We start from the raw sequence: 109,241 nt of genomic DNA, 5'->3' as shown, positions 1-109,241 counted from the left end.
CCACGTACGCGGCGCGGACGTCGACTGGGAGGCGTTCTTCGCCGGCACCGGCGCCCGCCGGACCGAGCTGCCCACCTACGCCTTCCAGCGCCAGCGCTACTGGCCCGAGGAGGCCGATGCCGACGCCTCGGCGGCTCAACTCGGCGCGATGGACGCCGAGTTCTGGGACCTGGTGGAACGCGAGGACATCGACGCGCTGACCGCCACCCTGGGTGTCGACGGCGACCTGCCGCTGAGCTTCGCCCTGTCCGCCATGTCCGAATGGGCCCGAGGCCGCCGCGCGGAGCAGTCGAGTGCCGCCGACGGCGAGGCGGCCCCCGAGGCGGCAGGCCCGGCCGGGCCCCCGCTGCGGGAGCGGCTGGCCCCACTTACCGAGAACGAGCGCGAGAAGACGCTGCTCGCCCTGGTCAGGACCGAGGCGGCGGCGGTGCTGGGCTACCCGGGACCGGAGGACGTCGACCCGGGGCAGGCGTTCCGCGACCTCGGCCTGGACTCGCTGACGGCCGTCCAGTTGCGCAACCGCCTGGCCGAACTCACCGGGCTCACCCTGCCGGCCTCGCTGGTCTACGACCAGCCGACGCCAGTGCTGCTGGTCTCCCACCTCCGCGGCGAGCTGGCCTCGGGCGACGCGGCGAACCCCGCCACGACCGTGCTCGACGAGCTGGACCGCCTGGAGGCCGCACTCGCGGCGAGCAGCCCGGACGGCGTCACCCGGGCCCGGATCCAGATGCGCCTGCAGGCGCTCGCCACCCGGTGGAGCGAGTCGCAGCCGCTGGCCGACTCCGCGCCCGCCGAGCCCGGTGAGGTCGTGGACGTGGAGAACCTCGACTCGGTCTCGGACGAGGAGCTGTTCGCCTTCATCGACGACAGCCTCGCCTGATCCTCGACTCCCCGGCGGCGGGCAGGGCGCGGTGGCCGAAACGGCTACCGCCCCTGCCCGCCGCCCGCTTTCCGCCGTCCGTTTCTCCGCCCTACAGACCCGGTGTCCTGATCGACCCGGTGTCCTAGAGGCCGAACCGGCGGGTGGCCTCCTGCTCCTGGGCGAGGCGGCGCAGACTCAGCAGGACGGGCTCGAACAGGACGGCCGAGGCGACGGCGGCCTCCACCTGTTCGACGGCGGTCGGGAACCGCTCCATCCGGTCCAGGTCGTGGATGGCGGTGTGCTCCATCTGCCGCGCGTACGGGGCCAGGTCGTCTGCGTCGAGCGGGTATCCGAGCCGGTTCAGCGAGGCGACCGAAGCGACCAGTTCCCGGTAGACGGGTGAGAGCGGACCGATCTCGACCGCCAGGGTCCAGCCGAGCCGGGTGAGCATCCGGTCGACCTCCTGGCGGGCCGTGATCACGGCGGGGTCGTCCTGCTCCGGCTCGGTGGCCCGGGGGAGCGCCCAGAGCGCGGCACCGAGGCGGATGGTCGGGCCGAGCGAGTCGTCGTCGACCTGGGCCAGCACCTCGCGGACGGTGGCCACCGGGATCCGCCCGACCTGGACCATCGCCCGCACCAGCCGCAGCCGGCGCAGGTGCGACTCGTCGTACTCGGCCTGCGTCGCGTTCACCCGGCGGCCCGGCGGCAGCAGGCCCTCACGCAGGTAGTACTTGATCGTGGCGATGGAGACCTGACTCCGCTCGCTCAGATCGGCCAGGCGCATCCTCTTGTGCCTCCTATTGAATAGTGCCACTATCCCACTGGTCGAGAGCTGGGCCATCCAATCACGGGCGGGCGCATCGCGTCCGTCGATCACCAGGGGGTGCCATGGTCAGCAGGCCGATACCCGGTCGTACCACCGCTGCCGCCGAGGGGGAGGTCGTCGTCTTCCTGATCGGCATGCGGATCAACCACTTCTGGGCGCCGCACCACTGGCTGCCGACCATGCTCGCGATGCCCCGGATGCTCCGCGAGCTCTCCCGGGACCCGCAGAGCGGGCTGAAGGGCTACCAACTGCTCAGCGGCTCACCGCGCACCTACCTGGTGGTCCAGTACTGGGAGTCCGAGGAGAAGCTGCTGGAGTACGCCGCTGCGCCCGACCGGCTGCACCGCAAGGCCTGGGCCATGATCAACCGCTTTGAGCGCAAGTCCCGCCGGCACGTGGGGATCTGGCACGAGACCTACATCGTCCCGCCCGGCTCCTACGAGTCGATCTACGGGGACATGCCCCCGCACGGCCTCGCCGCCGCCACCGGCGTGCTGCCGATCGAACGGCGCGGCGCCACCGCCCGGGAGCGGCTCGGTCGAACGGACCCGCGGTAGGGGCGCTGTCTCCGACCCCTCCGGATCCGGGCACCTAGCGGTTCAGCACTCTGTCGAGAAAGGCCCGGATGTGGCTGGTGACCGGCTCCAGATGGCTCTCCAGTAGGAAGTGGCCGCCGTCCAGGAGGTGGACCTCGGCGTCGGGAACGTCGTCGCTGAAGGCGATGGCCCCGGCCGGTCCGAAGATCTCGTCGTTGCGGCCCCAGACGGCGAGCAGCGGGACCTGGCTGGTCCTGAGGTACTCGTGCAGCCTCGGGTAGACCGCGAGATTGGTGATGTAGTCGCGGAACAGTCCGAGCTGGACCAGGTCGTTGCCCGGACGCTGGACGAGCGCGGCATCGCGCCACCAGGTGTCGGGGCTGACCAGACTGGGGTCGGGAACGCCGTGCAGGTACTGCCACCTGATGGCTTCGACACCGAGCGCGGGCCGGACAGCGGCCTCGGTCTGCGGATTGGGGTCCTTGGCGTAGGCCCAGACGGGCTTCCAGAAGTCCTCGACGAAACCGGCTTCGTAGCCGTTGCCGTTCTGGCTGATGATCGCGGTGATGGCATCGGGGTTGTTCAGCGCGAGCCGCCAGCCGATGGGTGCGCCGTAGTCCTGGACGTAGATCGCGTACCGGTCGGCACCGAGTTGGGCGAGCAGGCCGGCGGTCAACTCGGTCAGCGCGTCGAAGGTGTAGTCGAACTCGTCGACCCCCGGAGCGTCGGAGAAGCCGAAGCCCAGGTGGTCGGGAGCGATGACGTGGTAGCGGTCGGCGAGGGCCGGGATGAGGTGGCGGAACATGAACGAGCTGGTAGGGAAGCCGTGCAGCAGCACGACCTTGCCGGCGTCGCTCGATCCGGCTTCCCGGTAGAAGAGCTGCCGCCCCTGCACGGTGGCATAGCGATGGTGAACGGCCATCCGACCCGACCTCCTGCCCTGGGATCCCGTAGCAGTTCGCTCCATTCCGCAGGCTAGGGGAATCTCTCACCGCCAGCCAGCTGCGACCCCGGCCGTGCTCGGCCGCCGTAGCCGTGCTGCTGCCAACCGGGACCACCGGGACCAGTGGATGCGAGCTCGCCCCGCCGACGGGCTGACGGAGGTGCGTGGCACCCCCGTGCGGCGCGGGATCCGCGTCTGGAAGCGGCCACCTCACCCTGGACGGCGAGAAGAGCGGTTGCCTGCGCAGCAGGACCGGCAACACCCGGCTCGGGTCGGCGGGTGGCGGGTACTGCGGAGTCTTTGCGGCGGGCGGGACGGGTCGCAAGCCGGATGCCCCACCCCGCCCCGCCCGCGCCCCGGCCTCAGCGCAGGTCGAGCCACATGGTGACCTCGTCCCGTTCGTCGCCCGGGGCGACCCGGATCGTCCGGGGTGCCCGACCGATCTCCAAGTAACCGCACCGGCCGTAGAACTTCCCGAGGCCGTGTCCGCCGCGCAGGTTCAGCCGCAGATCGCTCGGCCCCCTGCCGATCAAGTGCGGAAACCCCCCCAAACCGGCCCGATCCGGTGAGGGTCGTCACACCGTCCGAACGTCCACGACTGCCGATAGTTGATCGCCGAAGGCGCAGCGGCCGCTCCCCCCCGGCTGCTTACCATGATCGCGCCAATTCAGGCTGGAATCGAGCCCTCCGGGTGCCTTCCGTTGGCTTTCGCCCAGGTCAGCGGGCATGTCAAAACTCTAGAAAAATGTCCGATTTGTCAGGTTTGGCGATCGAGCGGGCGGGAACAGACGGCTGATCGGCGCTCGTCAAGAACCGTCCGCCACTACGACGAGGCGTCGTATCAGGGGGTCTTGGCCCGGGCGCGACAGCTCGCTAAGAATGGCGACGTCGTCAGAGACCGCGGCTCCTGTCCCGCCGCGGAACTTCCCCCTGGCACCGAACGCAGACGCGTCGAGTGCCGCCGTGCCCCCACCCACACCTACGTGAACCCTGTCCGGTCACGTGGGCCCTTGAACGGGCGAGGACACGGCCAACCCGATTGAGGTCTCTATCTACATGCCCGCTTTCCCCGCTCGTATGCGTACCGGTGTCGCCCTGCTCGCCTCCGTCGCCGGCCTGACCGCCCTCGGCGCCGGTTTCGCCCCCGCCGCTTCCGCTGCCACCCCGCAGCAGATCGCGAAGCAGATGGTCCCTGCGAACCAGTGGGCCTCCTTCAACCAGATCATCTCCCACGAGTCCAGCTGGAAGGTGACGGCCACCAACCCGTCCTCCGGCGCTTACGGTCTGGCTCAGGCGCTGCCGGGTTACAAGATGGCCTCCGCCGGTGCCGACTGGCGGACCAACCCGCGGACCCAGATCAAGTGGGCCCTGAACTACATGAACACCCGCTACGGCAGCCCGAACGCCGCGTGGGCCTTCTGGCAGACCCACCACTGGTACTAAAAACCCGGAACGCGCACCGAAGGGGCCCTGACGGCACGCCGTCAGGGCCCCTTCGGCTCTGTAGCAGGCCCGTGTCTTCGTGCCGGACCTACGCGTCAGACCTTCAGCCGCGCGACGGCCCCCGTCTCCAGCGCGACATAGAGGGCGCCGTCCACCCCGACGGCCAGGCCGTGCGGCTCGGAACCGGGACTCGGCAGGGCGTACTCCTCGATCCGGCCGTCGGCGGTGATGGACCCGACGCTGTTGCCCGCCCACTGGGTGAACCAGCAGGTGCCCGCCGAGTCGACGGTGATCGCGTGCGGACGGGCCGAGCGGTCCGGCAGCGGGAACTCCGTGATCGCGCCGTCCAGGTCGATGTGCCCGACCTGCCCCGCGCCGATCTCCACGAACCAGAGCTTGCCGTCCGCGCCGGCGCTGAGGCCCACCGGAGCGGCCTGCGGAGTGGGCAGCGGGTGGAGTGTGACCTCCCCGTCGAGCGTGATCCGGCCGATCGCGTTCCCCTGGTTGAGGGTGAACCAGAGTGCACCGTCGGGGCCAGCGGTGATCGCCGAGGGGAAGGCGTGGTCGACGGGTAGAGGAAACTCCGTCACCTGGCCGTCCGTGGTGATCCGCCCGATCCGGTCGGCGTTGGTCAGGGTGAACCAGAGTGCGTCGTCGGCGGCGGCCGCGATCCCGAAGGGGCCGCCCTCGGCGGTGGGGACGGCGAATGAGACCGCCTGGCCGTCGGTGGTGATCCGCCCGATCCGGTGATCCCGGTACCGGGTGAACCACAGCGCACCGTCCGGACCCGGCGTGATCACCGTCGGTCCGCAGTCCGCCGAGTCCAGTGCGTACTGCTCGCACGCACCGTCAGGTGTCAGCCGTCCGATCCGCCCGGCGTGGACCAGTGTGAACCAGAGCGCACCGTCCGGGCCGACGGTGATGCCGTAGGGTCCGGCATCCGCCTCGGCGACGGGAACCTCGGTGATCACATGAGCTTCAGTTGACGGCATGCGGTGTTCCTCCCCGGTCGATCGGCCGCTCTCGGAGTCGGCCGGGTACCGAGCGTAGGCCGTGACCAGGCCGCCGCCTCGGCCGGGGCGCCCGGTGACACGCACGTGTGCTCGTGCCGCTACGCGGCCGAACCGGTCCGCCGCGAACGGCCGATGCCGGACAGGGCACGGACACTGCCGCTCCCAGCCGCCGTCATCCCTGGTCGGTACGCGCCCCGGAGGCCGCCGACTCGGCCTGTCCGTCCAGGAGTTGACGGGTTCCCGTGCCGGCGGAGCGCCTGATCGCGTCGAGCAGCCGGTGCAGCCGCAGGCCCGCTCCGAAGTCCGGGACGGTGTGCGATCCAGTCCGGATGTCGGACGCCAGTCCGGCGTACAGTCGGGCCACGTTGAAGCCCTCCGCGTCCGGGGCGACACCGGGTGCCGGATGGTACCGGTCCGGAACGGTGAGCTCCCGGTAGGTGCCCTCCGAACCATCGAACAGGCGGAGTCCACCGATCTGGATTCCGGCCGGGCCGCCTGGCCCGGTGGAGACGAGGGCCAGGTCTCCCTCGGTGCCGGAGATCTCCAGCCGGGTCCGCGCCTCGGTGGCCTTGGCGTCGTGGATGTGGGCCGAGACGACACCGCCCCCGGTGAGGGTCGCGTTGAGCATGAGGTGGTCGGGGCTGGTGGCCTCGACCGTCTCGCCGGTCTCGGCGACGGTGTAGCCGGGCCGCTGGACGGACAGTTCGGCCGAGAGAGCGCTGAAGCCGCCGAGCACGTACTGCACCGCGTCGAGGGTGTGCCCGCCCGCGACCTCCAGGAGCCCGGCGCCGTTGTCGCGGTCGAGGGTGTAGGCCGCCCAGGCGGGGATCCGCTCCCCGGCCCCCTTGCCGCGGGCGGCGTACACGGTGGCGGAGACCACCCGTCCGATCCGGCCGGTGGCGACCAGATCGCGGGCGTAGGCGATGGCCGGGGCGTAGCGCGCCTGCAGTCCGACCGCATGGTGAAGGCGCGTGTCACGAGCGGAAGTTACCAGTGCCCGCGCCTCCTCGGAGGTGCGTGCCAGCGGCCACTCGCAGTACACGTGCTTGCCCGCGGCCAGCGCGGCCTCGACCAGTCCGGCGTGCGCGGGGACCTTCACGGTGATGGCGACCAGGTCCACGTCGGGGTGCTCGGCGAGCCGCCGGGCGTCGGTGAAAGCGTGTGCGGTCCCGAACCGCTGCGCCGCCGCCCGGGCGCTCTCGGGGCGGCTGGTGCCGACCGCGGTGAGCTCGTAGTCCGGCAGTGCCAGCAGGGCCGGTATGTGCGCCCGCGCTGCCCAACCCCGGTCGGGGCTGGCGCCGATGATGCCCACTCGGATCCTCTTCGCTTCCATGCGCGTGACTCCTCGGCAACATAAATGGACAACCATTGTCCGGTTAGCTGTCCGGAGACTGTAGCTAATCGGACAGGGTTGGTCCAGTTATTGCTAGGATCGGCTCATGGAGCAACCGCGAAGTGCCGTGGACCGCCTGCTGGTCGACGAGTCCGGGCGCCGCCCGCGCGCCGATGCCCGGCGCAACGTCGAGCGCCTGGTGGCCGCGGCCCGGAACGCGGTCGCCGAGGTCGGCGTCGGAGTGTCCGCGCACGAGATCGCCCGCCGGGCGGGCGTCGGCGTGGGCACCTTCTACCGGCGGATCCCCTCGCTGGAAGTGCTGCTGGAGGCGGTGCTCGACGAGGTGCTCGACGAGATCGCGCACCTGGCCGATCAGGCGCTGGACGACCCCGACCCCTGGCACGGACTGTGCGAGTTCGCCGCGCGCTACGTGCGGCTGCGGGCCGAGAGCTGCGGCATCGGCGAAGCACTCGGCGGTGCCTGCCCGGAGACCCTCGCCGAGCGGCTGGCGGGGCTGCGGGAGCGGATCGGCCGCCTGGTGGAACGGGCCCGGACGGCCGGCGTGATCCGGGCGGACGTGACCTGGCAGGACGTGGCGTTCCTGCTGGCCGCCGCGGCGACGGGAGACCGGACACTGGGCATCCCGGCGGACGAGCGGCAGTGGGAGCGCAACCTCCGGATCGTGCTGGACGGCCTGCGCGCGACCCGCTGCCGCTAGGTATGGCGGCTCGCTCCCGATGACCGTGCGGCGGTACGCATCTGGCGGGCGGCCGAGCGCGCGGAATCAGCCGGACAGGGTCTGCCGGATCCGCTGGGGAAGGGTGTCCCACGGGCGGCAGTCGACCACCGGCAGGGCGTGCAGCCCGGCCTGCTCGGCCAGCCACCGGGAGTACCGGGCGCTGACATCCGCCCGGTGGCTCTGGACGCCGGCCCCCGGCTCGCGCTCGGCGTAGTTGGCGGTGATCTGGGCGGCGTCCTGCTCGTGGAGGAACACCGCCCGCACGCTGCGGCCCGCTGCCGCGCCCTCCCGGATCGCGCGGGAGGCGGCGGCCGGGGTGAGGTAGTCACCCTCGACCAGTGCGGGCACCTCGACCGTCAGCCGGTTGCGCACGACACCGAGCACGGCGGGCTCAAGTGCGTTCGCGGTGGCGATCTGCAGCTCCACCACCCGTGCGACGCCGAGTGCGGAGGTGTCGGGAATGCCGTCGAAGTGGTGCAGGCCGGGATGCTGCCCGGCGGTGGTGACGGTCTGGACGGCGCTGACCACGTCGTCGAACTCCACGACGAACGCCCCGGCCTCCAGGGCGAGTTGGGCGGCCGCCCGGCTCTTGCCCACCCCGGAGGCACCGCCGACCAGAAGGATGTCCCACCGTGCGCTGCTCACGGCCCGACCGTACCGCACCGCCGCGGCGCGTCCCCGGCGCCCCCGGACCGCCGGTCCGGGGGCTGGCTGCTGTTCGGCCTCCCCGAGCTCCTTCGAGTTCCCCGGGCTCCTTCGAGCCGCCCGGTTACGGGTGGGGGGTCGAGGGGCTGAGCGGTCGGTCCGCCCGCGCGGAGGGGGCGGTGGGCAGGGATCTGCCCCATGAGCTCGGCGTGTGGCCGCCGATCCGCCGGTAGTCGCGATCGCGGGCCCAGGAGCGCTGCTGGCCGTGCTCGACCTCGCGCTCACCGTGCGGACCGGCGAGCATCGAGCAGCGCGGGCGCTCGGCGGAATCGCCTGTCGCGCCGACCGCCGTCGTCTCCAACTCCCGTACGTCCAACTGACTCTGGCTGCGCTGCGGGACGATGCCGGCGGCCTGCGGAGCGGTGTCGAGCGAATCGGCGGCGACCTGGTCGGCCGTCGGCAGGTACGCGGACAGGAACCGGCGCTCCGCGTGGGTCAGCCTGCGCGAGCGGCCGGAGGCCCGGTCCCGCGCGACCACGACCGTACGAGCCGTCATGTAGATGTGCGGATCGCGGCAGACATCCACCCGGACGTGGGCGGAACTGCGTCCCAGTCGCTCCACCGTGAGCCGGACCTCCAGCGGTTCGGGCCGGTGGTGCAGCTGTTCCAGGTAATCGATCTCGTGGCGAGCGATCAGGAATCCGGCCGGGAAAAGCGATTCCCGGGCCGCTTTGGCGTGGTGGTTGAACAGATCGTGAATACCCTCCTGGATGTACGAGACCAGGCGGGCGTTGTTGATGTGGCCGTTCTCGTCGACGTCGCCCCACCGGGTGGGGCAGTGCAGGACGTGTGCGTTCGTGTCCGGGTACCCCGCGCTCACTGCTTCTTCCGCCCGGCATTGCCACTGGCCCCGGCCGGTGAGGTCAGCAGGGCCCGCCTGAGGCGGGCGTGGTACGCCGAGTGCTCGGCCGCCATCTCCCCGGCGGTCCAGCCCTCTTCGGCCGCCTCGGCCGCGGTGCGGACGACCAGCGCGTCGAGCGCGCCGTCCACGGTCCGGCAGAGCTCGGCGACAGCGGCGAACCGTTCGGGGACACCCCCGCTCCCGGCCTTGAACCTGGCAGGGAACGCCGCGAGCGCGTCCACCGCGAACTGCAGACCGTCGGGGGCAGTCGAACCAAGTCCCGGTCGGCATTTGTGCACGATGTCTCCCGAAGTGATGGATAGCTGGGACGGCCGGATCCGGCTCATTCACTGGATTCCCCCGGACCCCGCCCTTGCGGAAATTACGTTATCGCAATCCGGCACTCGGTCGGGACTTTTATGCAAGGATTGGACAGATTGCCTACTTCTGGAGTAGTGGAATAGCTGCTGAACTCGCCTTCTCATGCTCGGATCCGATACCATGATCGGCGAGTGGGATGTTTTTGCGCTTCTCTGTCCCGATGGTCTCGAACGCATTTCTCGGCTATTGGCCCCTGTTCGAAATCATCGCTTCCTGTCGCCTTGCATCGCCCCGTTCCCGAGGCTCCCACTGGACAACGCGGGTAGCCGCCCGTCGGTCGCGGCCCCGGCGAAACCGATCCGACTCGTTCAGTTCCGATCCCCTTCGCCCACCGCGAAGTCGGCATCCGGCCACCGCCGGCCGCTCGGAGGCGAGCGCATCGCACCTCCGGGGGCCGGTTCCGTCCACCTGGGGCCGACCGCCGCAGGCCGAAGCCCGCTGCCGGATCGGTGAGTTGAGACCGGGTCCGGCCGCCCCCGGGACGGCCGGACGCCCATCGGTGCGGTGTGCCTTCAGCTGCGGGCGGCAGCCGCCAGCCGCCACAGCGAGGTGACCTCGGCGGCGCGGGCCGCATGCGGCGGATCGGTGGTGTCCCGTGCACGCGGGTGCCGCGGGCGGATGTCGATCCGGTCCACCAGCCTCGGGCCCGCGGAGTCGAAGGCGGCCAGCAGCTCGCGGTGGCCGGCAGCTGCTGCGGGCCGGCCGTCCCTCGGGCAAGCCGAGGAGGCGCCGGAGCCACTGGGCAGTGGATCGATGACGCTCCGTCACACCCGTCGGACGGTTGAAACCTGCCGCGCGTCCCCCCGGGTGGAGCCGACGGTGCGGGCGTCGCGCCTATGCGTAATTCCATATGGTTTTTCGCACAGTGGCCCCATGAGGCCCGTCACCCACGCCGCTGCCGCCTACCTGGTCGTTCTGCTGAGCACGTCCATCGACCCGTTGCCGAGGCCGCCGGTCCCGGCGGCCGATCGGGCCTCCCCGCCAGCTGCCGCGAGGCCGCAGGCACCACCGGCACCCGCCGTCGCCGCCAGGCCGGCGCCCGAGGAGCCCTACACCGCCCCGGACGAGGGGCGCTTCGGCCCGTCGGAGCCGGTGGTGCCGGGTGTGGACTACCGGTCGTTCACCGTGCCGGGTTCCCACGGCGAGACGCGGGTCCATCTGCTGACGGTGGATCTGCGGCAGCCGGGGGTCCGGGCCGGGCTGCTCTTCCCGGGTGCGGTCGCCTCCGGGGCGCCGGTGTCGGGGATGGCGGCGGAGCAGGGCGCGGTTGGGGCGGTCAACGGTGACTTCTTCGACATCAGCGAGGAGCAGCACCCGGGGGTGGAGGCGACCGGCGCCACCTCGGGGCCGATGGTGCTGGACGGGCATCCACTGAAGGCCGCCGTGCCGCAGGGGCAGCGGTTCGGCTGGACGCCGCCGGAGGGGGACAGCAGTGAGGACGTGTTCGGGGTCGGCACGGACGGCCGGGCGCGAACCGCCCGGCTCGCCCTGCGCGGCCGGGTCCGTACGCCCAAGGGGGCGCTGGAGCTGCACGGGCTGAACCAATACGCCCTGCCGGTGGACTCGATCGGCGTGTTCACTCCGCAGTGGGGGGCGGCCTCGCGGGCCCGAGCGGTCTGCGGGACCGACGAGAACCGGGCGGCGCCGTGTTCGGGAGAGGTCTATGAGGTGACGGTCCGCCAGGGGAAGGTCGAGTCGGTGTCCGAGGCCCCGGGCCGGGGCGCGATCCCGGCGGACGCGGTGGTGCTGCTCGGGCGGGAGGCCGGTGCCCGGGCGCTGCGCGAGTTGGCGAACGGCACCCCTGTCACGGTGGACTACGCCTTCGAGTCCAGTACCGGGGTGCCGTTCGCCTTCGCACTCGGCGCGTACCCGCTGGTCCGCGCGCACGCGCCGCTGCCGGGGCTGGACACCGAGGTCGCGGAGCCCCGGAGCGCGGTCGGGATCGCCGCCTCGGGACGGGTGCTGCACCTGCTGTCGACCGACGGGCGGGAGAATGCCTCCAGCGGCCTGACCGTCGGTGAACTCGCCGAGCTGTTGCGTTCGTTGGGCTGCGCGGAGGCCGCCTACCTGGACGGCGGCGGATCCGCCACCCTGGTGACCCGGGACCAGGGCAGCGGCCAGGTGCGGATCCGCAACAACCTGGACCGGGGCCAGGAGCGCTCGGTGCCCAACGGGATCGGTGTGTTCGCCGGATGAGGAATGGCTACTGCGAGGGATCCGCCGGAGCGAGCTGGGCCTCGGTGGCGACCTTGGTGATGCCGAGACCGCTGAGCGGACCGGTGCCGTGCTCCAGTTCGAGCAGGGCCAGCAGGATGTGCTCCGTCCCGATGTGGCTGTACCCGGTCCGCAGGGCCTCGCGGAAGGTGAGCTCGAGCGCCTTGCGAGCCTGGCCGTCGTAGGGGATCAGGTCGGGCACCTCGTCGCGGGTCGGGGGGAGTGCGGCGGTCACGGCCAGGCGGACGGCGTCGAGAGCGATGCCCTGGGCCGTGATGGCCCGGGCGGCGGGCGTCCCGGGCTCGGCGAGCAGCCCGAGGGCGAGGTGGGCTGGGCCGATCTCGTCGTTGCCCGCCGCGTGGGCCTCGTTCTGGGCCGAGATGACGGCGTTGCGCGCCTCCTCGGTGAACCGGCTGAAGCCCTGGCTCGGGTCGAGGTCCGAGGGTTCGCCGGGGTCCTTGGGCACGAAGCGCTTCTGGGCGGCCTGCCGGGTGACGCCCATGCTCCGGCCGATGTCCGTCCAGGAGGCGCCCGAGCGCCTGGCCTGGTCGACGAAGTGGCCGATCAGGTGGTCGGCGATGTCGCCGAGGTGGTCCGCCGCGAGGACCGCGTCGGAGAGCTGGTCGAGCGCGTCGGAGTGGGTCTTCTTGATGACCTCGATCAGTTCGTCGAGGCGTACGGGAACGCTGGTGCGGATCGGATTCGCCATGTGTCAACCGTAGGTTGACGCTCTGGTGCTGTCAACCGGAAGTTGACATAGCTTCGGGGAATCCCGCCCGAGGGCTGCCGCGTAGGTGGTACAGACCTTGCCGGATCACGGCTTCCCGCCTGGCGGGGTGTTCCGTGAGACGCGCGGACGCCTCCGGTGGAGCGTTCGGTCCGGCCTGCCTGGACCTGGTCGGCGACAGCGCGAGCGGCGCCCGACCGACCCGATCTGCCGCGTCGGCGCCCCGGCGGCGGCCACCGCTCGCGGTGACGCCGGCGCGCGGGAGGAGTGCTCGCCATGAAACCGTCCGTCGAACGGCTGCGGGCCTCTCCTCGCGCCACCAGTGGCTCCGCGCACGCACCGCCGGTTTCCGCCGCCGATGCGGGCCTGCTGGTGCTCCGGCTGGCCCTGCTGCTGCTGGCCGGCCACGGTGCCCAGAAGCTCTTCGGTGCCTTCGGCGGGCGCGGTCTGAGCGCCACCGCCAAGGGCTTCGAGGAACTCGGCTACCGTCCCGGGACCCTGTTCGCCGCGCTGGGAGGCCTGTCGGAGTTCGGCGGCGGACTGGGCCTCGCCCTCGGACTGCTCACCCCGCTGGCCGCGGCCGCCGTGGTCGGGGTGATGATCAACGCGATGGCCGTCACCTCGGGCCACGGGCTGTGGTCCGACGAGGGCGGCCTGGAGTACCCGATGTGCCTGTCGCTGATCGCGATCGCGCTCGCTGGCATCGGGCCCGGGCGCCTGGCGCTGGACAGCCCGTTCCGCTGGGGCCGGGGCGGCTGGTGGGGCATGGCCACCGCCCTGGTGTTCGGCGGTGCCGGTGCCGCCGTCGTGCTGTCCCTGAAAGGGGTGACGCTCTAGAAGCCCGAACTGGGGTGACGGTCTGGAGAGGGGTCATGCTCCGGCCGCGCACCCGGTGGTCCGCCGCGGCCGGCCGTCGTACGGCAGTTCACCTGCGTCGGCGTGGCCCAGCCAGAGGATGCGGTCGGCCGTACGGGCGAACGCCCGGTCATGCGTGATCAGGACGGTGGTGCGCCCGGCCATCAGCTGCCGCAGCGGCGCGATCACCTTCTCGGCGGACCGGTCGTCCAGCCCGGCGGTGGGCTCGTCCAGCACCAGCACCGGGGTGGCGCGCAGGAAAGCCCGGGCGATCGCGATCCGCCGGCACTGCCCGCCGGAGAGCTGGAAGCCGTCGCGGCCGATCTCGGTGCGGTACCCGTCCGGCAGTTCGATGATGAAGCCGTGCGCGTCGGCGGCGCTGGCGGCCCGCTCGATCTCCGCCTGCGAGGCGCCGGGCCTGCCGTAGGCGATGTTCTCCCGGATGGTGGCGCGGAACAGCGCCGTCCGCTGGGGGAGCAGCGTGACGGCCCGGCGCACCGAACGCAGGGTCAGCTCCCTGAGGTCCTCGCCGTCCAGGCACACGGTGCCGAGGTCCGGATCCAGGAAGCGGACCAGCAGTTTGGCGAGGGTGGACTTGCCGCAGCCGCTCGGTCCCATCACCGCCAGGACCTCGCCCGGGCGGAGGTCGAAGCTGATGTCCGCCAGCAGCGGCAGACCCGGGTGGCCCGGGTAGTCGAACCCGACCTGCTCGCAGGACAGCCGCCCGGCGACCGGGCGCACGTCGCGGGCATGCGGGCGCTCACGCACTGGGCTCGGGGTGTCCAGCAGTTCCAGCAGCCGCTCGGCCGAGGCGCCGGCCGTACCGGCAACCGCGGCCAACTCCGAGAGCTGGTGGGCCGGTTCGAAGAGCTGCGCCATGAAGGCGGCGAACGCCAGCAGCCCGCCGAGGCTCAGCACACCGCGCTCCAGCTCGTACGCGCCGATGCCCACCACGGCCAGCCCGGCGAGCACTTCGAGCACATTGAGGAACGGCGGGTACAGCTCGGCGAGGCGCGCGGCGGCCAACTCGGCGTCCATCAGCGCCCGGCCCTCGCGCCGGACCCGGCCGACCTCGCGGGCCTCCTGCTCGCAGGTGCGGGCGAGTTCCGAGTTGCGCAGGCTCTCCTCGACCACCGCGCTGACCCCTCCCGCCCGGCGCTGCGCCACCCGCTCGCGCACCAGCAGCCGCCGGCCGAAGAACCGTGCCGAGGCCCAGAACAGCGGGGCGGTGCAGATCGCCACGAGCGCGAGCGGCAGGCTCAGGTACAGCGCGGCCGTCGTGAACAGCAGCAGCCCGAACAGGGCCGCCGTGCCCTCGACCAGCCCGGAGGCGACCAGCTGCTCGACGGCGACGACATCCCGGGTGAGCCGGGACACCACGTCGCCGGGCTGGCGCCGCTCCAGCGTGTCGGGCGGGAGGGTGTGCAGATGCGCCACGGCGGCGGTGCGCAGCCGCAGGACGAACCGCTCGGCGGCCCGCCGCGCGCCGTAGCCGCCCGAGAAGGTCAGCAGCGCGGCGCCGACGGCCGTGCCGAGCATGGCCGTCCCGAGCGTCCAGAAGGCCGAGAACCGCCGGGGGACCAGTACCTCGTCGATCAGGTCCTTGAACAGCCAGACCGACACCACCTCACCGAGGCTCCCCGCCACCAGTAGTACGGCGCTGACCGCCAGCCACGGCGCGTCGGGACGCACCCACGGCCAGAACCGCCGGAAGGCCACACGCGTGGGGACCGCGGGCGAGGGCGCGACCGGTCCGTCCACAGCGGACCCGGGTGCCAGGGACTCCAAGACGTCGCCTCCGTCGTGGCAGAAGGGGGGCCGACCGATCGCGGCCGGCCCCCGGAGGTGAGGGTTCCGGTGCCCTCGCTCAGTAGCGGTGGTGGTGCCGGCCATGGTGGTGCCGGCCATGGCCGTGCCGACCGTGCCGGCCGTGCCGCCCGAATCCGAATCGACTGAAGACGCTCATCCTGGGCTCCTCTCTGCCTGACGGGTACGACCGGCCGGCCACGGGGCCCGCGGCGCGCGCCGGAAGCCTCCTCCTGCCCGGCTCCGGGCGGGGCACTCCCGGCCGCCGGGCCGGTGCGAGGGGTCCCCGGCTCCCCGCTGCGGGCTCCGGCCGCCCGGCCGGTCCAAGTCGGGGCCATCAAGTACTACGCAGAACGGTGCGGGAGGGATTGCCCGGGCAATCCCTCCCGCACCGTGGTACGTAGTGTGGATATGCACCGGATAGGCGCCACCCTGGAGCGGATGCCTGACGAGGCCCTGCTGGCAGGCCTGATGACCGGCGATCCGGAGATCGCCCTGGCCTTCGTGCGCCGGTTCCAGCACAAGATCTTCGGAGTGGCGCTCGCGGTGACGGGCGACGTACAGCTGGCCGAGGACATCTCCCAGCAGACCTTCGAACGGGCCTGCCGCTACGGCCAGGTGTACGACTCGCGCCGCGGCTCCGTCCGTACCTGGCTGGCGGCCATCGCCCACAACCTGGCGGTGGACACCGTCCGCACCCGCAGGACCGTCCCGCTCGAACCCGACGAGCTGGCGCACTTCCTGGAGGCCGTCACGCGCACACCCGAACGGCAGGCGATCGCCGAGGAGACCTCGGAGGAACTGCGCGGCGCCCTCGCCGAGTTGCCGAGAGAGCAGGCCCGGGCGCTGGTGATGGCGGGAATCTACGGGATGACCGCCCAGCAGATCGCCGAGTTCGAACAGGTGCCGCTGGGCACCACGAAGACCCGGATCAGGGCGGCGATGGGGAAACTCCGAGCCTCCCTGGCGCAGCAGAGGAGGACCGGCCATGACTGAAGTCGGCGGACTCAGCTGCGCGCAACTGAGGGAGATGGGTGCGGAGCTCGCGCTCGGCGTGCTGCCCGCCACCGAGCGGGCCAACGCCATCGCCCACCTGCAGTCCTGTCCCGCCTGCCACGAGGACATCCGGGAACTGACGCTGACGGCGGACCGGCTGGTGGGCGTGATCCCGGGTAGCGAACCCCCGGTCGGTTTCGAGAGCCGGGTGCTTCGACGGCTCGGACTGTCGCCCGCACACCGGATCAGACGCCGGGTGGCCCGCTACCGGTTCGCCCTCCCCGCGGCTGCGGCTGCGGCGGCCCTCGCCTTCGGCGGCGTGGGCGGCTGGGTGATCGGCGCATCCCAGCACCCGAACCCGCCCGTGGTCAGCGTGCCAGGCGGTACGTCGGTCGGCCATTCGCTGTTCAGTGCCAAGCTGGTCGCCAGTGGGCGGACCATCGGGCGGGCACTGATCTCCACCGGCCCGTACGCCTGGTTCTACATGTCGCTGGACGCCGGTGGGACCTCGATCGCAGGCAAGATCAAGTGCCAGATCGAGCGCGGCGACGGTTCCAGCGTGACCTTCGGCCCGTTCACCGTCACCGCCGGGTACGGGCACTGGGACGGCCCGTATCCGCAGAGCTCGGCGCCGGTCACCGGCCTCCGGTTGCTCTCCGCGGACGGCTCGGTGCTGGCGGACGCCGCGTTCGTGCCGATGTATCCGCCACTGGAGACGTAGGACCGAGCGGTACGCGACGCCGCGGGCCCCGTTGTCCGAGTCCTACCAGTAGTGGCTGCGGCCGCCGACGGCGTGGCCCACCGCGCCGAGAACCCACAGGATGAGTCCGATGAACACGAGGATGACGCCGATCGACCACAGGATGGTGAGGCCGGTGACGAATCCGATGATCAGAAGGATGATTCCAAGGACGATCATGACGACCTCCCGTTGGACGACCCCCCCTCGTCCACGCTTGTGCCCGGACTCGGGAGGCGTAATCACCCGGCCGACCGCATACCCGGGCGTGTACCGTCCGCTGAGCAGCTGAGCAGCTGAGCGGCTGCGTGCGACGGACCTGCCTCGCCACCTTCGGCGGACCCGGACCGGGTGCCCATCCGGTCGCCGCGTCGGCGCCGCCGGCCGGTCACCGGCCCCGGCGTCGCTCGACGAGCCCGTGCACCCCCCGGGCCAGCAGCAGCACCACCGTGGTGGCCCAGACCAGCGCGAACACACCCAGCGCGGTAGCCGAGCGCACCTGGACACCGACCGACAACAGCCCGAACGAGCAGGCCGCCAGCAGGACCAGGACGGAGACCGGGACCCGGCACAGCGCCTGGAAGACACACCGCAGCCGACCGGGCCGCATGTTCCGCAGCCGGCGGTCCAGTCCGGTGTCGTTCCGCAGGTCCGCCTCGATCTCGGTGAGGATCTGCCGCTCCCGCGGTGACAGGCTCGGTTCGCCCATCGTCGCCACCTCCATACCAGCCGGTGACGGGTTTCTGCCTGGCTGTTGCCCGGTGGACGCCCGTTCTGACGCCGCCGCCCGGCCGGTGCGCGCGGTATCCCGGGGCCACCACCGTCGCCGCCGTCCGCAGGGTCCGAGTCCGGCGGCGGCATCGTGGGCGAGGTCCGGCCGCCGAGGGCCCGTGGGACAGCGCGACCGGCGGCGACTCGGGTAACGGCCGCCGTCCGTACGGCGCTTCCCCATTCTCGTACGCGGTCGGAACCGCAGCAGCCCGAACGCCCGTCCCGGCACCGGGCCGCCCGTGCTTGGTCCTCGAATCCACCCGCAGGGCGGGGCGCACCCCTGCCGGACCGGCCGTCGCGGCGCGGCGGCCACCGCGGACTTTCGGCGCGGCCGGAGCGGAGAGACGCTGGCAGTGAGCCGACGCCAGTGAGCAGGGCCGGAAGGGAGTACGCCATGAGCTACGGTCTAGCGCTCGACGTGGACCGGATCCGCCGCGAAGCCCTGCAGACCATGTCCGCCGGGCCGGCGACCTCCGGGCACGGACTGGACACCGAGCGGGTGGTCAGCGTTCTGAACGACGTGGTCGCGGCCGAGGTGGTCGGCTGGCTGCGCTACACCCGGCACGCGATCTCGGCGCAGGGAGCCGACCGGTCCGCGGTGCGGGCGCTGTTCGACCGGCACGCCGACCAGGAGATGCGTCACGCGGTCGCCGTCGCCGAGCGGATCAACCAGCTCGGCGCCCAGCCCAACTTCGACCCCGCCACCCTCGCCCAGCGCGCGCACACGGACTACTCCGCGCCCGACGACGGCGAACTGCGCGGAATGCTGGAGCAGAACCTGCTGGCGGCCCGGATCGTGGTCTCCACCTACCAGGAGGTCGCCGACTGGATCGGCGACCGCGACCCCGCCACCAGGCAGCTGATCGAATCCCTGCTGGCGGACGAGCAGGAGAACGCCGAGGCCCTGGCCGAGCTGCTGGCCGCCTGAACCGTCCCGGCCGCAACCGGCCGGCACGTCCGCGCATACGTGGGGGAGCAGCCGCACCCCGTGGGATACCGGCGTCAGTCGATGCCGGCGGTGCGCCGACGGGCGTAGTGGCGGGCTGCCCGCACCCGGTCGCCGCAACGCGTACTGCACCACTGGCGCCGGCCGTGGCTGCGCAGCAGCAGCCGGACACAGCCGTCGGCAGGACAGGCGGCGAGCGTCTGGGCGTCGGATCCGCACAGCAGGCCGAGGGCGTCCTCGGCCAGGCCGGACAGTGCCCTGGCCACCTGGTCGCCGCCGGTCGCGACGGCCCGGCGCCGCGGTCGGTCCTCGGACGGCCAGTCGAGCGCCGAAACCGTCGGCGCCGCGCGCAGGGCGCCATTGAGAGTGTCCACCGCCGACCGCGGGGGGTCCGTGCGGCCGATGGCGGCGGCGAGCAGAGCGCGGATCGCCTCGCGGAGCTCGCGAAGGCCGGCTGCGGCGGCCGTGTCCAGCCTCAACTCGCCCTCGTCCGTCGTGTGTTCGGCCAGCCAGCTGGTCGCGGCCTCCGGCGTGTCGAGTGCGTCGACCGGTGCGCCGCTGCGCACGGTCCTGGTGTTGACGAGGGCGAGCGCCACCGAGTGCTCCTCGCCCGGCGCCGGGGGTAGCGGGTCGGGTCGGCGGTTCGGTCCACTGGCGGAGAGCTGATCCATGTCTCTCATGTTAACCGTTGACCTTTTCCGTGAAGATCAGTTAGCTTCTCACGGCGAACGAAGACCATATCCGTGAGGAGTATGACCTTGGTATCCGCCGACGACCGATCTGCGCCCGCACCGCTGGGAGCCGCCCCCGCCGCCGGGCCGCAGGTGGGCGTCCGAGCAGCGGGAGGGCCGACCGCCGTCCTGGAACTGGGTGGCCTGCGCCTGTTGACCGACCCCACCTTCGACGCCCCCGGCGCCTACACCTCTCCGTCCGGCTCCGTGCTGACGAAGACCGCCGGCCCCGGGCTGCGGCCGAAGGAGCTGGGGCGAATCGACGCCGTGTTGCTCTCCCACGACCAGCACGCCGACAATCTCGACGAGGGGGGCCGCGCCCTGCTTCCCACCGTTCCGGTCGTCGTGACCACGCCCGACGGCGCGGCACGGCTCGGTGGCAACGCCCACCCGCTCGCCCCCTGGGCCCATGTCGACCTCCAACGCCCCGGTGGTGCAACGCCGTTGCGCGTCACCGGCGTACCGCCGGCCTGCTCCCACCATGCCGGAGCCGATAGCGCCGAGGCGGGGCGGGCAGCGTCCGCCGGACGCCCGCCCCGTCTCCGGCTGTGCCCGCGCCGTACCTCCCGGAGAGCCGGGTCCCATCCCCCACGAAGTGGCGACCGTGCAGATCCGACCCACCTCCGGAACCGACCGTGAGGTGTTCCTCCAGACTCTCACCAGCGCCGCCCCGGAACCGCCCGGGGTCAACCGATGACGGTGAGACCGGTCAGGCCCGCTGCCGCGGGGCCGTCGCCGAGCAGCGCGCTGACTCCGGTGGGGGTCACTCGGATGATGTCGTACCGGGCCACGGCGGAGGTGACGAAGGGATCGGTCCGGGTGATCTCCCGTATCTCGTCCGGATCGTCGCCCAACGCCAGGATGAAGCCACCGGTCCGGGGCTCCTGCCGGCCGGAGAGGAGGAACCTGCCCTCGCGGTAGTGGCGTTCGAGGTACTCCCGGTGAGCCGGCAGCAGCGCGTCGATCTCCGCCAGGTCCTTGAGGTAGGTCAGTGTGAGGATGAACACGGCGTTCTCCAGCCCGTAGTCGCCGGCCGCCGTCGCGGCCGTCCCGTCCGGCCCAGCGAACCGCCCCAGGCCCCGGGCGTCCATGAGTTCCGGCCGAAGGAGTGCTAGCCGCGAACGAACACCGCAGGTCATCGATGGTTCGGCGGTCGCTACGATGCTGATCGCACACACCTGTGAACGTCACCGCCAGTCCGGGGGAACCGTGGAACTGCGTCAGCTCCGCTACTTCCAGGCCGTTGCCGAGGAGGGGAACCTCACCAGGGCGGCCCAGCGGCTGTACCTCAGCGGCCCTTCCCTCAGTCAGCAGATCCGGCTGCTGGAGAAGGAACTGGGCGCCCCACTGTTCGAGCGCAGCGCGACCGGCATGACGCTGACCGCGGCCGGACTCGCCCTGCTGCCCGAGGCGAAGGCCGCACTGGATGCGGCCGAGCGCGCGCGGCGCGCGGTCGAGGCGGCCGTCCGTGCCGAACCCGTGGTCCTGACGGTCGGGGTCCCGGCGGGTGTGCCCGCAGCGCTGGTCCGGCGGGTGCGGGACGCGAGCGCCGCGCTCCGCCGGACCGGCACGGCCGCCGGCGCTGCCGCGCGGATCCGGTTCCAGGACGCCTCGACGGCCGAGCAGCTCGACCGGCTCGCCGGTGGGGACCTGGATCTCGGGCTGCTCACGGCGCCGTTCCCGACCGCGGGTCTGGGGACCATGACGGTGTGGCAGGAGCCGATGGGAGTGGTGGTGAGCCGTGCCCACCCGCTGTCCGGGCTGGACGCGGTCGGCTTCGGCGATCTGGCCGGACAGGATCTGATCTGGTTTCCCAGGGAGTCGGCCCCCGGGCACCATGACGAGGTGCTGGCGGTGTGCCGCCGCAACGGCTGGGATCCGCAGCTGCGCCCGGGTTCGGGCCACCGCTCGGTCTTCCTGACCCAGCTGACCTGCGGCGAGGAGGTCGTCGCCCTGCAGGCCGCCTCGATGGTGGACGACGACTCGGCCCTCGTCTGGCGGCCGCTGGCGGGGGACGACACCCCGAGCCTCACCCTGACCGCCGCCTGGCGTGCCGCGAACACGGATCCGGCACTGCGGGAGCTGGTCGCGGCGCTGCGACGCCACCGCCCGGCTCCGGACCGGGCCACCGGCGCCCCACGGGCCGCGTACCCGGCGAGCGGCTGAGCCACCGGGGTTCAAACCGGTGGACGCCCGACCGGCAGGCAGGGTGCCCAGGAGACGGGGCACCCGGCAGACACCGCACCGGGCCGGTGCCGGATCGGGCCTACTTTGCGCTGTCCTCGGTGAGGGTGTGGGCCACCAGGGCGTTGGCGTGGCCGTGTCCCAGTCCGTGCTCGGTCTTGAGCCAGGAGACGAGTTCCATGTGCTTGGTCAGGGGCGAGGAGCGGATGAGGTCCTTCCACTCCGCGATCGGGCGGCCGTACTTCTTCTCGATCGAAGGGAAGTAGCTCGCGGGGCCCTTCACAGGTTCAGTCATCTTCGCAGTCTGCCGTTCATCCGGTCGTAAATGATCTTGAGGTGCACCATCTCACACTGGGCGGTCCGGTGTCCGGACTACCGCGCCGCCGACTCGGCGCGCAGCCGGGTGGACACCGCGGTGAGCCATACGAGGCCGAGCCCGGCTCCCGCGGTGAAGGCCATCACGGTGGCGGCGGACCCCGCGAAACCGGCGAGTACAACCACCGGCATCAGGCGGCAGGCCACGGCCCAGCCGCGCAGCTGCCGGACGGCGAAATGCCGGGCCAGCACGACGAACGCGGCGCACAGCGAGAGGTAGCCCACCATGCCACTGAGCATGTGGACGGTGCCGTGTGCGCTGAGGGTGACGGTGGAGGAAGCCGGGGTGCCGGCGGGGAACCCGGCCCCGGGGTCGGCCCGGAACGCCGAGCAGACCAGGAACGAGGCTCCGAACACACCGATCAGTCGTGGGACCCAGGTGACGCCCGGGCCGCCGCGCAGCGCCCGGCGCATCCCGACCGCGCCCGCGACCAGCAGCGACCCGGTGAGCAGGAAGTCGACCACCTGGATCCAGCCCAGCTCGCCGAGGCTGAGCTGGCTGATGGCGTTCCGGGTGAAGTCGAAGCCGTCGCGGGTGAGGCCCTGAACCAGTCCCAGGCCGAGGAAGAGCGGGCCGCCACCGATGCCGCCGGCCAGCAGGAGCCGCGTCGTCCGCTGCGACGGGGCCGCGACGGCGGCGACGGGGGCGGGGGCGGCGGTGAGCGCGTGGGTCATGGGAGGCCTTCCTCGTTCGCCTCGCCCGGGCTTGGGCGTTGCGGTGTTGTCGCAGGTAAGACCGGAGTGCGACGGTGAAGTAATCGCCGGCCGAAGGTGATGTGGGTCACGCTTCGGCTCGCCCTGACCCGGACCGCCGCTCGGGACGGCGGTCGTCGAGGACAGCGCGCCCGTGCGCCGAACCGGTGCCGCGGGTTCACTCACCGCAGCACCGGTTCGCCCAAGAGGCCGTTCAGGGGACGGTCAGTTCCGCCAGCGCGTCCACCACGTCGAGCAGCCGCCCGCGCCGGCGGAACGCCGCGCGCTGCCGGTTCGCGCCGGTTCCCGAGGCCAGCAGCCCGGCCAGCAGTTGCTCCACCAGCGGGAGGTCGCCGCTGTCGCGGAGACCCGGCGCCGCCCGGAGCATGAGATCCTCCAGCAGGGTGCGCAGTGGCCGGGCCCGCCCGGTGAAGGGGTCCACCCCGGCTCCGTCCAGCCCGCCCCGGGCGGCCTGGAAGTGCGCTGCGCGCAGCAGCGCCCCCGAAACGTCGGGTGCGGGGACGCCTTCCCGGACCTCCGCCAGAAGGACGGTCGCCAGGCCCCGAAGCAGCAGTGCGAGCAGGACGGCGGTGTCGAGATCGGCGTTGACGTCGGCGACCCGCAGCTCCAGGGTCGGTACGTGCTCGGACGGGCGCGCGTACCAGTAGATCATCCGGCGGTCCAGCAGCAGGCCCGAGTCGACCAGGGTGTTCGCGAGCTCCTCGTACCCGGCCTCGTCGAGGATCGGTGCCGGGCCGACGGTCGGCCAGCGGTTCCACAGGATCGCCCGCCAGCTGGCGAAGCCGCTGTCCCGGCCTTCGTTGAAGGGCGAGTTGACGGCGAGCGCCTGCACTGTGGGCAGCCAGGGGCGCAGTTGGTTGGCCAGCGCGAGGGCCTGGGCTCGCGACGCCGTGCCCAGGTGGACATGGCAACCGCACACGCCGCCGCCGTTGCCGTCGGCGACCGCGCCGAACTGCTCCGCCATCCGCCGGTAGCGCGGGTTGTCGGTCACCTCAGCGGGGATGTGGCCGGGCAGAGCCGGAGTGCCGCTGGCCACCAGCAGGCAGCCCGCACTCCGAGCCACCGCCGCCACCGTCCGGCGCAGGAAGACCAGTTCGGCGCGCAACTCGTCGACGGTGCGCACCGGCGAGGTGCACACCTCGATCTGGGTGGGATAGAACTCGGCCTGCACGCGCCCGCCCAGAGTGAGCCCCGCCTCGGCGATCACCTCGGGCGCCCGTGGCACGGGCCGTCGGCTGCGCCGGTCGACCAGCAGGAACTCCTCCTCGACGCCCAGGCTCAGAAGTTCCGGTGGTGCATGGGCCGCCATCTGATCACCGGCTACGGGGTGGGGGCCGGCGGGGGAGCGAGGGCCGGGCCGGGTACGGGCGGCGGGTGTGGCCCCGGGGCCGGCTCGGGGAGCGGCTGCGGGAGAGCCGGCTCGTCGGCCCCGGGGCCGGGATGCGGGAGCGGGCCGGGACCAGGCGGATCGGTGTCCGGATCGGGCGGGGCGAAGATCGTCATCGAAAAGTCCTCCTCCGCTGCCCAGCGCGCCGCCCGGCCGGCGCTACTCGATCCCGAACGGCCGGGCCGACACGTGGACTGATATCGAAAACCCGGCGGGGGTCCGATCTGTTCCGGGGCGGCGGGTCGCCGAACCATCCGGCCTGTCTGGCGCGATCAGGCCTCCCGCACGGCCGCCGCGACGGCGTCGAGCAGGATCACGCACGCGGTCTCGACGTGCTCGGCGGTGACGTTGAGCGGCGGCATCAGACGCACCACGCAGTCCTCGCGGCCGCCGACCTCGACGATGAGGCCGCGCCGGAGCGCTCTGGCCTGGACGTCCGCGGCCAGCGAGCCCGCCGGGCGGCCGTCCACCGGGTCGGCGAACTCGACGCCCCACATCAGCCCGCGGCCGCGCACCTCGGCCACCCAGGGGTGCTTCTGCAGCGCCGAGAGGCGCTCCGCGATCTGCTCGCCGCGCCGGGTGACGTTGCCGAGGACGTCGTCGCGTTGGATGATCCGGATCGCCTCCACCCCGGCGGCGAAGGCCAGTTGGTTGCCCCGGAAGGTCCCGGTGTGCGCGCCGGGTGCCCAGGTGTCCAGCTTCCGGTCGTACAGGATGACCGCGACCGGGGCGCCGATGCCGCTCAGCGCCTTGGAGGCGACGATGACGTCCGGATCGATGCCGTACTCCTCGAAGGCGTACCAGGTCCCGGTGCGCCCGCAGCCGGTCTGCACCTCGTCGACCACCAGGGGGATGCCGAGGTCCCGGGTCAGGCCGCGGACCCGCTGGACGAACTCCCGGCGGGCGGGGACGATGCCGCCCTCGCCCTGGACCATCTCCATGATCACCGCGGCGGGGAGCGGCACCCCGCCGTTGCCGTCGGCCAGGGCCCGTTCCAGGTACTCGACGCAGTTGGTGGCGCAGCGGTCCGGTGACAGCCCGAGCGGGCACCGGGCGCAGTAGGAGTAGGGGAAGAAGTGCACCCCGGGGACGCCGTTGGCGACCGGCTGCTTCTGCGCCACCAGCCCGGTGACCGCCATGGCCGCGTGACTGCTGCCGTGGAAGCCGCCCTGGAAGGAGACGATCTCGCCGCGGCCGGTCGCGGTCTTGCAGAGCTTGATGGCGGCGTCGACGGCGTTGGCGCCGGTCGGGCCGCAGAAGTGGATCTTCATTTGGTCCTGGAGCCGCGGTGCCAGCATGGACAGCTGGGCCTCGGTGAAGGCGTCCTTCACCGGGGTCGGGAAGTCCAGGCCATGGGTGAGCAGGCCGAGTTGGGCGGTCACCGCCGCCACCAGCTCCGGGTGGTTGTGGCCGAGCGAGAGCACGCCCGCGCCGGCCAGGAAGTCGATGAAGACATTGCCGTCCACGTCCCGCACCAGGCTGCCGGACGCCTCCGCGATGGCGATGGGCAGCCGCCGGGGATAGCTGCGGGCGTTGGACTCGCGGCGCGCCTGGCGGGCGAGGAGCTCGGCGGAGCGCGGCCCGGGCAGGTCGCCGTCGACCCGTGGGCCGGACCAGGTGTCGAGTTCGTCAAGCGAGGTCATGCGGTGCCTCCAGAGTGGGTGGGGCGGCGGGGCGACACGGGCGCCCCACCGGGCGGATCAGCAGGGACGGGCGGGGATACCGCGCCACCGGGTGTGCGGGGGAAGGCGTTCGCCCTTCATGACCAGGGACAACCCGTCCAGCGAGGTGCCCGCACCGACCTCGGCGTCGTACAGCACCACGCAGCGCAGGCCGACCGAGCTGCCCTCACCGACCCGGACCGTGGACATCTTCATCACCCGGTCCTCGAACAGGTGGGTCTGCAGCGAGGTGCGCTCGCCGACGGCCGCGTCGTCGGCCACCTCGACCAGGTCGAACTCGGTCAGGTAGGTGGTGTTGAGCCAGACCCGCCGGCCGATCCTGGCACCGAACAGCCGCATCACCCAGGCCATCAGGGGTGTACCGGTGAGGAAGGCGATCAGGCTGGGCACCACCAGGTTCTCGAACAGGCCGGTGATCAGCTCGGTCCGCCGTACCCAGATCCCCCAGAGCGGTTCGACGCGGGGCCGGTAGCGGCCGATGACCAGCCACTTGAGCAGCACCACGACCAGGGTGGCGAACACCCCGGCGCCGAGCAGCAGGGCCGGACCGAGTAGGAAGACCGGCAGCGGTGAGGTGGCCCTGGCCAGCATGACGGCGGCGTACAGGTAGAGCAGCACGGAGACGGTGCCGATGGTCGCGGGCAGGGTCACCCGGAAGTACTCGATGGCCAGGCGCGCGGCGATCAGACCCGGGCTCGGGTCGTAGGTGTACTTCGCGGGGAACCTCTGACTCCCCTCCCGGCGCGGCAGGAAGAGCGCTGGCGAGCCCAACCAGGTCGTCTCGGGCCCGATCGGCCGGGCCGGTGCCACCGAGTGCACGCCCAGCAGGCTGCCGTCGCCCATCCGGCAGGAGCCGGGCAGCAGCGCCCCGTTGCCGACGAAGCTCCGCGTGCCGACCTCGGCCGGGTCCAGCGCGATCCGGCCCCGGTGGAAGACCGCCGGCGCCACCACGCTGACGTCCGCGACGAAGCTCAGCTCGCCGATGATCAGCATGTCCGGGTCGACGAAGCTGACGGTGGCCACCTCGGACCAGCGCCCGGTGCGGGCGCCGAGCAGCCGCAGGAACGGCACCAGGTAGAGGGTGGAGTAGAGCGAGTGGGTCATGGTCAGGCTGATGGTCAGCATGCCGTCGGCGATCCACTTGCGGACCCCGAAGCCGCTGCGCTCCGGATGGATGCCGGCCCGCGCCCTCGGCAGCACCGCCCGCTTGGTCAGTACGATCAGCGCACAGGTGGTGACCACGATCACCGGCCCGGCCGCCAGCGCCGAGAGCAGCGCCCGGACGAAGCCGTACCACGCGGCCACCAGGACGACGACCGCCGAACCGGCACCGAGGACGGCCACCGGCAGCAGCCCGAGCAGCAGCGCCCCCAGTGCGTAGCCGGCCAGTACCCGCACCGGCCAGGGACGGGCGTCGGGCTGCCCCGCGAGGGACTGCAGCACCAGCGGTACGGCGTCCTGCCGGGCGGCCGGTGAGCCCGACCAGTGCTCGCCAGCCGGCACCACCTGGTCCGCGGGGATCAACGACTGCTCGCCGACCGAGGCACCCGCACCGATCACTGCGCCGGGCAGCACCACGCTGTTGGTCCCGAGGAACGCCCCCGTGCCGAGGCGGACGGGAGCCAGCCGCAGCCAGCCGCCCTCGACCGCGTAGGCCTGCACCCGCACGCCGTAGCCGACGCTCACCTCGTCGCCGAGCTCCACCAGGGGCGGCAGGGGGATCGGAGCCGACACGTGGCAGCCGTGGCCGACCCTGGCGCCGAGCAGCCTGAGGAAGGCCGGCAGCAGGGGGGAGCCCGCCAGCAGCCCGACCGGTGTCAACGCGAGGATCTTGGTGTACAGCCAGAACCGCAGGTAGGTGACGCCCCAGAGCGGGTACCAGCCCGGCCGGACGCCGGCCAGCACCACCCGGCAGCCGATCACCGGGATCAGCAGCAGGTTCAGCAGCAGCCAGCCGATCTGCACCGGCACGAACACGGAGTACCGCAGGTGCGTGAGCACACCCAGTGGTCCGCCGTCATCCACTGCGGCCGTGTGGACGCCCCAGGAGGCCAGTACCCGGTAGAGCACGACCAGTGCCGGCAGTCCGAGCAGCAGCAGCCACCCGTACAGCGCGAGGAGCTGGGCCGTGCCGCAGAGGGCCACCCGGGCGGTGGAGTGCCGGCGCGGCGGCGGGCCGGTGGCCTGCTGCCGGGCCGGGGCGACCGCGTCCCCGCGCTCGACGAACGCCGCGAGCGAGCGCACCGTCGGCTGGAGGTACAGGTCCGCCATCGCCAGCCGCTCGAAGCCGGGCAGTCGGCGCAGCCGGGACATCAGCCGCGCTGCGGCCATCGAGTGGCCGCCCAGGTCGCAGAAGAAGTCGTCCTCGACGGAGAGTTCCCGACGGCCGAGGACCTCCTGCCAGACGGCCGCCATGCGCCGCTCCAGCGGGGTCCCGGGGGCCACGTGCGGCCGGCTTCCGCTTGCCAGCGGCACCGAGACGGGGGCGGGCAGCGCCTTGCGGTCCACCTTGTCCGCGGTCAGCAGCGGGAACTCCGGGAGCACCTCGACGAAGGAGGGGATCATGTACTCGGGCAGTCGGCGGCGCAGCGTGGTGTGCAGGCGCTTGCGCAAGCCGTCGTCGTCCCGGTCCGAATGGCCGGTCAGGGTGACGTAGCCGACCAGGTCGTGGACGACCCCGTCCTGTTCGCGCGGGGTGACCACCGCGTTCTCCACCGCGGGGTCCTCCCGGAGCACCTCCTCGATCTCCGCCAGCTCGATGCGGTACCCGCGGATCTTGACCTGGGTGTCGATCCGGCCGAGGAACTCGATCTCTCCCGCCGGGTTCAGCCGGCCCAGGTCGCCCGTGCGGTAGATCCGGGGGCTGTCGGCCCGGTCGGCCTGCACCGGATTGGGGATGAAGCGCTCGGCGGTGAGCTCCGGGCGGTTCAGGTAGCCGATCGCCACGCCGGGGCCGCCGATGCAGATCTCACCGCTGTCGCCGTCGGGGACCGGCCGCAGCCGCTGGTCGAGCAGGTAGACGCGGTAGGTGGGCAGCGGGGTCCCGATGGTGACCGGCCGGCTGGGGGAGAGCTCGGTCCAGGTCGCGGTGACCGTCGACTCGGTGGGGCCGTAGACGTTGAGGATCCGGCGGCCCTCGTGGGACCAGCGGCGCACCAGGTCGGGCGGGCAGGCCTCGCCGCTGACCAGCAGGCTGCGCAGGGTGGGGACTTCGGCCTCGATGGTGGACAGCAGGGTCGGCACGCAGCACAGCACCGTGACCGCCTGCTCGGTGAGGAACGCGGCCAGCCCGTCGCCGACCCGGCGTTCGTCGGTCGGTCCGGCCACCAGCACCGCCCCCGCCGCCCAGGCCGGCCAGATCTCCTCGACGGAGAAGTCGAAGGCGATGGACAGGCCCTGGTAGACCCGGTCCGTCGCACCGACCCGGTAGACCGGTGCGGCTACCCGCAGGAAGTTGACGATGTTGGCATGGGAGACGGCCACGCCCTTGGGCCGTCCGGTGGTCCCGGAGGTGTAGATCACGTAGCACATCGACTCCGGGTCGACCTCGACCATCGGACGGTCGTCCGGGAGATCCGCCAACTCCGGCAGCGGCTGGTCGAGTTCGAGTACCCGGCAGGTCAGATCGTGCGTCCGCGCACGCATCGCGGAGGTCGTCAGCAGATCGCACAGCCCGGCGTCCCGGGCGATGAACTCCACCCGGTCGGCCGGGAACGAGGGGTCGAGCGGCACGTACGCCGCACCGGACTTCAGCACCGCGAGCAGTGCGACATAGGTGTGCAGGGACCGTTCGAGCAGGATCCCGACGGTCCGGCCCTCAGCTGCGCCCCGCTGCTGCAGCAGCCGGGCCAACCGGTTGGCCCGGCGGTCGAGTTCGGCGTACGTCAGCCGGGACGGGCCGCAGCTGACCGCGGTGTTCTGCGGGACCCGGTCGCAGGCCCGCTCGAAGTACTCGACCAACCGCCGCACCTTCGGCACTGTGAGCTCCCTCGGCGCGGCCGTGTCCGCGGTCGATTCGGTACGTGGCAAAGCTCCTCCTGGTCGTCGGCGGAGAAATTCCCATCCCAATTCGCACTCAATCCTCCGGACAATACATACCGTCAGGTGGCGTCCGCAGTGCGGCACGCGCGCCTGCTTTCACCGTGAAGGCGGTCGGTGGGGCGGCCTGATCTGGCCGGAATTCTCAGACTCCTCATATACGTATGACCGGTATTCGCCCGGGAAGGCCGTTGTCCGCCGACACCTTGTTGGCGTAGTGGAATCTCCGTTTTCCACGGTGGTCGCGGCAGAATCGGGAGCCGGGTGAGGCGCTGCCGCCCGGTCCGCGGCGCTGACGGATTTCGGAGGGTGACCATGGGTGTGAGCGAAAGCGAAACGGACACCGGCGTGAACGGGCAGCCGCTGGCGGGCTGTGCGGCGCTGGTGACCGGTGCGTCCAGCGGGATCGGGGCGGCCACCGTGCTTGCGCTGGCCCGGCAGGGCGCCGCGGTCGCCATGGTCGCGCGCCGGAGCGAGCGGCTGGAGCAACTGGCTTCCACGATCGACGAGTTCGGCGGCAGATCGATCTCGATCACCGCCGACCTGATCGACCCGGGCCAGGCGCGCCGGGCCGTCGGGGACGCCGCCCGGAGACTCGGCCGGCTGGACGCGTTGGTGAACAACGCGGGCTACGCGGCGCTGAACACCCTGGAGGAGGGGGAACCCGAGGACTGGGAGCGGATGGTCGATCTCAACCTGAAGGCCGTACTGCACATCTCCAGCGCGGCTCTGCCACACCTGGTTCGAGCGGCCGCCGGGGGGCCGCGCGGTGTCGCCGACCTGGTGGCCGTCAGCTCGGTCGCGGGCCGCGTGGCGCGTCGGGGCAGCAGCGTCTACTCGGCGACCAAGCACGCGGTCTGCGCGTTCGCCGAGGCGCTGCGCCAGGAGGTCGCCGGACGGGGAGTGCGGGTCGGCCTGGTCGAGCCGGGCGTGACCGCGACGGAGATGACGGCCGATGACGCCAGGCTCGCCATCGCCTTCGACCTGCCGAAAACCGCATGGCTGCGCGCCGAGGACATCGCCCGCGCCATCGTGTTCATGGTCACCCAGCCCGCGCACGCGGCCGTCAACGAGATCATGGTCCGCCCGACGGCCCAGGAGCGCTGACCGGCGGTGCGACCGAGGGAATACCGCTGATCCGCGGTTAGACTCGACTCGTGATCTTCATCGTTGTGAAATTCCCGGTCAAGCCCGAATACGCAGACTCCTGGCTGTCCCATGTCGAGGCCTTCACCCAGGCGACCCGCGCGGAGGAGGGCAACCTCTGGTTCGAGTGGTCGCGCAGCGCCGAGGAGTCGAACACCTACGTACTCGTCGAGGCCTTCAAGGACGGCGCCGGTGATGCGCATGTGAACTCCGATCACTTCCGGGCCGCCATGGAGACGATGCGTCCGTTGGTCCAGCGGGCGCCGCAGATCGTGAGCACCACCATCGAGGGCGCCACCGGCTGGAGCCGGATGGGTGAGCTCGGGATCGACTGACCCGCCGACGAGGTGACACTTCATCTGCCGGCCGCTGCCCCGACCACGGCCGTTCCCGGCGCGGTCGGGGCAGTGCTGTGTGATGGGGCCGCGAGGCGAGGGCCGATCGCGGCCCACCGCCGCCCGATCGGGTCACACGCCGAGCGCGGCGGGTCTCGTGGATGGCAGGCTTTCTGTCAGCAGCGGGCCCGACGGACCGGGCCCCGGTGGGGGGAGGACCCTCGTGAAGGCTCGTTGGATCGGTTGTGCGCTGGCCTCGGCAGTGATCGCGCTCGGCACGCAGGCGGCGGCGTCCGCGGCTCCGGGGCCCACCACCTCGACCGCCCCGCCCGGAGCGGAGGCCGACCGGGTCGGCCCGCTCTTCTCGGGGCCGGTCGCACCGGGCAAACACTTCTGCACCGCCTCCGTGATCGACAGCCCCACCGGGGATCTGCTGGTCACCGCGGCGCACTGCGTGTCCTCGCCGGACGGGGTCGTGTTCGCCCCGGGGTACCGCAACGGCAAGGCGCCGTACGGGGCCTGGCGGATCGTCGAGGTGTTCGAGACGAGTGGCTGGCACAAGAACGCCAACCAGGACCAGGACTTCGCCTTCCTCCGGGTGGCGCCCGACAGTGAGGGCCGGCCGATCGAGAGCGTGGTCGGCGGGATCCCGCTGGGTGTCGACGAGAGCCTCCACGAGACCGTACGACTCTACGGCTACCCCGCCCGGTCCGAACTGCCCCTGCTCTGCACCAATGTGACCACCGCCTTCACCGCCCACCAACGCCGGATCGACTGCCCCGCCTACACCGGCGGGACCAGCGGCGGCCCCTGGGTGAGTGAGTCCACCGGCAGCGTCGTCGGAGTCATCGGCGGCTACCAGCAGGGTGGCGACACCGCCGACGTCTCCTACAGCGCGGCCTTCGGCGACACCATCGCCGACCTCTACGTGAGCGCGGTCTTCTCGGACAGGTGACCGGCCGGAAATCTGACGGTCGGCCAGCCTGGGGTCGGAGAACAGGTCGTGGGAAGTGGCCCGGCAGAGCGATGCGCTGCTCGCCGGCACCCGGATACCGTGCTGGTCCGTCCATCGGAACGACCGGCAGGGGTGGCCATGCGACACCGGAAGACGACCCGCGCGGCGCTGTGCGCCCTTGCGGCGGTAGGGCTGCTCACGCCGTCCGCGACGGCTCAGGCCGCGCCCGCGGCGGCGCGGAAGGCATCCACGGCGCCAGGGATCACCTGGGAGCGCTGCGCGGGGACGGACGAGTCCGACACCGTCCGGTGCGGTGCGATCTCCCTCCCGCTCGACTGGTCCAGGCCGGGCAGCCCGGAGCGGACCGAGGTGCGGGTGGCCCGGCTGCCCGCCGCCGATCCGGGCCGCCGGGTCGGCACGCTCTTCTTCAACCCCGGCGGCCCCGGGGACGGCGAGGTCGGCTACCTGCTCGACGGGCGGGCCCGGCAGCAGTACTTCCCGGCGGCGCTGCGCGAACGCTTCGACATCGTCGCGGTGGACCCACGCGGCACCGGCACCAACCCGCCGCTCCACTGCCGGATGCCGATCGACCCCGCGGTGAGCAGGTTCCCCGCTGACCGGGCGGCCGCCGCCGACCTGGTGCGCAGCAACCGGCGGCTCGGGACGGCGTGCGCCCGGGCCGGCGGCCCCCTGGTCGAACACCTGGACACCGGCACCATCGCCAGGGACATGGACGCCGTACGCGCGTCGCTGGGCGAGCGGCGGATCAGCTTCCTCGGGATCTCCTACGGCTCGATGGTGGCCCAGAGCTATGCCGAGCTGTTCCCCGGGCGGGTCCGGGCCATGGTGGTGGACGGAGTGGTGGACCGGGCGCTCCCCTGGCAGCGCATGGCCGTCCTCGATGCCGCGGCCGTCGAGGACGGCGTGAGCCGATTCGCGCAGTGGTCGGCCGGCCACCCGGAGAGCGCACTGCACGGCCAGGACGTCTCCGCCTTCCTGCCCACCCTGCTGCGCCGGGCCGACGCCGGCGAAATAAAGGACGGCGAGCGCCCGGCCCGTGCCGAGGAGATCGCCCAGGCGGTGAACAGCGGCCTGCAGATGCCCGCGTTCTACCCCATGCTCGCCACGGCGCTGCGCCGGACGGCCGAGACGGGGAGCCTCGCCCCACTCGGCCCCCTCACCCCCGCCCAGAACCCCGAGTACCCGGCGTATCGCTCGATCGTCTGCCAGGACGTCCCAGTTCCGGCCGGTGCCGAGGCGGCGCTCCCGGAGCTCGCCCGCCGGGTACGCGAGGCGGCGCCGACCCTGCGCGGCTACTCCGAGTTCTGGGACATTGCGAGTGGCTGTGCGGGCTGGCCAGGCCAGTCGCGCTGGACCCCGCACGGCTGGCGGGTGCCCGCAGACTTCCCACCGGTGCTGCTGCTCTCCGGCGCGCACGACGTGGCCACCCCGCCGGCCTTCGCCGAGTCCGTCCGGCGCGCCCTGCCCGGCAGCAGGCTGCTCCGCTGGGAGGGCGACGGCCACACCGCCTGGGCCAACAGTCCCGCGACGGTCGACGCGGCGGTCGGGTACCTCGCCGACCTGGCCGTACCGCCAACCGCCTCCTGAACGGCACTCGCCGTCCTCTGCGCTGACCAGCGGTCAGGAGGCGTGGCGCTCCTGGGCGCGGCGCGGCCGGGCGGGGACGGGAAGCTCGGCCACCGGCGACGGGACGACCGCGTGGACCGGGCGGGCCGGTGCCGCCGGAACCGGCGCGGCCGCGGCCGTGGCGTGGGCCTCGCGGATCCAGCGGGTGAAGGCCTGGGCGAACTCGGGCCCGAGGCCGGCGGCGAGCTTGAGCTGGTCGAGGTCGCCGCTGCGGATGGGGATACCGGCCTGGTTGAGGACGGTGAGCATCGGGTGGACGAGGGCCCAGTCGGCACGGGTGGCGGACGGGCGGCAGGGATGTTCGGGATCGGTCACACCATGATCCAACCACCTGAGCGGCCCCAGGTCACCGTGTGAAGCGGCTTTGATACGGAGGCGGGACAATGTCCGGCCACGGGCCCTAACCGGGTCGGACCGGGCGCACCCGGCACGGTTTGGGTCAAGCCGGATCCGGACCGCGTATGACGGGGAGACGGAGGCCCGGTGCCCGGGCCCGAGAAGTTCCGTCCGGGTGTGTCCGGTGCTGTAGTCGGTTCGTGTGACCCGATGTCCGGAAGTCGCGTTGACAGGCGGTGCGGTGACGAATCGGTGCCGCACTGGCAACAGTCGTACCGAGCTCGGCTCCGGCGGCGGCGCGGTTACCGGCACAGGCGGTGGCGGTGGTGGTGCGGTGTCGGATTTCGGCTGCTCTCGTCTGATGGGATGGCCGTACACCTGGGTCGGTCGTACCGCTGCGGCGCACCTCCCGGGAGCAGGCGTCGGTTGGGACTCTCGGCGCCTCGGAGACGGGACCGGTGGCACCGGGGAGTGGGGCCGACGGTCCCTGGTCGGGGTGTCCCGGATACCCGAGGATATTCCCAGGCGGGCGGCGAGCGAGACGGCTCACGGCCCGACTTCCGACCACTGGAGAGGGAGCCTCTCATGTCCGAACGTGGCAGCAGAAGACCGAGCACCGTCGAGCCGACAGGACGGTACGTACGGCTGACCGGCCGCTCGTGCCGCAGCTGTAGCGCACCCGTCCAGCTGGGGACCTCGGAGCCCGTCACGGGCCCGGCGCACCCGCCGCTCGTACTGGCGGTCGCCGGGTGCCGCGGTACGACCGCGACCGGGAGCGACGTCCTTCACCACCGACATGACGGCCACTTCGGCCGCAACACTCCCGCGCTGTGGGGGCGCGGGCCCGCCCGGCCGGCTGTGGGGGCCGCCCGGGACGGAAGGCAGGGCCGGGGGCGGGTGGGGCCGCCCCCGGCCGCGCCGTGCGCAGGGGGTCCGATACGGGCGCCGAGACGGCGGCCGGCCCGGCTGCCGGAGGGTGCGGCTGCCCGGCGTACACCGGGACCGCGGTGCCCGAGGGCACGCGGCGGCGTGCTCCGGGAACCTGCGCCGGACCGCACGGGGATTCAGCTCCTCTTACGGCCCCCGCCGGCATCGGGCAGCCGCGGCGGCGTGACCGGCTGGGCTGGACTGCTGCGGTGCGGGCGTTCAGCCCAGGCCGCCGAGGGTGTACCGGTCGAAGGCGTCGTACAGGTCCTCCTCGTCGGGGACGGCGGCGTCGACCGAGGGTGCCGCGGCCGTCGCGAGCAGGGTGACGAGGCGGGCGAGCCCCGGGTAACTCGTCTCGGCATCGGGATGCACGGCCTGGGCGTCGGCGACGAGAGGAGCTGCCGACAGCGCCCCGATCGGGTACCCGCCGGTGAGATAGACGGTGTGCGGGTGCGCGGCCACCTCGGCGAAGGCACTGTCGACGGCCAGGCTCCGAAGGCAGTCGCGCAGGGGGGATGCGGAGCACGCGGGGAGGCGGTCGTGCTCGGTGTGGTCCACCGCGTGATGGGGCACGGAGCGCACTCGGGCCACCGTCTCCCGTCGGACGGACGGTGCCAGGTCGAGCCAGGCGGAGTCGGGTGCCAAATCGGCGAGCGCGGACGCCGCGCGTTCCTCGGCCTCGCCGAGGCGTTCGGCGTCCACGGCGAGTGCCGTGAGAGCGAAGGCCGGATCGGGCCGGGAGGTGCGGTCGGTGACCGCGAGGAAGACGGTGTATCGGTTCATGCTGCTCGCCTCGACGGTGGACGCGGACGGCCGGGCCGCACTCCGGCCGGCCGAGTCACGGTACGCCCTTACTTGATACAGATCTTGCCCTGGCTGTGGTTGGTCACCGTAGTGGTGTGCGCCTTCCCCTCAGCGGTGATCGTGAACGTCGCGCTGGCCGAGTAGTCGTGGCACTGCCCCTTCGGCGGCGGCCAGTTGGCCACGACGCGCGCCTTGAACTTGTTCTTGCCGGACCCGGTGTCGTGCGCGACCTGGCTGCCGTCCTTGTAGAGGGTGACAGAGATCGAGTACTCGGGCATCTTCTGCTTGCAGCCCTTGATGTCGGCGTGGACGTTGATGACGTCCGGATTGGTGTGCGATTCGTGCGGTGAGTCCAGCGCGGCTTCGCACTTGTCCCAGAGTGCGGCCGCTAACTGCGGCCGGATCGACGCTGGTTGGGCCATCGCCTGGGCTTGGAACGGTACGACCAGACAGGCGGCGGCAAGCGCGCCGGTGATGATGCGCCTTCGCATGGCGAACCTCCGAAAGTAGGGGTACGGAGGGAACGCTATGTCCTGATATCGCGTCATCACGACGGAGAATCAAGCCAGTTGGGTACGTCCAAGCCGGGCGGCCTCTTCGGCGAGCCCACCTGGGGTGAGATCGGAGTGTGGCCGGCCGTACGGGGTGGCGGCCCCGTACGGCCGGGTGCGGGGCCGCCCCGGGCAGTGGGCGGTGATTGCTCAGGGGGCGAGCAGCCCGCGTTCCACGGCGTCGAACGCCTGGTGCACTCGGAGGCGGTGCTCCTCCGCCAGGTCGTCCGCCCGCTCACCGGCGAGCAGGCGCCGGGCCGTGGTGAGGTAGACGCTCCGGTAGGCGGCGACGGTGAGGGCCGCCGTGATGGCCGGATCGGCCTCGCCTGGGCCGGTGGTCCGGCGGATCGCCTCCTCCAGCGCGTGTTCGATCTCCTCGACGCCCTCGCGGGCCCGCGCCCGCAGTGCGGGTGACCCGATCACGACCCGCCAGAAGGGCGGAAAGGTGTCACCGACTCCGGCCAGCGGGCTTCGCTGATCCAGTAGTTCGAGTGCCAGCCGGCGTAGCGCGGCGAGCGGCGTCTCGTCGTCCGGGCGGTTCAGGACGGCGGACGAGAACAGCTCCACGGCCTCGGGGATGCGGTCGAGGAAGAGATCCTCCTTGCGGGGGAAGTGGTTGAAGACCGTCATCGCGGACACACCGGCGGCCTCGGCGATCTCGGTGACCGTGACGTTGTCGAAGCCGCGCACGGCGATCAGGGGCGTCGCCGCATCGGAGATCCGCTTCCGGGTCTCCCGCTTCTTGCGCTCGCGCAGGGTGAGCTCGGTGTGGCCGCCTCCGGCGGCAGTTCCAGCTGGCATGGAGAAAAGTGTAGTGGCCATAAAGTTTTAGTGACTATAGTCATTCGCATGAAGCCGAGCACAGGCAGGGGCCTGGACTACGACGTGGTGGTGGCCGGGGGCGGTCCGGTAGGACTGATGCTCGCCGGCGAGTTGACGCTGGGTGGGGCACGTGTGGTGGTTCTCGAGCGCCGATCGTCGGTCGATCCGACGATCAAGGCGGGCGGGATCAACACCCCGACCGCCGAAGCCTTCTACCGGCGCGGGCTGCTGCCCGCGCTGACCGAGTCACAGCAGCGGACGCTGGAGCAGTTCAAGGCGTTCGGAGAGCGGAACCAGGGGAAGAGCCGACCCGAACGCTCGCCTCACAAGGTCGCGGGACACTTCGCCGGGATCATGCTGAGCGCCGATCGGATAGACCCGGCGGAGCCCGACTTCGCCGACCTCGGGCCCGCCGTCGCCGGAGTCACCATGGTGCCGCAGCAGGAGGTCGAGCGCATCCTCGGTGAGCATGCGGCGAAGCTCGGTGTCGAACTGCGGCGCGGGGTCGAGGTCACCGGCTTCGACGAGGACGCCGAAGGAGTGACGGTCCACACCGTCGACGCGGCGGAGGACGGTGAGCGGCGCCGCGAGAGCATCCGGGCCGGCTGGCTGGTGGGGTGTGACGGCGGCCGCAGCACGGTCCGCCGGCTCGCCGGCTTCGCCTTCCCGGGCACCGATCCGCAGATCACGGGCCATCAGGCGGTGGTCGAGATGACGGGCGCCGAAGCGCTGATCCCGGGGTGGAACTGGACGGACACCGGCGTCTACGTGCACGGCCCGATCCCCGGCCGCATCCTGACCGTCGAGTTCGACGGGCCGCCCGCCGACCGGGACGCGCCGGTCACCGCCGAGGAACTGCAGCGGAGCCTGCGCCGCGTCTCGGGCGTGGACGTCACGATCACCGGAGTGCGGACCGCGACGCGGTTCACTGACAACGCCCGCCAGGCGACCGAGTACCGCCGGGGCCGGGTGCTGCTGGCGGGCGACGCCGCCCATGTGCACTCGCCGTTCGGCGGTCAGGGACTGAACCTGGGCATCGGCGACGCGATGAACCTCGGCTGGAAGCTCGCCGCGGTGGTCGGCGGCCGGGCGTCCGAGCAGCTGCTCGACTCGTACACGGCGGAACGGCATCCCATCGGGGCCTGGGTCCTCGACTGGACCAGGGCGCAGGTCGCGTTGATGCGGCCGTCCCCGCACATCCGGGCCCTGCGCGGGGTCGTCACCGACCTCACCGGGACGGTCGCCGGGACCACCTATGTCGTCAAGCAGATCTCCGGCGTATGGCAGGGCTACGGGCTTCCCGGGGACCATCCGTTGGTCGGCCGAAGCGCGCCGGACCTCCTGCTGGCCGACGGCAGCAGGCTCGCCGACCATCTCCACGGCGGCCGGGCCGTGCTGTTCGACCTCATCGAGGACGACGCCCTCCGGGCATCGGCCGGGAAGTACGACGGCAGGGTCGACACCGTCACCGCGGCGTGCCCGGACCGGCCCCAGCTGCGGGGGCTGCTCGTGCGTCCGGACGGCTTCACCGCCTGGGCGAGTGATCTCTCGGACGACCCGGCGGCGAGCGGGGAAGCACTCGCGGCCGCGCTCGTCCGGTGGTTCGGCGCGCCGTAGGACGCGGTGCCGCCCGGGCGGACCGGTCGACCGGAGTCCACCATGGTCGTCAAGGTGCCGCGGAGGGCGGTTGGGTCGGAGGGTCGGCTCGGCCGCTGTCGGAGAGGATCGTGCGGAAGCGTTCGAGGAGCGGGCTGTCGTCCTCCGCACGCCAGACCAGGTAGAGGGTGGTGGAGGTGTCGGCCAGCGGCCGGGCCGCGACTTTGACCCGGCGCAGCGCGCGGTGCGAGTCGGTGAGCACGGCTGCGCCGAACCCGGCCGCGACCAGGGCGAGCAGGGTCTGGACGCTCCTGCCCTCCGCCCCGATCCTGGGGGTGACCCCGGCCTGCCGGCACAGGGCGATGATCTCGTCGTAGGAGTGGGGCGAGACCTCGCGCGGCCAGAGCACGAGCGGGATCCGGCCAAGTGAGTCGAGGGGCGCCGGGCCGGCCGCGTGGGCCAGTGGATGGGCGGCGGGCATGAAGAGGGTCAGCGGCTCCCGCCACCAGGCGGCCGTCGCCAGCCGGCTGTCGCGCCGTGGTAGGCGCTGGACGGCGATGTCGTAGCGGCCGTCGAGTACGCCGTCGGACATCTCGGCGTCGTTGAAGCTCTCCTCCAGGCGGAGATCGACGCGCGGCAGTTCCCGGCGGAGGCGCCCCAGCGCCTCGCCCAGGGGTCCGTTGATGCCGGAGCCGGCGAAGGTGACGGTCAGTCGGCCCGTCAGGCCCTGCGCCGCCAGCTGGACGTCGTCGAGCGCGGCCTGCGCCTCGGCCAGCACCGTGCGGGCGCGCTGGGCCAGGACCCGGCCCGCCGACGTGGGAGTCAGACCACGCCCCTCTCGGGTGAACAGCACCACCCCCAACCGCCGTTCGAGGTCGCGTAGTTGGCGGGTCAGGGTCGGCTGGGTGAGATGCAGGCGGCGGGCTGCCGCGCTGATGCTCCCTTCCTCGTTGATCGCGACGAGGTAGCCGAGTATGCGCAGATCCATCCATACCTCCAGAGCATGGAAAGCATAGATCACGATGCCTCGTGGGCAGAACGGCCGGCCGCCGGGCCACGATGATCACCACACGGGCGAGCGGAGAAGCCGCTCGACCCACGGACCCGGGAGGGACACCATGACTCGTGAAGAGCGCTACGCACACGGCCTGAAGGTGCTGGAGCAGGTCGACGGCGAGGCCGGCCGACGGGTCGTCGACACGCTCGCCGACACCTCGCCCGAGCTGGGCCACCAGGTCGTCGCGTGGGCGTTCGGCGACATGTACGCCCGGCCTGAACTCCAGCCCCGGGAGCGCCAGTTGGTTACCCTCGGCGTGCTGGCGGCACTCGGCGGCTGCGAGATCGAGCTGGATGTGCACATCAACGCCGCGCTGAACGTCGGCCTGGCTCCGACGGAGATCACCGAGGCGCTGCTGCACTCGGCCGTGTACTGCGGCATGCCGCGGGCGATCAACGCCACGCTCGTGGCCAAGAAGGTCTTCGGCGAACGCGGGCTGCTCCCGCTGACCAACGTGTGATGACATGCCGCGCCCACGGGCGCCGGCCGACTCCCACGGGCACGGCGTGGCGGATCCCGGGAAGGCGGGAGCGGTGCGGGACGAACCGGCCGCGAGCGCGGGCGCTACTCCCCGGCGGTCTCCCGGAGCCGCTCCGCCGCCGCCCGCAGCAGCTTCTTGTCCGGCTTGCCGGCGTCGGTCAGCGGCAGCGCCTCGGCGAAGGTGACGCGGTACGGCTCGTGCGTCGCACCACGCCGCTCGCGGACCATCGCGCACAACTCGTCCGGGTCGATCCGGTTGCCCGGTACCGGCACGACGACGGCGTGCACCCGCTCCACCCGGTCCGCGTCCGGGACTCCGAACACGGCGCTCTGCCGCACCAGGGGGTGGGAGTTGAGAAGGTCCTCCAGTTCGGAGGTGTACACGTGGCCGCCACCCGTGTTGATCAGGTCCTTCAACCGGTCGACGATGGTCAGGTAGCCCTCGTCGTCCAGGAACCCGATGTCGCCGCTGTGCAGCCAGCCGTCCCTGAGGACCGAGGCGGTCAGCTCGGGCTGCTTCCAGTAGCCCTGCATCAGGGTGTCGGAGTGCACGCAGATCTCGCCGTGCTCACCGGGGGGAAGGTCCCGGCCGGACTCGTCACGGATCGCCACCCGGTAGCCGGGTGCCGGCCTGCCGACGGACCGCAGGCGCTCCGGCCGGCTCGGATCGTGGTCCTCGGCGGCGAGGACGCTGATGATGCCCGCCTCGTGCTGTCCGTAGAGCTGGACCAGCACCGGTCCGAACCGCCGCAGCGCGTCGGTGATCCGGGCCGGCGACGCCTGGCAGCCGCCGTAGCTGAGCCGGCGCAGACTGGAGGTGTCGGTGTGCTCGGACCGCGGATGGTCGGTCAGCTGGTAGATCAGCGGGGGCATCAGGAACAGGTCGGTGATGCGCTCGCGTTCGATCGCCTCGAGTACGGCGGCCGGTTCGAACCCGTCCAGTAGTACCGCACTGCCGCCAGCCCGCAGGACCTTGTCGGTCATCTGTCCGGCGGCGTGCGCGATGGTGGTGCACACCAGCAGCCGGAGCGGCTCCTCGGGGCTGCCGGACAACTCCGGCCCGAACGGGCGGACCTGGCCGTAGCTGACGCAGATCCCCTTGGAGTGGCCGGTGGTACCGCCGGAGTGCCGGATGGAGCGGATGTCCTGCGGCCGGGCCCGGCAGGGGAAGGTGTCGGCCGGCTGGTCGGCCGCCAGCGCCAGCAGGTCCTTGCCCACGCTCGCTGGGCCCAGCACCAGGACGCTCTCGACCGGGACCAGGCCGGTGAGCTCCGCGGCCCGGTCGGCGTGCCGGGGATCGACGATCAGCGCATGGGTCTCGACGTCGCGGACCATGACGGCCTGGGTGTCGGCCGACAGCCGGTTGTAGAGCTGGTTCACCCGGCAGCCGACGAGGTTGGCCGCGTAGCGCGCGGCGATGGCCTCGGGCAGGTTCCCGGTCAGCAGGGTGACGGTGTGGCCGCGGTCGATGCCCTGGGCGCGCATGGCCCGGGCCATGCGGTAGGTGAGGTCGCGCAGTTCACCGGCGGTGACGGTGCGCCCTCGGTGGGCAAGGGCCTCCCGATCGGGACAGGAGTCCAGGTCGGCGAGGATCTGCTCCACTTCGGTGAGCAAGGGGCGAGTGGCGGTGGGCATGGGTGATTCCTTGTCGGCGCGGTGCGGCTGTCGCCGTCACCTGGCGGTTCCGGTACGGGAGTTGGCGGTCGGCCCGGGCCGTCGGGGCGTGGTGCCCTTCGAGGGCGTTCGACGACCCGGGGCCGATCGCGGGCTCGGCTGGCCGTCAGTGACGGGCGAGGAGCCGGACGTCCTCGGCCTGCGGGCTCTCGGCCTGCGGAGCGCCGGTCAGCAGGGAGTGGGCCAGCACGCTGTAGAGCGTGTCGTTGGGACCGTCGGCGATGCGCAGCCCGCGGATGTCCCGCAGCCGCTTCTCCATCGGCGTGTGCCGGGTGTACCCCTCACTGCCGTGCAGTTGGAGGGCGAGGTCCACGGCACGGTAGGCGACGTCGGTGGCCAGTGCCTTGGCGGCCGAGCAGGCGGCGGCGTCGATGTCACCCTGGTCGATGCGCTCCAGCAGCGAGAAGCACCAGGAGGTGGCGGCCTCGACCTCGGCGGCGGCCGTGCCCATCCGCGCGGCGACGGAGGGGATGGCGGCCAGCGGCATCCGGCCCACGCTGCGCCGCCGGGTGCGGGCAGCCGACTCCTCGATCGCCGCCGACGCGGTGCCGAGGCAGACCAGCGACATCATCAGCCGCCAGGCGGAGAAGTGGGCGTCGAAGATCCGGCGTCCGTCGCCGGTGGCCCCGAGCAGGAGGTCCTTGTCCAGCCGGGCGTCGACGAAGTGCAGGTGCCCGAAGCTCCATCCCCGCATACCCAGCGGGTCGGTGGTCTCGGTCAGGACGCCCTTGGTGTCGGCCGGTACCCACACCGCCGACAGCGGCACCTCACGGAGGTCGACCGTGCCGGCCTCCTCCCGGCCGACGAGCTTGCAGAAGACGACGAAGCCGTAGGCCTCCTCGACCCTGCTGATCAGACCCTTGGTACCCGACAGCACGAAGTGGTCGCCGTGGTCGACGAGGAGGGTGGTGAAGCCGCGCAGGTCCGATCCCGACTGCGGCTCGCTGGACGCGACGCCCGCCAGCTTCCCCCGGCTGACCACCTGTTCACGGGTGTGCCGGACGAGCTCGGGCGACCCGTAGTTCAGGGCCATGGCGGCATGGCCGGTGCTGAAGACCTCGCGGGCGTCGCAGTCCCGCCGGCCGGCGAGGAACATGGCCACCCCCTGGGCCACCCGTCCGGCCGCACCCGGCCCGTCCGGCGGAGCGAGGTCGATGCCGGTCAGTCCGGCGTCGCAGGCCAGCTTCCGCAGGGCGAGCCAGTCGGGCCGCGGGTCGTCTTCGCAGAGCGGCTGGGGCAGATGGATGTCCAGGAAGGCCGTGAGCCGGGACGCCAGGTCCCTGAGCTCGGGGTGGCGGTTGAGTACCGGAACGATTCCGTTGGCGGACAAGGGAGATGACTCCTCGAAGGATCGGCTGGTGACGGGAGGCGGACGGTGCGGCGGTCAGAGCACCGGCGGCTGGGTGCGCACCACGTCGTTGAGCTTGGCCTTGTCGTGGCGCTCGCCCTTCTTCAGGTGCTTGATCACCAGAAGGCAGGGCAGGCCGAACGTGCCGCCGGTGAACTCGCGCGGACGGCTGGCGGGAACCGCGACCGTCCACGGCGGGACGACGCCCCGGCTGAGCTCCTCCCCGGTGGCGGCGTCGATGACGGGGATCGTGTCGGTCAGCAGCGCTCCGGCGCCCAGCAGCGCGCCCTCGCCGACCCGGGCGCCGCTGTAGATCATCGACCGGGCGCCGATGAAGGCGTCGTCCTCGATCACGACCGGCTTGGCCATGGGCGGTTCGATCATGCCGCCCAGCCCGACCCCGCCGGACAGGTGGACGTTCCTGCCGATCTGGGCGCAGGAGCCGATGCCGACCCACGAGTCCACCAGCGTGCCTTCGCCGACGTAGGAGCCGATGCCGATGTGACTCGGCATCACGACGACTCCGGGCTCCTGGTAGCTGCCGCGCCGGATCACGGCACCCGGCGACACCTGGACACCGGAGCCGCTTGTTCCGGACTTCAGCGGGATCTTGTCGGCGCACTCGAACGGGCCGAACTGCGTCTCCACGGGCTTGGCCTGCTTGTACAGCAGGAGGATCGCGGACTTCAGCCACTCGTGCACCACGACCTCGCCGTCCACGAGCTCGGCAACCCGCGCCCGGCCGGTGTCCAGCAGATCGATCGCCGCGTCGACGGCGGCGACCACCTCCGCGGAGTGCAGCGGGATCTCGTCCCGCCGCTCCCAGAGTTCCTCGATCTCGGTTCGCAGCATCGCCATGTCGGCGCCACGGTTTCGCATCGCGTTTCAATGCTTCCTGTAGGAACGGAAGGCCCGCCGGTCATCCCCGGGGCCGTTTGCCGGGCGCTCGGCTCGAACTGCGCTCCGCGTGATCCCCGGTTACGGCGATCGGCTGCCCCTCGCTCGAACGGGGTGTCAGCACGGCGATGTGCGCAGCGAGTTACCTTTCGGTAACTGCCCGACTGACCCAGTCTCACATGTTGGGATTCGTAGATCAAATCGCCAATTGGGAATGGATATGAAGGTCACAAAGCGGTTTTTGGTCGACTTGAAAGGTCGGCTTATTGGCGGTCGAGAGCGTGGCTGCGGCATGGAGAGGCCCGTTTCCGCGGTGCCGCGGAAGCGGGCCAAGGGTGGGTGCGGGGGCGCGTTCACAGCCCGTGCGCCCGGTTCGGGCGGCGCCGGTCAGGTGACGTTGTCGGTGCGGAAGGCGCAGTCCCAGGTCGCCGGGCCGACGATGCCGTCGACCTGGAGCCCCTTCTCGCTCTGGAACTGACGGCAGACCGCCGCCGAAGCGGGTCCGTACCAGCCGTCGACGGCGATGCGCCAGCCGCGATCGGCCATCCGCTGCTGCCAGATCCGCACACTGGCGTCGTGCTGCATCGGGGATTGCAGGTGCAGGTACTCGCCCGGCCATGCCGGCCCGGGGTCCGGCGTCGGGGTGGGCTGGAACGATGCGGCCCAGGCGCGCAGCGCGTCCGCGCTGTCCAGGTGGCAGTAGTCCTGGTCCACGCCGCCGGAGTCCGAGTACTGGTGGAAGAGCCAGGCGGCCTGGATGCCGGGCTGTCCGGCCGGCCGGCCGGAGGTGGCTATCCAGAGGAAGTCGGCGAAGTAGCTGGTGGTGTCGACGTGCTGCCAGTAGTCCTTGTTGCAGTACATGCCGACCGGATTGTGCGGCAGCCGCTGCTTGACGTACCGGAGCCACGCCTCCTTGTACGCGAGCTGGTCCGGCTTCGGCACCGAGGAGTTGGCGCTGTCGTACCCCTCCCAGTCCAGCACGACCAGCTCACCGGCCTGCGGCTGGGCCGTGGAGAGGAAGCGGGTCGCCTCCGCCGGCACCGGATTGGCCATGTGGGGGTAGTGGTAGTAGCCGAGCACGAGGCCGGCGGCACGGGCGTGGTCCCGCTGCGCCGTCCACACGGGGCTGGTGTACGTCAGACCCTCGGTCACCTTGATGAAGGCGAAAGCGAGGCCGCTGGTGTCCGGGGTGGCGGGCTGGTAGCTCGACCAGTCCTGGCCGTAGATGCCCATGTTCACTGCTCCTGGGGCTCGGGGATCGGGGGATGGCGATCGTCGGTTCCGGCTGCTCGCCGATGAGTTGACCGTCTTCCGGTAATCCGGCACGGCCCGGCGGGCCTGGCGTCACGGCCCGGCGGGGAGGTGCGGCACGGGATCGGGGGAGATGCACTGTGCTCGATCGGTGCAGAAGTCCTGCCGTGGCCACCGGCAGGAATCCGTACCGGAAGAACAGGTAGGTCGTCGGAACTGTCGAAGACCTCGCCGCCGGGGCGGCGGGGCTGTTGTCCAACGCGGTGGCCCGGCTGGTGAGATCCGGTCTGCTATGCGGTGCGCCGCGTTGAAGTCGGGAGCAGGGAGCGGTGAACGCCACTGCCCCGGTGGTGATTCGCTCGGTAACTCGTGCGGAAACAGAACAGATTGTCGGTGGATTCGACCCAGGCGCCTACCTCGTCCGGATTGCTGATACCCGGATAGCCGACTTCCAATAGCGCTGGGACGACTCCCTTTTCGCGGTGTGAACTCGATGTTCGCGCCGCGGAGTTCAGGGGCGGGCGGGAGTGGGCGTGCGCCGCCCGCGCTCTTCGGGTAGCCGACCAGCCCCGCGCGGCCGGGCCCGTGCGTCCGGGCCCGTGCTGGCACTCCCAGGTACGCCCGTCCTGAGCGCCTGTCAAAGGCTCGACGGGTCCCAGCCGTGAGGGCGGCGAAGCCTCATGGATCGGTACCGGTGGAGCCGACCTGGACAATGGATCACATGAGCGAGACACATGACCTGCGAGCACGCCTGGAAGCACTGGAGGCTGAGGTCGAGCGGCTCCGGAGGGAGGCCGCGGCCACCCGCGCGCTCGGCGCGACGGCCGGACACGGCGGCGAGGACCGCAGTGTGCGGCGCGAGCAGCGGCAGCCCCTGACCAAGCTCGCCGAAGCCGTCGGCGTCCTGATAACCGGACCGGCCGGTCCTGCCCCGGTATCCGGCGGCCTCCCGGACGGCTGCACCGCGCCCCACGAGGAGCCGGGGCGCCTGCCCGGACGGGACTGATCGCCTCCGCGGGCGGGGGTGACGCGTCGGCGCGCCCGGCTGCGACGTTCAGCCCGCCTCGCCGTCCTCCGGGGTCGGATGCGCGCTGCCGGGCTCGCGGGCGCGTTCCGCACGGTGTGCGGCGGCGATCCGCTCGGCGCGGGCGGCGGTACGGGCGAGCCCGCCGATCAGCAGGAGCAGGAACACCGCCGCGACTACGGCAGTGATGATCCCTGCGGTGGTGACGGCGTCGGCGAGTTGGCGCATAACGGATCTCCCAAACGGGGTGGTTGTCGCGCCAGCTCAACGGCGTGGCGGGCCCGAGGTCATGGCCGAGGCGGGCCCAGCCGACGATTCACCCGTCCGGGTCATCCGGAACGGCCGTCGGCCGAGACCGAAAGGCGGGCAGGGCCAACCGGGCGAGGCCGGCGTCGGCGGGCCGGTCACCCCGCGTCCGGGCACGGGGGAGGCCCGGTGACAGCCGGGCCTCGGGGGTGCTCCGCCACAGCGGAGCAATGTGTTCGGATCCGTCGATCCGCCGCTGTCAGCGGCCCGGGCCTCCGTCGACACGGAGCCCGTTCGTTTCTACGGCGCCTTTACGCAGGAACTGCCTCGGCCGGGCTTCGCCCGCGTGTCTGTGATGACAGTGCTGATCAGCTCCACGTCCCAGTGTGCGCCCGGCCCGGCCGCTCCGCCACTCCTCGGCGACCCGCCGGCCCGAACCGGGTGGGGCAGCGGCCGACGACCCGGACACCCGGCTAGATGCTGGCGCTCCCCGCGGCTGTGCAGCACCCCTCCCGTCCCGCCCCGGTGCCCGTTCGGCAGCGCGCCGGTCCGGACGGAGGTGGGCCCTGCGCGGTATAGCTGGCGGCATGAACGATTCCCTGAGTGCCGAGACCGTCAGGATCACCGGTCACGGCGGTGACGAGATCGAGGCGTATCTGGCCCGCCCGGACGGTGATCAGCGACGCGGTGGCGTCGTGGTCATCCACCACATGCCCGGCTACGACCGGGCGACCAAGGAGATCGTCCGCCGCTTCGCGGAGCTGGGCCATGACGCGGTCTGCCCGAACCTGTACTTCCGCGAGGCCCCCGGAGCCGCACCCGACGACGCGGCCGCCGTCGCCCGGGCCGCGGGCGGAGTCTCGGACGAGCGACTGCTCGGGGACGTGGCCGGCGCCGCCGCGTTCCTGCAAGCGCTGCCGAGCTCAAACCGCCGCGTCGGGGTGATCGGTTACTGCTCGGGCGGGCGGCAGGCGGTGCTGGCGGCCTGCAACCTGGACCTGAACGCCGCGGTGGACTGCTACGGAGCGTTCGTCACCGGCACCCCACCCGAGGGCTTTCCGCTGCAGGTGACCAACCTGGTCGACCAACTGCCGCAGCTGCGCACACCGTTGCTCGGCCTGTTCGGCACCGAGGACACGTTCCCCGGTCCGGAGCAGGTCGCGGAGCTGGAGCGGATTCTGACCGCCCACGGCAAGGACTTCGAGTTCCACAGCTACCAGGGTGCGGGCCACGCCTTCTTCGCGGTGGACCGCCCCTCCTACAACGTGGCCGCGGCCAACGACGGTTGGGAACGGATCAGCGCCTTCTTCCGCCGGCACCTGGGAGGCTGAGCCCATGTGCACCTACGCCACGGTCAGGGACGAGGTCGACGGCAGCGCCAAGGGGCCCGGCGGCCCCTGGTTCCACGTCTCCGACGTGACGGTGTACTTCGACCATCCCGTGCACGCCATGGCCGAGCACACCCTGAACATCGACTTCGCCGACCCCGCCAAGGGGCCCTCGGCACGGGTCGCGGTGGAGCTCACCGCCGAGTCCGCCCGCCGGCTGGTGGCCGCCGTCCAGGCGGCACTGGCGGCCGCGCCCGACGGCCTGACCGGCTGACGGCGCTGCGCGGGCGTGGTGGGTGCTCCGGCTGCACGGTGGCCGCGGTCCAGCTGCTCACCGGGATACTCGTCGACCACTTCGCGATGGTGGACTTCGCAGGGGTGGTGAGCACGTCCGACGCCGTCGGCGGAGTCGACGTCTGCGTGGATGACGACGCCGGTCGAACGTACTGTCATTCGACGGCCGCGCCCAATCGCGGTCCTCCCGGAGGATCCGGTCCATGCCTGCGTACCACCACGAACCATCGATCAAGAGTCCCTCGTCAGACCCGGCAGACCGGCCCGAGGTGGATCTCGTTCCGATCGGACAGAGGACTCTGAACATCGCCACCCCCGGGGCGGGACGGCTGCGTTGCAACCGCCGACGATTCCACCCACTGCCAGGCCCCCGCGAGAGCGCCGAGAGCCTCTGAGCCCGCGCAGGCGCAAGGAGGAGAGGATGCAGACTTCGTTCGACCGCAGCCGCCTGGCCTCCGACCGGGCGGATTGTCAAGCCCGCAGCCGAGTTGTCCGTTCAGCAGTAGCCTCAGCCTCGGTAACGACGGCTGTGGAACGGCGAATTGGAGGCGACGGTGTTCGAAGGGGAGCCCGAGGCCGGGGGTGACGGCGGGGCCGGCCAGGGCGGCTGCCCGCTGCACGAGCGCGAGGCCGAGATCCAGTCAGCCGGGCAGGCGGTCGAGGCGCTCACCCGGCACGCCGGTGCCGGGATCGGGGAGCTGCTGGTCTACACCGGCGCGGCCGGGCTGGGTAAGACCGCGGTGCTGACCGAGGTGCGGCGGCAGGCGAAACGCGCGGGTTGCACGGTGCTGTTCGCCCGGGGCGGGGAGCGGCAGCGCCATGAGCCGTTCTGCGTGGTGCGCCAGCTGGTGCAGCCGGTGCTGGCGGCCCTGTCCGACGAGGAGCGGGCGCAGGTCTTCGGGCCCTGGGAGGACATCGTCGGTCCGGCGGTGGGGCTGCTGCCGCCTGGAGGGCAGCTCGACCCGCAGGGGGTGCGGGACGGGCTGGACTTCGTGCTCACCCGCCTCGTGCAGCGGCGCTCGCCGGTAGCCGTGGTCGTCGACGACCTGCACTGGGCCGATCCGGAGTCGCTCGGCTGGCTGGCGGGCTTCGCGGTACGCGCGCGGGAGCTGCCGGCCCTGCTCGTGCTCGCCTGCCGCGACGAGTTCCGCGACGACGCCCTGACGCTGCAGCGCGGCCTCGTCGGCAGGGCCGACCGGCGGCACGAACTGCGGCCGCTCCAGCCGGCATCGGTCGCGCACCTGGTCCGTGCGGCCCTGGGCACGCAGGCGGAGGACGCCTTCTGCCGTCACGTCTGGGCGGTCACCGCCGGGAACCCGTACGAGACCACCGCCCTGCTGCGCGAGGTGCTCGACCATCGGCTCGATCCGGTGGAGGAGAGCACCGGACAACTGCGCGAACTCGCCTCCAGTGCACGGGGGATGACACTCCGGCTCTGGCTGGACAAGCTCGGCCCGACCACGCTGCGATTTGCTTGGGCCGCGTCCATGCTGGGCACCGACATCCGCCCGGACCTCGCCGCCGTCATCTGCGCCCAGGGTCCGGAGACCGCCGCCCAGTCGATCCGGGAACTGCGCCGACACGGGGTGCTGACCGGCACGCCGGGAGGCAGGCTGGAGTTCGTCCACCCGCTGATCGCCACCTCGGTCTACCAGTCGATGCCGCCCGCCACCCGGACCGGGATGCACGGAGTCGCCGCCGTCGAGACCGAGAACGCCGGCCTCGGCCTGCTGACCGCATCCCGGCACCTGCTGGAGACCCTGCCCGAGGGGGACGGCGAGATCGTCGGCAAGCTGCGCCGGGCCGCCCGCGAGCACCTGGCCATCGGCGCGCCCGGGGCGGCCCAGCGCTGCCTGCGCCGCGCCATCAGCGAGCCGCCCGCCGACGAGGACCGGGCCGCGGTGCTCTACGAACTCGGCTGCTCGGCGTTGCTCACCGACCCGGTGACCACGGTCAACCAGCTGCGCCTGGCGCTCGCGGACCCGTACGGGCTGGGCCCCGAGCTCAGGGTGGACGCGACCTTCCGACTCGCGCAGGCCCTCGCCCACAGCAATCGGCTCGGCGAGGCCGCCGCGGTCTGTGTCGAGGAGGCCGCTCGCACCCGGCCCGGACCCGGACGCCTGCGCCTGGAGGTCGCTCACCTCATGTTCGCCGCGTTCCAGTCCGAGGACGAGGACGGCCCGGGCCGCTCCCGGCGGCTCGCGGAGTTCGACCGGATGTTCGGCACGATCGGCCTGGCCCGTACCGACACCGGCACGGTCAGCGAGCCGACTCCGGACGAGGCCGTGTTCGAACGTGACGGCCTGGCCCATGCGGTGGCCGTGCTGCGCTGCTGGGACCTCACGCTGCGCGGCGCGGACCGCGAGGAGGTGATCGCCCTGGCCGAGTCTGCACTCCCGGACGGCCGACTGCCCCGCAGCCTCGGCTGGACCAACACCACTTGGGGCTTCGAGCTGCCCGGGATCCTCGGCATCAGCTACCTCTACGCCGACCGGGTTGACCGGGCGGACGAGCTGTTCACCGAGGCGGTCCGCGCGTACGAAGTCGCCGGGTGGAGCGGCGGCCACCTCGGCTTCGCCTACCTGCTGACCGGAATGCTCCGGTTCCGCTGCGGTGCCCTGGCGGAGGCGGAGGACTACCTGGGCCGGGCTCTGCGCATCGCCGAACGGATTGGTCCGGGCGTCCCGCTGCACTGGGACGCGGTCGGGGCGCTGGCCGAGACCCTGGCCGCGCGCGGTCGGCTCGCCGAGGCCTTGGAGCTCGCGCGCACGCACGCCTTCGGCCCGCCGTACCCGACGGTGATGGTGCTGCCCGACGCCCCCACGCTGTACGGCCGCCTACTGCTGGCCCGGGGCGACGCGCCCGGCGCGGCCGCGACGCTGACCGCCGCTGGCGCGGCCCTGGACGCGCGCGGGTGGCGCAACACGGTGTGGGCGCCGTGGCTCGGGCACCTGGCGCGGGCGGTCGCCCCCGACCAGCCGGACCGGGCCCGCAACCTCGCCGAGGAGGCCGTTCGCCGGGCCCGGCAGTCCGGGACGGACTCGGCCATCGGCAGCGCTCTACGGCTCTGCGCGGCGGTACACGACCGGCCACACGCGGCTGAGCTGCTCGCGGAGGCTGTCCGGCACCTGGAGCGGTCTCCCGCCCGCTACGAGCACGCGATCGCCCTGGTCGACCTCGGTGAGGCGCTGGGCACCGCTCCAGCCGCCCGTACCGCCCTGGCTCAGGGACTGGAGCTGGCCACCCGCTGCGACGCCGACGGCCTGGCCGCCCGGGCCGGGGACCTCCTGCGCACGGGCGCGACGGGCTGAGGTGCGCCGACGACGCCGTGGACGCCGCGCTCCGCCGATGGGGGGCGCCTCCCACCATGAAGCGACGAAGGCGTACGGCCCCTCGGCCTGCCCACCCGCCGGACCCGGCGTCATCCGACGGCCTCGGCCTCCGGAACGGGGCCGGCCATGCCAGTGTCGAGGATCGCGGGCACCAGCGGTCGGCCGGCGGGGTGCGGCGGTGGCGGATCGCGGCGTCCCGCAGGCCATCGACCCGGACGACCCCGACCGGCTCGGCCCGGCCGCCGCCGCCTCCGCCGTGTTCCGGGCCGTCGCCGCCGACCAGCCGCTCCCCGCCGCCGCCACGGCGCCCCCGGACACCGGGCAGGCCGCCGGGCCGCCGTCCGGGCCGGACCCACCGACCCCGACCGAAGCCGGGAGCCGGCTGTCCGACGGTCCGACCGGCGGGGCCGTTGGCAAATCGCCGCGCCGGGCACGCCGATGCCGACGGCAACGCCGACGGGCACTGACCAGGTCAGCGCGGCGGCGGCCCCGGGCGGCGTCGCGGTCAGCACCGACGACACCACCCCGTTCGGGCCGCCCGCACCCGCCCATGCCCGCAACCCGCAGATCCCGGACTCAGCGCCCTGAACCCGTCAGCGGAAGTCGTCCGCGTGGTCGGCGGCCCACTCCTCGAAGGTCCGGGCCGGGCGTCCGGTGATGCGCTGCACCTCGTCGGTGCGCTGGGGGTCGGTGCCGACCGAGGCGCCGAAGTAGCCGAGGAGCTGGAGAGCGACCTCCTTGGGGAAGCTGTCGGAGGCCATCGCGTCGGCGGCCGCCTCCACCGTGATGGTCTCGAAGCGGACCTCCCGGCCGATGGCGCGGCCGATCGCGGCGGCCTGCTCGGCCACGGTCACCGCCTCGGGCCCGGTGACGTAGGGAGCGGTGCCGAGCAGTGCACCGCTTCGGTCCAGCAGGGCGCGGGCGGAGACAGCGGCGAGGTCAGCCTCGTGGACGGGGGCGGCGACCGCCTCCGGGAACGGCCCGCGCACCACGCTCTCGGCCTTGATGCCCGGGGCCCACTGCAGCGCGTTGGTGGCGTACATGCCGCCGCGGACGAAGGTCCACTCCACCCCGGATGCCTGGATCGCGCGCTCCACCGAGGCGTGCATCCGGGAGATGAAGCCCTCGTCGTCGGCGGTGGTGTCGGTCACCGACAGCGAGGAGTTGAGGACGATCCGGCGCACCCCCGCCTTGACGGCGGCATCGACGACTTGGAGCGCCGCCTGGCTGCCGCCGGCTGCGAGGTTGAGCCAGAGCGCCTCGGCGCCTGCCAGCGCCGTCTCCAGGGACGCGGGGTCGGTCAGGTCGGCCCGGACGGTCTCGGCGGCGGCGGGCAGCCCGGCGCGCTCGGGATCGCGGGTCAGGGCGCGGACGGGCGCGCCCTCGGCGAGAAGCAGGTCGACGAGGTGGCGTCCGATGTTGCCGGTCGCTGCGCTCACAACGATCACAGGGGTGTCCTCCCGATCGGGTCGAGAGCCGGGTCTTCGACGGCCGCCGTGGCTACGGTCGGCCGGGTCCGGCGCTGTCACGCGGTGGTTGACCGCGTAGGTGGACAACGGACTCGCCGACCGGTTGTTTCCGGCCATGGACGGAGAGGGGCGGTTTTCGGCCACGGCGAGGGGTGCCGCGGCGCTCTCTCCCGCGGGCGGAGACGGGGCGGGTTCAGGCGGAGTGGTGTCGGGTCGCGCCGAAGCCGGTCTCGTGGTCCCAGACGTGGGTGCAGGCCGGGCACTGCAGGTGGAGGAGGCTGCCGGTGTTGGAGAGGAGATAGCGCCAATGCTCGCCGCAGGTGAGCTGCTCCCGGCACGGAGCGCAGTCGCGGGCGTCGTCACAGCTCGGGCAGGCCACCCACGCGCGGCGTCCGATGTCGGCCTGCGGATCAATGGGCAGCACGGCCGTCCTTCGGTTGTCCGAGCGGGGTGAAGGGCCGGTCGAGTCGGCGTGGTGACGGAACATGCCTGCAGAACTTAGGCAAGCCTTACCTATCTGTCAAGCATGGCTATCGGCGGCCGGCAGTCGAACCGGGGTGTCGGAGGGCAAATCCGGAATCACCGTGCGATCGGGCTGGGTGCGAGGCCCATCGCCTCGGCGAGCAGCCGGTACGAGTCGAGCAGCGCCGCCCGGTCGTAGGCGTGGGTCGTGACCAGGAACTCGTCGGCTCCGGCGCGCGCCATCAGGGTGCCGAGGGCGACCGCGGCCTCCTGCGGCGTGCCGGCCACGTGCCCGTGGAGTGCCCGCTCGTAGGCGGCGCGCTCCCGAGGGCTCATCTCCCGGGCCAGGACCTCCGGCTCCGGGGTGAGCGGCGGGAACTCCCCGTGGGTACGGGCGTACGCGCTCGACCAGGCCTCGGAGACCAGCAGTTTCCTGGCCTCGGCGGCCGTCCCGGCGACCGCCACGTTGCCCGACAGCACGACGTACGGCTCCGCGCCCTGCGCGGACGGACGGAACCGGGTCCGGTAGCGGTCGACGGCGGCCAGCATCTCGTCCTCCCCGCGGAGCGCGCCGATGACCAGCGGAAGCCCGGCGTCGGCGGCGATGTCGGCACCGGCGCCGGTGGCCAGGACGAAGGCCGGGACCCGCAGGCCCTCGGCCGGCCGGGCGTGGACGTCGGGGTGGACGCCCTGCGATCCGTCGAAATAGCCCAGCAGCTCGGCCAGTTGGCCCGCGAAGGCGTCGGCGGCGTCCTTGCCCCGGCCCAGCGCCCGCCGCACGCCGTCGGTGAACCCCACCGAACGGCCGAGGCCCATGTCGATCCGCCGGGGAAGAGCGAGGAGAGCACCCCGAACTGCTCGGCCACCACCATCGGTCGGTGGTTGGGGAGCATCACACCGCCGGTGCCGACCCGGATCCGGCTCGTCCGCGCCGCCACCGCGGCGGCCAGTACCGTGGGCGCGGAGCCGGCCACCCCGGGCACGCCATGGTGCTCCGACACCCAGAACCGGTGGTAGCCCAGCCGCTCCGCCAACTGTGCGAAGGCCACCGTGTCCCGCAGCGCCTGCGAAGCGTCCTGCCCCTGTCTGGTGCGGGAGCGGTCCTGCACTGAGAGTCGGGTCGCAGGCGTCGCAGTAGTCACACCGACGCCAACCTCCGTCGGCACCGGCCGCATTCCCGGCCGCCTCGGCGGCGGCCTCAGCCTCCAGCGGACGTGCCGTCACCCGGCGCGCGAGCGGGGCGGCGGGAGGCTTTCACTTCCCGGACTTCTTGGGCGTCGCCGGCTGCTGCGGTGACGCGGGCTGCTTCGGCGCCGTCGGCTGCTTCGGCGCCGCCGGCTTCTCCGGTTCCGCCTGCTCCTCCGGGTCCGCCGGCAGGACGTCGATCCGGCCCATCTGCCCGTGCGAGGAGTGCACCAGGTGGTGGCAGTGGTAGACGTACTCGCCGGAGTAGTCGCCCCAGGTCATGGCGATCCGGACGGTCTCGCCGGGGTAGATGGGGATGGTGTCCTTCAGACCCGCCTCGGCGGGGCCGGGCGGCCGGCCGTCGCGGTCCAGCAACCGGAACTGCACCAGGTGGACGTGGAACGAGTGCGGGGCGTGGAAGACCCCGGCCGGTTTGCGGTTGGGCCAGTTGTGGATCGTCCAGATTTCGCTGGTGCCGAGCGTGGTCTCGACGTCCACCCGGTCCGGGTCGTACTTGCGTCCGTTGATCCTGGTGTCGGGGAAGGTCTGCATGAAGAACTCCCGCTCCACCATGCCCTTCGGTACCGGCGGCAGGGTGGCCAGCACACCGGGAACCCGGCTCGGGTCGTCGGCCTTGCGGGTGATGTCGAAGCGCAGCACCTCCGGCCGTTCGGACTCCAGCGCGGCCGTGTTCTCCAGCACCACCGAGGAGCCGATCGCGTAGCGGGAGAAGTCGACGACGATCTCGGCCCGTTCCGCACCAGCCAGCGTCAGTTCGTCCCGCGGGACGGGAGCGGCGAGCAGGCCGCCGTCGGAGGCGATCTGGATGAAGTGGGCGCCGTCGGCGAAGCGCAGTGAGATGTGGCGGTTGGGAGCCACGTTGTAGACGCGCAGGCGGTACTTGCGGGCCGCCACCGCGAAGTGCGGCCGCTCCTTGCCGTTGACCAGCATGTGCGGGCACTCGTACGGCGAGACGTACCGCAGGGTGCCGTCGGCCTCGATCCGCGCGTCCCGGAACAGCAGCGGGATGTCGAACTCGCCGTTGGGCAGCGGCAGACTGCTCTCGTGCGGGTCGCTGAGCAGATAGGCACCGTGCAGGCCGCGGTAGACGTTCTCGGCCTCCTTGCCGTGCGCGTGGTCGTGGTACCAGAGGGAGGCGGCCACCTGGTTGTTGGGGTAGCGGTACTCGCGGGACTCCCCGGGATCGATCAGGGCCATCGGCAGGCCGTCGTACCTTGAAGGAACGTTTCCGCCGTGCAGATGGACCGAGGTGGACACGTCCAGGGCGTTGGTCTGCTGGACCACCACCTCGCGTCCCCGCAGCGCCCGGATGGTCGGGCCGGGGAAGCAGCCGCCGTAGGAGTAGACCGTGGTCTGCAGCCCCTTGACGATCTCCACCTGGGTCTCGGCCATCCGGAGCTGGTACAGCTCCGAGGACGCCGTCACCGAGGTCGGGCGAAGGACCGGAGGGATGGGCATGGCATGGGCGAACGGAGCGGAACGGGCGAGCTCCTCGTCCTCCGGCCACAGCTCGGCCGGCCCCGCCGGCGCCTCGGGCGGGGCCTCGTGCACGGGCTTCGCCTTAGGGGGGTCGATCATGCGGCCCCAGGGGAACATGGCCGCCGCGCCGCTGATGGTGGCGGCCGTCAGGATGTGGCGTCGATTCAGCATGCCCCGTGTGCCTCTCCGTCCGAGTCCCGGCGGTTGGTGAACCGCCGGGCGGGTGGCCGGTCGCGGAAGCCGAGTCAGAAAACACCCGATCGCTGACCGTGGTTCTCTTGACTCGCTCCGTCACCGCCTGTCGGCCCAGTATCAGCGGGCGCCGCAGCGCGTGCACCACGGCGACGGCGGGGGAGTGCGCCGCATCCGGAGGGAGACGGCGTGAAAGCCGGGTGAACCCGGCCGCCTCGGGCGCCGGGCGCGGCGCGAATCCGGTCACGAGGCGTCAGAACGCGATCGGGTGCCGCTGAGCCGGCCGGGTGACGCGGCGTCCGTCCGGCGCGCCGGGCGGGTTCCGGGACGGGGTGTCAAGTGTCGGCAGCCGTGACCGGCCAGCCGCGGACGGCGATGGTGATGGTCCGTTTGGCGTCCGGCCGTCGCCCGGCCACCACGTTCCAGTCGATGGTCTGCGGCTGTGCCGTGCCCCGGCTGCCGGTGTGCCCTGTCTCGTGGAGCCCTCTGCGGGGCTGCTCGCGAGCCGGTCTTCCGGCAGGGGTGCGGCTGCCCGGCGAGCTCGTCCGGCCCGGAGGATGTTGCCCTACCGATCTCGGGTTTTATAGTGAAAAATGTTGACACAAACGATAGTTGACGAGATATCAGGCGCTGGGCGGAGGCGGGCGATGGTGTCCGGGGAGAGGGGACCACCGGCCGGAGACGGAGTGCCAGGAGTGCCGCTCATCGTGCCTGTGGCTCCCCGGGACCGGCCTGCTCGGGCTCTGCCCGGGGCGTGGTCCGCCGCCCTGCGGCAGGCTCGGCCGGCGCTAGTGATGATCCGCTCTGCCGGCGCGTCCCCGGCGGAGTGCACCGCTTCGGCGGCAGGCCGCGGTATGCGGACGCGGCCCCGGGCCAGCGAGGCGGCCGCAGCGACCAGGGACATCGCGATGGCCAGCCAGAACACCACGATCAGGCCCTGGTGGAAGGGCTCGGAGATCAGCTGGGGGAAGTACTCACGGCCGGTCAGGGTCTGCGCGCCGGCCGCGGGAAGCTGTCCGAGCACCTGCGGGCCGAGCAGTTGCCGGAGCGGGGTGTAGCCGAGGGACACGGCGAAGAGGATGCCCACCGGCGGCAGCGAGGCGATGGTACGGGCGTCCGCGGCGGGCACGCCCTGCGCGGTGAGCCCGGCGCTGAGCGTGTGCGGCAGCGACCCGGCCAGCCCCGCGGCCATCGAGATTCGGCCGTCCGCCGCGCCACCGTCCGATGCCCTGGACGGCCGGAGTGTTCGCCCTGCACTGTGGCCTGAGCCGCCGACGGTCGGTGGCGCGAACACTCTTTGGGGGTCGAATGACCGTTCATCATCTGGACTGCGCCGGTATGTGCCCGTTCGGGGGCCGGTTCCTACTGGGCACCGGCGGCCCGCTGACCGGGCGGATGGTGACCCACTGCCTGCTGGTGGAGAGCGCCGACGGCCTGGTCCTGGTCGACACGGGCTTCGGGACCGAGGACGTGGCGGACCCGGCGCGGCTGGGGAGGAGGTTCCGGCTGGTGAGCCGGCCGCGGCTCACGCTCGCCCGTACGGCCCTGCACCAGATCCGCACGCTCGGCTACCGCCCGGAGGACGTACGTCACATCGTGCTCACCCACCTGGACCTCGACCACGCGGGCGGGCTGGCGGACTTCCCGCACGCCGAGGTGCACGTACTCGCGGACGAGCTGCGGGCCGCCCGGACCCTCGCCACCCGGGGCGAACGGGACCGCTACCGTCCGGCCCAGTGGGCGCACGGCCCGAAGTGGGTCGAGCACCAGGCCGACGGCGAGTCGTGGTGCGGCTTCGAGGCGGTCGGGCCGCTGACCGGTTCGGTGCCGGAGATCCTGCTGGTACCGCTGCCGGGGCACACCAGGGGCCACTGCGGCGTCGCGGTGAAACGCGGCGGCGGCTGGCTGTTGCACTGCGGCGACAGCTACTTCTGGCACGAGGAACTCGATCCGGCCGACCCGCGCTGCCCGCCCGGGCTGGCGGCCTTCGAACGACAGGTCGCCTTCGACGACCGGGCGCGCCGCAACAACCAGGAGCGCCTGCGCGAGCTGCGCCGCACACACGGCGGCGAGATCGAGCTGTTCTGCTCCCACGACGCCGTGGAGTTCGTCCGCGCTCGCGGTACCGGTCCGGTCCGGTAGCCGGGCCGACGGCCAGATCGGGCCCTCGGCTCGCGGAGGATCCCGCGGCCGGCGTCGCGTCGTCCCGCTCCACTCAGGGCCGGGTGCCCGCTCAGGTGCGGCGCGGCGGCTGTCGCGGGGGCAGGGCTAGGGACGGGCGGCGGTCCGCTCGACGCCGGGCTCGGCGGCCGGCTGCGGCCGCGACCCGGCGCGGGCCCGGCCGGCCTCGGCGGCCAGCAGGGCGAACCACACCCCGGCGGTGACGAGGTGGATGCGCTGTGCCAGGCCGTGGCCGCCCGGGTGGCCGAGGAACGGGCCGGTCGTGGCGATCGCGGCCGCCATCGAGACGGGCAACAGCCAAGGCGCCCAGCGGCGCACCAGGGTGAGGGACGGCACCGAGTACCGGGCAGCGGCGATGAACAGCGCCATCGAGGCGAACAGGACGAGGTGGACCAGGCCGCTGGTGGTGGTGTGCCAGGGGTTTCCCTCCGGGCAGCCGTGCTCGATCGAGGGCGCGCAGCGCATCGGCAGCAGCACGTCGGCCACCGAGAACACCCCGAGCGCGGCCAGGCAGGCGCACCCGGCCGCGGCCAGCCGCCCGGGGAACAGCCCCCGGGCGAGCACCGCGCCGCCGGTGATCAGCCCCGCGCAGACCACCTCGACCAGGCTGAACAGGACCCGGTAGGGCTGGTCCGCCGCGAACAGCTCGCTGACGTAGGAGTCGCGCTGGTCCAGCCCGGTCGGCAGGAAGAACTGCAGGACCCAGTCGTTGTAGACCATCGACGCCACTGCCAGCGTCCCGGCAGCCGCGATGCGGCGCACCCCCGCCGACAGCGGTCGGGCCGGGGGCCGTGCTGCGACCGAAGCGGGCACCGCTGTCTCCCTTGACGTATCACTTGGACGGACTTCGCCGACCACCGGAGCCGGGCGGCTCACACCGGCCGGCCGCCGCTCCGCCACCGTACGGGACGGTGCGGTTCCGGTGATCCGTGCCCGCCGCCGTGTACGGGCGTGTCCCGCACCGCCATGCTTCACCCGAACCGGTGACCCGGCCAGGACCTGCGGTGTGCCTGTCGGCCGAGGTGAGCGGAGGCGGTTCCCGGCTGTGTGTGGCGCGCTCCCGGCGAAGTCAATGCCCGTCCGGGCGGTGCCCTGCGGCCGCCGGGCCGACGGCGGTCGAGGACGGGGCCGGGGAGTGGGGGAGGCGGTAGGCGCCGGCGCGCGCGGCGGCCGCGGCGGCCGCGGCCGCCTGGTCCGCGGCGGCGGGATCGATCGGCTCACCGCTGGCGAGGAGGCGGTGGTAGAGCGGGGCGGAGACGGCGCGGATGACCTCGTGGGGATCGGTGCCCTCGGGGAGTTCGCCCCGTTCGATCGCCCGGGTCACGCAGGGCGCCCATTCGGCGATCCGGGTGCGGTAGAAGCGGTGCAGGGCCTGGGCGGTGTCCGGGTCGCAGGTGGCGGCCGCGATGACGGCCTTGAACAGCGGGCCCTGGCGGGGGTCGGTGAGGGTGCGCTGGACGAGGTGGGCGTTGGCCCGCAGGTCTCCCAAGAGCGAGCCGCTCTCGGTCCGCGGCAGCGACTGCTCGGCCATGTCCACCAGCAGATCGGCGACCAGTGCGGTGGTGGTGCCCCAACGGCGGTAGACGGTGGTGCGGCCGACTTCGGCGCGGCGGGCGATGTCGCCGAGGTCCAGGTAGGCGAAGCCGTGCTCGGCGAGCGCGTCCCCGGCCGCCTGCAGTACGGCGGCGCGTACGCGCGCGGTGCGTCCACCGGGGCGGGCCCGCCCCGGCTCCTGGGCTTCGGCAGCGCCTTCTGTCGCCATAACGGGACTCCTGTTCCATTAGATGGCCAAGCCTGTTAGATTGGAGCCATCTTAACGGAACTTCAGTCCCGTTAGTGGGGCTGTGGCGGTGAGAGGACCAGCCATGGAGTACAGGCAGTTGGGGGCATCCGGTCTCAAGGTCCCCGCGTTGAGTCTCGGTACGGGCACTTTCGGCGGCCAGGGGCCGCTCTTCGGCTCCTGGGGCACCACGGACGCCAAGGAGGCACGCCGGCTGCTGGACATCAGCCTGGAGGCCGGGCTCACCATGTTCGACTCCGCTGACGTCTACTCCGACGGCGCGTCGGAGGAGGTGCTCGGCCAGGCCGTCAAGGGGCGTCGGGACCAGGTGCTCATCTCGACCAAGGCGGGCCTGCCGCTGGGGGACGGGCCGGGCGAAGCGGGCACCTCCCGAGCACGCCTGATCAAGGCCGTCGAGGAGGCGCTGCGCCGGCTCGGCACGGACTACATCGATCTCTTCCAGCTGCACGCCTTCGACGCCGCGACCCCGGTCGAGGAGGTACTGGGCACGCTGGGCGATCTCGTACGGGCGGGCAAGATCCGCTACACCGGGGTGTCCAACTTCTCCGGCTGGGAGCTGATGAAGTCGCTGGCGGCGGCCGAGCGGCTGGGCACTCCCCGCTATGTCGCGCACCAGGTCTACTACTCGCTGGTCGGCCGGGACTACGAGTGGGAACTGATGCCGCTCGCGGCCGACCAGGGGGTCGGCGCCGTGGTCTGGAGCCCGCTGGGCTGGGGCCGGCTCACCGGGAGGATCCGGCGCGGCAGGCCGTTGCCGGAGGGCAGCCGGCTGCACGACACCGCCGACTACGGCCCGCCGGTCGAGGAGGAGCAGCTCCACCGTGTGGTCGACGCCCTGGAGGAGATCGCGCAGGAGACCGGCCGGGCCGTCCCGCAGATCGCGATCAACTGGCTGCTGCGGCGCCCGACGGTTTCCTCCGTCATCATCGGCGCCCGCAACGAGGAGCAGCTGCGGCAGAACCTCGGCGCCGTGGGCTGGAGCCTGACGGACGACCAGGTCGCCCGGCTGGACGCGGCGAGCAGCCGCACCGCGCCGTACCCCTACTTCCCCTACCGGCGGCAGGAAGGCTTCGCCCGGCTGAACCCGCCGATGGCCGGCTGAACCCGCCGGAGCGACGCCCGGGCCCCAGCGAGCCGCCGTGCGGGCGCCGGCGTCCAGCGGACCGGTCGACGTCCGCGCGGTCGGCCCGCGACGAGGGTGCTCCCCGGGCCCTGCCGGGGGAGCACCCCTGCGTGCGGCGTCACTGGAGATCCTCGAGGTCGTCCTGGTCGTAGGAGGTGTCCTCGTCGGTCGGGGCGCTGCGCCGGGATTCCTGGCGGTGCTGCCGGAGCTGGCGTTCCTGCTCCTGTACGGACTGGGTCTCCTCGGTGAGGTCGTCCATGTAGTGCGTCTCGCCGTACGGGTCGCGTTCTCTGTCGGCCATGTCTTCCCTCCTCGGTCGAGCTGGGGTCGAGCTGGGGTCGAGCTGGGGTCGAGGGGGCGGACGTCGGGCGGACGTCCCCAGAACAGCGTGGCACTCACCCGGATGGCCCGCACATCGGTGGACGGACACCTCGGGGCACCGGCCGGACGGCAGGGTGCGGTGAAGGTCCCGCGCCGGCCCGGGAGCGGCTCACACGCCGGCGGAGTGCAGCTGGGTCTGGGCCTGGCCCAGGCCACGGGTGACCAGTGCCTCGACGGTGTCGGCGCAGCGGTCGAGGAGCGCCGGCAGTTCCGTCCGCTCGCTCTGGGAGAACTCCTTCATCACGAACGTCCCTATCGTCTGGCCCTTCGGCGGACGCCCGATGCCGAAGCGAAGCCGGGTGTAGTCGCGGGTCCCCAGGGCGTTGCCCACCGAACGCGCCCCGTTGTGCCCGCCGGGACCGCCCCCGCGCTTCAGCCGGATGACGCCGAACGGGAAGTCCAGGTCGTCCTGCACCACGACCAGCCGCTCGGTCGGAACGCCGTACGTCCGCAGCGCGGTGACGACGGGGTTGCCCGACAGGTTGATGAACCACTGAGGCTTTGCCAGGACCACGAGCCGGCCGTCGACCTCGATCTCCGCGGCGCCGTAACGGGCCTTGCGCAGCCGGAACTTGGCGCCGTAGCGCTCGGCGAGCCGGTCGACAGCCAGGAACCCGGCGTTGTGCCGGGTGCCGGTGAACCACGGCCCGGGATTGCCCAGGCCCACCACCAGCCAGCGCTCGTCAGATCTCATCGACTCAGAACCTCCGCGTATCGGTACCACGCCGGTCACGGTTCGGCCGGCGCGGACGGTATTCTGCGCCATCGGCCTGACAGACCGTCTCCCGGATGGCCCCAGGAGGGCAGGAGCAGCAGCGCCCCCGCGACGGTACGAGTTCCGCGCCCCGGGGTCCCAACTCCCGGGGAACCACCTGCCGGTCGGCCGCCGATGGCCGGAAGGACACTGACCGACGCCGGGTGCGGGGCAGCAGAATGCCCGAGTGGGCCCAGCCGAGTCCGAGCGGTGCGGGCGCAGGCCGACGGCAAGCGGGAGGTCTGGGGGCGATGGCACTCACCATCGGTGTGGACATAGGCGCCAGCAAGATCGCGGCTGGGGTGGTCGACGAGGCGGGGCGGATCCTCCGCCGGGTGAGGGTGGCCACCCCTCGGGAGCCGGACCGGGTCGAGTCCGCCGTCTGCGACGTCGTCGAGGCGGTGCGCGGTGACCATCCGGTGGCGGGCGTGGGACTGGGAGCCGCCGGATTCGTCGACGAGAAGCGCGCCACGGTGCTGTTCGCCAAGCACATCGGCTGGGAGTCCGAACCGCTCGGGGCCGTGGTCGAGAAGGTGCTCGACCTGCCGGTCACGGTGGAGAACGACGCCAACGCCGCTGCCTGGGGCGAGGCGCGGTTCGGGGCCGGACGGGGCCGTGACCCGGTGGTGTGCGTCACCGTCGGCACCGGGATCGGGGGCGGTCTGGTGGTCAACGGCGGTCTGTACCGCGGCCGTTACGGTGTCGCGGCGGAGTTCGGCCATCTGCCGGTGGTCCCCGGTGGGCTGGTCTGCGGCTGCGGCAGCCGGGGGTGTTGGGAGATGTACGGTTCGGGGACCGCGCTGGTACGGGAGGCGAGGGCCCTGGTGGCCGCCGGCACCCCGGAGGCCGCGCCGCTGCTGCGGCGGGCGGGCGGCACCGTCGATGGACTGACCGGCCCGCTGCTCACCCGGGCGGCCGGGGAGGGGGACCAGGCGGCACTCGGCCTCCTCGCCGGGCTCGGCCACTGGTTGGGGGTAGGTCTCGCCGCGCTGGCCGCCGTCCTCGATCCCGCCTGCATCGTCATCGGCGGCGGTGTGGGTGCGGCGGGCGAACTGCTGCTCGGCCCCGTCCGGGAGTCGTTCCGCGAGCACCTCACCGGGCGCGGCCACCGGCCAGAGGCGGCCGTCCGGCCGGCGGCGCTGGGCAACGACGCCGGTCTGGTCGGGGTGGCCGACCTGGCCAGGCGGCCCCTGGGATGAGGTCCGCGCGGTCGCGCCGCGCTCGGGAGACACCGTGGTGAGGCCCGGGTGGCCGGCCGGGGAGGGGAGTGGCTGGCCGTGCTCCCGTCAGGACCCGTCGGGCGACCGGCCGGTGAACTCGTCGAGCGCCAGCACGGCCGCGCCGATCGCGCCGGCGTCGTTCCCGAAACGAGCGGGCACCATGGGCACCCCGGGACGGTCACCGGGGGAGTACAGCCAGCTGGTGAACGCGGCACGGGCCGGCCCGAGCAGGAGCTCGCCGGCCGAGATCGGGCCGCCGCCCACGACCAGTACCGACGGGTCCAGCATGTTGGCCAGCGAGGCGAGTCCGCGGCCGGTGAGCGTGCCCACCCGGGCGAGGATTTCGACGGCCTGCGAGTCGCCCTCCTCGGCCGCCCGGGTGACCGCCTCTCCCGCGCCGGCGCTCCCCCGGCCGATCAGCCTGGCCAGTGCCGAGCCGGGACGGGCCGCGGCGGCCTCGCGGCCGAGCCTGGCGATGGCGCGGCCCGACGCGGAGACTCCCCAGCACCCGTGCTCGCCGCACTCGCACCGGGGGCCCTGCGGATCGACGATGAGATGGCTGACCTCGGCGGCGTAGCCGTGGGATCCCCGCAGCAGCCGCCCTCCGACGATCATGCCGCAGCCCAGCCCGGTGCCGATCGTCACCAGCACCATGTGGTCGTGGCCGCGGCCGGCACCTAGTCGGTACTCGGCCCAGGCGGCCGCGTTCGCGTCGTTGTCGGTGCGGACCGGCAGCCCGACCGAGTCCGCGATCATCCCCCGCAGCGGGGCCCGGGCGAACTCCAGGCCGGGGGCGAAGACCAGTGCTCCGGTGCGGGCGTCGACCATGCCGGGCAGGCCGGCCCCCACCGCTACGACCCGGTCGCCGCGGACCTGCTTCACCAGGCCGGCGAGGGTGTCGACGAGGTCCTCGGCGCTACCGCGCGGAGTGTCGCAGCGGGCCCGGGCCAGTACCGTGCCGTCCCGGGCGACCCGCAGCGCCGCGATCTTGGTGGCGCCGACGTCGATGCCCACGGCCTCCGTCGGGGCGGCTCCTGCCGGTGGCGGGGTTGATGTCGTCACTGCGCCTCCGTCGTCACTGTGCCTTCGGCAGAGTCACCCGCAGGTCCGGCGGCCCGCCGGCGGTACGGACGTCGAAGCCGCTCGGCCGGCGCACCGCGGACAGGTCGCACGGCTGGTCCGAGGTGAGCACGTCATCGCCCGCCCGAACCCGGACCGGCACTCCCGAGTCGGTCCTCTCGTCCAATCCTTTCACATAGCAGGCCCGCAGCCGGCCGTGCGAGATCCGGACGACCGCGCAGCCGCCGGACACCAGGTCGGCGGTGACGGGCCGTCCACGGAACTCGGTGCGGGCCCGCCGCACCTCGTCGGACCGGTTGAACAGGAACACGAAGCAATCCTCGGGATCCGCCGCCGAACTCCGGAACTCCAGCCACCCGCCGGTCCCCGGACGTACCGTCACCTCACCCGCACGGGTCAGCCACTTTGCCACCGCCGCCCCGACGGGCCGATCGTGCGGCGCGACCACACGGACCTTCGGCGACCGTTCACCGCTCGCCGTCAACCGTCCCACCGCGTCGGCCAGTTCGGTGCATGGCGTCAACATCTCGTCCAGACGAGGGAGTTCACCCAGCAGCAGGAGGGATCCTCCGTCGTCCGCGAATCGGGCCAGCCGTCCTTGCAGCGCCCGCCCCATGAAGAAGCCGGAGGACACCACTAGCGGCCCGTCCCCGGGGCCGGGCGCCCACTCCCCGGTCAACTCGGCCAGCCGGAAGGGCAGGTTGTGCGCCAGGCAGTGGGCGACGAACGGGACCAGGGTCTCCCCGGCCGGCGCGGGCAGCGGGCGCCCGGCCCAGGTGGCGGGCCCGCCCTTCTCGGACGCCCAGGCACCGACCGCCGCGTACGGCGGGTGGAGCCCCCAGGTGATGCCCGGCTCCGGCAGGGAGCGGACCAGGGCGGCCCCCTGCCCGGCGAGGAAGTGGGTCAGCACGCGCAGCGCGGCGAAGGCCGGGCCGGGAGTGCCGTCCACCCGGATCGGTGCCGCCTCCCCGTACGGCGGGTCGAGTTGCGCCGGATCGCCGGCCGTCTGTGCCAGGTAGCCGCGGTCCACTGCGAGGTGCTCGCCCCAGCCGGCGGTGGCGCAGGCCGGATAGACGTCGATGCCGGTCGCTCCGCAGGCGACGCCGAGCAGGGCGTGGTGGATCGGGACCACCGGGAAGGCGCAGCCCGGGTCCACCCAGCCCAGCCCCCAGTTCTCCTCGATGTTCGGGCCGCGCCCCTGCTTGGCCGCCAGGACGTAGTTGACCAGGGCTTCGTCGTCCGACAGCACGTTCCCCGCCCAGCTGGTGTAGGCGCGGGGCAGCGCGGTGGGCCGCCCGGGCCGGTTCCTGGCCAGCCAGGCGTCGTACCGGCCGGTCGGGCGGGCGGGGGCGCGGTCGGCCCGGGCCGGGGGCGAGGAGGTGGTGAACACCGGGACGGCCGGCCCGAGTTCGACCGCGAGCGTCCGCATCCCCTCGGCGAGCGCCTCGGCCGACCACTCGCCCCAGCGCAGCATGGACCGCAGCCGGTCGGTGGAGAGCGGACCGTCGTCCGGTCCGGGTGCCTCGACCCCGGGCGCGAAGGCGCCGAAGCGGCGCAACCCCGCCGGTGAGTAGTCGAGGGCGTCGATCGCCAGGGCGGTCTCGCCGTAGTGCCCCTCGTTGCCGATCTGCACCGCGACCACCGGGCCCGCCGGGTGGAGGAACGGCTGCAGGACCCGCCCGACGGCGCGCAGCCAGGATCTGGCGTCGGCGAGGAAGACCGGGTCCGAAGCCGAGGGCAGGGCGAGCCGCTGGGAGAGCAGCGGCTCGCCGTCGGCCGAGAGCGCGGCCTGGCGGCCGGGGGTGGCGGTGGGGCTGAGCCGGTCGGGCAGCCCGCCGAAGGGCAGTTCGGCGTGGACGAACGGGCCCGGTTTCGGCACCGCGAGCAGCCCGGTGGCGGCGACCAGCTCCAGGAAGCCGACCAGGTCGCGGTTGCCGTCCCCGGCGAACCGGAAGTGCCGGCCGCCGCCGTCGGTGACCTCGTGGTGCCGCCAGGGCACGTAGCAGGTGACCGCCTCGATCCCGGCCGCGCGGATGGCCCGCAGCTTGGCCGCCCACCGTTCGGGAGCATCCCGGTAGTACGGGTACTCGCCGGCGATCAGGAACCGCGGACCGCCGTCGAGCCAGAGGGCCCCGCCCACCATGGCGGCCCGGGCCGCGCCCGGTTCGCCCGTCACGGCGCCATCCGCTCGTCCGAGGCCAGCAGCACCTTGAGCGCACCGTATCCGGTGGGCGGGTCGCCCGGGTCGCCCGGGTCGCCCGCCGGCTGCGGTCCGGCGGGTGCGGCGGCCAGCAGGGCCAGGGCCTCGGCGTACCGGTCCAGCGGGAGCACGTGGGTGACCAGGGAGTCGAGCGGCAGGTCGGCCGCCAGGTCGAGCGCGAGCTCGAAGTCGGCCGGCCGGTACGGTCCGGCGCCCACCAACCGGATGCCCCGGGTCACCAGGTACCGCAACGGTACCTCGGCGACGGCCGTCTCCCGTTCGCCCATCACCACCACGGTGCCCGCCGCTGCCAGCGTGCTCAGGACGCCGTTCGGCAGGGTGCCGGTGGTGTCGATGACGGTGTCTGGGGCGGGAGTGCCCGGGCCGGTCTCCTCCGTGGCCAGTACCCGGACCTGGCGCGGCAGCAGGGATTCGGCCAGTTCCAGGCGGAGCGGGTCGCGGTCGGTCAGTGCCACCCTGGCGCCGCGCCTGGCGAGGACCAGCGCGCACAGTGCGCCGATCGGGCCGGCGCCGATCACCAGGATCCGGTCGTCCGGGCGCGGCCCGGCCGCGGCCAGGTTGTTCAGTACGCAGGCCAGCGGTTCCACCAGAGCGGCGCGCCGGTAGGACATCGATGCCGGCAGGCGGTGCACGAAACGCTCGGGCAGGACGACGTACTCGGCCATCGTCCCGTCGCGGTCGACCCCGATCTCCCGGCCGTCCTTGGCCTCGCAGTGGGCCGGCAGCCCCCGTCGACAGGTGCGGCACTGCCAGCAGTAGGAGGTCGGGTTGATCACCACCCGGTCGCCGGGCACGAGCGAGGTGACCGCGGCCCCGACCGCGGCCACCTCGCCGGCCGCCTCGTGCCCGAGGATCACACCGGGCTTGGCGGGGAAGCCGCCGAGCACGATCAGCCGGTCCGTCCCGCAGACTCCGGTGACCGCGACCTTGACCAGGACCTCGTCGGCCGCGGGCACCGGCACCGGGCGGTCCTGGAGGGCCACCCGGCCCGCCTTCTCGAACGTGAGCGCTTTCATCCGGCTCCTCCCCTCTTCCCCCAGGGCGGGCCCGCGTGGTGTCATCGCATCGCGCGACCACATGACCGGCTCAATGCCCTTGATGGGAGCTGTTTATGACGATTCATCAGGTCACTGCATGAGGATCCTGCTGCTCGGTGCTTCGGGGTTCGTGGGCGGCGGTCTGTGGACCGCCCTGGCCGACCGGCACGAGGTGGTCGGCACCTTCGCCACCCGCCGGGTTCCCGGGCTGGTGCCGCTCGACCTGCGGGACGAGCGGGCCCTCGCCCTGCTGGCGGGCGAGGGCGGGTTCGATCTCGTCGTCCACGCGGCCGGACTGGTGCCGCTGGAAGCGGCGGAGAGCGATCCCGTGCTGGCCCACGCGCTGAACGTCCGGCCGGTCGAGGTGCTGCTGGACTCGCTGCGGGGCTCGGCGGCCAAACTGCTCCTCCTCTCCAGTGACAACGTCTTCGACGGCACCCGGCCGCGGTACACCGAGGACGACCCCAGGTCCCCGGTGAACGTCTACGGCCGGACCAAGGCGGCCGCCGAGGACCTGCTGCTCGCGGACGGCACCCACCTGGTGGTGCGCATTCCGCTGGTCTTCGGACGCAGTCCCTGGGCGGACACCTTCCTGGCGCGGATGGCCGGGCCGAGGACCGCCGCCCAGACGGATCTGGTCTGCGCGCCGCTGTACCTGCCGAGCCTCGCCCCGGCGCTGACCCGGCTCTGGGACCGCACCGGGGTGGTGCACTACGGCGGCAGGGAGGTGGTGACCAGGTTCGAGCTGATGTCGCGGGTCCAGCGGGCGCTCGGCCTGCCCACGCGGGTGGTGCCGGTGCGCGACCGGGAGATCCATCCCGACTGCCGGCGTCCGCCCCGGCTGGTGCTCAGGAGCGCCCGGCACTCCCTGGAGGGGCCGGACCTGGACAGCGCACTCGCCCACCTGGCGGCGGACGCGACCGGCTGACGGGCGCGCCGGACGGGTGCCGTGGTCGGCGCGGCACCCGTCATCCGCCCGGCAGGTGGTCGGCCACCAGCGCGAGGTGGCGATCCGCGTCCAGCTCGCCGGGCCGGCCGAGCTGCACGTCCAGATCGTTGATCAGCAGAGCGCCGAGGAGGTAGTGGCCGAGGGCGAGTTCCGCCGGCGTGGAGTTCGCACCCCGCACGTCGGGCTTGGGTTTCGGGTCCGAGAGCCGGCACGGGGCCTCCGCCAGTACGTGGAGATCGTGGAGCAGCAGCAGCCGTTCCAGCCAGTGCGGATCGTCCTCGAACAGCTCGGCCAGCCCGTCGGTGGCCCTCAGGAACGGCAGGAACCGGTGGATCGCCGCGCGGTACCCCGGGAACACCTGCTGCCGGAAGCCCACCTCGTACTCCCCGCGTCCCGAGCGGCGCACCGAGAAGCCGAGTCTCAGTCCCGGGTCCCACACGCTGAGGCTGAACAGGGTCTTCGCCAGGTCGTAGACCGGGTCCCAGGGGTCGGTGGCGCCGCGCGGGTCGATGATCCGGAACTCGGCATCCGTACCCGGGAGTTCGCGGAGCAGCAGATTGCGCGTGTTGGCGTCCCCGTGCGCGGGGAGCATCAGCCGGACCGGCGCCATCCGGGCGAGCCGATCCGAGTGACGGGCCGTCAGTCGATCCAGCACCAGCCGCGGGGCGTCGCACGGTACGCCGTTGACGACGAACCGGTCGGCGTCGAGCAACTCGGCGGGCAGCGCCCCGCGCAGCACGGGCAGCCGGCGCAGGAAGCGCCCCACCGTGATCGCGGCCAGGTGGCCGGCCGGGGCCGGGACGGCGTGAACGGCGTAACCGTCGAGGACCAGGGCCCGGACGACCGCCGTGTACCGGCGGAAGAAGGTCTCCGCTCCGTCGGACGGACCGCGCAGCGGGGCCGCGAGATCCTCGGAGGCGTAGTAGGGCGTGGTGCAGGCCGACCAGGTGTCGCCGTCGAGGGCGTGCACGATCGGGAGGTAGTGCGCGGCCAGCCGTGGCGCGCCGGCCCGGATCAGCTCGATCTGGCGCAGCTTGTGCCGGAACGAGGTCAGGTCGTGGCCGTCCACGACGCCGTCCCCGGCCACCAGGACCTTGACCACCAGGGCCTCCCCGGACGCCGTGCCGGCCCGGTACACCCGGGCGGGGGAGCCGCCGTCGAGGATCTCGTCGCCGACGCTCAGACCGAGTGCGCCGGCGACGGCCGCCAGGGCGCTCTCGTCGGTCCACCCGCCGGCCGGGGGACCGAAGGGTAGGTCGATGTGCTGGACGTCGGTGTACCGGACGTCGGTCAACGGCGTTGCCTCCTCGTCCCGGGGCGGGACGGCGGGAACCTCCGCCCCGGTCGTGCTGTGGCGTCCCTGCGGACGCTCCGGCGGACGGGCCCCGGAGCGTCCTCGGTCCGGCTACCAGCGGATGGACTCGATCAGCGCGGCGTGCAGCTTCGCCGTGCAGGCGGCGATGCACGAGCGCTGGTTGGCCGGGCCGATGTCCAGCAGCAGGGTGTCGCGCAGCGAGCCGCCGTAGGCGTCGGTGATGGTGACCCCGGCCCGCTCCGCCAGGAAGACCGAAGCCGCGATGTCGTACGGGAACAGGTGCAGGATGCTGCCGTGGCCGACCCGGCGGAACTCGGACTCGGTCTCGGGGCGGTCGCGGAGCAGCCGGTTGCCGATGTCGACGTAGGCGTCCATCTGGCCGGTGATGATCCGGGAGATGGAGAAGGACGCGCTGTTGAACACGTACACGCCGCCCCGGTTGGCCGAGGCGTCGACCAGGTGGCCGTAGGCGCCGAGCATCAGGTGTGCCGGGTGGCCGTTGAACTCCAGCGACCAGAACATCCGCTCGAGGTCCTCGGTGGCCGACAGCCGGGGCACCGGGGTGCGGAAGCCGCCGGTCTCGATCCCGCTGCCGTGGACGTCGGCGTACAGCCAGTTGCCCGTCTTCAGCTCCTGGAGCACGGCGTACTCGATGTCGCCGATGGTGGGCGACTCGGTGAAGCGGGCCGCGGCGATGGAGACGCAGGCCATCTCCAGGTCGGCGGCGGCGCCCCTGGTGCCGTCGATGGGGTCGATGACCAGCACGTGCCGGGGCCGTGAGCCGATGGTGCGCAGGCCCTCGCTCTCGGTGTAGACCGCGACGGGTGCGCCCTGCTCACGCAGGTAGTCCCAGGCGGCCCGTTCGGCGAGGACGTCGACGGGGAACTCGGCGTCGCCGCCCATCGCGGTGCCCGCGACGTAGCGGCTGCCGACGCTCTCCCGGCCGCTGTTGACGGCCGCCCGGATCCGCCGGGACAGGCCCTGCACCAGCGCCCTCATGCGACCGAGAGGAACAGTCGCTCCAGCAGGTCACACATCTCGTCCGCCTCCCGCATAGTCATGATCAGTGCCGGTCGAACCTTCAGCACGTTGCCGTGCCCGTACAGCGACGTCCGCAGCAACAGTCCCTGCTCCAGGCCGAGTTCGGCCAGGTGGTTGGTCAGCCTGGCGTCCGGGCGTCCGGTGCGGTCCACGATGTCGATGCCGATCATCAGGCCCACACCGCGCACCTCCTGCACGAACGGCACCTTGGCGGCCAGTTCGCGCAGCCGGGCCGTCACGTGCGCGCCCACCGCCCGGACGTTCTCCAGGAACCCGGGACGGCCGATCACCTCGATGGTCTTCACGGCCGCGGCGGCGGCCAGCACGTTGCCGCCGAAGGTGGAGTTGATGTGGTGCCCCGCCACGCCGGTCAGCCGGTCCTCGGTGAGGATGCCGGCGATCGGCATGCCCGAGCCGCCGAGTCCCTTCCCGAACGTCATCATGTGCGGGGCGACCCCGAAGTGGTCGGCGGCGAACATCTGCCCGGTGCGGCCGAACCCGGTCTGGATCTCGTCGAAGACCAGGATGATCCCGCGCTCCTCGCACAGGTCCTTGAGCGCTTGGAGGTAGCCGTCCGGCGGCACCACGTTGCCGCCGTTGCCGCTGATCGGCTCCAGCACCACGCAGGCCACCCGGCCGGTGCTGGCGTAGTCGATGAAGTCGTTGATCCGCTCGACGCAGAGCAGGCCGCAGGTGGCCCGCTCCTGCTTGTAGAAGCAGCGCAGGCAGTGCGGGTCGGGGACGTGCACGACGCCGGGCAGCATCGACGGGAAGGGGGTCCGGCGGAAGGCCGCGCCCGAGGCGCCGATCATCGCCAGCGTCTGGCCGAGGTGGCCGCGGAAGAGCGTGACCACGTCGGACTTCCCGGTGTGCGCCTGGGCGATCTTGACGGCCCCCTCGTTGGCGTCGGAGCCGCTGGCCGACTTCAGGTGCACCCGGGTGAGGTTCGGCGGAGAGACCTCGGCCAGCTTCGCCACCAGGTCGTTCAGCGGGCCGGTCTGGAACTTGGAGGTGACGTGGATCAGATTGGCGGCCTGCTCGCGAACCGTCTCTACGATCTCGGGGTGGGCGTAGCCGAGGCTCAGGTTGAACGTCCCGGCGGAGCAGTCGAGATAGCGCCGTCCGTCGTCGGAGTAGAGGTAGACGCCCTCACCGGCGACCACCCGGAGCTTGTCCGGCAGGTAGTAGTAGTGGTCCAGGACGTTCCCCACGTCCTGCGCGGACACGGGAGTAGGGCGGGCGACCGGTGATTCGGGGTCGGCATGCGTCATGAGCTCTGCCTCCGGCAGGTCGGCGGTTTCGCGGGGACGGGCACACTCACCGGGTGAGCGGCAGCGGACCGGTGCGGTCCGGCCGGGCGGGGCCCTGGGGGAGCGGTCCGAGGAGCGCGGGCAGGTCGAGCTGCTCGAAGGAGTCGCAGCGCAGATCGGCCTCGCCCAGATCGAGCCCGGCGGTCATCGGGTTGGGCACCGCGACGCACCGGATCCCGGCCCGCTTCGCGGCACGCAGGCCGCTCGGCGTGTCCTCGAAGGCCACCGCCTGCTCGGCGGGTACCCCCAGCACGTCGAGGGCCTCGACGTACAGGTCCGGCTCCGGCTTCGCGCGGGAGAGGTCACCGTCGGCGCACCGCACCGTGCTCCACCCCTCCCATAAGCCGCACTGCCGCGCGTACCGGGCGATCCAGTTCCGGGTCGAGTTGCTGACGATGGCCCGGGAGACGCCCAGCGCGTCGATCGTCCGCAGGACGGAGTGCACCCCGGGCCGGCCGCGCAGTCTGCCGAGCAGTTCGCGCTCCCGGCGGCGGACCCGGTCCTGCAGGGCCCGCCGGTCCACCGGCCTTCCGGTGAACTGTTCCAGCTGCGCCCACAGATCGAACCCGATCGTTCCGACGACCGAGGACCACAGCTCCGCGGAGAGCCGTCCGCCGAATTCCAGGAAGATCTCGGCGTGGGCGCGGAAGATGTCCGGCTCCGGATCCCACAGCGTCCCGTCGAAGTCGAAGAGGACCGCACGGACCGTGGACGAACTGGATGATTCCGTTTCGGGTAGCACGAGGGAAGACTTCACGCGGCTCTCCGTCCAACTCGGTACGGACTGTTGGGACGTGCAGCGGTGCGGTCTGTGTGGCGCGGGTGTCCGGTCGTGCGGGATCCCCGGGGCCCGGCGACCGGCGAGTGACAGGCTAGGCAGGTGCGCCACGGGAAGGGAAGAGTGCGTAGGCGTTCGGTCGGCCCGGAACGCCTACCCGTCCCGGAACAAGGGATCGGCCCGGCGGGTGGCGATCCGGCCGAATCGCCGAGGTGTTCTTCCCGGCGGTGCGACGGGGTGTCACACTCGGGCGACGACGTGTCCGATCACGTCCGGTGCCCGAGCAGACGTGTGCTTTTCCCGCGCCCGGTTCTCCCGGGTCCAGTACGGGAGTCGACGAACTGATGGACGAGGACGCTCTTCTGTGCGATACGCCGTTGCGCCGGCCCACCGGGCCCGACCGGTTCCGGGTGGCGGTGGTGGGACATGTCGAATGGACCACCATCGCCCGGGTCGAGACGGTGCCGCTCCCCGGTGACGTGATCCACGCGGATCCGCTCTGGCAGGGCCCGGCGGGCGGTGGCGCGGTGGCCGCCGTGGGGCTGGCGGAACTCGCAGGCGGCTGCACCTTCTTCACCGCCCTGGGCGACGACGACGCCGGGCACAGCTCGCGTACCGAGCTGGAACGGCGGGGCGTACGGGTGCTGGCCGCACCCCGCCAGGGGCGGACCCGCGAGGCGGTGAGCATGGTCGACGGCTCCGGGGAACGCACCACCGTCACCCTCGGCGAACGGCTGGAGCCGGCCGGGGGTGACGCGTTGGACTGGCGGGAACTGGCCGGTTTCGACGCGGTGTTCTTCACCGCCGGAGACACCGCCGTGCTGCGGGCGGCCCGGCAGGCGGCGGTCCTGGTGGTGACCTCGCGGGAGCTCGCGACGGTGTCGCGGTCGGGGGTGGTGGTCGACGCCATGGTCGGCAGCGCGCACGACCCGGCCGAGCGCTACGACCACACGCTGCTGGCGGAACCGCCTGAACTGCTGGTCAGCACCGAGGGTGTCCGGGGCGGGCGGTTCGTCCGCCGCGGTGAACCCGCGCGGCGCTACCCGGCGATCGAGGCCCCCGGGCCGGTGGTGGACACCTACGGCGTCGGCGACAACTTCGCCGCCGCGCTGACGTTCGCGCTCGGCTCCGGCTCGCGGACCTGGGAGGCGCTGGAGTTCGCGGCCCGCCGCAGTGCGTCCTGCGTCGCGCGACGCGGGCCGTTCGAGGCCACTGCCCTGGCCGGCGCCGGGCAGCGGGGGGCGGGCACGTGACGGCGACCCTGCTGCTGTGGGACATCGACGGCACCCTGATCTCCAGCGTCCCCGGGTGCGCCGAGATCTACCCGCGCGCCTTCGAACGGCTCACCGGCCGCCCCGCGGTCCACCAGGTGGACATCTCGGGTCGGACCGAACGGGACATCATGGACGAGTTGTTCCGCCGGAACGGACTCGGACCGGCCCCGCGGCACCGGTTGGCCGAGGTGCTGGTCCAGGAGCTCCGCCACAAGGCCGCAGAACTCGAAGCCGTCGGACGGGTCCTGCCCGGTGCCCGCGAAACCCTCACCGCGCTGGGCACGCGCGAGGGCGTCGTCCAGTCCGTGCTGACCGGGAACCTGCGCGCGAACGCCGCCCTGAAGCTCGGCGTCTTCGGACTCGACGAGCTGGTGGACCAGGAGGTCGGCGCCTACGGGGACGACGCGGTCGAACGGGCCGCCCTGGTCGCCGTCGCCCGGCGCCGTGCCGCGGCCGTCCACGGCCGCGTCTTCGACGCCGGCAACACCGTCCTGATCGGCGACACCGTACGGGACGTGGCAGCGGGCCGGGACGGCGGGGCCCGCGTGGTCGCCGTCGCCTCGGGGACGACCGGCGCGGCCGAACTGCGGGCGGCGGGAGCGGAGTCCGTCCTGCCCGATCTGCGGGACACCCCGGCGGTGATCCGCGCGGTATGGCCCGGCGGCGGCGCAGTATGACTCCATGTCGGAAGCGCAGCAGTTGAACGAGGCCGAGAAAGCCGAGAGGCCACCCGGAGCCGGGACGGTCTCGGTCGTGATCCCCGCGCGCAACGCCGCGGCGACCATCGCCTCGCAACTCGCGGCGCTGTGGCGGCAGACCTACCCGGGACCGTGGGAGGTCGTCGTGGTCGACAACGGTTCGCACGACGGCACCGGCGAGGTACTCCGGTCCTGGCAGCTCAGGATGCCGCAGCTGAAGGTGGTCAGCGCTCCGGCGAGCGGCGGCGCGAACCACGCGCGCAACATCGGTTGCCGGCACGCGAGGGGCGAACTGGTGCTCTGCTGCGACGCGGACGACCTCGTCGCCCCCGACTGGATGACCGCCATGGTGGAGACCCTGCGGACCAGTCCGGCCGTCGGCGGCTCGATGGAGCGCCGCATGCTCAACGGCTCCGTGGCACTCGCCGCGCGCCCGCCGCGCGGGGCCGACCGGCTGCTCGACACCTTCGGCTTCCTGCCCTATCCACTGGGCGCCAACTGCGGGTTCCACAAGGAGCTGTGGAGACGACTCGGCGGATTCGACGAAAGCTACCGCTACGGCTCCGACGACGTGGAGTTCTTCTGGCGGGCGCAACTGGCCGGATACCGCCTGGACTTCGCGCCGGACGCCGTCGTGCACTACCGGCTCCGCGCCGAACCGCGCGCCATCGTCCACCAGCAGTACCGCTACGGCAGATCGCACGCCAAGCTCTACCGGGACTTCGGCCCGCACGGGATGCCCCGCTCCCGGCCCGCCGAGGCCGCCAGGGCGTGGTGGGGCCTGCTGCTCCACGCACGGGACCTGGCCGCCTCACCGGAGAGCCGCGGCGCCTGGCTCGCCGTCCTGGCGCTCCGCGCCGGCCGGATCGCCGGGACGCTCCGACACCGGCGGCGCTACCTCTGAGAACGGCAGGCCCGACCGATCCGCGGTCACCGCGCCGCCTGAGGAGTACGCGGGCGGTGGTGACGAGGTCGAGCTCTGCCGACGAGCCGAACTCTCCTCGTACACGCTGGTGTTCGCACCGGAGGCGGTGAGGCGGTGCCGGGTGCGCGAACACCTCCGGTCAGTAGCCCGCCAGGGAGTCGGTTACGGCTGGGGCGATGCCCGGCTGATCCGCGACTTCCGTGCCCACGCCCTGCCACCGGCGGCGGCCCGGGAGGCGCTCCACAGCCGGTACCGGCTGGCGCAACGGCTTCCTGAAGTCATTTCACCGGAGGATTACGGGAGTTGGCGGCACGAGGCGGCCTGGGGCGCGGCCGCCTGGTGGGCAGTGTCCGGTACCGCGTGCCCGGTCCGTCGAAGCGGACCAAGCCCAGGTCGACCCGGTTCTGGCTCAGCTTGTGTCGTGTGATGACGCGCGGTGATCAGCGGGCGGTTTGAAGGCACTGCGCGTCCCCGAGTCAGAACGGCGGATCTTCGGTGTAGCCGCCTGTCCAGGAAGCTCGTTCGGCCACGTGTCCCCATGCCTCCAGCGCCTCCAGAACGCGACCCCCGAGTGCGGCACCCTGGTGGCCCGTTCGTACGTCCACCCGGCACTGCCGCCCGACGAGGTCCGGGTGCTGCTCACCGGTGCCGACGCGGGCCGCCATCGCGACCGTCTGATGGCCCACCAGGGGTGGGAGCTCATCGGCACGGCTGACACCGCGCTGCCGGACCGGGGGCCGATACCGTTCCCCGAGTCCGCGCTGGCCGAGCACCCCGGCCGGGCGGAGGCGGTGCTGCACTTCGTCGAGCGCTTCGAACGGGAGACGGCCGGCTGGCAGCGGTACCTGAAGCACGATCTCGACGCGGTCTTCCGGGAGCTCGCCAAGGCCGAACCCGCGCTGCTGCGCTGCTTCCTGGACGGGCTGGCCGACCGGTGCCTCGAAAACCGTGAGAGCGCGGCCGCGGTCGCGTACTTCGCCCGGGCCCGGGCCGCTGAGCGCAGCCTCACCGAGCCGTGCGACCAGGACTGGCTGGCCGACCGCTACACGGCGTTCGACGCGGTCGGCGCGCTGAGGGACACCGCGCTGCGGGCCCGGATCAAGGAGGTCAATGCCCGGGACATCCGGCGGACGGCGCGGACTGCCGGCCTCGACCCGGAGCGCGAACTGGCGCGAGTGGTGCACCGGTTGCTGCCTGCCCGGAGCCACTGCTGCCGTCGCACTGGCAGCCGTCCGGCTCGGGCCTGCCCGCGCTGGCCGACCTGCGGCTGCTGCTCTCCGGCGGCCTGACCGAGCTGGCCGCCCACCTCGCGGGGGACTCCATTTGCAGCCCCGGCTGGGAGCAGGACCCGCGCTGCAGCGTGCCCGAGCTGGTGGCCGAGTGCGCCGAGGTCTGCGGACTGCCGGTGGACGCGGCTGCGCTCTACCTGATGCTGCTGGCCCTGCCCGACCCGACCGACCGCCGGGTGAAGCAGTGGACGAGTTGGTCCGCAGCGGCGCTGAGGAAGGCAGGGGAGAGCCTGGCGGCGACCGGCCTGGTGCTGCGGACCACCCGGGCGCGGGCCGGACGGCAGCTCTTCGTCCCCGGAGCCTGGGCGGAGCTCAAGGCACCCCGGCTTCCGCTGGAGGCAGCCAAGCTTGCCCTGCTGCCGTACCCCGCCGAGCGCGCCTCCGCGGCCCACGCGGCGGTGGTGCCCACCCGGCCGCTGCCGACCCTGTTCACCGAAGCCTGGGGGAAGGCGGGCCGAGAGCGCTGACGGGCCCGCCGCGGCCTCCCCACGAGCACGGGGCACAGGCGCGACCCGACGAGTGGACAGGCAACTGGAACATGCTGTTCGCGCCGCTCGCGGAAGGCGTCATGAGTCACCAGTGAGCGGCGCCGCACGCCAGGACGGCGACCGGACCGTCCTCGACGAACTGCTCCAGGTCCTGCGGCTCGGCTGCTCCTACCAGCCCGTCGCGGATGCCACCCGCTCGGGCCGAGGGGAGGGCGGGCAAAACCGGTTGCGAGTGCAGCCCAGCGCTGAGACCGTGCGGGTTCCCGCAACTGCCACGAGGCTCGGATGACGATCTACTTCTACGGTGCCGACGAGGTCCCCTACGGTTGCTTCTCCAATTTCTCTGCGCACAGCCTGGAGCTCGACGGGCACCTATGGCCAACCTCGGAGCACTACTTCCAGGCCCAGAAGTTCATCGGCACCCGCCATGCTGATCTGATCCGCCGGGCCCGCACGCCATTGCGTGCAGCCGAGTTGGGCCGTGACCCGTCCAAACCGCTGCGGCGGGACTGGGACCGTGTCAAGGACGACGTGATGCGCCGTGCCGTGACGACCAAGTTCCGGACGCATGCCGACATCCGCGACATCCTGTTGTCCACCGCCGACGAAGAGATCGTCGAGGACACCACCACCGACCACTACTGGGGACGCGGGAGGACCGGAACCGGCAAGAACATGCTCGGCCGGATCCTGATGCGCACTCGTAGTCAACTCCGCACCGAAGTCCAAGGAAGCTGCGGTCGCTCCGGATAGCGTCTTGTGTAGTGATCGCAATGCCGTGGCCAGGAGGGTCGGAGAGCTGGTCGGGTACTGGAGGAGGGGGCGGAGGGCATCCTGGCGGAGATCCGGCCCACCGCTTAGGCGGGCACCGACTCCCGGCCCGCGCCAAGGGGACCATCCCCGCGTCCGCGGGGCCGTCCAAATCAGGGAGGTGCTCAGAAATCGCTGGTGTCGAGATCGAGATCGAACGGCTCCGGCAGGCGCACCGGAATACCGAACGGGTGCGGGCCTTCCACGCGGGTGTAGCCGAGTCGTGCGGGCTGGGAGAACAGGGTGCAGGAGTTCTCCTGTCGGTCCACCAGCAGGTAGAGCGGGGCACCGTACTGCGCGTAACGGCGGCGTTTGACGGTACGGTCGGTGTCGCTGTTGGAGGGAGAGGTGACCTCCACTACAAGTACCGTCTGGTCGGGCAGGAGTGCGCCTTCGGTCTTGGCGAGTTCGGCGGGGACGACGGCCATGTCGGGGATGTACCAGTTCTCGCTGCCGGGCAGGTCGAGGTTGCCGGAGCCGGCACGTAGGCCGAGTTCGCGCATGCGCGGGCCGATCTGCTCCCGGATCAGATCGGTGGCGTTCTCGTGCGCCCAGGACGGCGACATGGGGGTGATGACTCCCTCGACGATCTCGGCGCGGTCACCGGCGATGTGCTGTACGGCGTACTTCAGCGCACGTTCCGGATCCGGTACACGGCTGTAGTCGCCAGGCGTGGCGGGGGCAGTGCTCATCAACTCGTCTCCTCTCCTCGGCACAGCGTAGGCGGTTCGAGAAGGCGTAGGGGCCATCCCCGCGTGCGCGGGGCCGCATACGCGGCCGAACGGCAGGATCCGGCCGCCCCGAGCGGCACGCTGGGAGTGCCGTCGCTTCTGAAGATCTGTGAGGCTCTGCACGCCGACACCGCGGTGCTGATCGGGCAGCAGGCCCCGCGCCGCGCGATGGCCACGATCGACCGGCGGATGCCGTCCGCCCTCCGCCACCGTGGGCGGCCCGACGCGTGCCTGATCGCGGCCCCTTCGCACCGGGGGTCCAACGGTGAGGATCCGGCTGGTGACGAGCGCGGGGTCGTGAGCGGGGAGGGCGCGGCCGGTGCCGGGGACGATCTCGACCTGCACCCCCACTGGGAGACCCTCAGACGCGATAGGCGAACCGGCCGAGGTAGTGCAGAGAGGTACCGTGCGGATTGGTGACCACGTTGGGAGCGAAGACACAGATCGCAGCGTCGGCCAGCTCGGTTGACTCCACTTGTGGCAGCCACTGGTCAGCGTACGAGGCATCTCGAAGGAGTACCTCGGGGACAACCGGAGCGAGGTGGCCGTCGTCCTGGGCGTGGATGGCTTCGACACACATCGGTTCGAGCTCGGCAATCCCAGCCTCTCCCATGAAAACGGATGGCTCCGCATCCCCGTCCTCTGACCGCCCCTGATCGACGTAGTCGCGGATGTCTTCAAACGAGGAGAACCGGCCCCACGAGAGGAAAACGTGCACCACGCTGGCTTCATTCACCCGACGATTGTCGCCCGACACTGATGCGACTGACCCGCTTCAGCCGAGGAGTGAGCGGTTGAGTTGGCGTGTGGAGAGCTCCGCGACGGCGGCGGCGGTGAGCCGGGACACGGCAGTTACGACTCGGCCACGCCTGTTGAAGCCGGAACGACACCGAAAATCGATCTCGGGAATGAGCGCCGTGGTCCCGTCACCTGTGGGGACGGGCTGACGGGGAGCGGATGGGCGTGAGTGTCCGATGGGCAGGGTTGACTTTCCCTCGATCGATCACACGTGCTGGCAGCCTGGCCGATCGCCAGGGGAGAGCGATGGAGGTTTCCGAATGCGGGAAGATGTCATGACGGCCGGGACCGAGTTGCGGGTCTACCCTGAGCCCGCGGACGTGTTCGTTTCCGACCAGGTCGAACTGGCAGAGCACTTGCACCCGTTGATCTCGATCGATCTCGCCGGGGTGGACCCGGCCTGGCACGGCTGGATCCACCTGGTCAGCCCGCTGGAACCGGCGAGCGGCTACCTCGGCGACCACACCGAGGCCTTCCACTCGCCCCTGCAGAAGACCAACTGGCTCGGGTTCTCGATCGAGGACGACCGCTACCGCTTGCTCGGCGACCGGCGCTACTTCGTGCAAGCGACGACCCGCGAGGAGCTGCCCGACCCCTGGCCCGGGTTCCGTGCGGAACTCGACGGGCACTGCGAGTCCGAGGGACGCAGCTACCTGGCGCACCGGGACGCCTTCCGTCGTGAGGGCGTCCTGCTCATGCGTCATGACAACGGGTCCCTGCGGTCCGTTGGGCCCAACGCCATGGCACTGTTGGAGCAACTCGGCGGCGATGCGGACCCTCACGGGAACTGGGTCCGGCCCGAGCTGTTCCACATCGAGTACGACGACGACAGCGCATGGCCGGTCAGTCCGTCCGGGAACCCGTTCCGCTTCGTGGCGTCGGTGCCGGGCTGGCACTACCGCGGAACGGGCGCTGATTCAATCCTGTTGTTCTTCGAGCCCGTCGAGCGGCTCGCAGTGTTGACCTTCGACTGGAGCTGAGGCGCTGCCCAGGGCGTGGGGAGCCACTGGCGGAGCCGCTTTCGGCCGCTGGTGCGCGCGCAGCGTGCGGGTCCGGGAGTCGGCGTGGTGGTGCGGAGGGGCGTCGTCGGTGCCGCTGACACTGCGGGTGCCGATTCATTCATCCGCGAAGTCCGGGCGGCAGCGGCAGGTCGGTACTCGTGGAGTGTGCCGCCGGGTCGATCTCGTCGGCGAACCTCCAGCCCTGTTCGCCGCCGCCGTCACGGCCTCCGGGCAGTGAGCGTTCCAGTCGGTGGGCAGGGTGGCGGAACCGAAGCGCGCACGTATGCCGGTCGACTACTCGGTTCTGCTGGCAGGGCATGACGCGGCGGCAGCGGCGGCGCGGAGTCCCGGAGCGGGGCTGGACAGGACCGGTACGGCGGTCGTGGTCCGATTCGCGGCCCCTGCCATGGATGCCTGGGCGAGGACGATGACGTCCGCGCCGTCCACGGCCTCGACGGCGGCAGCGATCGCGGTCAGATAGCCGGCCTGGTCACCTCGTTCGAACTGGTCCCAAGCGCCGTCGACCACGACGGCCGTCACCGTGACCGACCGGTCGGATCGAGCGGCCTCCTCATCGATGAGGGCGACTGTCGGGACCACGGTGTCGGCCACTGCGGCGATCACGACGATGTGTGTGGTGGTCCGGTCCCCGCCGGGTGCAACGGCGACGGCGGCTGCCGCCATCGGACGGTCGACGCGCAACACGGGCACTCCCAACGCCGCGGCACGGGTTTCCGCGACGCCGCCGATCGTCGAGCAGGTGCACAACACCGCAGCGGCCCCGTCGGCGACCGTGGAGGCGAGCGCATTGTCGATGTCCCCCGCAACGGCGTCGGGCCCGTCGGTCCGGGCCCTCGTCAGCAACTCCTCGGACACGATGTGCCGCAAGGGCAAGCCGGGGTGGTCGCGGTCGCGAAGCGCGTCGAAGACCGGGACGTGGACGGACGATGTGTGGAGCAGCGCCAGCATGTGCGCGATGCTATCGGCCGTGGTCGGGGCCCCGTCGCCGGGAGGTGAACCGGGACGGGTCAGCTGGAACCAGTAGGGCTCGGTCACCAGGCGGTCTGTGCCGGCGGGACGATGCTCAGCCGACTCCGAACCAGCCGAGGACGGTCTGGACGAGCAGGATGGTGGACATGGCGGCCACGCCGATGACCACGGTGGTGGCCGCGATGCGGTACCTGGGGCTGTTGGCCGCCTCGCCCAGGACGGAGCGGCGGTTGGTGAGGACCAGGAGGTAGACGAGCACGACCGGGCTGATCAGGCCCTGCAGGACCTGGGTGCCGATCAGCAGCTGGATCACATCGACGGGGGTGAGAGCGACGATCGCGCCGAGGGCGATCTGGGCGGTGAACAGCCCGAGGAACAGGGGGGCGTCGCGGAAGCGGCGGGAGACGGAGCGTTCGACGCCGGCGGCCTCGCCGACGGCGTAGCTGGCGGAGAGCGGAACGACGGCGCCGGCCAGCGCGGAGGCGCCGATCAGTCCGAACGCGAACAGCAGCTCGGCGCTCGGCCCGGCGACCGGCTTGAGGGCTTCAGCGGCCTGGGCGGCGGACTCCAGGGGGCCGGTGCCGCCGATCGCGGCAGCGGTGGCGATGATGATGGTCAGGCTGATCAGGCAGGCGAACACCGCGCCGAGGACGGCGTCGGCCCGGATCAGCTTGTAGTCGGCGGGCTTGGCTCCGCGGTCGACGACACCGGCGGCGGCGTAGAACTGCATGTAGGGGCTGACGGTGGTGCCGATCAGGGCGACGGCCAGCAGGATGAAGTCCTTGCTGGGCTCGATGTGCGGCACGACGAGGTGCTCGCCGACCTGCCCCCAGTTCGGGTGACCGAGGACCATGGCGACCGGGTAGGCGAAGAAGGCCAGCGACATGACCAGGAAGATGCGCTCGGCCCACTTGTACGAGCCGAACAGCACCAGGGACCACAACAGGACGGCGGAGGGCGGGATGACCGCCCACTTGGGAACGCCGAGGAGCTCGAACGCCGCGCCGATCCCGGCGAACTCGCTGACGACCAGGCCGGTGTTGGCCAGCAGCAGGCAGAAGACGGCGAGCGCGGTCAGACGGAGGCTGAACTGCTCGCGGATCAGCGCGCCCAGACCCTTGCCGGTGTGGGCGCCGAGCCGGACCGCCATCTCCTGCACCATCACCAGGGCGACGGTGACCAGCACCATGAAGAACAGCGTCCCGTAGGTGAACTGGGAGCCCGCCGAGGCGTAGGTGGCGATGCCGGCGGCGTCGTTCCCGGCGTTCGCGGCCACCAGGCCGGGGCCGGCGACCATCGCGACGGCGGCCAGACGGCGCAGCCCTCTGCGGCGGGAAGGCGCTGCGACGGCGGGCGGCGCGGTGGCTGCCGCGGTGACGGTGTCGAGGTCGCGGGTCACTTGAGAAGCCTCCGGAAGTGCAGGCGCCCGCGCTCGGGCAGCAGGGCGTCGAGGATGTCGTCGGCCAGGATCCGGCCAAGTGGGTGCGCGTCCTGGTCGACGACGAGCAGGGAGGTGGCGCGGGCGGCGACAAGGTGGTCGGCGGCCTCGGCCAGGCGGGTGTCGGGCCGCACGGTGACCGGCGGGCCGAACTGGGCGAGCCAGGCCACCAGGTCCGCGACCACCGCGGTGTCCTCGGCCACCGCCAGGTCGAACAGCGGGATGTCGCCGATCAGGCGGTCATCGTCGTCCAGCACGGCGACTGCGTCGACCTCGGTGCGGTGCTCGGCCTGCGCGGCCAGTTCCGCGCGCACATCGGCGATCGTCTGCGAGGGACGGGCGGTGACCAGCAGGGTGGTCATCGCGCCGCCGGCGGTGCCCTCGCGGTGGGTGAGCAGGGTGCGCAGCTCGGCAGCCTCGGGGGCGGGCATGCGTGCCAACAGGGTCTCGCGCTCGCCGGGGAGCAGGTCGCGCAGGGCGTCCGCGGCCTCGTCCGGCTCCATCTCGTCCACCAGCCGGGCGGCGTGCTCGGGCGGCGCTTCGCGGAGCAGGTTCTCCAGCTCGGCCGGTTCCATCTCCTCCAGCGCGTCCGCGGCATGCTCCGGCTCCAGCCAGTCCAGCAGCTGCTGCCGTTCGTGTCGGCCGAGGTCCTCGAGGATGTCGGCGAGGTCGGCCGGACGCATGCGGTGCAGCGCGGAACGCGACGCGCGCAGCCGCACCTCGGCGGGCCCGTGCATGGCCTGCTCGCCGAACGGGGCGACGGACTGCCAGTCCAGGACGCGTTCCGGGGTGGGGCGGATCTGCCAGCGGCGGGGGCCGATGCGGCGCAGCAGGGTGGAGAGGGAGACGTCCACCCCGACCAGGACGGTGCGGTCGGCCAGCGGCGCCAGGTACAGATCGGCGGCGCGGGTGACCTGGATGCCGTCGATGTCGACGAGCTGATGGTCCATCACGTCTCGGGCGAGCAGCACCTCGCCGGGGCGGCGGGTGAAGTCACGCAGGTCCACGCGGGCGGTGCGCAGTCGCGCCTGCCCGGAGAGGACCCTGTCGATCGCGTCGGCGGCGATGAAGGCGCGTCGCCGCCCGATGCGGATGATCAGGCCGGTGACCGGCGGATAGGGCTCGGGTCCGTAGAGGCGGGCGACCACGTCGACGATGCGCCCCACCTCCTGGCCGGCCTGGTTGGCGACCGGACCGCCGATCAGCCCGGCCAGGGACACCAGCGACGTGCGGACGGCTCGTGAGGCGGTGGAGCGGCGCTCGGCGTCGACCGTGCGACCGCGCAGACGGGCCGTAGCGGACATGAACAGAGTGGTGGCAGCCACGATGAACACCCCCTTGCCTCGGTGTGACGAGGCATCAGGAGGCCCAAGGGTGCACCGCCGCCTCCTGGCCGCCGTAACGGCGCCGCACGCACGGCGGCACATCCCACCCGGACGTGAACCGGGCGGAGATGCCGTCGTGAACGGGACGGATCAGGGGAGGGGGGACCGCTTTGGGCCGCGGAAGAATGACGAGGACGACATGGGAAGGGGCCTACTATGGCCCGGACTACTGTCCATCTCGCCTCCTTCCGTTCCCGGCCGCGACCCGACGTCACGGCGGCGCGTCAAGGAGAAGCCGGTACAAGTACCCGGCGCACCCCGACTCTTCAGAGTTCCGGCACTTAACGGCGTGTCCCCGCGAGATGCGGAGAAGCCACTTGGGGGCAACCCTTGAGCCGGGCACAGACCTGCCCTGATCCGGAGTGTCTCTCGACCGATGGGATCAGTGGTCTGTGTCCGTGAAGACGCCTCACCGAACGAGGTGCCTGTTAAAACCTCCATAAGGATAGGCGCCCACCAGCCCCGCAGCCCAATCCTTGACCGGACCTTGACCCCTGGGCCGGGTGCGTTCGGGGGACCCGTGGGACATCCCGCGTCCGATGACGCGCGGGTTGGCGCGCAACCGTCGTACGGGCAAGAGTAGTTCAGCGGTCTCGCGCAGGCTCTGGGTTCGGGCCCGGGCGATTCGGGAGGGGGGAAGCGCCGCCTGGGCGGTGACGTGGCGGCGGGCGAAGTGCAGGGTGCGCACGGAAGAAGGATGGTCAAGATCGCGCCCGAGTTGCCGGGCGGTGGAACGAGGCCACGTCGAGGATCCGCGCAAACACGAAACGGACCAGCCGCGCGACCTGGTCCTCGGTGATCCGCTCCCACTCGGCGGTGGGAAGCCCCGTGGTGATGATGTCAGCGACCGGAGTGGTACGTCTCGCTGATGGCGGTTGTGGGTCGGGAATCCCATGTGGCTGTTCAGGGTGGGCGGACTGAGATACTCGGGCCGTGGATGCTGGGGTGATGGGGAGCGGTCCCACCCCGGCCGCCGCGGGCATGGAGAACCCGGCCGGCGCTGTCGGTGCGTCCGCGTACTGTGGTGCCAGCCGGAAACGGGGTGACCGGCGGGGAGGAGGGGAGCCGTTGCGCAGGGTGCCGCCGGAGATGTTCCGGTTCACGACGGGGGACAGGGCCGAGCTCTACGGCGCGATCCTGCAGGCGTTCGGTGCGGCCAACGAACGGCTGGAGACGGCACTCGGGCTGGACGAGGTCCGCACCCGCCTGCGGTCGGTGGGCTGGCTCGACGCCATCCACGACGACGACCTGCAGGACGCCCTGCGCCAGCTGCGCGCCTGGGAGCTGCTCGACGTCGTCCAGAACCACGCGGAGAACTACCGCACGGCCGAGGAGTACGAGCGCCGGAACCTCCAGTACTCGCTGACCCGGCGCGGCGAGGCCGCACTCGCCGGGGTGGAGCACGCCCTGTCCGTGCTCGCCGCGACGGGCGCGCTCCAGACCGCCGTGCTGGAGGCCGTCACCGATCGGCTCGACGAGCTGTACGTGCTGCTCGGCGACCCGGCGTCGTCGGACCGGCGGATCTTCACCACCCTGCAGGAACTGGAGGGCCACCTGGAGGCGCTGCTGGCGAACACCAAGGCGTTCAACGGCGAGCTGCAACGCCTGCTGCGCGCCGAGGGCGCGGACCTGGCGACCTTCCGCGAGGTCAAGGCCGCGACGGTGGCCTACCTCCAGGAGTTCCTCCTCAACCTCGACCAGCGCGGGCAGGCGGTGGCCGCGGCCGTGCAGCGGGTCGAGCAGCGCGGCGTGAGCCTGCTGCACGAACGAGCGCTTCACGGTGCCGAGTTGCCGCCGCTCGCCGACGGCGATCCCGCGCCGGACTGGCTTGAGCGGCGCCGGGCGCGCTGGGAGGGTCTGCAGGCCTGGTTCCTACCGGCAGACGGCTCGCGACCCCGCGTGGAGCAGCTGCACGACGTGGCGCGGCGCGCCATCGTGACGCTCCTTCAGGTCCTCGACCGGATCACCGAGTCGCGTCGGCGGTCCTCCAGCGTCGCGCAGGACTTCCGCGAACTGGCTCGCTGGTTCGCCGCCGCGCCCACCGAGGAGGACCTGCACCGCCTGTGGTCGGCCGCCTTCGGCCTCGGACCGGCTCGCCACGCCCACCTCGCCCATCCTGACCCCGAGTTGGTGCCCTCCTCGTACGGCTGGGCCGAAGCCCCTCCGGTCAGGGTGTCCGCCCTGCTGCGCACCAGCGGACGCACCGAGCGGTTCACCCGTACGGGCAAGGTGCGCGACATCGGCGGGATCAAGGCGGCCCGCGCGGAGCGGGCCCGGAAGGAGCGGGCCGAACTCGAAGCGGCCTGGGACGTCCTGGGCACGGACGGCCCTGTCCGGCTCTCGGGCTTCGGCATGCTCGACCACGCCGTCTTCGAGCGGCTGCTCGATCTCCTCGGCAGGGCGCTGGCAGTACGGCCGGACGGCAGCGGTGCGCGCCGGGCGGTCACCTTGGACGGCCGCGTCGAGATCGTCCTGCGACCAGTCCCCGACGGTGGGCGAGCCGTCCTGCGGACGTCTCACGGACGGCTGGAGGGACCTGACTACCTGGTGGAGATCCGCAGCCCCGGCAGCAGCCGGGCGTGGGTTCGAGAGGAGAGCGGATGAGTACCCTCGCCAACCAGCTGGTCCTGGCCGAGCGGGAGGACGTCGCCCGAGGCATCAGACTGCTCCTCGGCCGACCGCTGATCACCGAGCGCGGCGACCCGTCCGGCTTCGAGCTGATCCGCCGCAGGCAGGACCCGCTGACGAAGTGGTTCGACTACCACTGCGGCTGGCAGCTGGTGCTGGAGCCGCGCCTGGGGTACGCGCGGCTGCTCAAGATCCGGACCGTCCTCGACGCTTCCCGCCCCGCCCGCCGACTGCGCTCGGGCAAGGCGCCGTTCGACCGCCGCCGCTACACCCTGCTGTGTGTCGTCGCGGCCGAGCTGCTGCCGATCCCGGTGACGACCGTCGGTCTGCTCGCCGACCGCATCGTCCAGGCCTGCGCCACCGACGAGGCACTGCCGCCTTTCGATACGGCGAGCAAGCCCGAACGCATGGCCTTCGTGGACGTCATCAAGCTACTGGAGTCCCACGGCGCGCTACTCACCGTGGACGGCGTCACGGACAGCTTCGTCGATTCGGCGGACGCCAAGGTGCTCTACCGGGTGGACGCCACGGTGCTGATGCGCCTGCTCGCCGCACCCGTCGGGCCGTCCCGGCTGGCCGTACCGGCCGAAGAGGTACCTCTGCGCTTCGAGGAACTCCTGCGGGAGACGGTGCGGGAGCAGCGGTACGGCGGTGCCGACGCATCCGAGGCGCAGCGAAACCTCCGACTGCGGCACTCGGTACTGCGCCGGCTGTTCGACGACCCGGTGCTCCACCACGACGAGCTCTCCGCCGACGAACTGGCCTACCTCACCTCCCCGACGGGCCGTCAGATCGTCCGACGCGCGGCCGAGCAGGGCGGCTTCCTGCTGGAGGAGCGCGCCGACGGCCTGCTGCTCGTCGACCCGGACGGGATCGCCACGGACAGCCGGTTCCCCGACGACTCCGCCAGTGCCCGCGTCGCCGCCCTGCTCCTGCTGGAACCGTTGACGGCTGCTCCGGGCGGGCTGACGCCGGAACAGCTCACTGCCGAGGCGCACGACCTGCTGCGCCGCTTCCCGCAGTGGGCGAAGAGCTACCAGTCGGAGGACGGAGCCCAGCGGCTGACTGCCGACGCCATCCGCGTCCTGACCGACTTCGGTCTGGCCCGCCGAGTCGGCGACCGTACGGTCCCCCGGCCTGCGGCCTTCCGCTATCGCGCCACCGCTGCCGACAGCCCCGCATCATGACCAGGGAGGATCCCTTCTGATGACCGTGACGGAACTCCCGCCGCCGTCCGCATCCCGAACCGTGGACGCCGGCCCGGCGCGGTGGCAGCCGACCAGGGCCGGCATCCTCAACGTCTGGCGCTACTACGACGAGACCTTCACCTTCCACCAGGGCCGCCTGCTGCTGAGGGGCCAGAACGGCACCGGCAAGTCCAAGGCGCTCGAGGTGCTGCTGCCGTTCCTGCTCGACGCCAGCCTGCGCCCCAACCGGCTGTCCACCTTCGGCGGCTCCGAGCGCACCATGCACTGGAACCTGATGGGTGAGGGTGCGTCAGGCAGGACCCGGGTCGGCTACGTCTGGCTGGAGTTCGTCCACACCCGCGACGGTCATCCCGTCTGGTTCAGCTGCGGCGCCAGGCTCCAGGCCAGCGTGCACACCAGCGGTGTCACCGCCGACTTCTTCACCACCACCGCACGGATCGACCGCCCCGGCGGCCTCGCCCTGGTCAACGACGCCGGCCAGCCGCTCACCCGCGCCGCCCTGGCCGAGGCCCTGCGGGGCCAGGGCGAGCTCCACGCATCGTCGGCCGACTATCGCAGCGCGGTCCGGACCACGCTCTTCCCCGGCCTGAGCGAGCAGCGGTACGACGCCCTGATCACCGCTCTGCTCCAGCTCCGCACCCCGAAGCTCTCCGAGCGTCTGGACCCGTCGCTGCTCTCCTCGCTGCTCTCCCGGGCGCTGCCCCCGCTCGGCCAGGGCGAGATCACCGAACTCGCCGAAGGCTTCGAACGCCTGGACCGCCAGCGCGAGCACCTGAAGACCCTGGACGAGGAGGTCGCCGCAGCCACCGCCCTGGCCGCCCAGCAGCGCGGCTATGCCCAGCGCGTCCTGCGCGCCGCGGCGGGCGCGCAGATCTCCGCGACCACAGAGATGGACAACCTCACCCGCATCGCCCGCACGAGCGAGGAGGAGCACGCCGAAGCCCTGCGCGAGCGCGAGCGGAGCACCCTGGGGAAGGCAGAGCTCGAACACACGGCGCAGGAGATCGAGGGCGCCATCGAGGGGCTGCTCGACTCGGAGGTCTACCGGCAGGGCCAGGAACTCGACCAGCTCCGCCGCCGCAGCGACCACGCCGGCCAGACCGCCGACCGCCTGCGTGCCGCCGCCGACCGCAAGATCGGCACGGCCGGCGAGGACGCCGGCCGTGCCGATGAGGCCCGGCTGCGCTCCGAGCGGCGCGCCGAGCACACCCGCGCGGCCCGGGAGGACACCAGGGGCGCGGCGCGGCGTGCGGCCATGGAGTCCCTCTGCACCGAGGTGCAGGCCATGCTCGACAATGCGCCGAGCCCAGCCGCGGACGCGGGGGAGCAGGGGCGTGGCGCACGTCGTCTGTTGCGCGGTGCGGTGGCGTCCCGGCACGGCCAGATCGCCCAGGTGCGCGCCGCCATCGAGCGCCACGAGCGGTCCGTCGCGGACCGCACGGCAGCTGAGGACCACCTCGACAAGGCCCGCGGCCGGCTGACTGCGGCGATCACGTGCCGCGACCTGAACGCCCGCGACTACGAGACCGCGGTCGACGTCCACGCCGACCGGCTGCGCCAGTGGGCGACGGCCGACTGCACCGAACTGCGCATCGACGACACGGAGGAACTCGTCTCCCGCGCCGCCGCCGAGGCCGACGTCCTGGCCCTGGTCGAGGCCGCCGCCCGCGCTGCCGAGAGCGACATCACCGCCGACGAGACCACCGCTCGCGCCACCCGGGACAGCGCCCGCGCCAGGCGTGACCGGATCGCGGAGGAGCTGGAGCGCACCGCCGCTGCGGCCGATCTCCCGCCCGTCCCGCCGCACACCCGCACGGCTGTCCGGTCGGCCATGGCAGGAGGGCCGCTGTGGAGCCTGCTGGCCTTCCAACCGGGCGTGCCACCCGCAGACCAGGCCGGCATCGAAGCGGCCCTGGAAGCGGCGGGGCTGCTCGACGCCTGGATGACCCCCGACGGCGGCATCACCGTCCCTGGCCACGACACGCTCGCCGACCCGGCATCAGCCACCCCTGCACCGGGCCCGTCGTTGCTCGACGTCCTGCGCCCGGAGTCGGACGGCCCGGTGCCGGTCAGCCGGGTACGGCAGCTGCTCGCGGGCATCGCCTACGGGCCCAGGCTCCCCGCAGCCCACCCGGCTGCCGTCGGGGCGGACGGCAGCTGGCGCCTCGCGGCCGCGACCGGCAGCTGGGCCAAGCCGGAGTCCAGCCACATCGGCGCCGCGGCCCGGGAACGCGCCAGGCAGCGCCGGATCGCCGAGCTCACGGCCCGGTTGGCCGAGGCCAACGCTGCTGCCGCCGCGCTCGACGCGGAGCTCCGTGTCCTCGCCGACCGCCGGTTGCGCCTCGGCGCCGACCTCGAGTCCCGACCGCACCACCGCGAGGTGGACCAGGCCAAGCGCGCCTGGGAGCGTTCGGAGTCCGAGGTGGGCGCCCGCGAGGACGCCGTACGCGAGGTCGTCGAGCACCTCGCTCGGCAGGAGGACGCGGTCGCCGTCGCGCTGCGCGCGCTCGCGGTCGCCTCCGCCGAGCACGCCCTGCCGACCGAGCGCACCGCCCTGGACACCACCACCGCCGCGGTCGACGCGTTGCGCGAACAGGCCGACGTCTGGCTGGACTCCCACCTCGCGTGGGTGGCGACCCGACAAGCCTGGGAGGCCGCCCGCGCCCATGCCGAGGCGTCCCGCGCCGTGGCCGAGGAGAGCGCAGCCGAGGCCGAGCAGGCCGAGGCCGCCGCCCGAGGACTCCGATCGGCGCTCGAAGCGGTCGAGAGCACCGTCGGCGAGGACTACCGTCAGGTGGCCGCCCGCATCAGCGACCTGCGGCAATCACTCGGCCGGACCCGCCGCGAGATCGACTCCGGCACCCGGGAACTCATCGCCCTGGAAGGCCGAATCGGTTCACTGAGCGCGACCATGGCCCAGGACGCGGACCGCCGGGACCAGGCCGTGGCCGCCCGCAACGAAGCCGCCCAGCGCTTCCGGCGGCTGTGCGTCCTCGGCTTCCCCGAGGACGCCGGCATCGCTCTCGCCCTCACCGCCGAGGACGGCACCCGCGCCACCCTCGAAGCGGCCCGGGAGACCGCTGCCAAGTGGCCGAACCTGCCGCACAGCACCAGGAACCTCGGCGATTCGCTCAACCGCCTGTCGGAAGCCGTCCACCGAGCCCACCAGAGCCTCAGCACCCGCGCCGACCTCGAACTCGAAGCCGACGAGGACACCCACGTCTTCACGGCTTCCGTCGACGGCGTCCGGACCGGCGCGACCGGGCTCCTCGCCACGCTCATCAGCGACCGGGACCGCAGCCAGGACGACATCACCGCCGCCGAACGGAACCTCTTCGACCAGACCCTCACCGGTGACACCCGCCGTCACCTCGCCTCCCGCATCCGCCAGGCCGGTGAGCTGGTGGAGCGGATGAACGGCCACCTCGAACGTGTCCGCACCGCGTCCAAGATGGCCGTGCGCCTGGTCTGGCAGATCCACCCCGATCTGCCCGCCGGCACCAGGACGGCCCGTGAACTCCTGCTCAAGGACCCGGCCAGGATCACCGAGGCCGACCGCGAGGCCCTGCACGCCTTCTTCCGCGGTCGCATCGAGGAAGCCAAGACCCGTAATACCGCCGCCACTTGGGAGGAGCAACTCGCCGAGGTCCTCGATTACACGGCCTGGCACCAGTTCGTCGTCAAGCTGGACCGCGCCAACGGCGCCGGCTGGCAGCTGCTCACCAAGAAGCTCCACGGCGCGCTCTCCGGCGGCGAGAAGGCCATCGCCCTCCACCTCCCGCTCTTCGCCGCGGTGGCCGCGCACTACGAGGCGGTCCCGGAATCCCCGAGGCTGATCCTCCTCGACGAGGTCTTCGTCGGTGTCGACACCATCAACCGCGGCCAGGTCTTCGCCCTGCTCGCGGCGCTCGACCTCGACCTGGTACTCACCTCCGACCACGAGTGGTGCACCTACCGCGAGCTCTCCGGGATCGCCGTCCATCAGCTGATCACCGGCGCCGACGGCGACGACGCCGTCACCAGCGCCCGCTTCACCTGGACGGGCACCGACCTGCTGCCCGACGACGCCGCTACGGGAGAGCCGGAATGACGAGCCGTCACACTCTGGACCTCCCCGGACTCCTGCCCCTCTGGCATGCCGTGCACGACCGCCTGTCCAGCGGCCGGCCGGTCAGCCGTGTGCGGGTCGGGCCACTCGACGACGCCGGCCGGGAGGCTCTCGCCGACCTCCTCGGCCTCGACCGGCTACCCAGCGCCGAACCGACGATACGACTCGCCCAGCTGGAGGCCGCCGTGGCGGACGCCTGCGGTCGGCCCGTGCGGGACGTGGTGACCGCCATCCTCGGCCCGATCCGTGATCGGGCCGCCGAGCGTGAACGCGACTCGATCCAACGCACCGCCCTGTGGGACTGGCTGGTCGGTCACGAGGTGGTCACCACCCAGCCTGCCCTCACCGAGTGGGTCACCCACCTGCGGACCAACGGCCTCGTCGACGGCTCGCCCGACCGGACCCGTAGCCTGCTGGCCTCCGCGCTGACCGTCCTCGCCGCACTCCCGTCCGACGGGGAACCGCTCCCGGTCCTCGCCGCCCGAGTCCTCGACGGTGACTCCCACGCCCTCGACGACGGGACGCGGTTGTCCTCCCTCGTCCTGCGCGCCCTGGCGGTGCTGTACGGCACCGACATGCCGGACAGCGCCCAGGGGCGGCGCGCGCTCTGGGGCAGGGCCGGCGTGGCCGACGACGAACTCTCCAGCACCGTGCTCGCCGCCGGCCTTCGACTGGGCGGCGACGGCCCGGTCGCCCGGATCGCCCGCATCAGTGCCGACGCCGGACACGCCGTCAGCCTCACCCTCGCCCAACTCCGCTCACCCGGCGAACTCGGCCGGTCCGCAGGGCCGGTGCACATCGCCGAGAACCCCAGCGTGCTCGCCCTCGCCATCCGGCGCTTCGGCGCCAGTTGCCCGCCCCTCGTCTGCACCTCCGGCTGGCCCAACACCGCCGTGATCCACCTGCTGCGCCAACTCGCCGCATGCGGCGCCTCCCTGCACTACCACGGTGACTTCGACGGCGAGGGCATCCGTATCGCCGCCCACGTCCTGGCCAAGACCGGTGCCGTTCCCTGGCGCATGGCAGCCGAGGACTACCGCTCCGCCGTGCCCCGGATCCCCGCAGGACCCGATCCCGGGCGCCTCACTCCCGCACCCTGGGACCCGGCACTCAGCGACGCGATGGCCGAACTGCGCACCGCCGTGGTCGAGGAAGTGATCGCCGACGTACTCCTCGACGACTTGGCCGGCCGGTGTCCCGGCTCCACCGCGTGCATGACGTCGACGCCATCGCTGCCGTAGTCGACGACGGAGCCGTCCGAGGACCGTGCGGACCAATTGCTGGCCCCGCCCGCTACACCGTCCCCAACCTCTCACCCATGACCTGACGCTGACCAAGCCGAACCAGCACACCGGTGCTGTCCAGGCATCTCGACGGCCGCCGGACAGATCATGTCCGGTTTATATCAAGTCAGTTACCGAGCAAGGCTTTTAGCCATTCGTTACGTACTTCCCCTTCACTTCGCACGGCCCGAACCGGAAAGCTTCCGACTGCTCACCGAGGCGCGCGAAACCCGCGTCCGGCTACCCGGGGAGGAACACCGCACCGTGTCCAACAGGCATCGCCGACGGCTGCTGATCAGCGCCGTCACGCTCACCGCGCTCGGGCTCACCGCCAACCAGGCCCTCGCAGCGCCCGCACCCAAGCCCCGTCCCTGGCAGGCCCGCCACCTTGCGGACGTCGCCCGCCAGCACGCCGCCAAGACCGGATCGCCCGGCCACCTCAGCTCCATGCTCACCGCCAAGGACGGCGGCGATGACGGCGGCGCCGACGAGGCCTTCAACTCGATGGAATCCACGGCGCAGTTCACCGAGGCTCGTACCGCGCCCGGTGTGGTCGCGCCCGGCGCGTACGGCGCCGCGTGGGCGCAGCTGCAGTCGATGGCCCACACCCCGGGCAGCTGGAGCCAGGTCACCAACAAGCCGTACAACTCTGACGATCCGCGTTACCGCGACGTCAACTCCAATTCCAGCGGCGGCGCGGGCGATGTCACCGGTCGCATCACCGGCATCGCGGCTGACGACGAGGGCTACGTCTACGCCGGCGGCGCCAACGGTGGCGTCTTCCGCTCCCGCACCGGTGGCGGTCACTGGCAGGCCATCTCCGACAAACTGCCCTCGCTGTCCACCGGCGCGCTGAGCCTCGACGGCGCCGGGCGGCTCTGGTACGCCACCGGCGAGTCCAACACCGGCGCCACCTCCTTCGTCGGCACCGGCGTGTACGTCCTCGCCGATCCGAAGCACGGCGAGTTCGAGCCGCGTATGCGGGTCGGCGGCGCCGAGCTGGAGTCCACCACGATCCACGCCCTGCGCTTCGGTGGGGACCGGGTGTGGGCGGCGACCAGCCGCGGCGTGTGGAGCCACTCGACGAGTGATCTGTCCGGGCCGTGGACGCTGGAGTTCGCGCCGAACCCGGACTACCTGCCCGGCGGTGCCAAGGCGTCCGACCCGAGCGCGCCGTACAAGAACATCGCCAACGACATCGCGATCGATCCGAGGGACCCGACCAAGGTCGTTCTCGCGGTCGGTTGGCGCGGTGGCGACACCTACAACGGCTTCTACAGCAAGGCCGCCGACGGCACCTGGCAGCGCGTCGCCTCGCTGGGCGACCTGCCGACCGACGCCGCGAACGTCGGCAATGTGACCTTCGCCCGCTCGGCGGACGGCTCGCGCTACTACGCGATCGACCAGTCCCCGGACGTCATGGCACACAACCCGGACACCGGGCTGAAGGGCGTCTACGTCTCCAAGTCCGGCTCACCGTCGGGTCCGTGGACGCTGATCGCGGACAAGGACAAGTTGAGGAACTCCGGCTCCGCGCTCCAGGGCGACGGCTACCAGCCCGGTATCCAGTCCTGGTACAACCAGTTCCTCCAGGTCGACCCGAACAATGCTGACCACGTCTACGCCGGACTCGAGGAGGTCTTCGAGACCAAGAACGGCGGCAGCAGCTGGATCACCCCAGGCCCGTACTGGAACTTCAACTTCCCGTGCTGGAGCATCGACCCGGCCAAGCAGACCGGGGACTGCTCGCCGACCGTCCACTCCGACCAGCACGCCGTCGCCATCGGCAGCTACCACGGCCAGAGTTCGGTCTACGTCGGCAACGACGGCGGCATCTACAGCCGCCCGCTGAACGGTGCGGTGGACTCCGGCGGCCACGCCAAGGACTGGAAGTCCCTCAACGACGGCACCATCAACACCCTCCAGTACTACTCGGTCGGCATCGGCAAGGACCCGTCCGGTCACGGCGTGGCCGTCAGCGGCGGTCTGCAGGACAACGGCGAGTCCATCCTGCGCGCCGGCGACAAGGTGATGGGATCCGACTTCGGCGGCGACGGAGCCGACACCATCGTCGACCCGAACAACGGCTGCAACATCGCCGAGGAGTACGTCTACCTCGACATGTGGGTCACCCAGAACTGCGCCGTCAACAACGGCGCCTGGTCCACCGACCCCACCAAGGCCACCTCCTACGAGGTCGCCCCGCCGGACAAGGCCGCCAGCGCCGCCCGCTTCATCGCGCCGATCACCACGGACGCCAAGAACACCAACACCTGGGTGGCCGGCGGTCAGCACGTCTGGGTGCAGGACAAGGGCTTCGCCATCCGCAGCGGCTCCGAGTGGACCAGTGCCTACGACCTCGGTGTCGGCCACGTGGCCACCGCCGTCGCCGCCTCCGGTGGAACGGTCTACGCCGGTTGGTGCGGCCCCTGCAACAACCAGGGCTTCACCCGCGGCATCGCGGTCGGCAACGCCGACGGCACCGGCTGGCACCAGCTCAACCTGCCCGTCGACGGCACCCTGCCCAACCGGTACGTGTCCAGCTTCGCGGTCGACGCGGCCAACGCCCAGCACGTCTTCGTCGCCTTCAGCGGCTTCTCCCGGTCCTGGACCGAGGGCCCCGGCGCGGGCATCGGTCACCTCTTCGAGAGCCACGACGGCGGCGCAACCTGGGCCGACGTCTCGGCCAACCTCCCCGACGTACCCGCCGACTCCATCCGCCTGCTGCCGAACGGCGGCCTGGCGCTCGGCACCGACCTGGCCGCGTTCTACCGCGCACCCGGTGACACCAACTTCAAGGTGCTGGGCCGCAACCTGCCCACCACCACCGTCATGCAACTGAAGACCGGCCCCGACGGCAAGCTCTACGCCGCCACTCACGGCCGCGGCATCTGGTCCATCGACCTGGCCCGCCTCGGCCGCGACCACCGGGACGAGCAGGACGACTGAGTCCCGACCGTCACCGACCAGTGCCCGGCTCGACGACCGATCGAGCCGGGCACCCGCACATCCGGGCAACCGGCGGGAACCGAACCAGCCCTGTTACCGTCCAGCATCCGGCTGGTCGGGCCGACCGTCCGTGGCGGTCAGGTCGGCTGTGCGATGCGGCAGTGCGTCAGTTGTAGATCATTCCAGACGTAGGCTCTTAGCTGAGCACAGGGCAAGAGAGGAAGACATGGGCCAGAAGATCATCAGGTTCTCGGACCTGACCGGCAAGCACGCGGAGAATGACGGCGACCTGGTGCGCATCGTGGTCCGTCAGCACCCTGACCTGGAAGACGACCCGGTCGAGATCGAGGCGCTTGCCGGCGAGTTGACCGCGGTGAAGCAGCTGGCACTCGACGTGGTGACGATCGAGCTGCACCACCCGGACGCGGACCAGCCGGAGACAGTCGTCATGGAGGCCGAGGCGTTCAACCGGCTGGCCTCGGCAGCCCCGATGGCCGAGGTGCTGCGTGGCGCCAAGCGGGTCACTCGGTCCATCCCGAGTCAGGCCGTGGCGCCGGCCGGTGCCAGGGAGCGGGTCAACTACGCGAGCCTGGAGCACGCGGGCAAGCCGCACAAGGGCCGCACCACGGATGCCGAGAAGCAGCTCGTCCAGCAGCACCTGGAGGAGATCAACGAGCGGCTGGCCGACGAGGGCATCCGGACGATAGACCTGGGCAACGCGGAGCACGTGGCCCGGTACGGTCTGGAGGCTCTGGCGCAGGAGCGCGGCGCCACGATCGCCTGATCGAGCCCCGGCAGCGGGCCGACACGACGCCGGATGTACCGGCCAGCAGTCATGGCCATCCCCGTCACACCGGCGCTGCCGCCGGGACGACCGGGTGCAGGTACAGGTCGCCGGCGACCGCGCACACCACGGCGAGGCGAGCGTCCTCACCCGGGGCTGCGCGAGGTCGTCGGCGTGCCATCCGGGCGGGAGTCCGGGCAGGCCGCCGAGGGCGTCGATGTCTGGGTGTTCCAGCGGCAGGGCCTCGCGGCCCGAACCCAAGGTCATCGCGCCGCTGCACACCGCTTCGAAGGCGGGGCTGACGATGCTGACCACCCAGTACGCCAAGACTCTTTCAGACCGTTGACAGCCCGTTGCCGGGAGGCCAGGAGCCACGGTCGCGGAGGTGGTCGAACTCTTCGACCTCGGCGGCGAGGACGTCGAAGTGGGGGAGCGGGGCCCAGAGGCTGCGCTCGCCGATGACGTAGAGGCGGCGCTTGGCGCGGCTGGCGGCGACGTTGAGCAGGTGCGGGGTGCGGGCGGCCCAGCCGCGGGCACCGGGGCGCCCGCCGCCGAGGACGAGGATGACGACGTCGGCTTCCTTGCCCTGGGCCTTGTGGACGGTGGCGCAGCGTTCGTCGAGGAGGGCGGGCGTCCAGCCGTCGCGTTCGCGGCAGGCCTTCTTGCACTCGGTGACGGGGGCGCGGAAGGGGGCGATGATGCGCAGGCGTTCGAGGTCGATGCCGTGTTGGGCGAGGCGGCCGAGGACGAAGGTGAAGGCGCGGCGGTCGCGTTCGCCCCAGGGGGCGTCGGGCGGGCGGTTGGGGTCGTCGGTGTTGAGGGCCCGGGTCGAACAGGCGCCCCGCCGCCCAGCCACACGCGGAGACCACCGACGTGTCCTCGACCGGGCGCCCCCGGTCGTCCAGGACGAGCGCGAACATCGCGCTTTGCCCCGCCAGCACCAACTCCTCCTGCGGCACCCCCGGATCCGGTTCCGTGTCCTCGGGCAGCACCGCGATCATCGCCTGGCGCAACAACTACAGGTCGAACACTCCGCCGTACACCTCATGGCGCCACATCTTCCCGTACGGCGCCCGGTGAGCTGCCGTCAGCGGATTGTCCTGCGCCCACGGCAGCGGCGGCGGTGCCTGGCCTGCCGCAGGCGTCAGGTCCACGACGTACTCGTCCGCCGTGCCGGGCCGGGCGCGGCGTCGACGAGGCACCGCTGGGATGGTCGGAGGGCTGAACAGCTCGATGGCCCGCCAGCACTCCAGCAGAGCCTCCCGGCGCCGGCCCTGCCCATGTCCGGTCCGCACCCACTGCCCCCGTGTCGCGCGGCACGCGGCCGCTTCGTGTGCCGATCAGCTGCCCGCCGAATCTACCGGACCACAACGGCACAAGCCGAGTGCCCAACTCACATCCCTCGCCGCCCGCCGAAGCAGCCAGCCAACCACGGCGTCCAGCCAGTTGGGGACCCGATGTCAGTGCGGTGCGTCAGCCGCGACCGATTCAACATACCGTCAGGGAAGGCGCCGTGTCGCCGCAGCGGCGACCAGGCGGCCACCAGCCGGACCTGCTCCCCATCATCGCGGGCACCGACGGCGCGCCGCACAACGTGTACGTGGAGGGCCCGATCGGTAGGACGCGACCTGCCGCCCGCGGAGGTCCTGGCGGCGGTGGCCTCCCGCGCCACCCGCACACCGCTGGTCGACGCACCGTCACCGACCGTACCGAGCCCGGTCCGCACGCCGACCTGGTCGCCGCCGCCGACGACCCGCTGCAAGGCGCCCCCGCCCTGCCGAGCTGCGTCTCGTGCTCTCTCGCGGCAGGAGGTCGCTCCACGGCCCGGCCGGCGCACCGGGCGTTACCGCTTGACAGGGTGCGTAATACTGTAACGCGCACGATCCGAGACGCCGTCGGAGCGGGCAGCGCCGCCTGGTCTCGCAGGCCCGGCGGGTTCCTCTCCCCGCAACTCGGAGCACGACATGCACCCCTTCCTCGACCACCCGGGGCCGCTCGCCTTCGCGCACCGGGGCGGTCACCTCGGCCATCCCGAGAACTCGCTCGCAGCCTTCGAGGCTGCCGTCGCCCTCGGGTACCGCTACCTCGAGACGGACGTGCACGCCACCCGCGACGGTGTGCTCGTGGCCTTCCACGACTCCCGCCTCGACCGGGTCACGGACCGCACCGGGGCGGTGGCCGAACTGCCCTGGGACACCGTCAGGCAGGCCCGGATCGGTGGCACCGAGCCCGTGCCGCTGCTGGAGGACCTGCTCGGCGCGTTCCCCGGGGCCCGCTTCAACGTCGACGTCAAGGCGGCGCCGGCCGTCGGGCCGCTGGTCGAGGCGATCCGCCGGACCAACGCCTGGGACCGGGTCTGCGTCGGCGGCTTCTCCGACAGCCGCCTCGCCGCCGTCCGCGCCGCCGCCGGCCCCCGGCTGGCCACCTCGCTCGGCCCGCGCGAGGTGGCCCGGCTGCGGCTGCTCTCGCTGGCCGGGCCGCTGCTGCGGGGGCGCCGGGCGCCATTCGCCGGAGTGTGCGCGCAGGTGCCGGAGCGGCACCGGGGCGTGCGGGTCGTCGACCGGGCCTTCGTCCGCGCCGCCCACCGCCTCGGCCTGCAGGTGCACGTCTGGACTGTGGACGATCCCACACGGATCAGGGCTCTCCTCGACCTCGGTGTGGATGGCATCATGGCCGATCGCATCGACGTCCTGCGGGATGTCCTCGGCGAGCACGGCTGCTGGACCGACGGCAGCGCCGGCTCCAGCTCAGCGATAGGAGCCTGATGAACACCACGGCCCACCTGCCGGACCACCTGGCGGCCGCCACCGACGACCGCACCCTGCGCAGGATGCAGTTCGGCTGGTACATCAACGACTGGGCCAACGCCGCGTTCTCGGCCACCGTCCTGACGGTGTTCCTCGGGCCGTACCTGACCTCCGTCGCCAAGAACGCCGCCGACGCGGCCGGCGACGTGCACCCGCTCGGCCTCTCGATCCGCGCGGGGTCGTTCTTCCCGTACACGGTCTCGTTCTCCGTGCTGGTATCGGTTGCGGTGATGCTGCTGACCGGTACGGTCGCGGACCGCACCGGGCGGCACAAGGAGCTGATGTGCGGCTTCGCCTACGTCGGTGCGATCGCCACGATGGGGATGTTCTTCCTCGGCGGCGACCGCTACCTGCTCGGCGGCGCGCTGCTGGTGGTCGCCAACATCGCGTACGCGGTGTCGGTCGCGCTCTCCTACGCCTACCTTCCGGGCCTGGCCGCCCCCGACGAGCGCGACGCGGTCTCCTCCAAGGGCTGGGCCTACGGCTACGCGGGCGGCGGACTGCTGCTGATCGCCAACCTGGCGCTGTTCGAGGGCCACGACGCGCTCGGCCTGTCCTCCGGCACCGCCGTGCGGATCTGCCTGGCCTCGGCCGGCCTGTGGTGGGCGCTGTTCACGATCGTCCCGATGCTGCGGCTGCCCTCCCGGGCCGGTCTGGCCCCCGACCGTGCCATAGCCGTGCCCGACCGGCCCGCCGCCGGCAGTCTGCGCGAACTCGCCCGCACCCTGCGCGGCATGCGCGAGTACCCGCTCACGCTGCTCTACCTGGGCGCCTTCCTCTGCTACAACGACGGCATCCAGACCGTCGTCTCCCAGGCCTCGCTCTACGGTAGCGAGGAGCTCGGCATGGACCAGACCACGCTGGTCGCCGCCGTGCTCCTGGTCCAGATCGTGGCGATCGCCGGCGCACTGCTCCTCGGGCGGATCGCCCGCCGGTACGGCGCCAAGCGGACTGTCCTCGGTTCCCTGGTCGGCTGGGTGGTCACCCTCGCCCTCGGGTACCTCATGCCCGACCACCAGCCCGCCTGGTTCTTCGCCCTGGCCTGCATGATCGGCCTGGTGCTCGGCGGCAGCCAGGCGCTCTCCCGCTCGCTGTTCTCGCACCTCATCCCGGCCGGCCGGGAGGCCGAGTACTTCAGCGTCTACAAGATCAGCGACCGCGGCACCAGCTGGATGGGCCCGCTGGTCTTCGGCCTCGCGTACCAGATCACCGGCAGCTACCGTTCGGCGATCATCTCCCTGCTGGTGTTCTTCGTGATCGGCTTCGCCGTGCTGGCGAAGGTCCCCGTCCGCCGCGCCATCGAGGCCGTCGGCAACCCCGTTCCCGAGCGGCTGTGACGGTCCGGCCCGCGGCGGCAAGCGCCTGACCGGACGGTCGTAGGGGTGCTGCCGGGTCCGGGAGAGCAGCGACGTCCGTCCGGTTGCCGCGTGCGCCTTGCAGTAGGACGAAGGCGCACGGAGTCTCCCCGGACAGGAGCCCCGGACTCGGCCGACCTTCGGCGTGCACCACTGCACCGTGCCCGCCTGCATCAACTGGTCGGGCTGCGCCGTCTTCCCCCGGACCGTGACCCCCGACGGTCACTCTCGTGACCAGTACTTCCCCGGCACGCCGTAGCACCCACCATGCCGCTGACGCCATGCTGCTGGCCTGTCAGATCGGCGCGTGCGAGTGTCAGGTGACGGCGTCGGGAGCGGCCGCGGTGGCGCGCACCAAAGCCCCGCCCGGCCCTGCTCCGGGTACCGGCTGCTCCATGACGCCGACTCCGCCCGCGCGTTTGAAGACGAACGCCCTCCTGGTCAGCCGACCGTCCAACCGAAGAGCGCCAATAGCGCCGCGTAGCCGAATGCGACCGCCAGGACGCCCAGCAGGTGAGTGCGTCCCGGGGCCGTCGGTCCGGGGACCAGCCAGAACCGCAGGATCCGGTTGATCAGCGGCATCACCGCCCAGGTGAGGATGCTGACGCTCAGCACGTTGCTGATGAACAGCGCCAGGTAGCCCGGGACGTTGGCGGCCTGCAGCGCCCTGCCGACCGTCAGGTTGAGCACCATGACGGTCGGATAGAGCCCCAGGACCACGCACATGGCCTGCTTCCAGTTGGGCGGGATGTCGATCGTTGCGGTAGTGCGACCGAAGTGGAACCATCCGCTGAACGCTGAAGCGATCTGCCGTACGTCGAAGGAGGCGTAGGCGTCGCGGCCCTCATCGAGGAGCCTTCTCCTCGCGGCGGACGTGAGCCAGTTCTCCAGGTGTTCCTGGGTGTCGAAGCGCACGACTGATACCCAGTTCTCCTGGACTCCCGGCACCGGTCGGAAGAGTTCGCCCCCCATGTAGCCGGGGGACTTCTCCTGCACCTTCTGCAGCTTCGCCTGCCAGTGCACGAACTGCGGCTCGCGGCCGGGGGTGACGCGATGGGAGATCACGGCCGTCACGGCCTCTTGTGCCGGTGGCTCGCCGGCCAGCACCTCCTGGGTCAGCGGACCCTCGAACAGGGGGCGCCCCTCCTCCAGCATCCGCCTGCGCTCGGGGGAATCGAGCCAGGCCGTGAGCTGGTCGAGGCGCCCGAAACGGAAGACGACCACCCATTCGCCCTCCGCGCTCTCCCCGGGCGGATAGACCTCCGTGCCGCCGAAACCCTCGAAGCCTCGCGCCAGCGCGGTCATCCGGTCCTGCCAGTGCTGGTAGTCGACCTCGCAGCCCTTGCGCACCTTCTGCGAGAGGACCACGGTGGCGCTGTCGTCCCGTCGGCTTGCAGAAGCATTCACCCGGACTACGCTAGCCAAAAGGAATCAATCGGGTAAAACATGACACTCACCCACGCGCTGGGCCAATGGGAGGTCATGCCATGGACAACCACAAGGCCTTCCTGGAGGAAGCCGTACGGCTGGCCATCGAATCCGTCGAGAACGGCTGGGGTGGCCCCTTCGGCGCCGTCCTCACCCGGGACGGGGAGATCATCGCGCGTGGCCAGAACCGGGTCCTGCTCACCGGGGACCCCACCGCGCACGCCGAGGTGGAGACCATCCGAAAGGCCAGCCAGATCCTCAACCCGGAGTCGCCCTCAATTCCCGAGGACCATCAGGACGAGTCGACCCTCGAGTACATCCCCCGACCGGAAGGATCCACCGACCCCGTGCCGGAGCGCGCCCGGATGCTCAAGGGGTGCTCCATCTACATCAGCGGCGCACCGTGCCCCATGTGCATGAGCGCCATCTACTGGGCACGGATCGATCACGTCTACTTCTGCCGCGACCTGGAGGACACCCGGAAGATCGGGTTCGATGACCTCTTCCAGTACGAGGACTTCCAGAAGCCCTACGAGCAGCGACGGATCCACATCGAGCAGCTCCACCCCGAGCTCGGGGTGCCCGCCTACCAGGCGTGGACGGACAAGCCGGACCACCATCCGTACTAGCCCTGGCCCGGCTTCGGCCGGCTCGCTGACTCGAAGTCAGCTGGCGTGACGGGCAAGCCTGCATCGGCGGGGCTTTGCCAGATCCGGACGCCGCCGGGCCGGGCCCGGCGGGTTCAGTGGTCGTGGCTGCCGCGCGTCCTCCCACCCGCTGCAGCGCGCCCGGCACGGGATCGTGGAGGGGCGGAGGATACCGGCGCCAGGCCCACCAGGAGGTCGGCATGAGTGAGCACGGCGAGTCCTCAGGCATCGAGGGCGTGCTCGTCCGCCGGGGCGACGCGGGCTACGAGACCACCTGGGCGAGCGAACTGTGGAACGACCTCAAACCGGAGCGGTACCCGGACGTGATCGTCCGGGCCGCCAGCGAGCGGGACGTTCCACAAGCCCTCAAGCTGGCCCGGTCCCGCGGTCTGCGGGTCGCGGTTCGCGCCGGCGGACACAACTGGTGGGGCTCACCCCTGCGGGACGGCGGCATGCTCCTCGACCTCTCCGGACTCCGCCGGTGGGAGATCGATGACAACTCGGCTACGGCGACCGTGCAGCCCGGTGCCGTCGGCAGTGAGTTCGCCGCGGAGCTCGCCCGGCGCGATCTCGCCTTCCCGGCAGGGCACTGTCCCTCCGTCGCCCTGGGCGGCTACCTGCTCAGCGGCGGCCTCGGCTGGAACTCCGGTCTGTGGGGACCGGGCTGCGCGAGCGTCCAGGAGATCACGGCGGTGACGGCCGCCGGTGAGGCGGTCAGATGCACCGAGGACGAGCATCCGGGCCTGTTCTGGGCTGCGCGGGGCGCGGGGCCCGGCTTCTTCGCCGTCGTCACCGGCTTCCGCCTCCGCCTGTACCCGCGCCCGGCGGCACTCGCCACCACCTCGTACGTCTTCCCGCTGGCGGCAGTCGAACCCGTGGCCCGCTGGGCCGTCGAGACGGCGCGTGAACTGTCGGCGAACGTCGAACTGTCCTTCCTCCTGGCCGCCGCGGACCCGTCCCTGACGGTGGATCGGCCGCATGCCAAGGTGGTCACCGTCGCCGCCACCGCATTCGCAACCTCGCGCCCCGAGGCCGTCCGCGCCCTCCGGCCGTTGCACAGCTGCCCGCTCGCCGAGCGCCCGCTGTCCCGGCAGCTCGACGAGCCGACATCCCTTGCCGCTCTCTACGATGCCGCCAGAGAGCTGTGGCCCGAGCGGCGCCGGTACGCCGCTGACACTCTGTGGTCGCAGGAGGACTACGCTTCGCTGCTCGCGAAGTTGGGCGACGCGCTCACCACTGCCCCCTCCGCGAAGTCCATCGTCCTGGCGCCCGTCTCACCGGTCTCGCAGGAGGACGAGCTGCTACGGAACATGGCCTTCTCCGTGCTCGGCGAGAGCTACGTCGTGCCCTACGCGATCTGGGACGACCCGGCGCGTGATGACGTCAACATCGCCTGGCTGCGCGAAGCGATGCACACCCTCCAGCCGCTCGGAACCGGGCACTACATCGCGGAAGCGGACCTGACCGCCGACCCTTCTCGCGCCCAGCGGTCGTTCACGGCGCCCGATTGGGAACGTCTGCGATCGCTGCGAGCCGAGTACGACCCGCAGGGCCTCTTCTTCTCCTATCCGGACGGCTCGTAGAACAGGTCGCGGCCGTGGGTGCGGGTGGCGAGGAGCCGGCCGGCTTCGAGTCGGATCCATGCCACCTTGTCGATCACCACGCTCATCGGGCGGCGGTGGGGGTTGTGGCCACGCGGCGCTCGCCGCCGTTGCGCTGTTGCCAGAACCGGTAGACCTCCACCGCGTCCTCGCGCGGCTCGTAGCGCATCGGCAGGCGGCGCTCGTCCCAGTTCTTGGCGAACTCCTCGTAGAAGGTGCCCAGTTCGAAGTACCTGCGGTCGTCGACGTAGTGGGGCTCGTAGGCGTCGCGGGTGGTGAGGAAGACGACCTCGTCCGGTGAGCAGTAGTACAGCGAGCCCAGGCACATCGGGCAGGGGTGGGCCAGGACGTAGATGGTGGTGCCGGTCAGGTGCTCGGTGCCCAGCTTCACGCAGGCTTCGCGGATGGCGAGGATCTCCGCGTGCGCGGTGGGGTCGTTGGTCTGGGCGACCCTGTTCGGGCTCTCGGCCAGGATCTCGCCGTCCTTGACGATTACGGTCGCGAACGGGCGGCCGCCCTCGGCGACGTTCTGGCGGGCGAGGTCGATGGTGCGCTGGATGAAGTCCATGGTGGTCTCCTCGGAGGGATGGGGAGGGGGTGAGGCTGTGGTGGGGCGAGCCGACTGCGGCCCGCCCCACCGGGGGCGCGGGTCAGAAGGGCTTGGTCGGCAGGTACTTGCCGTCCAGGGTGATGACGGCGCGCTCGCCGCCCTCGGGGTCGGCGACCTTCTTCACGTCGAGCTTGAAGTTGATCGCCGAGATGATGCCGTCTCCGAACCGCTCGTGGACCAGGGCCTTGAGGGTGGTGCCGTAGACCTGGAGCATCTCGTAGAAGCGGTAGATGGTCGGGTCGGTGGGGATGCCGCCGGGGGTCGAGCCCCGGGTGGGGACGGTCTGCAGCAGCATCACCGCGTCCTCGTCCAGGCCCAGCAGCTCGGCGACCGCCTTCGTGGAGCTCTCCGGTAGAGGGTGCTGTCCGAGGACGGCGGCGGTGGTGAAGGCGACCGACAGACCGGCGGCGTCGGCGATCTGCTGCCAGGAGAGGTTCTTGCGCATCTTGGCCTCGACGGCGGCGGCGGCCAGCGCCTGGCGGGCGGAGGAGTCGAACTGGGCGTGCACCATGGGGGATTCCTTTCACTGTGTGCCCCTTCGCGGATCGTGCGCGAAGCGGGCGGGTTCAGGGGTGGTGGTCCCGGGTCGCGCCGGCAGGGCCGACTCGGGAAGCTGAGGTCAGGCCGCGAGTGGGGCGGTGGAGCCGGTGGTCTGGAGTTCCTCGATTCGCCCGGTGGCGATGTCGAAGACCCAGCCGCGCAGCGTGACCTTCCGCTCGGCCAGGGCGCGGGCGACCGACGGGTGGGTGGCCAGGTTCGCGAGCTGGGCCAGCACGTTCTGCCGCACCAGGGCCGGCACGTCCCCGGCGGTGGCGGTACGGGCCAGGGAGGCGTCGGCGAGGCGCAGCCAGTCGGCGACCGCCGGAGCGTCACTCAGGTCGTGACCGTGGGCGAGGGCGGTCATCGCGCCGCAGGCGGAGTGCCCGCAGACGACGATGTCCGTCACGCCGAGTGCGGCGACGGCGTACTCGATGCTCGCCGCGACACCGTCGGCACCGGGGGTGTAGGCGGGGACGAGGTTGCCGGCGGTGCGGATGACGAACAGGTCGCCGGGCTCGCACCCGGTGATCAGCTCGGGGACGACGCGGGCGTCGGAGCAGCCGATGAAGAGCGTGTGGGGCGTGTGGTGGGCGGCCAGATGGGCGAAGAGCTCCTTCTTGGCCGGGAAGACGTCCTGTCGGAAACGCGCGACGCCCTTGGCGAGGTCATGCATGGGGTCACTCTCTTTCGTGGCGGCCCGATCTGTGGGGCCTGGCGAGATTCACCTTGCATGACCTCGATCTATAGTGTCCAAGACATACTGGCCATGGATGCTATTGGTTTCATCTATAGTTCTTTTTGCGGCGGGTCGTCCGCGACGGCGCCCTCACTGCGGTCACGAGTTGCAGGGCGCCAGCCTGCCTGGCGGTCTGTTCGGCCCTCCGCCGGCTTCGAGCATGCACATCTCCGGGCGGGGTGGCAGCGTGGAGGAGTCACGACCCGGATGCGCGGGGACGGGCTGGATGTACGGAGTGGGCGGCCATGCCCTTACGGGCACAGAACTGAGCGGACCGGGGAAACACCGGCCCACTGGGGGTGGACTGCGCTCGCGGCTGAGGGTGCGCAGTGTCGCCGGGCAGGTGTTCCTGTGGCTGCTGGTCGTCGTGGTGCTGCTGGTAGCCGCGGCGTTGACGGCACTCCTCCTGCAGGCTCGGAGCTCCGCCACGAGTGATGCCGAGCACCGCACACGCGCCGCGGCCATTACCTTGGCGCAGACCCCCACGGTGGTGACCGCTCTGGACAGTGCCCATCCGACCGCGGTGCTGCAGCCGCTGGCCCTGGACATCATGAAGAATGGCAGCTTCGACTACGTCGTGATCGCCAGCCCCGAGGGGATCCGCTACACGTCCGACAACCCCGCGCTGATCGGGAAGCACCTCATCGGCCCGTACCAGCCGGCCCTCAAGGGGCCGATCACCATCAGCTTCACCGCGCCTATCGGACAGGTCGTGGAAAGCAGTGCGCCGGTCACCAGGCCGGACGGTTCGGTCGCCGGCCTGGTCCAGGTCGGCTACACCGTCGCGCACACGGCCAGTGCGGTGAGCCGGCAGCTGCCGGTTCTGCTGGGTGGCGCGGCGGCCGCGCTCGCCGTGGGCACGGGTGGGGCGGCGCTGGTGCGGCGGCGGCTGCG

Annotated in this window: 100 protein-coding genes, 3 pseudogenes and 1 riboswitch; of the genes and pseudogenes, 46 read left to right on the top strand and 57 right to left on the bottom strand. The window is 72.1% G+C overall.

What is annotated here, in order from left to right:
- Positions 1 to 880, top strand: an 880-nt coding sequence (locus ACWDAK_RS20975; protein ID WP_449806485.1) for a phosphopantetheine-binding protein, incomplete at its 5' end; no start/stop codon positions are given.
- A gap of 124 nt (positions 881 to 1,004) precedes the next feature.
- Here ACWDAK_RS20975 and ACWDAK_RS20970 read toward each other — a convergent pair.
- A complete protein-coding gene (locus tag ACWDAK_RS20970) occupies positions 1,005 to 1,646 on the bottom strand; it encodes a MerR family transcriptional regulator (RefSeq protein ID WP_344639609.1) in 642 nt (213 codons plus the stop codon).
- A 104-nt stretch (positions 1,647 to 1,750) separates the two neighbouring features.
- On the opposite strand from ACWDAK_RS20970, the gene ACWDAK_RS20965 reads away from it, so the two are divergent.
- Complete coding sequence (locus ACWDAK_RS20965) at positions 1,751 to 2,245, top strand: DUF4188 domain-containing protein (protein ID WP_344639608.1); 495 nt, start codon at positions 1,751 to 1,753, stop codon at positions 2,243 to 2,245.
- 34 nt (positions 2,246 to 2,279) lie between these two features.
- On the opposite strand, the gene ACWDAK_RS20960 is transcribed toward ACWDAK_RS20965, so the two are convergent.
- Positions 2,280 to 3,146 (bottom strand): alpha/beta fold hydrolase, encoded by an 867-nt coding sequence (locus ACWDAK_RS20960; protein WP_344639607.1) that lies wholly within the window; start codon positions 3,144 to 3,146, stop codon positions 2,280 to 2,282.
- 383 nt (positions 3,147 to 3,529) lie between these two features.
- Positions 3,530 to 3,700 carry a hypothetical protein gene (locus ACWDAK_RS20955; RefSeq protein WP_425557807.1) on the bottom strand — a complete coding sequence of 57 codons (171 nt, stop codon included), beginning with the start codon at positions 3,698 to 3,700 and terminating at the stop codon, positions 3,530 to 3,532.
- Positions 3,701 to 4,223: 523 nt separating this feature from the next.
- On the opposite strand from ACWDAK_RS20955, the gene ACWDAK_RS20950 reads away from it, so the two are divergent.
- Positions 4,224 to 4,610, top strand: coding sequence for an aggregation-promoting factor C-terminal-like domain-containing protein (locus ACWDAK_RS20950; RefSeq protein ID WP_344639606.1), 387 nt, complete (start codon positions 4,224 to 4,226; stop codon positions 4,608 to 4,610).
- 95 nt (positions 4,611 to 4,705) lie between these two features.
- On the opposite strand, the gene ACWDAK_RS20945 is transcribed toward ACWDAK_RS20950, so the two are convergent.
- Together ACWDAK_RS20945 and ACWDAK_RS20940 are read right to left on the bottom strand one after the other, a co-directional pair.
- Positions 4,706 to 5,602, bottom strand: a complete 897-nt coding sequence (locus tag ACWDAK_RS20945; protein WP_427396054.1) for a Vgb family protein — start codon at positions 5,600 to 5,602, stop codon at positions 4,706 to 4,708.
- A gap of 193 nt (positions 5,603 to 5,795) precedes the next feature.
- On the bottom strand, positions 5,796 to 6,956 hold the full coding sequence (locus ACWDAK_RS20940; protein WP_427396055.1) for a Gfo/Idh/MocA family protein: 1,161 nt from the start codon (positions 6,954 to 6,956) through the stop codon (positions 5,796 to 5,798).
- A 106-nt stretch (positions 6,957 to 7,062) separates the two neighbouring features.
- Here ACWDAK_RS20940 and ACWDAK_RS20935 point away from each other — a divergent pair, with 106 nt between their 5' ends.
- Complete coding sequence (locus tag ACWDAK_RS20935; protein WP_427396056.1) at positions 7,063 to 7,674, top strand: TetR/AcrR family transcriptional regulator; 612 nt, start codon at positions 7,063 to 7,065, stop codon at positions 7,672 to 7,674.
- A 66-nt stretch (positions 7,675 to 7,740) separates the two neighbouring features.
- Here ACWDAK_RS20935 and ACWDAK_RS20930 read toward each other — a convergent pair whose 3' ends face one another.
- The 4 genes and pseudogenes from ACWDAK_RS20930 to ACWDAK_RS20915 all read right to left on the bottom strand — a co-directional run.
- Complete coding sequence (locus ACWDAK_RS20930) at positions 7,741 to 8,340, bottom strand: hypothetical protein (protein ID WP_427396057.1); 600 nt, start codon at positions 8,338 to 8,340, stop codon at positions 7,741 to 7,743.
- A gap of 124 nt (positions 8,341 to 8,464) precedes the next feature.
- Entirely contained in the window at positions 8,465 to 9,220 is a 756-nt protein-coding gene (locus ACWDAK_RS20925) for an acyl-CoA thioesterase (RefSeq protein ID WP_344639601.1), read from the bottom strand.
- A complete protein-coding gene (locus tag ACWDAK_RS20920) occupies positions 9,217 to 9,540 on the bottom strand; it encodes a hypothetical protein (protein WP_344639600.1) in 324 nt (107 codons plus the stop codon). Before ACWDAK_RS20920 ends, ACWDAK_RS20925 begins: the two co-directional genes overlap by 4 nt.
- A 594-nt stretch (positions 9,541 to 10,134) precedes the next feature.
- Positions 10,135 to 10,296: pseudogene (locus ACWDAK_RS20915) on the bottom strand (methyltransferase); the annotation flags it as partial.
- A gap of 199 nt (positions 10,297 to 10,495) precedes the next feature.
- Between ACWDAK_RS20915 and ACWDAK_RS20910 the strand changes: the two are divergent.
- Positions 10,496 to 11,818: a phosphodiester glycosidase family protein gene (locus tag ACWDAK_RS20910; RefSeq protein WP_427396058.1), complete on the top strand. Its 1,323-nt coding sequence runs from the start codon at positions 10,496 to 10,498 to the stop codon at positions 11,816 to 11,818.
- A gap of 7 nt (positions 11,819 to 11,825) precedes the next feature.
- Here ACWDAK_RS20910 and ACWDAK_RS20905 read toward each other — a convergent pair whose 3' ends face one another.
- Positions 11,826 to 12,545 carry a Clp protease N-terminal domain-containing protein gene (locus ACWDAK_RS20905; protein ID WP_427396059.1) on the bottom strand — a complete coding sequence of 240 codons (720 nt, stop codon included), beginning with the start codon at positions 12,543 to 12,545 and terminating at the stop codon, positions 11,826 to 11,828.
- A 294-nt stretch (positions 12,546 to 12,839) separates the two neighbouring features.
- Here ACWDAK_RS20905 and ACWDAK_RS20900 point away from each other — a divergent pair, with 294 nt between their 5' ends.
- The gene (locus ACWDAK_RS20900; protein ID WP_344639597.1) at positions 12,840 to 13,400 is read left to right on the top strand and encodes a DoxX family membrane protein; all 561 of its coding nucleotides are present in this window, start codon (positions 12,840 to 12,842) and stop codon (positions 13,398 to 13,400) included.
- Positions 13,401 to 13,433: 33 nt separating this feature from the next.
- On the opposite strand, the gene ACWDAK_RS20895 is transcribed toward ACWDAK_RS20900, so the two are convergent.
- The gene (locus tag ACWDAK_RS20895) at positions 13,434 to 15,206 is read right to left on the bottom strand and encodes an ABC transporter ATP-binding protein (RefSeq protein WP_344639596.1); all 1,773 of its coding nucleotides are present in this window, start codon (positions 15,204 to 15,206) and stop codon (positions 13,434 to 13,436) included.
- 459 nt (positions 15,207 to 15,665) lie between these two features.
- On the opposite strand from ACWDAK_RS20895, the gene ACWDAK_RS20890 reads away from it, so the two are divergent.
- Entirely contained in the window at positions 15,666 to 16,220 is a 555-nt protein-coding gene (locus ACWDAK_RS20890) for an RNA polymerase sigma factor (RefSeq protein WP_344639595.1), read from the top strand.
- Positions 16,213 to 16,941 (top strand): hypothetical protein, encoded by a 729-nt coding sequence (locus ACWDAK_RS20885; RefSeq protein WP_344639594.1) that lies wholly within the window; start codon positions 16,213 to 16,215, stop codon positions 16,939 to 16,941. The genes ACWDAK_RS20890 and ACWDAK_RS20885 overlap by 8 nt, the downstream gene beginning before the upstream one ends.
- A 42-nt stretch (positions 16,942 to 16,983) precedes the next feature.
- Here ACWDAK_RS20885 and ACWDAK_RS20880 read toward each other — a convergent pair whose 3' ends face one another.
- The gene (locus ACWDAK_RS20880) at positions 16,984 to 17,139 is read right to left on the bottom strand and encodes a DUF6131 family protein (RefSeq protein ID WP_344639593.1); all 156 of its coding nucleotides are present in this window, start codon (positions 17,137 to 17,139) and stop codon (positions 16,984 to 16,986) included.
- 208 nt (positions 17,140 to 17,347) lie between these two features.
- A complete protein-coding gene (locus ACWDAK_RS20875; RefSeq protein WP_344639592.1) occupies positions 17,348 to 17,668 on the bottom strand; it encodes a DUF3040 domain-containing protein in 321 nt (106 codons plus the stop codon).
- A 456-nt stretch (positions 17,669 to 18,124) separates the two neighbouring features.
- Between ACWDAK_RS20875 and ACWDAK_RS20870 the strand changes: the two genes are divergently transcribed.
- Positions 18,125 to 18,658, top strand: coding sequence for a ferritin-like domain-containing protein (locus ACWDAK_RS20870; RefSeq protein WP_427394516.1), 534 nt, complete (start codon positions 18,125 to 18,127; stop codon positions 18,656 to 18,658).
- A gap of 74 nt (positions 18,659 to 18,732) precedes the next feature.
- Here ACWDAK_RS20870 and ACWDAK_RS20865 read toward each other — a convergent pair whose 3' ends face one another.
- Entirely contained in the window at positions 18,733 to 19,347 is a 615-nt protein-coding gene (locus ACWDAK_RS20865; RefSeq protein WP_344639590.1) for a CGNR zinc finger domain-containing protein, read from the bottom strand.
- Between the two features lie 81 nt (positions 19,348 to 19,428).
- On the opposite strand from ACWDAK_RS20865, the gene ACWDAK_RS20860 reads away from it, so the two are divergent.
- Entirely contained in the window at positions 19,429 to 20,046 is a 618-nt protein-coding gene (locus ACWDAK_RS20860) for an MBL fold metallo-hydrolase (RefSeq protein ID WP_344639589.1), read from the top strand.
- A gap of 47 nt (positions 20,047 to 20,093) precedes the next feature.
- Here the strand turns inward: ACWDAK_RS20860 and ACWDAK_RS20855 are convergent, their stop codons facing one another.
- Positions 20,094 to 20,498 (bottom strand): YciI family protein, encoded by a 405-nt coding sequence (locus ACWDAK_RS20855; RefSeq protein WP_344639588.1) that lies wholly within the window; start codon positions 20,496 to 20,498, stop codon positions 20,094 to 20,096.
- Between the two features lie 118 nt (positions 20,499 to 20,616).
- Between ACWDAK_RS20855 and ACWDAK_RS20850 the strand changes: the two genes are divergently transcribed.
- Positions 20,617 to 21,573 carry a LysR family transcriptional regulator gene (locus ACWDAK_RS20850; RefSeq protein WP_344639587.1) on the top strand — a complete coding sequence of 319 codons (957 nt, stop codon included), beginning with the start codon at positions 20,617 to 20,619 and terminating at the stop codon, positions 21,571 to 21,573.
- 100 nt (positions 21,574 to 21,673) lie between these two features.
- On the opposite strand, the gene ACWDAK_RS20845 is transcribed toward ACWDAK_RS20850, so the two are convergent.
- The 5 genes from ACWDAK_RS20845 to ACWDAK_RS20825 form a co-directional block, all read right to left on the bottom strand.
- Positions 21,674 to 21,886 carry a DUF4287 domain-containing protein gene (locus ACWDAK_RS20845; protein ID WP_344639586.1) on the bottom strand — a complete coding sequence of 71 codons (213 nt, stop codon included), beginning with the start codon at positions 21,884 to 21,886 and terminating at the stop codon, positions 21,674 to 21,676.
- Positions 21,887 to 21,963: 77 nt separating this feature from the next.
- Complete coding sequence (locus tag ACWDAK_RS20840; RefSeq protein WP_427394515.1) at positions 21,964 to 22,641, bottom strand: DUF998 domain-containing protein; 678 nt, start codon at positions 22,639 to 22,641, stop codon at positions 21,964 to 21,966.
- A 232-nt stretch (positions 22,642 to 22,873) separates the two neighbouring features.
- Positions 22,874 to 23,989 carry a carboxylate-amine ligase gene (locus tag ACWDAK_RS20835; protein ID WP_344639584.1) on the bottom strand — a complete coding sequence of 372 codons (1,116 nt, stop codon included), beginning with the start codon at positions 23,987 to 23,989 and terminating at the stop codon, positions 22,874 to 22,876.
- A 350-nt stretch (positions 23,990 to 24,339) separates the two neighbouring features.
- Entirely contained in the window at positions 24,340 to 25,710 is a 1,371-nt protein-coding gene (locus ACWDAK_RS20830; protein WP_344639583.1) for a diaminobutyrate--2-oxoglutarate transaminase family protein, read from the bottom strand.
- 57 nt (positions 25,711 to 25,767) lie between these two features.
- A complete protein-coding gene (locus ACWDAK_RS20825) occupies positions 25,768 to 29,778 on the bottom strand; it encodes a Pls/PosA family non-ribosomal peptide synthetase (RefSeq protein ID WP_344639582.1) in 4,011 nt (1,336 codons plus the stop codon).
- A 324-nt stretch (positions 29,779 to 30,102) separates the two neighbouring features.
- On the opposite strand from ACWDAK_RS20825, the gene ACWDAK_RS20820 reads away from it, so the two are divergent.
- From ACWDAK_RS20820 to ACWDAK_RS20805, 4 genes are all read left to right on the top strand, one after another.
- The gene (locus ACWDAK_RS20820) at positions 30,103 to 30,894 is read left to right on the top strand and encodes an SDR family oxidoreductase (RefSeq protein WP_427394514.1); all 792 of its coding nucleotides are present in this window, start codon (positions 30,103 to 30,105) and stop codon (positions 30,892 to 30,894) included.
- A 50-nt stretch (positions 30,895 to 30,944) separates the two neighbouring features.
- Positions 30,945 to 31,268 carry a putative quinol monooxygenase gene (locus ACWDAK_RS20815; protein WP_344639580.1) on the top strand — a complete coding sequence of 108 codons (324 nt, stop codon included), beginning with the start codon at positions 30,945 to 30,947 and terminating at the stop codon, positions 31,266 to 31,268.
- Positions 31,269 to 31,491: 223 nt separating this feature from the next.
- On the top strand, positions 31,492 to 32,223 hold the full coding sequence (locus ACWDAK_RS20810) for a serine protease (protein ID WP_344639579.1): 732 nt from the start codon (positions 31,492 to 31,494) through the stop codon (positions 32,221 to 32,223).
- 138 nt (positions 32,224 to 32,361) lie between these two features.
- Positions 32,362 to 33,831, top strand: a complete 1,470-nt coding sequence (locus tag ACWDAK_RS20805; protein WP_427394513.1) for an alpha/beta hydrolase — start codon at positions 32,362 to 32,364, stop codon at positions 33,829 to 33,831.
- A gap of 33 nt (positions 33,832 to 33,864) precedes the next feature.
- Here ACWDAK_RS20805 and ACWDAK_RS20800 read toward each other — a convergent pair whose 3' ends face one another.
- From ACWDAK_RS20800 to ACWDAK_RS20785, 4 genes are all read right to left on the bottom strand, one after another.
- Positions 33,865 to 34,185 (bottom strand): hypothetical protein, encoded by a 321-nt coding sequence (locus ACWDAK_RS20800; RefSeq protein WP_344639577.1) that lies wholly within the window; start codon positions 34,183 to 34,185, stop codon positions 33,865 to 33,867.
- Positions 34,186 to 35,352: 1,167 nt separating this feature from the next.
- Positions 35,353 to 35,916: a hypothetical protein gene (locus tag ACWDAK_RS20795; RefSeq protein WP_344639576.1), complete on the bottom strand. Its 564-nt coding sequence runs from the start codon at positions 35,914 to 35,916 to the stop codon at positions 35,353 to 35,355.
- A 68-nt stretch (positions 35,917 to 35,984) separates the two neighbouring features.
- Positions 35,985 to 36,428, bottom strand: a complete 444-nt coding sequence (locus ACWDAK_RS20790) for a hypothetical protein (RefSeq protein WP_344639575.1) — start codon at positions 36,426 to 36,428, stop codon at positions 35,985 to 35,987.
- A gap of 210 nt (positions 36,429 to 36,638) precedes the next feature.
- On the bottom strand, positions 36,639 to 37,289 hold the full coding sequence (locus tag ACWDAK_RS20785; protein WP_344639574.1) for a TetR/AcrR family transcriptional regulator: 651 nt from the start codon (positions 37,287 to 37,289) through the stop codon (positions 36,639 to 36,641).
- 48 nt (positions 37,290 to 37,337) lie between these two features.
- On the opposite strand from ACWDAK_RS20785, the gene ACWDAK_RS20780 reads away from it, so the two are divergent.
- Positions 37,338 to 38,927 (top strand): FAD-dependent oxidoreductase, encoded by a 1,590-nt coding sequence (locus ACWDAK_RS20780; protein ID WP_344639573.1) that lies wholly within the window; start codon positions 37,338 to 37,340, stop codon positions 38,925 to 38,927.
- Between the two features lie 49 nt (positions 38,928 to 38,976).
- Here the strand turns inward: ACWDAK_RS20780 and ACWDAK_RS20775 are convergent, their stop codons facing one another.
- On the bottom strand, positions 38,977 to 39,894 hold the full coding sequence (locus ACWDAK_RS20775) for a LysR family transcriptional regulator (protein WP_427394512.1): 918 nt from the start codon (positions 39,892 to 39,894) through the stop codon (positions 38,977 to 38,979).
- Positions 39,895 to 40,024: 130 nt separating this feature from the next.
- On the opposite strand from ACWDAK_RS20775, the gene ACWDAK_RS20770 reads away from it, so the two are divergent.
- On the top strand, positions 40,025 to 40,423 hold the full coding sequence (locus ACWDAK_RS20770) for a carboxymuconolactone decarboxylase family protein (RefSeq protein WP_344639571.1): 399 nt from the start codon (positions 40,025 to 40,027) through the stop codon (positions 40,421 to 40,423).
- A 104-nt stretch (positions 40,424 to 40,527) separates the two neighbouring features.
- Here ACWDAK_RS20770 and ACWDAK_RS20765 read toward each other — a convergent pair whose 3' ends face one another.
- From ACWDAK_RS20765 to ACWDAK_RS20750, 4 genes are all read right to left on the bottom strand, one after another.
- Complete coding sequence (locus ACWDAK_RS20765) at positions 40,528 to 42,078, bottom strand: AMP-binding protein (RefSeq protein ID WP_344639570.1); 1,551 nt, start codon at positions 42,076 to 42,078, stop codon at positions 40,528 to 40,530.
- A gap of 145 nt (positions 42,079 to 42,223) precedes the next feature.
- The gene (locus ACWDAK_RS20760; RefSeq protein ID WP_344639569.1) at positions 42,224 to 43,447 is read right to left on the bottom strand and encodes an acyl-CoA dehydrogenase family protein; all 1,224 of its coding nucleotides are present in this window, start codon (positions 43,445 to 43,447) and stop codon (positions 42,224 to 42,226) included.
- Between the two features lie 54 nt (positions 43,448 to 43,501).
- Positions 43,502 to 44,344, bottom strand: coding sequence for a 2,3,4,5-tetrahydropyridine-2,6-dicarboxylate N-succinyltransferase (locus tag ACWDAK_RS20755; RefSeq protein ID WP_344639568.1), 843 nt, complete (start codon positions 44,342 to 44,344; stop codon positions 43,502 to 43,504).
- Between the two features lie 405 nt (positions 44,345 to 44,749).
- A complete protein-coding gene (locus ACWDAK_RS20750) occupies positions 44,750 to 45,595 on the bottom strand; it encodes a GH25 family lysozyme (RefSeq protein ID WP_344639567.1) in 846 nt (281 codons plus the stop codon).
- A 739-nt stretch (positions 45,596 to 46,334) separates the two neighbouring features.
- Between ACWDAK_RS20750 and ACWDAK_RS20745 the strand changes: the two genes are divergently transcribed.
- Positions 46,335 to 46,619, top strand: a complete 285-nt coding sequence (locus ACWDAK_RS20745) for a hypothetical protein (protein ID WP_427394511.1) — start codon at positions 46,335 to 46,337, stop codon at positions 46,617 to 46,619.
- A 48-nt stretch (positions 46,620 to 46,667) separates the two neighbouring features.
- Here ACWDAK_RS20745 and ACWDAK_RS20740 read toward each other — a convergent pair whose 3' ends face one another.
- Positions 46,668 to 46,865 (bottom strand): hypothetical protein, encoded by a 198-nt coding sequence (locus ACWDAK_RS20740; protein ID WP_344639565.1) that lies wholly within the window; start codon positions 46,863 to 46,865, stop codon positions 46,668 to 46,670.
- A 605-nt stretch (positions 46,866 to 47,470) separates the two neighbouring features.
- Here ACWDAK_RS20740 and ACWDAK_RS20735 point away from each other — a divergent pair.
- From ACWDAK_RS20735 to ACWDAK_RS20715, 5 genes are all read left to right on the top strand, one after another.
- On the top strand, positions 47,471 to 48,214 hold the full coding sequence (locus ACWDAK_RS20735) for a dienelactone hydrolase family protein (RefSeq protein WP_427394510.1): 744 nt from the start codon (positions 47,471 to 47,473) through the stop codon (positions 48,212 to 48,214).
- A 4-nt stretch (positions 48,215 to 48,218) separates the two neighbouring features.
- The gene (locus ACWDAK_RS20730; protein WP_344639563.1) at positions 48,219 to 48,485 is read left to right on the top strand and encodes a DUF6295 family protein; all 267 of its coding nucleotides are present in this window, start codon (positions 48,219 to 48,221) and stop codon (positions 48,483 to 48,485) included.
- On the top strand, positions 48,482 to 48,808 hold the full coding sequence (locus tag ACWDAK_RS20725) for an LCP family glycopolymer transferase (protein ID WP_425557808.1): 327 nt from the start codon (positions 48,482 to 48,484) through the stop codon (positions 48,806 to 48,808). The genes ACWDAK_RS20730 and ACWDAK_RS20725 overlap by 4 nt, the downstream gene beginning before the upstream one ends.
- 251 nt (positions 48,809 to 49,059) lie before the next feature.
- Positions 49,060 to 51,816 (top strand): ATP-binding protein, encoded by a 2,757-nt coding sequence (locus tag ACWDAK_RS20720; protein WP_344639562.1) that lies wholly within the window; start codon positions 49,060 to 49,062, stop codon positions 51,814 to 51,816.
- 459 nt (positions 51,817 to 52,275) lie between these two features.
- Positions 52,276 to 52,425, top strand: a complete 150-nt coding sequence (locus ACWDAK_RS20715) for a hypothetical protein (protein WP_427394509.1) — start codon at positions 52,276 to 52,278, stop codon at positions 52,423 to 52,425.
- Between the two features lie 5 nt (positions 52,426 to 52,430).
- Here ACWDAK_RS20715 and ACWDAK_RS20710 read toward each other — a convergent pair whose 3' ends face one another.
- The 5 genes and pseudogenes from ACWDAK_RS20710 to ACWDAK_RS20690 all read right to left on the bottom strand — a co-directional run bounded on the left by ACWDAK_RS20710 (position 52,431) and on the right by ACWDAK_RS20690 (position 57,837).
- Positions 52,431 to 53,285, bottom strand: a complete 855-nt coding sequence (locus ACWDAK_RS20710) for an SDR family oxidoreductase (protein ID WP_344639560.1) — start codon at positions 53,283 to 53,285, stop codon at positions 52,431 to 52,433.
- 214 nt (positions 53,286 to 53,499) lie between these two features.
- Positions 53,500 to 53,730, bottom strand: a complete 231-nt coding sequence (locus tag ACWDAK_RS20705) for a hypothetical protein (protein WP_344639559.1) — start codon at positions 53,728 to 53,730, stop codon at positions 53,500 to 53,502.
- A gap of 155 nt (positions 53,731 to 53,885) precedes the next feature.
- Positions 53,886 to 54,910, bottom strand: a pseudogene (locus ACWDAK_RS20700) (LLM class flavin-dependent oxidoreductase).
- A 112-nt stretch (positions 54,911 to 55,022) separates the two neighbouring features.
- Positions 55,023 to 56,624 carry a multicopper oxidase family protein gene (locus ACWDAK_RS20695; protein ID WP_427394508.1) on the bottom strand — a complete coding sequence of 534 codons (1,602 nt, stop codon included), beginning with the start codon at positions 56,622 to 56,624 and terminating at the stop codon, positions 55,023 to 55,025.
- A gap of 586 nt (positions 56,625 to 57,210) precedes the next feature.
- Positions 57,211 to 57,837, bottom strand: coding sequence for a hypothetical protein (locus ACWDAK_RS20690; protein ID WP_427394507.1), 627 nt, complete (start codon positions 57,835 to 57,837; stop codon positions 57,211 to 57,213).
- Positions 57,838 to 57,953: 116 nt separating this feature from the next.
- Between ACWDAK_RS20690 and ACWDAK_RS20685 the strand changes: the two genes are divergently transcribed.
- On the top strand, positions 57,954 to 58,787 hold the full coding sequence (locus ACWDAK_RS20685) for an MBL fold metallo-hydrolase (RefSeq protein ID WP_344639555.1): 834 nt from the start codon (positions 57,954 to 57,956) through the stop codon (positions 58,785 to 58,787).
- A gap of 126 nt (positions 58,788 to 58,913) precedes the next feature.
- Here ACWDAK_RS20685 and ACWDAK_RS20680 read toward each other — a convergent pair whose 3' ends face one another.
- Positions 58,914 to 59,639 carry a DUF998 domain-containing protein gene (locus ACWDAK_RS20680; protein WP_344639554.1) on the bottom strand — a complete coding sequence of 242 codons (726 nt, stop codon included), beginning with the start codon at positions 59,637 to 59,639 and terminating at the stop codon, positions 58,914 to 58,916.
- A gap of 256 nt (positions 59,640 to 59,895) precedes the next feature.
- The gene (locus ACWDAK_RS20675; RefSeq protein WP_344639553.1) at positions 59,896 to 60,588 is read right to left on the bottom strand and encodes a TetR/AcrR family transcriptional regulator; all 693 of its coding nucleotides are present in this window, start codon (positions 60,586 to 60,588) and stop codon (positions 59,896 to 59,898) included.
- 103 nt (positions 60,589 to 60,691) lie between these two features.
- Between ACWDAK_RS20675 and ACWDAK_RS20670 the strand changes: the two genes are divergently transcribed.
- Positions 60,692 to 61,729: an aldo/keto reductase gene (locus tag ACWDAK_RS20670; RefSeq protein ID WP_427394506.1), complete on the top strand. Its 1,038-nt coding sequence runs from the start codon at positions 60,692 to 60,694 to the stop codon at positions 61,727 to 61,729.
- 139 nt (positions 61,730 to 61,868) lie between these two features.
- Here the strand turns inward: ACWDAK_RS20670 and ACWDAK_RS20665 are convergent, their stop codons facing one another.
- On the bottom strand, positions 61,869 to 62,051 hold the full coding sequence (locus ACWDAK_RS20665; RefSeq protein WP_344639551.1) for a hypothetical protein: 183 nt from the start codon (positions 62,049 to 62,051) through the stop codon (positions 61,869 to 61,871).
- Between the two features lie 189 nt (positions 62,052 to 62,240).
- Positions 62,241 to 62,825: an aminoacyl-tRNA hydrolase gene (gene pth / locus ACWDAK_RS20660; protein WP_344639550.1), complete on the bottom strand. Its 585-nt coding sequence runs from the start codon at positions 62,823 to 62,825 to the stop codon at positions 62,241 to 62,243.
- Between the two features lie 311 nt (positions 62,826 to 63,136).
- On the opposite strand from pth, the gene ACWDAK_RS20655 reads away from it, so the two are divergent.
- A complete protein-coding gene (locus tag ACWDAK_RS20655; RefSeq protein ID WP_427394505.1) occupies positions 63,137 to 64,084 on the top strand; it encodes an ROK family glucokinase in 948 nt (315 codons plus the stop codon).
- Positions 64,085 to 64,171: 87 nt separating this feature from the next.
- On the opposite strand, the gene ACWDAK_RS20650 is transcribed toward ACWDAK_RS20655, so the two are convergent.
- The 3 genes from ACWDAK_RS20650 to ACWDAK_RS20640 are packed head-to-tail and all read right to left on the bottom strand — an operon-like array spanning position 64,172 to position 68,422.
- Entirely contained in the window at positions 64,172 to 65,167 is a 996-nt protein-coding gene (locus tag ACWDAK_RS20650; RefSeq protein ID WP_344639548.1) for an ROK family protein, read from the bottom strand.
- Between the two features lie 13 nt (positions 65,168 to 65,180).
- Complete coding sequence (locus ACWDAK_RS20645; RefSeq protein ID WP_427394504.1) at positions 65,181 to 67,361, bottom strand: beta-galactosidase; 2,181 nt, start codon at positions 67,359 to 67,361, stop codon at positions 65,181 to 65,183.
- Positions 67,358 to 68,422 (bottom strand): zinc-dependent alcohol dehydrogenase, encoded by a 1,065-nt coding sequence (locus ACWDAK_RS20640; RefSeq protein WP_427394503.1) that lies wholly within the window; start codon positions 68,420 to 68,422, stop codon positions 67,358 to 67,360. Before ACWDAK_RS20640 ends, ACWDAK_RS20645 begins: the two co-directional genes overlap by 4 nt.
- Before the next feature lie 118 nt (positions 68,423 to 68,540).
- On the opposite strand from ACWDAK_RS20640, the gene ACWDAK_RS20635 reads away from it, so the two are divergent.
- Positions 68,541 to 69,371, top strand: a complete 831-nt coding sequence (locus ACWDAK_RS20635; RefSeq protein ID WP_344639545.1) for an SDR family oxidoreductase — start codon at positions 68,541 to 68,543, stop codon at positions 69,369 to 69,371.
- A gap of 40 nt (positions 69,372 to 69,411) precedes the next feature.
- Here the strand turns inward: ACWDAK_RS20635 and ACWDAK_RS20630 are convergent, their stop codons facing one another.
- From ACWDAK_RS20630 to ACWDAK_RS20615, 4 genes are all read right to left on the bottom strand, one after another.
- Positions 69,412 to 70,686, bottom strand: a complete 1,275-nt coding sequence (locus tag ACWDAK_RS20630; protein ID WP_427394502.1) for a phosphotransferase family protein — start codon at positions 70,684 to 70,686, stop codon at positions 69,412 to 69,414.
- A 111-nt stretch (positions 70,687 to 70,797) separates the two neighbouring features.
- Complete coding sequence (locus ACWDAK_RS20625) at positions 70,798 to 71,706, bottom strand: inositol monophosphatase family protein (protein ID WP_344639543.1); 909 nt, start codon at positions 71,704 to 71,706, stop codon at positions 70,798 to 70,800.
- Positions 71,703 to 72,974, bottom strand: a complete 1,272-nt coding sequence (locus ACWDAK_RS20620) for an aspartate aminotransferase family protein (protein ID WP_344639542.1) — start codon at positions 72,972 to 72,974, stop codon at positions 71,703 to 71,705. Before ACWDAK_RS20620 ends, ACWDAK_RS20625 begins: the two co-directional genes overlap by 4 nt.
- A gap of 91 nt (positions 72,975 to 73,065) precedes the next feature.
- Positions 73,066 to 73,815: an HAD family hydrolase gene (locus ACWDAK_RS20615; RefSeq protein ID WP_344639541.1), complete on the bottom strand. Its 750-nt coding sequence runs from the start codon at positions 73,813 to 73,815 to the stop codon at positions 73,066 to 73,068.
- 365 nt (positions 73,816 to 74,180) lie between these two features.
- Here ACWDAK_RS20615 and ACWDAK_RS20610 point away from each other — a divergent pair, with 365 nt between their 5' ends.
- The 7 genes from ACWDAK_RS20610 to ACWDAK_RS20580 all read left to right on the top strand — a co-directional run bounded on the left by ACWDAK_RS20610 (position 74,181) and on the right by ACWDAK_RS20580 (position 79,263).
- Positions 74,181 to 75,089, top strand: coding sequence for a PfkB family carbohydrate kinase (locus ACWDAK_RS20610; RefSeq protein WP_344639540.1), 909 nt, complete (start codon positions 74,181 to 74,183; stop codon positions 75,087 to 75,089).
- Positions 75,086 to 75,787, top strand: a complete 702-nt coding sequence (locus ACWDAK_RS20605) for an HAD family hydrolase (protein ID WP_427394500.1) — start codon at positions 75,086 to 75,088, stop codon at positions 75,785 to 75,787. The genes ACWDAK_RS20610 and ACWDAK_RS20605 overlap by 4 nt, the downstream gene beginning before the upstream one ends.
- 4 nt (positions 75,788 to 75,791) lie before the next feature.
- Positions 75,792 to 76,712 carry a glycosyltransferase gene (locus ACWDAK_RS20600; protein WP_427394499.1) on the top strand — a complete coding sequence of 307 codons (921 nt, stop codon included), beginning with the start codon at positions 75,792 to 75,794 and terminating at the stop codon, positions 76,710 to 76,712.
- Between the two features lie 551 nt (positions 76,713 to 77,263).
- Positions 77,264 to 78,022 carry a hypothetical protein gene (locus ACWDAK_RS20595; protein WP_427394498.1) on the top strand — a complete coding sequence of 253 codons (759 nt, stop codon included), beginning with the start codon at positions 77,264 to 77,266 and terminating at the stop codon, positions 78,020 to 78,022.
- 71 nt (positions 78,023 to 78,093) lie between these two features.
- Complete coding sequence (locus tag ACWDAK_RS20590) at positions 78,094 to 78,489, top strand: hypothetical protein (RefSeq protein ID WP_344639536.1); 396 nt, start codon at positions 78,094 to 78,096, stop codon at positions 78,487 to 78,489.
- A 112-nt stretch (positions 78,490 to 78,601) separates the two neighbouring features.
- Positions 78,602 to 78,799, top strand: coding sequence for a hypothetical protein (locus ACWDAK_RS20585; RefSeq protein ID WP_427394497.1), 198 nt, complete (start codon positions 78,602 to 78,604; stop codon positions 78,797 to 78,799).
- Positions 78,796 to 79,263 (top strand): NADAR family protein, encoded by a 468-nt coding sequence (locus ACWDAK_RS20580; protein WP_344639534.1) that lies wholly within the window; start codon positions 78,796 to 78,798, stop codon positions 79,261 to 79,263. Before ACWDAK_RS20585 ends, ACWDAK_RS20580 begins: the two co-directional genes overlap by 4 nt.
- Before the next feature lie 182 nt (positions 79,264 to 79,445).
- Here ACWDAK_RS20580 and ACWDAK_RS20575 read toward each other — a convergent pair whose 3' ends face one another.
- Positions 79,446 to 80,012, bottom strand: coding sequence for a Uma2 family endonuclease (locus tag ACWDAK_RS20575; protein WP_344639533.1), 567 nt, complete (start codon positions 80,010 to 80,012; stop codon positions 79,446 to 79,448).
- Between the two features lie 400 nt (positions 80,013 to 80,412).
- Positions 80,413 to 80,787: a hypothetical protein gene (locus ACWDAK_RS20570; protein WP_344639532.1), complete on the bottom strand. Its 375-nt coding sequence runs from the start codon at positions 80,785 to 80,787 to the stop codon at positions 80,413 to 80,415.
- Between the two features lie 322 nt (positions 80,788 to 81,109).
- On the opposite strand from ACWDAK_RS20570, the gene ACWDAK_RS20565 reads away from it, so the two are divergent.
- Positions 81,110 to 81,829, top strand: coding sequence for a hypothetical protein (locus ACWDAK_RS20565; RefSeq protein ID WP_427394496.1), 720 nt, complete (start codon positions 81,110 to 81,112; stop codon positions 81,827 to 81,829).
- A 315-nt stretch (positions 81,830 to 82,144) separates the two neighbouring features.
- Here the strand turns inward: ACWDAK_RS20565 and ACWDAK_RS20560 are convergent, their stop codons facing one another.
- The 3 genes from ACWDAK_RS20560 to ACWDAK_RS20550 all read right to left on the bottom strand — a co-directional run bounded on the left by ACWDAK_RS20560 (position 82,145) and on the right by ACWDAK_RS20550 (position 85,603).
- A complete protein-coding gene (locus ACWDAK_RS20560; protein ID WP_427394517.1) occupies positions 82,145 to 82,819 on the bottom strand; it encodes an arylsulfatase in 675 nt (224 codons plus the stop codon).
- Between the two features lie 115 nt (positions 82,820 to 82,934).
- Positions 82,935 to 84,239, bottom strand: a complete 1,305-nt coding sequence (locus ACWDAK_RS20555) for an NRAMP family divalent metal transporter (RefSeq protein ID WP_427394495.1) — start codon at positions 84,237 to 84,239, stop codon at positions 82,935 to 82,937.
- Positions 84,236 to 85,603: a magnesium transporter MgtE N-terminal domain-containing protein gene (locus ACWDAK_RS20550; RefSeq protein WP_344639529.1), complete on the bottom strand. Its 1,368-nt coding sequence runs from the start codon at positions 85,601 to 85,603 to the stop codon at positions 84,236 to 84,238. Before ACWDAK_RS20550 ends, ACWDAK_RS20555 begins: the two co-directional genes overlap by 4 nt.
- Positions 85,604 to 85,913: 310 nt before the next feature.
- Positions 85,914 to 86,091: riboswitch (M-box (ykoK) riboswitch) on the bottom strand.
- A 640-nt stretch (positions 86,092 to 86,731) separates the two neighbouring features.
- On the opposite strand from ACWDAK_RS20550, the gene ACWDAK_RS20545 reads away from it, so the two are divergent.
- The 6 genes from ACWDAK_RS20545 to ACWDAK_RS20520 all read left to right on the top strand — a co-directional run bounded on the left by ACWDAK_RS20545 (position 86,732) and on the right by ACWDAK_RS20520 (position 98,623).
- Positions 86,732 to 88,267: a TIGR02677 family protein gene (locus ACWDAK_RS20545; protein ID WP_427394494.1), complete on the top strand. Its 1,536-nt coding sequence runs from the start codon at positions 86,732 to 86,734 to the stop codon at positions 88,265 to 88,267.
- Positions 88,264 to 89,478, top strand: coding sequence for a TIGR02678 family protein (locus ACWDAK_RS20540; RefSeq protein WP_344639528.1), 1,215 nt, complete (start codon positions 88,264 to 88,266; stop codon positions 89,476 to 89,478). Before ACWDAK_RS20545 ends, ACWDAK_RS20540 begins: the two co-directional genes overlap by 4 nt.
- Before the next feature lie 19 nt (positions 89,479 to 89,497).
- Entirely contained in the window at positions 89,498 to 93,589 is a 4,092-nt protein-coding gene (locus ACWDAK_RS20535; protein ID WP_427394493.1) for a TIGR02680 family protein, read from the top strand.
- Positions 93,586 to 94,848 carry a TIGR02679 family protein gene (locus ACWDAK_RS20530; protein ID WP_427394492.1) on the top strand — a complete coding sequence of 421 codons (1,263 nt, stop codon included), beginning with the start codon at positions 93,586 to 93,588 and terminating at the stop codon, positions 94,846 to 94,848. Before ACWDAK_RS20535 ends, ACWDAK_RS20530 begins: the two co-directional genes overlap by 4 nt.
- A gap of 306 nt (positions 94,849 to 95,154) precedes the next feature.
- Positions 95,155 to 97,839, top strand: coding sequence for a ligand-binding sensor domain-containing protein (locus ACWDAK_RS20525; RefSeq protein ID WP_344639525.1), 2,685 nt, complete (start codon positions 95,155 to 95,157; stop codon positions 97,837 to 97,839).
- A gap of 226 nt (positions 97,840 to 98,065) precedes the next feature.
- Complete coding sequence (locus ACWDAK_RS20520) at positions 98,066 to 98,623, top strand: hypothetical protein (RefSeq protein WP_427394491.1); 558 nt, start codon at positions 98,066 to 98,068, stop codon at positions 98,621 to 98,623.
- 334 nt (positions 98,624 to 98,957) lie between these two features.
- Here the strand turns inward: ACWDAK_RS20520 and ACWDAK_RS20515 are convergent, their stop codons facing one another.
- Together ACWDAK_RS20515 and ACWDAK_RS20510 are read right to left on the bottom strand one after the other, a co-directional pair.
- Positions 98,958 to 99,479, bottom strand: coding sequence for an AAA domain-containing protein (locus ACWDAK_RS20515; RefSeq protein ID WP_427394490.1), 522 nt, complete (start codon positions 99,477 to 99,479; stop codon positions 98,958 to 98,960).
- Positions 99,480 to 99,639: 160 nt separating this feature from the next.
- The gene (locus ACWDAK_RS20510; protein WP_427394489.1) at positions 99,640 to 99,825 is read right to left on the bottom strand and encodes a hypothetical protein; all 186 of its coding nucleotides are present in this window, start codon (positions 99,823 to 99,825) and stop codon (positions 99,640 to 99,642) included.
- A 762-nt stretch (positions 99,826 to 100,587) separates the two neighbouring features.
- Here ACWDAK_RS20510 and ACWDAK_RS20505 point away from each other — a divergent pair.
- Both ACWDAK_RS20505 and ACWDAK_RS20500 read left to right on the top strand, forming a co-directional pair.
- Positions 100,588 to 101,388 (top strand): glycerophosphodiester phosphodiesterase, encoded by an 801-nt coding sequence (locus ACWDAK_RS20505; protein WP_344639521.1) that lies wholly within the window; start codon positions 100,588 to 100,590, stop codon positions 101,386 to 101,388.
- Positions 101,388 to 102,767, top strand: a complete 1,380-nt coding sequence (locus ACWDAK_RS20500; RefSeq protein WP_344639520.1) for an MFS transporter — start codon at positions 101,388 to 101,390, stop codon at positions 102,765 to 102,767. Before ACWDAK_RS20505 ends, ACWDAK_RS20500 begins: the two co-directional genes overlap by 1 nt.
- Before the next feature lie 459 nt (positions 102,768 to 103,226).
- Here ACWDAK_RS20500 and ACWDAK_RS20495 read toward each other — a convergent pair whose 3' ends face one another.
- Complete coding sequence (locus ACWDAK_RS20495; RefSeq protein ID WP_344639519.1) at positions 103,227 to 104,192, bottom strand: antibiotic biosynthesis monooxygenase; 966 nt, start codon at positions 104,190 to 104,192, stop codon at positions 103,227 to 103,229.
- 80 nt (positions 104,193 to 104,272) lie between these two features.
- On the opposite strand from ACWDAK_RS20495, the gene ACWDAK_RS20490 reads away from it, so the two are divergent.
- Together ACWDAK_RS20490 and ACWDAK_RS20485 are read left to right on the top strand one after the other, a co-directional pair.
- Positions 104,273 to 104,842, top strand: coding sequence for a nucleoside deaminase (locus ACWDAK_RS20490; protein ID WP_427394488.1), 570 nt, complete (start codon positions 104,273 to 104,275; stop codon positions 104,840 to 104,842).
- A 218-nt stretch (positions 104,843 to 105,060) separates the two neighbouring features.
- Complete coding sequence (locus ACWDAK_RS20485) at positions 105,061 to 106,443, top strand: FAD-binding oxidoreductase (protein ID WP_427394487.1); 1,383 nt, start codon at positions 105,061 to 105,063, stop codon at positions 106,441 to 106,443.
- Positions 106,444 to 106,525: 82 nt separating this feature from the next.
- On the opposite strand, the gene ACWDAK_RS20480 is transcribed toward ACWDAK_RS20485, so the two are convergent.
- From ACWDAK_RS20480 to ACWDAK_RS20470, 3 genes are all read right to left on the bottom strand, one after another.
- On the bottom strand, positions 106,526 to 107,029 hold the full coding sequence (locus ACWDAK_RS20480; RefSeq protein WP_427394486.1) for a nucleoside deaminase: 504 nt from the start codon (positions 107,027 to 107,029) through the stop codon (positions 106,526 to 106,528).
- A gap of 82 nt (positions 107,030 to 107,111) precedes the next feature.
- Positions 107,112 to 107,582 carry a cyanase gene (gene cynS, locus ACWDAK_RS20475; protein ID WP_344639515.1) on the bottom strand — a complete coding sequence of 157 codons (471 nt, stop codon included), beginning with the start codon at positions 107,580 to 107,582 and terminating at the stop codon, positions 107,112 to 107,114.
- 108 nt (positions 107,583 to 107,690) lie between these two features.
- Entirely contained in the window at positions 107,691 to 108,284 is a 594-nt protein-coding gene (locus ACWDAK_RS20470; protein WP_344639514.1) for a carbonic anhydrase, read from the bottom strand.
- A gap of 298 nt (positions 108,285 to 108,582) precedes the next feature.
- On the opposite strand from ACWDAK_RS20470, the pseudogene ACWDAK_RS20465 reads away from it, so the two are divergent.
- Positions 108,583 to 109,241 (top strand): annotated as a pseudogene (locus ACWDAK_RS20465) (histidine kinase); the annotation flags it as partial.

Source organism: Kitasatospora sp. NPDC001175 (assembly GCF_053598215.1).
Note: the sequence above shows the minus strand (reverse complement) of the source record. Positions and strands in the feature narration are given on the sequence as shown.

Excerpts from the sequence above, each read along its gene's own strand:
- ACWDAK_RS20970 (WP_344639609.1), bottom strand. The coding sequence starts at position 1,646 with ATGCGCCTGGCCGATCTGAGCGAGCGGAGTCAGGTCTCCATCGCCACG.
- ACWDAK_RS20965 (WP_344639608.1), top strand. The coding sequence starts at position 1,751 with ATGGTCAGCAGGCCGATACCCGGTCGTACCACCGCTGCCGCCGAGGGG.
- ACWDAK_RS20960 (WP_344639607.1), bottom strand. The coding sequence starts at position 3,146 with ATGGCCGTTCACCATCGCTATGCCACCGTGCAGGGGCGGCAGCTCTTC.
- ACWDAK_RS20950 (WP_344639606.1), top strand. The coding sequence starts at position 4,224 with ATGCCCGCTTTCCCCGCTCGTATGCGTACCGGTGTCGCCCTGCTCGCC.
- ACWDAK_RS20945 (WP_427396054.1), bottom strand. The coding sequence starts at position 5,602 with ATGCCGTCAACTGAAGCTCATGTGATCACCGAGGTTCCCGTCGCCGAG.
- ACWDAK_RS20940 (WP_427396055.1), bottom strand. The coding sequence starts at position 6,956 with ATGGAAGCGAAGAGGATCCGAGTGGGCATCATCGGCGCCAGCCCCGAC.
- ACWDAK_RS20935 (WP_427396056.1), top strand. The coding sequence starts at position 7,063 with ATGGAGCAACCGCGAAGTGCCGTGGACCGCCTGCTGGTCGACGAGTCC.
- ACWDAK_RS20910 (WP_427396058.1), top strand. The coding sequence starts at position 10,496 with ATGAGGCCCGTCACCCACGCCGCTGCCGCCTACCTGGTCGTTCTGCTG.
- ACWDAK_RS20905 (WP_427396059.1), bottom strand. The coding sequence starts at position 12,545 with ATGGCGAATCCGATCCGCACCAGCGTTCCCGTACGCCTCGACGAACTG.
- ACWDAK_RS20900 (WP_344639597.1), top strand. The coding sequence starts at position 12,840 with ATGAAACCGTCCGTCGAACGGCTGCGGGCCTCTCCTCGCGCCACCAGT.
- ACWDAK_RS20890 (WP_344639595.1), top strand. The coding sequence starts at position 15,666 with ATGCCTGACGAGGCCCTGCTGGCAGGCCTGATGACCGGCGATCCGGAG.
- ACWDAK_RS20885 (WP_344639594.1), top strand. The coding sequence starts at position 16,213 with ATGACTGAAGTCGGCGGACTCAGCTGCGCGCAACTGAGGGAGATGGGT.
- ACWDAK_RS20880 (WP_344639593.1), bottom strand. The coding sequence starts at position 17,139 with ATGATCGTCCTTGGAATCATCCTTCTGATCATCGGATTCGTCACCGGC.
- ACWDAK_RS20875 (WP_344639592.1), bottom strand. The coding sequence starts at position 17,668 with ATGGGCGAACCGAGCCTGTCACCGCGGGAGCGGCAGATCCTCACCGAG.
- ACWDAK_RS20870 (WP_427394516.1), top strand. The coding sequence starts at position 18,125 with ATGAGCTACGGTCTAGCGCTCGACGTGGACCGGATCCGCCGCGAAGCC.
- ACWDAK_RS20865 (WP_344639590.1), bottom strand. The coding sequence starts at position 19,347 with ATGGATCAGCTCTCCGCCAGTGGACCGAACCGCCGACCCGACCCGCTA.
- ACWDAK_RS20860 (WP_344639589.1), top strand. The coding sequence starts at position 19,429 with ATGACCTTGGTATCCGCCGACGACCGATCTGCGCCCGCACCGCTGGGA.
- ACWDAK_RS20855 (WP_344639588.1), bottom strand. The coding sequence starts at position 20,498 with ATGGACGCCCGGGGCCTGGGGCGGTTCGCTGGGCCGGACGGGACGGCC.
- ACWDAK_RS20845 (WP_344639586.1), bottom strand. The coding sequence starts at position 21,886 with ATGACTGAACCTGTGAAGGGCCCCGCGAGCTACTTCCCTTCGATCGAG.
- ACWDAK_RS20840 (WP_427394515.1), bottom strand. The coding sequence starts at position 22,641 with ATGACCCACGCGCTCACCGCCGCCCCCGCCCCCGTCGCCGCCGTCGCG.
- ACWDAK_RS20835 (WP_344639584.1), bottom strand. The coding sequence starts at position 23,989 with ATGGCGGCCCATGCACCACCGGAACTTCTGAGCCTGGGCGTCGAGGAG.
- ACWDAK_RS20830 (WP_344639583.1), bottom strand. The coding sequence starts at position 25,710 with ATGACCTCGCTTGACGAACTCGACACCTGGTCCGGCCCACGGGTCGAC.
- ACWDAK_RS20820 (WP_427394514.1), top strand. The coding sequence starts at position 30,103 with ATGGGTGTGAGCGAAAGCGAAACGGACACCGGCGTGAACGGGCAGCCG.
- ACWDAK_RS20805 (WP_427394513.1), top strand. The coding sequence starts at position 32,362 with ATGCGACACCGGAAGACGACCCGCGCGGCGCTGTGCGCCCTTGCGGCG.
- ACWDAK_RS20795 (WP_344639576.1), bottom strand. The coding sequence starts at position 35,916 with ATGAACCGATACACCGTCTTCCTCGCGGTCACCGACCGCACCTCCCGG.
- ACWDAK_RS20790 (WP_344639575.1), bottom strand. The coding sequence starts at position 36,428 with ATGCGAAGGCGCATCATCACCGGCGCGCTTGCCGCCGCCTGTCTGGTC.
- ACWDAK_RS20785 (WP_344639574.1), bottom strand. The coding sequence starts at position 37,289 with ATGCCAGCTGGAACTGCCGCCGGAGGCGGCCACACCGAGCTCACCCTG.
- ACWDAK_RS20780 (WP_344639573.1), top strand. The coding sequence starts at position 37,338 with ATGAAGCCGAGCACAGGCAGGGGCCTGGACTACGACGTGGTGGTGGCC.
- ACWDAK_RS20775 (WP_427394512.1), bottom strand. The coding sequence starts at position 39,894 with ATGGATCTGCGCATACTCGGCTACCTCGTCGCGATCAACGAGGAAGGG.
- ACWDAK_RS20770 (WP_344639571.1), top strand. The coding sequence starts at position 40,025 with ATGACTCGTGAAGAGCGCTACGCACACGGCCTGAAGGTGCTGGAGCAG.
- ACWDAK_RS20765 (WP_344639570.1), bottom strand. The coding sequence starts at position 42,078 with ATGCCCACCGCCACTCGCCCCTTGCTCACCGAAGTGGAGCAGATCCTC.
- ACWDAK_RS20755 (WP_344639568.1), bottom strand. The coding sequence starts at position 44,344 with ATGCGAAACCGTGGCGCCGACATGGCGATGCTGCGAACCGAGATCGAG.
- ACWDAK_RS20750 (WP_344639567.1), bottom strand. The coding sequence starts at position 45,595 with ATGGGCATCTACGGCCAGGACTGGTCGAGCTACCAGCCCGCCACCCCG.
- ACWDAK_RS20745 (WP_427394511.1), top strand. The coding sequence starts at position 46,335 with ATGAGCGAGACACATGACCTGCGAGCACGCCTGGAAGCACTGGAGGCT.
- ACWDAK_RS20740 (WP_344639565.1), bottom strand. The coding sequence starts at position 46,865 with ATGCGCCAACTCGCCGACGCCGTCACCACCGCAGGGATCATCACTGCC.
- ACWDAK_RS20735 (WP_427394510.1), top strand. The coding sequence starts at position 47,471 with ATGAACGATTCCCTGAGTGCCGAGACCGTCAGGATCACCGGTCACGGC.
- ACWDAK_RS20730 (WP_344639563.1), top strand. The coding sequence starts at position 48,219 with ATGTGCACCTACGCCACGGTCAGGGACGAGGTCGACGGCAGCGCCAAG.
- ACWDAK_RS20715 (WP_427394509.1), top strand. The coding sequence starts at position 52,276 with ATGCCGACGGCAACGCCGACGGGCACTGACCAGGTCAGCGCGGCGGCG.
- ACWDAK_RS20695 (WP_427394508.1), bottom strand. The coding sequence starts at position 56,624 with ATGCTGAATCGACGCCACATCCTGACGGCCGCCACCATCAGCGGCGCG.
- ACWDAK_RS20690 (WP_427394507.1), bottom strand. The coding sequence starts at position 57,837 with ATGGCCGCGGGGCTGGCCGGGTCGCTGCCGCACACGCTCAGCGCCGGG.
- ACWDAK_RS20685 (WP_344639555.1), top strand. The coding sequence starts at position 57,954 with ATGACCGTTCATCATCTGGACTGCGCCGGTATGTGCCCGTTCGGGGGC.
- ACWDAK_RS20675 (WP_344639553.1), bottom strand. The coding sequence starts at position 60,588 with ATGGCGACAGAAGGCGCTGCCGAAGCCCAGGAGCCGGGGCGGGCCCGC.
- ACWDAK_RS20670 (WP_427394506.1), top strand. The coding sequence starts at position 60,692 with ATGGAGTACAGGCAGTTGGGGGCATCCGGTCTCAAGGTCCCCGCGTTG.
- ACWDAK_RS20665 (WP_344639551.1), bottom strand. The coding sequence starts at position 62,051 with ATGGCCGACAGAGAACGCGACCCGTACGGCGAGACGCACTACATGGAC.
- pth (WP_344639550.1), bottom strand. The coding sequence starts at position 62,825 with ATGAGATCTGACGAGCGCTGGCTGGTGGTGGGCCTGGGCAATCCCGGG.
- ACWDAK_RS20655 (WP_427394505.1), top strand. The coding sequence starts at position 63,137 with ATGGCACTCACCATCGGTGTGGACATAGGCGCCAGCAAGATCGCGGCT.
- ACWDAK_RS20640 (WP_427394503.1), bottom strand. The coding sequence starts at position 68,422 with ATGAAAGCGCTCACGTTCGAGAAGGCGGGCCGGGTGGCCCTCCAGGAC.
- ACWDAK_RS20635 (WP_344639545.1), top strand. The coding sequence starts at position 68,541 with ATGAGGATCCTGCTGCTCGGTGCTTCGGGGTTCGTGGGCGGCGGTCTG.
- ACWDAK_RS20625 (WP_344639543.1), bottom strand. The coding sequence starts at position 71,706 with ATGAGGGCGCTGGTGCAGGGCCTGTCCCGGCGGATCCGGGCGGCCGTC.
- ACWDAK_RS20610 (WP_344639540.1), top strand. The coding sequence starts at position 74,181 with ATGGACGAGGACGCTCTTCTGTGCGATACGCCGTTGCGCCGGCCCACC.
- ACWDAK_RS20600 (WP_427394499.1), top strand. The coding sequence starts at position 75,792 with ATGTCGGAAGCGCAGCAGTTGAACGAGGCCGAGAAAGCCGAGAGGCCA.
- ACWDAK_RS20580 (WP_344639534.1), top strand. The coding sequence starts at position 78,796 with ATGACGATCTACTTCTACGGTGCCGACGAGGTCCCCTACGGTTGCTTC.
- ACWDAK_RS20575 (WP_344639533.1), bottom strand. The coding sequence starts at position 80,012 with ATGAGCACTGCCCCCGCCACGCCTGGCGACTACAGCCGTGTACCGGAT.
- ACWDAK_RS20565 (WP_427394496.1), top strand. The coding sequence starts at position 81,110 with ATGCGGGAAGATGTCATGACGGCCGGGACCGAGTTGCGGGTCTACCCT.
- ACWDAK_RS20560 (WP_427394517.1), bottom strand. The coding sequence starts at position 82,819 with ATGCTGGCGCTGCTCCACACATCGTCCGTCCACGTCCCGGTCTTCGAC.
- ACWDAK_RS20540 (WP_344639528.1), top strand. The coding sequence starts at position 88,264 with ATGAGTACCCTCGCCAACCAGCTGGTCCTGGCCGAGCGGGAGGACGTC.
- ACWDAK_RS20535 (WP_427394493.1), top strand. The coding sequence starts at position 89,498 with ATGACCGTGACGGAACTCCCGCCGCCGTCCGCATCCCGAACCGTGGAC.
- ACWDAK_RS20530 (WP_427394492.1), top strand. The coding sequence starts at position 93,586 with ATGACGAGCCGTCACACTCTGGACCTCCCCGGACTCCTGCCCCTCTGG.
- ACWDAK_RS20520 (WP_427394491.1), top strand. The coding sequence starts at position 98,066 with ATGGGCCAGAAGATCATCAGGTTCTCGGACCTGACCGGCAAGCACGCG.
- ACWDAK_RS20505 (WP_344639521.1), top strand. The coding sequence starts at position 100,588 with ATGCACCCCTTCCTCGACCACCCGGGGCCGCTCGCCTTCGCGCACCGG.
- ACWDAK_RS20500 (WP_344639520.1), top strand. The coding sequence starts at position 101,388 with ATGAACACCACGGCCCACCTGCCGGACCACCTGGCGGCCGCCACCGAC.
- ACWDAK_RS20490 (WP_427394488.1), top strand. The coding sequence starts at position 104,273 with ATGGACAACCACAAGGCCTTCCTGGAGGAAGCCGTACGGCTGGCCATC.
- ACWDAK_RS20485 (WP_427394487.1), top strand. The coding sequence starts at position 105,061 with ATGAGTGAGCACGGCGAGTCCTCAGGCATCGAGGGCGTGCTCGTCCGC.
- ACWDAK_RS20480 (WP_427394486.1), bottom strand. The coding sequence starts at position 107,029 with ATGGACTTCATCCAGCGCACCATCGACCTCGCCCGCCAGAACGTCGCC.
- cynS (WP_344639515.1), bottom strand. The coding sequence starts at position 107,582 with ATGGTGCACGCCCAGTTCGACTCCTCCGCCCGCCAGGCGCTGGCCGCC.
- ACWDAK_RS20470 (WP_344639514.1), bottom strand. The coding sequence starts at position 108,284 with ATGCATGACCTCGCCAAGGGCGTCGCGCGTTTCCGACAGGACGTCTTC.